At 71.4% G+C, this 114,399-nt stretch carries 96 protein-coding genes, 1 rRNA gene and 2 riboswitches (1 of these 99 only partly in view); of the genes, 58 read left to right on the plus strand and 39 right to left on the minus strand.

Going from position 1 to position 114,399, the window contains the following annotated elements; translation table 11 throughout:
- The 11 genes from rrf to AB0411_RS10960 form a co-directional block, all read left to right on the plus strand.
- A 5S ribosomal RNA gene (gene rrf, locus AB0411_RS10910) occupies positions 1–82 on the plus strand; the annotation flags it as partial.
- Between the two features lie 143 nt (positions 83–225).
- Positions 226–834, plus strand: coding sequence for a CDP-alcohol phosphatidyltransferase family protein (locus tag AB0411_RS10915; RefSeq protein WP_366416948.1), 609 nt, complete (start codon positions 226–228; stop codon positions 832–834).
- Positions 835–955: 121 nt separating this feature from the next.
- A complete protein-coding gene (locus AB0411_RS10920) occupies positions 956–3,451 on the plus strand; it encodes a mannose-1-phosphate guanyltransferase (protein WP_366416949.1) in 2,496 nt (831 codons plus the stop codon).
- Positions 3,452–3,526: 75 nt separating this feature from the next.
- Positions 3,527–4,459, plus strand: coding sequence for a DUF881 domain-containing protein (locus tag AB0411_RS10925; RefSeq protein ID WP_366416950.1), 933 nt, complete (start codon positions 3,527–3,529; stop codon positions 4,457–4,459).
- Complete coding sequence (locus tag AB0411_RS10930; protein ID WP_003984969.1) at positions 4,456–4,788, plus strand: small basic family protein; 333 nt, start codon at positions 4,456–4,458, stop codon at positions 4,786–4,788. Before AB0411_RS10925 ends, AB0411_RS10930 begins: the two co-directional genes overlap by 4 nt.
- A 5-nt stretch (positions 4,789–4,793) precedes the next feature.
- On the plus strand, positions 4,794–5,921 hold the full coding sequence (locus AB0411_RS10935) for a DUF881 domain-containing protein (RefSeq protein WP_437041641.1): 1,128 nt from the start codon (positions 4,794–4,796) through the stop codon (positions 5,919–5,921).
- A 118-nt stretch (positions 5,922–6,039) separates the two neighbouring features.
- The gene (locus tag AB0411_RS10940; protein WP_366417386.1) at positions 6,040–6,888 is read left to right on the plus strand and encodes an FHA domain-containing protein; all 849 of its coding nucleotides are present in this window, start codon (positions 6,040–6,042) and stop codon (positions 6,886–6,888) included.
- A gap of 17 nt (positions 6,889–6,905) precedes the next feature.
- On the plus strand, positions 6,906–7,652 hold the full coding sequence (ftsR, locus tag AB0411_RS10945; protein ID WP_366416951.1) for a transcriptional regulator FtsR: 747 nt from the start codon (positions 6,906–6,908) through the stop codon (positions 7,650–7,652).
- Positions 7,653–7,708: 56 nt separating this feature from the next.
- Positions 7,709–8,182, plus strand: coding sequence for a bifunctional nuclease family protein (locus AB0411_RS10950; protein ID WP_006606439.1), 474 nt, complete (start codon positions 7,709–7,711; stop codon positions 8,180–8,182).
- Between the two features lie 187 nt (positions 8,183–8,369).
- A complete protein-coding gene (locus AB0411_RS10955) occupies positions 8,370–8,975 on the plus strand; it encodes a MerR family transcriptional regulator (RefSeq protein WP_366416952.1) in 606 nt (201 codons plus the stop codon).
- A 65-nt stretch (positions 8,976–9,040) separates the two neighbouring features.
- Entirely contained in the window at positions 9,041–10,501 is a 1,461-nt protein-coding gene (locus AB0411_RS10960) for a DNA polymerase IV (protein ID WP_366416953.1), read from the plus strand.
- Here AB0411_RS10960 and AB0411_RS10965 read toward each other — a convergent pair.
- Complete coding sequence (locus AB0411_RS10965; RefSeq protein WP_170314272.1) at positions 10,408–10,794, minus strand: PRC-barrel domain-containing protein; 387 nt, start codon at positions 10,792–10,794, stop codon at positions 10,408–10,410. The two genes, AB0411_RS10960 and AB0411_RS10965, sit on opposite strands and share 94 nt — an antisense overlap.
- Positions 10,795–10,908: 114 nt before the next feature.
- A riboswitch (glycine riboswitch) is annotated at positions 10,909–11,006 on the plus strand.
- Positions 11,007–11,133: riboswitch (glycine riboswitch) on the plus strand. It abuts the riboswitch before it with no gap.
- Between the two features lie 60 nt (positions 11,134–11,193).
- Here AB0411_RS10965 and gcvP point away from each other — a divergent pair.
- Positions 11,194–14,079: an aminomethyl-transferring glycine dehydrogenase gene (gene gcvP / locus AB0411_RS10970; RefSeq protein WP_366416954.1), complete on the plus strand. Its 2,886-nt coding sequence runs from the start codon at positions 11,194–11,196 to the stop codon at positions 14,077–14,079.
- Positions 14,080–14,161: 82 nt separating this feature from the next.
- Here gcvP and AB0411_RS10975 read toward each other — a convergent pair whose 3' ends face one another.
- Both AB0411_RS10975 and AB0411_RS10980 read right to left on the minus strand, forming a co-directional pair.
- Entirely contained in the window at positions 14,162–14,356 is a 195-nt protein-coding gene (locus tag AB0411_RS10975; RefSeq protein WP_279627945.1) for a DUF5999 family protein, read from the minus strand.
- A gap of 316 nt (positions 14,357–14,672) precedes the next feature.
- The gene (locus AB0411_RS10980; protein ID WP_366416955.1) at positions 14,673–15,263 is read right to left on the minus strand and encodes a hypothetical protein; all 591 of its coding nucleotides are present in this window, start codon (positions 15,261–15,263) and stop codon (positions 14,673–14,675) included.
- 567 nt (positions 15,264–15,830) lie between these two features.
- On the opposite strand from AB0411_RS10980, the gene AB0411_RS10985 reads away from it, so the two are divergent.
- A complete protein-coding gene (locus tag AB0411_RS10985) occupies positions 15,831–17,384 on the plus strand; it encodes a glutamate-cysteine ligase family protein (protein WP_366416956.1) in 1,554 nt (517 codons plus the stop codon).
- Between the two features lie 75 nt (positions 17,385–17,459).
- On the opposite strand, the gene AB0411_RS10990 is transcribed toward AB0411_RS10985, so the two are convergent.
- A complete protein-coding gene (locus AB0411_RS10990) occupies positions 17,460–19,244 on the minus strand; it encodes a substrate-binding domain-containing protein (protein WP_366416957.1) in 1,785 nt (594 codons plus the stop codon).
- Positions 19,245–19,438: 194 nt separating this feature from the next.
- On the opposite strand from AB0411_RS10990, the gene AB0411_RS10995 reads away from it, so the two are divergent.
- Positions 19,439–20,260: a CPBP family intramembrane glutamic endopeptidase gene (locus AB0411_RS10995; protein WP_366416958.1), complete on the plus strand. Its 822-nt coding sequence runs from the start codon at positions 19,439–19,441 to the stop codon at positions 20,258–20,260.
- A gap of 69 nt (positions 20,261–20,329) precedes the next feature.
- Here AB0411_RS10995 and AB0411_RS11000 read toward each other — a convergent pair whose 3' ends face one another.
- Positions 20,330–21,151 (minus strand): PhzF family phenazine biosynthesis protein, encoded by an 822-nt coding sequence (locus tag AB0411_RS11000; RefSeq protein ID WP_366416959.1) that lies wholly within the window; start codon positions 21,149–21,151, stop codon positions 20,330–20,332.
- A 212-nt stretch (positions 21,152–21,363) separates the two neighbouring features.
- On the opposite strand from AB0411_RS11000, the gene AB0411_RS11005 reads away from it, so the two are divergent.
- Complete coding sequence (locus AB0411_RS11005; RefSeq protein ID WP_366416960.1) at positions 21,364–21,978, plus strand: PadR family transcriptional regulator; 615 nt, start codon at positions 21,364–21,366, stop codon at positions 21,976–21,978.
- 114 nt (positions 21,979–22,092) lie between these two features.
- Here the strand turns inward: AB0411_RS11005 and AB0411_RS11010 are convergent, their stop codons facing one another.
- Positions 22,093–22,521 carry a type II toxin-antitoxin system Rv0910 family toxin gene (locus tag AB0411_RS11010; protein ID WP_366416961.1) on the minus strand — a complete coding sequence of 143 codons (429 nt, stop codon included), beginning with the start codon at positions 22,519–22,521 and terminating at the stop codon, positions 22,093–22,095.
- Between the two features lie 349 nt (positions 22,522–22,870).
- Here AB0411_RS11010 and AB0411_RS11015 point away from each other — a divergent pair, with 349 nt between their 5' ends.
- The 3 genes from AB0411_RS11015 to AB0411_RS11025 all read left to right on the plus strand — a co-directional run bounded on the left by AB0411_RS11015 (position 22,871) and on the right by AB0411_RS11025 (position 25,839).
- Entirely contained in the window at positions 22,871–23,383 is a 513-nt protein-coding gene (locus tag AB0411_RS11015; protein ID WP_366416962.1) for a Clp protease N-terminal domain-containing protein, read from the plus strand.
- A gap of 66 nt (positions 23,384–23,449) precedes the next feature.
- Positions 23,450–24,595 carry an EamA family transporter gene (locus tag AB0411_RS11020; RefSeq protein ID WP_366416963.1) on the plus strand — a complete coding sequence of 382 codons (1,146 nt, stop codon included), beginning with the start codon at positions 23,450–23,452 and terminating at the stop codon, positions 24,593–24,595.
- A 266-nt stretch (positions 24,596–24,861) separates the two neighbouring features.
- Positions 24,862–25,839: a DMT family transporter gene (locus AB0411_RS11025; RefSeq protein WP_366416964.1), complete on the plus strand. Its 978-nt coding sequence runs from the start codon at positions 24,862–24,864 to the stop codon at positions 25,837–25,839.
- A gap of 120 nt (positions 25,840–25,959) precedes the next feature.
- On the opposite strand, the gene AB0411_RS11030 is transcribed toward AB0411_RS11025, so the two are convergent.
- Entirely contained in the window at positions 25,960–26,622 is a 663-nt protein-coding gene (locus AB0411_RS11030) for an FMN-binding negative transcriptional regulator (protein WP_366416965.1), read from the minus strand.
- A 10-nt stretch (positions 26,623–26,632) separates the two neighbouring features.
- Positions 26,633–27,298 (minus strand): pyridoxamine 5'-phosphate oxidase family protein, encoded by a 666-nt coding sequence (locus tag AB0411_RS11035; protein WP_366416966.1) that lies wholly within the window; start codon positions 27,296–27,298, stop codon positions 26,633–26,635.
- Positions 27,299–27,333: 35 nt separating this feature from the next.
- Here AB0411_RS11035 and AB0411_RS11040 point away from each other — a divergent pair, with 35 nt between their 5' ends.
- Positions 27,334–28,665 carry an aminotransferase class I/II-fold pyridoxal phosphate-dependent enzyme gene (locus AB0411_RS11040; protein WP_366416967.1) on the plus strand — a complete coding sequence of 444 codons (1,332 nt, stop codon included), beginning with the start codon at positions 27,334–27,336 and terminating at the stop codon, positions 28,663–28,665.
- Between the two features lie 442 nt (positions 28,666–29,107).
- Here the strand turns inward: AB0411_RS11040 and AB0411_RS11045 are convergent, their stop codons facing one another.
- A complete protein-coding gene (locus AB0411_RS11045; protein WP_366416968.1) occupies positions 29,108–30,277 on the minus strand; it encodes a DMT family transporter in 1,170 nt (389 codons plus the stop codon).
- Positions 30,278–30,351: 74 nt separating this feature from the next.
- Between AB0411_RS11045 and AB0411_RS11050 the strand changes: the two genes are divergently transcribed.
- Positions 30,352–31,260 (plus strand): LysR family transcriptional regulator, encoded by a 909-nt coding sequence (locus AB0411_RS11050; protein ID WP_366416969.1) that lies wholly within the window; start codon positions 30,352–30,354, stop codon positions 31,258–31,260.
- A 56-nt stretch (positions 31,261–31,316) separates the two neighbouring features.
- On the opposite strand, the gene AB0411_RS11055 is transcribed toward AB0411_RS11050, so the two are convergent.
- From AB0411_RS11055 to AB0411_RS11065, 3 genes are all read right to left on the minus strand, one after another.
- Positions 31,317–32,717 (minus strand): carboxyl transferase domain-containing protein, encoded by a 1,401-nt coding sequence (locus tag AB0411_RS11055; protein WP_437041898.1) that lies wholly within the window; start codon positions 32,715–32,717, stop codon positions 31,317–31,319.
- A gap of 160 nt (positions 32,718–32,877) precedes the next feature.
- Positions 32,878–34,338, minus strand: a complete 1,461-nt coding sequence (locus AB0411_RS11060; RefSeq protein ID WP_366416971.1) for an acyl-CoA synthetase — start codon at positions 34,336–34,338, stop codon at positions 32,878–32,880.
- Positions 34,339–34,694: 356 nt separating this feature from the next.
- A complete protein-coding gene (locus tag AB0411_RS11065; protein ID WP_366416972.1) occupies positions 34,695–35,159 on the minus strand; it encodes a pyridoxamine 5'-phosphate oxidase family protein in 465 nt (154 codons plus the stop codon).
- Between the two features lie 275 nt (positions 35,160–35,434).
- Here AB0411_RS11065 and AB0411_RS11070 point away from each other — a divergent pair, with 275 nt between their 5' ends.
- Positions 35,435–36,082 (plus strand): cysteine hydrolase, encoded by a 648-nt coding sequence (locus tag AB0411_RS11070; protein ID WP_366416973.1) that lies wholly within the window; start codon positions 35,435–35,437, stop codon positions 36,080–36,082.
- Between the two features lie 151 nt (positions 36,083–36,233).
- Here AB0411_RS11070 and AB0411_RS11075 read toward each other — a convergent pair whose 3' ends face one another.
- Together AB0411_RS11075 and AB0411_RS11080 are read right to left on the minus strand one after the other, a co-directional pair.
- Positions 36,234–37,103, minus strand: a complete 870-nt coding sequence (locus tag AB0411_RS11075; RefSeq protein WP_366416974.1) for an alpha/beta fold hydrolase — start codon at positions 37,101–37,103, stop codon at positions 36,234–36,236.
- A gap of 348 nt (positions 37,104–37,451) precedes the next feature.
- Positions 37,452–37,907, minus strand: coding sequence for a GNAT family N-acetyltransferase (locus AB0411_RS11080; RefSeq protein WP_366416975.1), 456 nt, complete (start codon positions 37,905–37,907; stop codon positions 37,452–37,454).
- A 374-nt stretch (positions 37,908–38,281) separates the two neighbouring features.
- Between AB0411_RS11080 and AB0411_RS11085 the strand changes: the two genes are divergently transcribed.
- The gene (locus AB0411_RS11085) at positions 38,282–38,485 is read left to right on the plus strand and encodes a hypothetical protein (protein ID WP_366416976.1); all 204 of its coding nucleotides are present in this window, start codon (positions 38,282–38,284) and stop codon (positions 38,483–38,485) included.
- A gap of 138 nt (positions 38,486–38,623) precedes the next feature.
- Here the strand turns inward: AB0411_RS11085 and AB0411_RS11090 are convergent, their stop codons facing one another.
- Together AB0411_RS11090 and AB0411_RS11095 are read right to left on the minus strand one after the other, a co-directional pair.
- Complete coding sequence (locus AB0411_RS11090) at positions 38,624–39,145, minus strand: Rieske (2Fe-2S) protein (RefSeq protein WP_366417387.1); 522 nt, start codon at positions 39,143–39,145, stop codon at positions 38,624–38,626.
- Positions 39,146–39,495: 350 nt separating this feature from the next.
- Positions 39,496–41,694 carry a S9 family peptidase gene (locus tag AB0411_RS11095; RefSeq protein WP_366416977.1) on the minus strand — a complete coding sequence of 733 codons (2,199 nt, stop codon included), beginning with the start codon at positions 41,692–41,694 and terminating at the stop codon, positions 39,496–39,498.
- Between the two features lie 360 nt (positions 41,695–42,054).
- On the opposite strand from AB0411_RS11095, the gene AB0411_RS11100 reads away from it, so the two are divergent.
- The gene (locus AB0411_RS11100) at positions 42,055–43,080 is read left to right on the plus strand and encodes a HEAT repeat domain-containing protein (protein WP_366416978.1); all 1,026 of its coding nucleotides are present in this window, start codon (positions 42,055–42,057) and stop codon (positions 43,078–43,080) included.
- Between the two features lie 67 nt (positions 43,081–43,147).
- On the opposite strand, the gene AB0411_RS11105 is transcribed toward AB0411_RS11100, so the two are convergent.
- The 4 genes from AB0411_RS11105 to AB0411_RS11120 form a co-directional block, all read right to left on the minus strand.
- Positions 43,148–49,642: a toxin glutamine deamidase domain-containing protein gene (locus AB0411_RS11105; RefSeq protein ID WP_366417388.1), complete on the minus strand. Its 6,495-nt coding sequence runs from the start codon at positions 49,640–49,642 to the stop codon at positions 43,148–43,150.
- A gap of 187 nt (positions 49,643–49,829) precedes the next feature.
- Complete coding sequence (locus AB0411_RS11110; protein ID WP_366416979.1) at positions 49,830–50,210, minus strand: hypothetical protein; 381 nt, start codon at positions 50,208–50,210, stop codon at positions 49,830–49,832.
- Between the two features lie 321 nt (positions 50,211–50,531).
- Positions 50,532–52,079: an ABC transporter substrate-binding protein gene (locus AB0411_RS11115; RefSeq protein WP_366416980.1), complete on the minus strand. Its 1,548-nt coding sequence runs from the start codon at positions 52,077–52,079 to the stop codon at positions 50,532–50,534.
- Positions 52,080–52,115: 36 nt separating this feature from the next.
- Positions 52,116–54,098, minus strand: coding sequence for a hypothetical protein (locus AB0411_RS11120; protein ID WP_366416981.1), 1,983 nt, complete (start codon positions 54,096–54,098; stop codon positions 52,116–52,118).
- A gap of 535 nt (positions 54,099–54,633) precedes the next feature.
- Here AB0411_RS11120 and AB0411_RS11125 point away from each other — a divergent pair.
- The 10 genes from AB0411_RS11125 to AB0411_RS11170 all read left to right on the plus strand — a co-directional run bounded on the left by AB0411_RS11125 (position 54,634) and on the right by AB0411_RS11170 (position 68,052).
- Complete coding sequence (locus tag AB0411_RS11125; protein ID WP_366416982.1) at positions 54,634–55,554, plus strand: SDR family oxidoreductase; 921 nt, start codon at positions 54,634–54,636, stop codon at positions 55,552–55,554.
- A gap of 1,273 nt (positions 55,555–56,827) precedes the next feature.
- A complete protein-coding gene (locus AB0411_RS11130; RefSeq protein WP_366416983.1) occupies positions 56,828–60,991 on the plus strand; it encodes a hypothetical protein in 4,164 nt (1,387 codons plus the stop codon).
- Positions 60,992–61,207: 216 nt separating this feature from the next.
- On the plus strand, positions 61,208–61,453 hold the full coding sequence (locus AB0411_RS11135; RefSeq protein ID WP_366416984.1) for a hypothetical protein: 246 nt from the start codon (positions 61,208–61,210) through the stop codon (positions 61,451–61,453).
- 624 nt (positions 61,454–62,077) lie between these two features.
- The gene (locus AB0411_RS11140) at positions 62,078–62,332 is read left to right on the plus strand and encodes a hypothetical protein (protein WP_366416985.1); all 255 of its coding nucleotides are present in this window, start codon (positions 62,078–62,080) and stop codon (positions 62,330–62,332) included.
- Positions 62,333–62,436: 104 nt separating this feature from the next.
- Entirely contained in the window at positions 62,437–63,249 is an 813-nt protein-coding gene (locus tag AB0411_RS11145) for a hypothetical protein (protein ID WP_366416986.1), read from the plus strand.
- 360 nt (positions 63,250–63,609) lie between these two features.
- Positions 63,610–63,780: a putative leader peptide gene (locus AB0411_RS11150; protein ID WP_366416987.1), complete on the plus strand. Its 171-nt coding sequence runs from the start codon at positions 63,610–63,612 to the stop codon at positions 63,778–63,780.
- A gap of 372 nt (positions 63,781–64,152) precedes the next feature.
- Entirely contained in the window at positions 64,153–65,217 is a 1,065-nt protein-coding gene (locus AB0411_RS11155; protein WP_366416988.1) for an ABC transporter substrate-binding protein, read from the plus strand.
- Between the two features lie 4 nt (positions 65,218–65,221).
- On the plus strand, positions 65,222–66,073 hold the full coding sequence (locus AB0411_RS11160) for an ABC transporter ATP-binding protein (RefSeq protein WP_366416989.1): 852 nt from the start codon (positions 65,222–65,224) through the stop codon (positions 66,071–66,073).
- A gap of 68 nt (positions 66,074–66,141) precedes the next feature.
- On the plus strand, positions 66,142–67,062 hold the full coding sequence (locus tag AB0411_RS11165; RefSeq protein ID WP_437041903.1) for an ABC transporter permease subunit: 921 nt from the start codon (positions 66,142–66,144) through the stop codon (positions 67,060–67,062).
- A gap of 87 nt (positions 67,063–67,149) precedes the next feature.
- A complete protein-coding gene (locus AB0411_RS11170; RefSeq protein ID WP_366416991.1) occupies positions 67,150–68,052 on the plus strand; it encodes a TauD/TfdA dioxygenase family protein in 903 nt (300 codons plus the stop codon).
- A gap of 116 nt (positions 68,053–68,168) precedes the next feature.
- Here AB0411_RS11170 and AB0411_RS11175 read toward each other — a convergent pair whose 3' ends face one another.
- The 3 genes from AB0411_RS11175 to AB0411_RS11185 all read right to left on the minus strand — a co-directional run bounded on the left by AB0411_RS11175 (position 68,169) and on the right by AB0411_RS11185 (position 72,315).
- The gene (locus AB0411_RS11175; protein ID WP_366416992.1) at positions 68,169–69,668 is read right to left on the minus strand and encodes an ATP-binding protein; all 1,500 of its coding nucleotides are present in this window, start codon (positions 69,666–69,668) and stop codon (positions 68,169–68,171) included.
- The gene (locus AB0411_RS11180) at positions 69,665–71,350 is read right to left on the minus strand and encodes an FAD-dependent oxidoreductase (RefSeq protein WP_366417389.1); all 1,686 of its coding nucleotides are present in this window, start codon (positions 71,348–71,350) and stop codon (positions 69,665–69,667) included. The genes AB0411_RS11175 and AB0411_RS11180 overlap by 4 nt, the downstream gene beginning before the upstream one ends.
- 152 nt (positions 71,351–71,502) lie before the next feature.
- Positions 71,503–72,315, minus strand: a complete 813-nt coding sequence (locus tag AB0411_RS11185; protein ID WP_366416993.1) for an SOS response-associated peptidase — start codon at positions 72,313–72,315, stop codon at positions 71,503–71,505.
- A gap of 161 nt (positions 72,316–72,476) precedes the next feature.
- Between AB0411_RS11185 and AB0411_RS11190 the strand changes: the two genes are divergently transcribed.
- Both AB0411_RS11190 and AB0411_RS11195 read left to right on the plus strand, forming a co-directional pair.
- Positions 72,477–72,734: a hypothetical protein gene (locus AB0411_RS11190; protein WP_260637244.1), complete on the plus strand. Its 258-nt coding sequence runs from the start codon at positions 72,477–72,479 to the stop codon at positions 72,732–72,734.
- Between the two features lie 466 nt (positions 72,735–73,200).
- Complete coding sequence (locus AB0411_RS11195) at positions 73,201–74,265, plus strand: D-alanyl-D-alanine carboxypeptidase family protein (protein ID WP_366416994.1); 1,065 nt, start codon at positions 73,201–73,203, stop codon at positions 74,263–74,265.
- 263 nt (positions 74,266–74,528) lie between these two features.
- Here AB0411_RS11195 and AB0411_RS11200 read toward each other — a convergent pair whose 3' ends face one another.
- Entirely contained in the window at positions 74,529–75,506 is a 978-nt protein-coding gene (locus AB0411_RS11200; protein WP_366416995.1) for a LysR family transcriptional regulator, read from the minus strand.
- A gap of 71 nt (positions 75,507–75,577) precedes the next feature.
- Here AB0411_RS11200 and AB0411_RS11205 point away from each other — a divergent pair, with 71 nt between their 5' ends.
- The gene (locus AB0411_RS11205) at positions 75,578–76,492 is read left to right on the plus strand and encodes a dihydrodipicolinate synthase family protein (protein WP_366416996.1); all 915 of its coding nucleotides are present in this window, start codon (positions 75,578–75,580) and stop codon (positions 76,490–76,492) included.
- Between the two features lie 12 nt (positions 76,493–76,504).
- Here AB0411_RS11205 and AB0411_RS11210 read toward each other — a convergent pair whose 3' ends face one another.
- Both AB0411_RS11210 and AB0411_RS11215 read right to left on the minus strand, forming a co-directional pair.
- On the minus strand, positions 76,505–77,494 hold the full coding sequence (locus AB0411_RS11210) for a BtrH N-terminal domain-containing protein (protein ID WP_366416997.1): 990 nt from the start codon (positions 77,492–77,494) through the stop codon (positions 76,505–76,507).
- Between the two features lie 310 nt (positions 77,495–77,804).
- Positions 77,805–78,392, minus strand: coding sequence for a TetR/AcrR family transcriptional regulator (locus tag AB0411_RS11215; protein WP_366416998.1), 588 nt, complete (start codon positions 78,390–78,392; stop codon positions 77,805–77,807).
- Positions 78,393–78,461: 69 nt separating this feature from the next.
- On the opposite strand from AB0411_RS11215, the gene AB0411_RS11220 reads away from it, so the two are divergent.
- A complete protein-coding gene (locus tag AB0411_RS11220; RefSeq protein WP_366416999.1) occupies positions 78,462–79,355 on the plus strand; it encodes an NADP-dependent oxidoreductase in 894 nt (297 codons plus the stop codon).
- A gap of 312 nt (positions 79,356–79,667) precedes the next feature.
- On the opposite strand, the gene AB0411_RS11225 is transcribed toward AB0411_RS11220, so the two are convergent.
- Positions 79,668–80,876, minus strand: coding sequence for a PucR family transcriptional regulator (locus AB0411_RS11225; protein WP_366417000.1), 1,209 nt, complete (start codon positions 80,874–80,876; stop codon positions 79,668–79,670).
- A 171-nt stretch (positions 80,877–81,047) separates the two neighbouring features.
- Between AB0411_RS11225 and AB0411_RS11230 the strand changes: the two genes are divergently transcribed.
- Together AB0411_RS11230 and AB0411_RS11235 are read left to right on the plus strand one after the other, a co-directional pair.
- Positions 81,048–82,475 carry a DUF1254 domain-containing protein gene (locus tag AB0411_RS11230; RefSeq protein ID WP_366417001.1) on the plus strand — a complete coding sequence of 476 codons (1,428 nt, stop codon included), beginning with the start codon at positions 81,048–81,050 and terminating at the stop codon, positions 82,473–82,475.
- Between the two features lie 336 nt (positions 82,476–82,811).
- The gene (locus AB0411_RS11235; RefSeq protein WP_366417002.1) at positions 82,812–83,720 is read left to right on the plus strand and encodes an LmeA family phospholipid-binding protein; all 909 of its coding nucleotides are present in this window, start codon (positions 82,812–82,814) and stop codon (positions 83,718–83,720) included.
- Between the two features lie 24 nt (positions 83,721–83,744).
- Here AB0411_RS11235 and AB0411_RS11240 read toward each other — a convergent pair whose 3' ends face one another.
- Complete coding sequence (locus tag AB0411_RS11240; protein ID WP_366417003.1) at positions 83,745–85,253, minus strand: amidase; 1,509 nt, start codon at positions 85,251–85,253, stop codon at positions 83,745–83,747.
- Between the two features lie 150 nt (positions 85,254–85,403).
- On the opposite strand from AB0411_RS11240, the gene AB0411_RS11245 reads away from it, so the two are divergent.
- The 8 genes from AB0411_RS11245 (at position 85,404) to AB0411_RS11280 (ending at position 91,882) form a co-directional block, all read left to right on the plus strand.
- Complete coding sequence (locus AB0411_RS11245) at positions 85,404–86,012, plus strand: TetR/AcrR family transcriptional regulator (protein ID WP_366417004.1); 609 nt, start codon at positions 85,404–85,406, stop codon at positions 86,010–86,012.
- Between the two features lie 302 nt (positions 86,013–86,314).
- Complete coding sequence (locus tag AB0411_RS11250; protein ID WP_366417005.1) at positions 86,315–87,139, plus strand: HipA family kinase; 825 nt, start codon at positions 86,315–86,317, stop codon at positions 87,137–87,139.
- Entirely contained in the window at positions 87,100–87,531 is a 432-nt protein-coding gene (locus AB0411_RS11255) for a DUF3037 domain-containing protein (RefSeq protein WP_366417007.1), read from the plus strand. Before AB0411_RS11250 ends, AB0411_RS11255 begins: the two co-directional genes overlap by 40 nt.
- 253 nt (positions 87,532–87,784) lie before the next feature.
- Positions 87,785–88,546, plus strand: coding sequence for a 3-oxoacyl-ACP reductase FabG (gene fabG / locus AB0411_RS11260; RefSeq protein ID WP_366417008.1), 762 nt, complete (start codon positions 87,785–87,787; stop codon positions 88,544–88,546).
- A 29-nt stretch (positions 88,547–88,575) separates the two neighbouring features.
- Positions 88,576–89,346 carry an SDR family oxidoreductase gene (locus tag AB0411_RS11265; protein ID WP_366417009.1) on the plus strand — a complete coding sequence of 257 codons (771 nt, stop codon included), beginning with the start codon at positions 88,576–88,578 and terminating at the stop codon, positions 89,344–89,346.
- 121 nt (positions 89,347–89,467) lie between these two features.
- The gene (locus AB0411_RS11270) at positions 89,468–90,433 is read left to right on the plus strand and encodes an aldo/keto reductase (protein ID WP_366417010.1); all 966 of its coding nucleotides are present in this window, start codon (positions 89,468–89,470) and stop codon (positions 90,431–90,433) included.
- 117 nt (positions 90,434–90,550) lie between these two features.
- Positions 90,551–91,219 (plus strand): uracil-DNA glycosylase, encoded by a 669-nt coding sequence (locus tag AB0411_RS11275; protein WP_366417390.1) that lies wholly within the window; start codon positions 90,551–90,553, stop codon positions 91,217–91,219.
- A gap of 129 nt (positions 91,220–91,348) precedes the next feature.
- Complete coding sequence (locus tag AB0411_RS11280) at positions 91,349–91,882, plus strand: hypothetical protein (protein WP_366417391.1); 534 nt, start codon at positions 91,349–91,351, stop codon at positions 91,880–91,882.
- 87 nt (positions 91,883–91,969) lie between these two features.
- Here AB0411_RS11280 and AB0411_RS11285 read toward each other — a convergent pair whose 3' ends face one another.
- The gene (locus AB0411_RS11285) at positions 91,970–92,605 is read right to left on the minus strand and encodes a TetR/AcrR family transcriptional regulator (RefSeq protein WP_366417011.1); all 636 of its coding nucleotides are present in this window, start codon (positions 92,603–92,605) and stop codon (positions 91,970–91,972) included.
- 98 nt (positions 92,606–92,703) lie between these two features.
- Here AB0411_RS11285 and AB0411_RS11290 point away from each other — a divergent pair, with 98 nt between their 5' ends.
- On the plus strand, positions 92,704–93,978 hold the full coding sequence (locus AB0411_RS11290) for an FAD-dependent monooxygenase (protein ID WP_366417012.1): 1,275 nt from the start codon (positions 92,704–92,706) through the stop codon (positions 93,976–93,978).
- Positions 93,975–94,883, plus strand: coding sequence for a Gfo/Idh/MocA family protein (locus AB0411_RS11295; RefSeq protein WP_366417013.1), 909 nt, complete (start codon positions 93,975–93,977; stop codon positions 94,881–94,883). The genes AB0411_RS11290 and AB0411_RS11295 overlap by 4 nt, the downstream gene beginning before the upstream one ends.
- Here AB0411_RS11295 and lnt read toward each other — a convergent pair.
- From lnt to AB0411_RS11315, 4 genes are all read right to left on the minus strand, one after another.
- Complete coding sequence (lnt, locus tag AB0411_RS11300) at positions 94,852–96,462, minus strand: apolipoprotein N-acyltransferase (protein ID WP_366417014.1); 1,611 nt, start codon at positions 96,460–96,462, stop codon at positions 94,852–94,854. The genes AB0411_RS11295 and lnt overlap by 32 nt on opposite strands.
- Positions 96,463–96,580: 118 nt before the next feature.
- Complete coding sequence (locus AB0411_RS11305) at positions 96,581–97,063, minus strand: nuclear transport factor 2 family protein (RefSeq protein WP_366417015.1); 483 nt, start codon at positions 97,061–97,063, stop codon at positions 96,581–96,583.
- A 61-nt stretch (positions 97,064–97,124) separates the two neighbouring features.
- The gene (locus tag AB0411_RS11310; RefSeq protein WP_366417392.1) at positions 97,125–99,068 is read right to left on the minus strand and encodes an ABC transporter ATP-binding protein; all 1,944 of its coding nucleotides are present in this window, start codon (positions 99,066–99,068) and stop codon (positions 97,125–97,127) included.
- Between the two features lie 145 nt (positions 99,069–99,213).
- On the minus strand, positions 99,214–100,632 hold the full coding sequence (locus tag AB0411_RS11315; protein WP_366417016.1) for a GAF domain-containing protein: 1,419 nt from the start codon (positions 100,630–100,632) through the stop codon (positions 99,214–99,216).
- 636 nt (positions 100,633–101,268) lie between these two features.
- On the opposite strand from AB0411_RS11315, the gene AB0411_RS11320 reads away from it, so the two are divergent.
- On the plus strand, positions 101,269–101,667 hold the full coding sequence (locus AB0411_RS11320; RefSeq protein ID WP_366417017.1) for an STAS domain-containing protein: 399 nt from the start codon (positions 101,269–101,271) through the stop codon (positions 101,665–101,667).
- A 53-nt stretch (positions 101,668–101,720) separates the two neighbouring features.
- Here the strand turns inward: AB0411_RS11320 and AB0411_RS11325 are convergent, their stop codons facing one another.
- The 3 genes from AB0411_RS11325 to AB0411_RS11335 form a co-directional block, all read right to left on the minus strand.
- Positions 101,721–102,209, minus strand: a complete 489-nt coding sequence (locus AB0411_RS11325; RefSeq protein WP_366417018.1) for a glutathione peroxidase — start codon at positions 102,207–102,209, stop codon at positions 101,721–101,723.
- The gene (locus AB0411_RS11330) at positions 102,169–102,480 is read right to left on the minus strand and encodes a hypothetical protein (RefSeq protein WP_366417019.1); all 312 of its coding nucleotides are present in this window, start codon (positions 102,478–102,480) and stop codon (positions 102,169–102,171) included. The genes AB0411_RS11325 and AB0411_RS11330 overlap by 41 nt, the downstream gene beginning before the upstream one ends.
- Positions 102,481–102,688: 208 nt before the next feature.
- Positions 102,689–104,323, minus strand: coding sequence for an FAD-dependent oxidoreductase (locus AB0411_RS11335; RefSeq protein WP_366417020.1), 1,635 nt, complete (start codon positions 104,321–104,323; stop codon positions 102,689–102,691).
- A gap of 254 nt (positions 104,324–104,577) precedes the next feature.
- Between AB0411_RS11335 and AB0411_RS11340 the strand changes: the two genes are divergently transcribed.
- The 7 genes from AB0411_RS11340 (at position 104,578) to AB0411_RS11370 (ending at position 109,884) form a co-directional block, all read left to right on the plus strand.
- Complete coding sequence (locus AB0411_RS11340; RefSeq protein ID WP_366417021.1) at positions 104,578–105,696, plus strand: SchA/CurD-like domain-containing protein; 1,119 nt, start codon at positions 104,578–104,580, stop codon at positions 105,694–105,696.
- A 71-nt stretch (positions 105,697–105,767) separates the two neighbouring features.
- Positions 105,768–106,202, plus strand: coding sequence for a cupin domain-containing protein (locus tag AB0411_RS11345; protein ID WP_366417022.1), 435 nt, complete (start codon positions 105,768–105,770; stop codon positions 106,200–106,202).
- Positions 106,199–107,467 (plus strand): beta-ketoacyl-[acyl-carrier-protein] synthase family protein, encoded by a 1,269-nt coding sequence (locus AB0411_RS11350; RefSeq protein WP_366417023.1) that lies wholly within the window; start codon positions 106,199–106,201, stop codon positions 107,465–107,467. The genes AB0411_RS11345 and AB0411_RS11350 overlap by 4 nt, the downstream gene beginning before the upstream one ends.
- Positions 107,464–108,714 (plus strand): ketosynthase chain-length factor, encoded by a 1,251-nt coding sequence (locus tag AB0411_RS11355; RefSeq protein ID WP_366417024.1) that lies wholly within the window; start codon positions 107,464–107,466, stop codon positions 108,712–108,714. The genes AB0411_RS11350 and AB0411_RS11355 overlap by 4 nt, the downstream gene beginning before the upstream one ends.
- A 15-nt stretch (positions 108,715–108,729) precedes the next feature.
- Positions 108,730–109,020 carry an acyl carrier protein gene (locus AB0411_RS11360; protein ID WP_366417025.1) on the plus strand — a complete coding sequence of 97 codons (291 nt, stop codon included), beginning with the start codon at positions 108,730–108,732 and terminating at the stop codon, positions 109,018–109,020.
- Position 109,021: 1 nt separating this feature from the next.
- Positions 109,022–109,495: an SRPBCC family protein gene (locus AB0411_RS11365; RefSeq protein WP_366417026.1), complete on the plus strand. Its 474-nt coding sequence runs from the start codon at positions 109,022–109,024 to the stop codon at positions 109,493–109,495.
- Positions 109,496–109,551: 56 nt separating this feature from the next.
- Positions 109,552–109,884, plus strand: a complete 333-nt coding sequence (locus tag AB0411_RS11370; RefSeq protein WP_159478707.1) for a TcmI family type II polyketide cyclase — start codon at positions 109,552–109,554, stop codon at positions 109,882–109,884.
- A gap of 113 nt (positions 109,885–109,997) precedes the next feature.
- On the opposite strand, the gene AB0411_RS11375 is transcribed toward AB0411_RS11370, so the two are convergent.
- The 3 genes from AB0411_RS11375 to AB0411_RS11385 form a co-directional block, all read right to left on the minus strand.
- Entirely contained in the window at positions 109,998–111,026 is a 1,029-nt protein-coding gene (locus tag AB0411_RS11375) for a methyltransferase (RefSeq protein ID WP_366417027.1), read from the minus strand.
- A gap of 7 nt (positions 111,027–111,033) precedes the next feature.
- A complete protein-coding gene (locus AB0411_RS11380) occupies positions 111,034–112,140 on the minus strand; it encodes a right-handed parallel beta-helix repeat-containing protein (RefSeq protein WP_366417028.1) in 1,107 nt (368 codons plus the stop codon).
- Between the two features lie 462 nt (positions 112,141–112,602).
- Entirely contained in the window at positions 112,603–113,403 is an 801-nt protein-coding gene (locus AB0411_RS11385) for a TetR/AcrR family transcriptional regulator (RefSeq protein ID WP_366417029.1), read from the minus strand.
- A 173-nt stretch (positions 113,404–113,576) separates the two neighbouring features.
- Between AB0411_RS11385 and AB0411_RS11390 the strand changes: the two genes are divergently transcribed.
- Positions 113,577–114,399, plus strand: the 5' portion of a protein-coding gene (locus AB0411_RS11390; RefSeq protein ID WP_366417030.1) for a siderophore-interacting protein. 56 nt of this gene lie beyond the right edge of the window; the window shows 823 of its 879 coding nt (coding positions 1–823); the start codon lies at positions 113,577–113,579; its stop codon lies off the right edge, out of view.

Here is a 114,399-nt window from a genome sequence, read left to right on the forward strand (position 1 = left end):
CATTCCGAACCCGGAAGCTAAGCCTTTCAGCGCCGATGGTACTGCAGGGGGGACCCTGTGGGAGAGTAGGACGCCGCCGAACAATCTTTGTGGGAAGCCCCGCACCGTATGGTGCGGGGCTTTTCCGCGTTGTCGTCGTCCGGGGACCCGCGGCACGGCTCGGCCGGCGGGCCGGGTAAGGTCAGGGTGCATCGTTGACACATTTCCCCCACAGGAGGCCCCCGCGTGGAGGTCCAGGAGACGCGGGTCCAGACGGATCGCGTCCTCACCATCCCGAATATCCTGAGCATGGCGCGCCTCGTCGGCGTGCCGGTGTTCCTGTGGCTGATCCTGTGGCCGGAATTCGGTGGCCCGAACGCTGACCTCTGGGCGCTCCTGATCCTGGCGCTGAGCGGCGTCAGTGACTATCTGGACGGCAAGCTCGCCCGGCGCTGGAACCAGATCAGCAGCCTGGGCCGCATCCTCGACCCGGCTGCCGACCGCCTCTACATCCTGTCGACGCTCGTCGGTCTGACATGGCGCGAGATCCTGCCGCTCTGGCTCACCGGTGCCCTGCTGGCACGGGAGCTGATGCTGCTCGTCGCGGTCGGATTCCTCGGACGCCACGGCTACGGGCCTCCCCAGGTGAACTTCCTGGGCAAAGCGGCTACGTTCAACTTGATGTATGCCTTCCCGTTGCTCCTCCTGAGCGACAGGAGGGGCTGGCTTCACGAACTCGCCACAGTTTTCGGATGGGCGTTCGCAGGATGGGGTACGGCGCTCTACTGGTGGGCAGGGATCCTCTACGTGGTCCAGGTCCGTCGAATCATCAGGGCGGACGCCACGGCCGACTGAGCTCTCCGAACCGGCAGGTTGTGCCAGGGCCCGGCGCCCGTACGTGAGAACAGGAACAGCGGGCGCTTTGGACAAGTGAAGTCGGCAAGACCGTCGTCTCTTAGAGGAGGACGCTTCCGACATGAAGGCCGTTGTGATGGCCGGCGGCGAGGGAACACGCCTTCGCCCCATGACGTCCAGTATGCCCAAGCCGCTGCTTCCGGTCGCCAACAGGCCGATCATGGAGCATGTACTCAGGCTGCTGAAACGGCATGGTCTCAATGAGACCGTCGTGACCGTGCAATTCCTTGCCTCGCTCGTCAAGAACTATTTCGGCGACGGGGAAGAGCTCGGGATGGAGCTCACCTACGCCAATGAGGAAAAGCCACTCGGCACCGCGGGCAGCGTGAAGAACGCCGAGGAGGCCCTCAAGGACGACGCCTTCCTCGTCATCTCCGGTGACGCCCTCACCGATTTCGACCTGACCGATCTGATCAGGTTCCACAAGGAGAAGGGCGCCCTTGTCACCGTCTGCCTGACGCGGGTACCCAACCCGCTCGAGTTCGGCATCACCATCGTCGACGAGGCCGGCAAGGTCGAACGGTTCCTGGAAAAGCCCACCTGGGGCCAGGTCTTCTCGGACACCGTCAACACCGGCATCTACGTCATGGAGCCGGAAGTCTTCGACTACTTCGAGCCCGATGTGCCCGTCGACTGGTCGGGCGATGTCTTTCCGCAGCTCATGAAGGAAGGCAAGCCGATCTACGGCTATATCGCCGAGGGCTACTGGGAGGACGTCGGGACGCACGAAAGCTATGTGAAGGCACAGGCCGATGTCCTCGAGGGCAAGGTCGATGTGGAAATCGACGGCTTCGAGATCTCGCCCGGCGTATGGGTCGCCGAGGGCGCCGAGGTCCACCCCGATGCCGAGCTCCGCGGGCCGTTGTACATCGGTGACTACGCCAAGATCGAAGCGGATGCGGAGATTCGGGAGCACACCGTCGTCGGCTCCAATGTCGTCGTCAAGAGCGGGGCGTTCCTGCACCGGGCCGTGGTGCACGACAACGTCTACATCGGGCAGCAGAGCAATCTGCGCGGCTGTGTGATCGGCAAGAACACCGACATCATGCGGGCCGCCCGGATCGAGGACGGCGCCGTCATCGGCGACGAGTGCCTCATCGGTGAAGAATCGATCGTGCAGGGCAATGTGCGGGTCTACCCGTTCAAGACCATCGAGGCCGGCGCATTCGTCAACACCTCGGTGATCTGGGAGTCCCGGGGCCAGGCGCATCTGTTCGGCGCCCGCGGCGTCTCCGGGATCCTCAACGTCGAGATCACGCCGGAACTCGCCGTACGGCTCGCGGGCGCGTATGCCACCACGCTCAAGAAGGGCTCCACGGTCACCACCGCGCGAGACCACTCCCGCGGCGCCCGGGCGCTCAAGCGCGCCGTGATCTCCGCGCTGCAGACCAGTGCCATCGACGTCCGCGACCTGGAGAACGTCCCGCTGCCCGTCGCCCGCCAGCAGACCGCTCGTGGCAGCGCCGGCGGCATCATGATCCGGACGACGCCCGGCGTGCCGGACTCCGTCGACATCATGTTCTTCGACGAGCGGGGCGCCGATCTCTCACAGGCCGGCCAGCGCAAGCTCGACCGGGTCTTCGCCCGCCAGGAGTACCGTCGCGCCTTCCCCGGCGAGATCGGTGATCTGATCTTCCCGGCCAGTGTCTTCGACTCCTACACGGGGTCGCTGCTGCGGGCCGTGGACATCACGGGGATCAGCGAGTCCGGGCTGAAGGTCGTCGTGGACGCCTCGAACGGCAGCGCGGGCCTGGTCCTGCCCAGCCTGCTGGGCCGGCTCGGCGTCGACTCCCTGACCATCAATCCCGGGCTCGACGAGTCCCGGCCGACCGAGACGGCCGACGCGCGGCGCTCCGGACTCGTGCGGCTCGGCGAGATCGTGGCCTCGGCCCGGGCCGCCTTCGGCGTGCGCTTCGACCCCGTGGGCGAACGGCTCTCGCTCGTGGACGAGCGCGGCCGGATCATCGAGGACGACCGCGCGCTGCTGGTCATGCTGGACCTGGTGGCGGCGGAGCGGCGCACCGGGCGGGTGGCACTGCCGGTCACCACGACCCGCATCGCCGAGCAGGTGGCGGCGTACCACGGGACGCAGGTGGAGTGGACGACGACCTCTCCCGACGATCTGACCCGGGTGGGGCGCGACGACGCCACCATCTTCGGCGGGGACGGCAGGGGCGGCTTCCTCATCCCCGAGTTCAGCAGCGTCTTCGACGGTGCCGCGGCCTTCGTCCGGCTGATCGGGCTGGTGGCCCGCACCCAGCTCACGCTGAGCCAGATCGACGCGCGCATCCCGCGGGCGCACGTCCAGCGCCGTGACCTGGCCACCCCGTGGGCGGTCAAGGGGCTGGTCATGCGGCATGTCGTCGAGGCGGCCGGTGACCGGGACGTGGACACCACCGACGGTGTACGGGTCGTGGAGCCCGACGGCCGCTGGGTACTGGTGCTGCCCGACCCCGCCGAGGCGGTCACCCACCTGTGGGCGGAAGGGCCGGACGACGCCTCCGCCCTGCAGCTGCTGGACGAGTGGTCCGCCGTGGTGGACAGCGCAGGACGCTGACCCGGACCCCACCGGCGGGCCGTGGATCGGCACGCCGGTGGGGCCATTGGGAGACCGCACGGCCGACGTGCGACGATGTGCGGCATGTCGCAGCAGCGCCCCGATCGGAGCAACACGAAGACCTCGGCCGCGCGCCCCGATGCGTCCATGTCGCTGCTGACCAATGTGATGGATCACAGCCTCGACGACGGATACGCCGAGGCCGCCGCCCGGAAGTCCGAAACGGGTGTGCGCGGTCTGCCGCGTACCCTGCGGGCCAAGTTGGGCCTGGCTGCCGGTCTGGTGCTCGCCGCGCTCGTGGTGACGGTGGGGGCGGCGCAGGCGCGCATATCGGCACCGACGCTCGCCAAGGAGCGCGAGGAACTGATCAACCGCATCCAGAAGGGCACCGGTGAGGCGGACCGGCAGCAGCAGCGGGTCGATGCGCTCCGGGACGACGTCAGCAGGATGCAGCGCGAGGCGTTGAAGCAGCACGGCAGCGACAAGGCCGAAGTGCTGGGCCTGCTGTCCGGTTCGACCCAGGTCTCCGGGCCGGGCGTGAAACTCGTCGTGGACGATGCCAAGGACGCGGAATCCAGCGGCGGCGGACCGCGCGAGAGCAGTGGATTTTCGGACACGGGGCGGGTGCGCGACAGGGACATGCAGCGCGTCGTCAACGGGCTGTGGGCGTCGGGTGCGGAGGCCATCTCCGTCAATGGACAGCGGCTTACGTCACTCTCGGCGATCAGAGCCGCAGGAGACGCCATACTGGTCGACAACAAGCCACTGGTACCGCCTTATACGGTGCTGGCGGTGGGGGACGGGCAGAGGCTGAGCACCGCTTTCCAGGACAGCGCCGACGGCCAGTACCTGCACGTGCTGCAGGAGAACTACGGCGTGCGCACCCGGATTTCCGTGGAGCACGAGATCACGCTGACGCCCGCACCCAGTTTGATCGTACGTACCGCAAAGCCGCAGGCCGGTGCCGCCAAGGCGGACGGCACCGACATAGGGAAGGGCACATCGTGATCGCCGTATTGGGCCTCATCGTGGGAGTCGTGGTCGGGCTTGTCGTCCGACCCGTGGTGCCGACGGTGGTCGAGCCCTACTTGCCGATCGCTGTCGTCGCGGCGCTGGACGCCGTGTTCGGTGGTCTGCGCGCGATGCTGGACGGCATCTTCGACGACAAGGTCTTCGTGGTCTCCTTCCTGTCGAATGTCGTCGTCGCCGCGCTGATCGTCTTCCTCGGCGACAAGTTGGGCGTCGGCGCCCAACTCTCCACGGGCGTCGTCGTGGTGCTGGGTATCCGGATCTTCTCCAACGCCGCCGCCATCCGCCGGCACGTCTTCCGGGCGTGAGGCCGATGCCGACGGAGGAGACCCCGGAGCCCGAGAAGAAGCAGGAACAGCCGGAGCGGGCAGGACGGCCGGAGCAGTCGGAGTGGCCGCGGCCGGCGGATCAGCCGGAGCCCGCGAAGCGGCCGGAGCGCCCCGGGCCTGAGCCGAAGCAGGAGCCGGGAGCGGTGCCCGAACCGGAGCCGGCGCCGAAATCGGAGTCGGAACCGGCCCAGGAACGGGAGCCCGAAGCCGAGCCGGACAGCGGCCCGGCAGGCCGGCGGCCGATGCCGCCCGAGAGCCGGAGCGCCCAGGAGTGGGCCGAGGCCGAGGAAGAGACCGAGGCTCACGAACCGGACAGTGCTGGACACAAGGCCGACAAAGGGGCAGACTCCTCGACTCCGGAGGCGGTTGCCGACGGGAGTGCGCAGCGCCCGATGAGCGGCCGGGAGCGGCTGGTGGCGAGCCTGTGGCCGCCGCGGCTGACCCGGGCTCAACTGATCGTTGCGTTGCTCCTGTTCATTCTCGGCCTCGGCCTGGCGATTCAGGTACGTTCCACAAGTGACAGCAGTGCTCTGCGGGGTGCGCGTCAGGAGGACTTGGTGCGCATTCTGGACGAGCTGGACAACCGCTCCCAGCGGTTGACCGACGAACAGCGGCGCCTGGAAGGGCAGAAGACCGAGTTGGCGAACAGCTCGGACCAGGCCGAGGAGGCCCGTAAGCAGACCGTGGAGAAGGAACAGCAGCTGGGCGTGCTGGCCGGGACCGTCGCGGCGCAAGGGCCCGGCATCACCCTGACCATCGACGACCCGGCGCACTCCGTCGAGGCGGACAAGCTGCTGGACACCATCCAGGAGCTGCGGGCGGCCGGCGCCGAGGCCATCCAGGTCAATGACGTCCGGGTCGTCGCGAACACCTCGCTGTCGGATGTCAGGGGTGGCGTGGGGATCGACGGGAAGCGCGTCGTGCAGCCGTACCGTTTCAAGGTCATCGGTAAGCCGGAGGACCTGGAACCGGCGCTGAACATCCCCGGTGGAGTGGTCCAGACTCTGGAAAAGGAGCAGGCCAAGGTGTCTGTGACCCGTGAGAAGAAGATCATTGTGGACGCCTTGCGAGAGGCGAAGCGGCCTGACTACGCTCGGTCGTCATCGCAGTGAGGCGTACAGGTATGTCGAGTGCCCGGCGAGGGCATGAGGTAGCGGGGGGTCGACGCACCGTGCGTGTGGTGTGTGGTGGAAACTGTCTGAAGGCCACGGACGTTCACAGGATGTCCGGATCGGCCGGTGTGTGCATCGAGGGTTCGTCCTGCCCCACGGGCGGGTCTATGTCGTTCAAGGGGAATCGCCCGTGAAGTTGTTTGGAAAGCTGTTCGGCAAGAGCGCCCGCCAGGATGGCGACAGCGGCTCCGCGCGGCACCGTGCGTCGGGCAGGCCCGACGAGAGCGGCGCCGCCGAGGACCGTCCGCTCTTCCGTGACGAGGTCAGCGGTCCGTCCGGGGGGTACGGTGCGGGTTCTGTTGACCCCTCCGGTGCCGGCCGCATAGGTTCCCAGGAACCATCAGCCGCACGCACGGGTGGAGGGTCGGCCTTGCCGGTTTGTACGAGGTGTGGGAACCGGAATGCCGAGGCGAGCCGGTTCTGTTCCAACTGTGGAGCGCCGCTTCGCGCGGGCGCTCAGCCCGAGCGGGCGTCCGAGACGACCTCCACGATCTCCATTTCGGGGCTGGAGGCCTACGACTCGGAGACGACGGGCCAGAATCTGGCGCCGTCGCTGTCCCCGGAGGCCCAGGCGGCCGTCGACGCCCTTCCGTTGGGATCGGCGCTGCTGGTCGTCCGGCGGGGTCCGAATTCGGGCAGCCGCTTCCTCCTGGACAGCGAGCTGACGACGGCGGGCCGGCACCCGCAGGGCGACATCTTCCTCGACGATGTGACGGTCTCGCGCCGTCACGTGGAGTTCCGCCGGGGACCGGACGGTCTCTTCACGGTCTCCGACGTCGGCAGCCTCAACGGCACCTACGTCAACCGTGAGCGGATCGACTCCGTCACCCTCGCCACCGGCGACGAGGTCCAGATCGGCAAGTTCCGCCTGGTCTTCTACGCGAGCCAGCGAGGCGCCGGTATCTGACCGGCCGGGGAAGGCATATGCGCGATACACCGAAAGGCGGCGCCGGGTTCTCCGGCGCCGCCTCCTCGGACGGCAAGCCGGTGAGCATCGGCACGGTGCTCACCCTGCTGCGGGAGGAATTTCCCGAGGTCACCATCTCCAAGATCCGCTTCCTGGAGGCCGAGGGACTGGTCGAGCCGAAGCGCACGCCTTCCGGGTACCGCAAATTCACGCCGCAGGACGTCGAGCGCCTGGCGGCCGTCCTGCGGATGCAGCGGGACCACTATCTGCCGCTCAAGGTCATCAGGGAGCATCTGGACGCCCTGGAGCGCGGTGAGCGGGTGCCGCTGCCGGCTCCGGCCACACCCTCCCGTGATCTCGTCGAAGGCGTCCACGACCCCGCTGAGGAGCGTCCTACGGCTGCCCGTATCGGCCGGGCGGAGCTGCTGGCCGCCGCGGAGGTGGACGAGACGGCGCTCGCCGACTGGGAGTCCTACGGGCTCATCGTCCCTCATGCGGAGGGCGGATACGACATCGAGGCCGTCACGGTCGCCAAGCTCGTCGCGGACCTGGGCCGCTTCGGCCTCGAGCCGCGGCATCTGCGTGCCGTGAAGGCGGCCGCCGAGCGCGAGGCGGGCCTGGTCGAGCAGGTCGTTGCACCCCTTCGGCGGCACCGTAACCCGCAGACCAGGGCCCATGCCGAAGCCACCGCCAGGGAGCTGGCCACGCTGTCCGTACGGCTGCATGCGGCACTGGTGCAGAGCGCTTTGCGGGTCCGCCTGTAGTGAGCAAACGAGTGCCCGACTACCCAAACCGGCCGGGCACGTCCTAGGGTTGCTGTGTGAACGAGCTCGACGTCGTGGGTGTCCGGGTGGAAATGCCTTCCAGCCAACCGATCGTGCTCCTGCGGGAGGTGGGAGGCGATCGCTACTTGCCCATTTGGATCGGGCCAGGGGAGGCCACCGCCATCGCCTTTGCCCAGCAGGGCATGGTCCCTGCCAGGCCGCTGACGCACGACCTTTTCAAGGATGTGCTGGAAGCGGTGGGCCAGGAACTGACGCAGGTGCGCATCACGGACCTGCGCGAGGGGGTTTTCTATGCCGAACTCGTCTTCGCGAGCGGAGTCGAGGTCAGTGCGCGTCCGTCCGACGCCATAGCGCTGGCGTTGCGCACCGGAACGCCGATCTTCGGTACCGACGGTGTGCTGGACGACGCGGGGATCGCCATCCCGGACGAGCAGGAGGACGAGGTGGAGAAGTTCCGCGAGTTCCTCGACCAGATCTCGCCCGAGGACTTCGGCACCAACAGCCAGTAATACCGGCCAGACGGACCGCCTGTTTCCGGCCAAACACTTAGCCGTTCCCCGTGCGGGGTCACGAGAAACCACTCGTAGGGTGATTATCACTCGGCGTGGCGAGCGCGGCGATCGTTGACGCACCCCGAGTGACTGCATACCGTCGATGTGGCAGGTCCCGTCCGGGACGTGGAGGACGGAGGGCGGCGTGGCAATCACCGGCGACGGTATGGCGGCGGAAGGGGCGTTGCCGCTCCACTCGGGCGCAGCAGCGAACCCTGCCCCGGCACCGGCCGCGGCGGTGTCGGGGGACTGCGAGGCGCAGAGCATCGGCTATCGCGGCCCGACCGCCTGTGCGGCAGCGGGCATCACCTACCGGCAGCTCGACTACTGGGCGCGTACGGGCCTGGTGGAGCCGAGCATCCGGCCTGCGTACGGCTCCGGCACCCAGCGGCTCTACAGCTTCCGGGACGTCGTGGTCCTGAAGATCGTCAAGCGGCTGCTGGACACCGGGGTGTCGCTGCAGAACATCCGCACCGCCGTCCAGCACCTCCGGGCCCGCGGGCTGGCGGATCTGACCCGGATGACGCTCATGAGCGACGGCGCGACGGTCTACGAGTGCACCTCGCCCGACCAGGTCGTGGACCTGCTCCAGGGCGGCCAGGGCGTCTTCGGCATCGCCGTGGGCGTGGTGTGGCGGGACGTGGAGGGCGCGCTGTCACAGCTCCACGGGGAGCGTGTGGACACCGGCGAGACCCTGGTCGGGAAGAACCCGCACGACGAGCTGGCGCGGCGGCGCAACCGGGCGGGCTGAGTCCCGGCGGCCGCACCGGCCCGGCATGGGGCCGATTGTCAGTGGCATGGGGCAGCATCGGAGATGTGAGACCCGCGCCGACGATCCTGCATCTCGACATGGATGCGTTCTTCGCGGCCGCCGAGCAGGCGGCCAAGCCGAGCCTTCGCGGCAAGCCCGTGGTGGTCGGCGGGATCGGCGTGCGCGGGGTGGTCTCCACGGCGTCGTACGAAGCCCGGGTGTTCGGTGTCCGCTCCGCGATGCCGACGGCCCAGGCGCGCCGGCTGTGCCCCAACGCCGCTTATCTCGCCCCGCGCTTCTCCTTGTACCGCCAGGTGAGTGAGGTGGTGATGGAGCTGTTGCACGCGCTGTCGCCGCTGGTGGAGCCGCTGAGCCTGGACGAGGCGTTCGTCGACCTGGAGGCGGGCGGGGTGCCGCCGCACACGGCCGCGGTGCGGGCCGTGGGGGAGCAGCTGCGCCGCGACATCCGCTCGGCCACGGGCCTGACCGGCTCGGTGGGGCTGGCCGGCGCCAAGTTGCTGGCGAAGATCGCGTCCGAGGCTGCCAAGCCGAACGGTCTGGTGGTGATCGAGCCCGGTACCGAGCGCGAGCTGCTGGGGCCGATGACGGTGCGGACGCTGCCGGGGGTGGGGCCCGCGACGGCCGAGACGCTGCGCCGGGCCGGGATCCACACCGTCGCCGAGACCGCGGAGGCCGGCGAGGCCGAGCTGGTGCGGCTGCTGGGCAGGGCGCACGGCGCCGGGCTCTACGCGATGGCGCTGGGCCGGGACGACCGGCCCGTGGTGGCCGAGCGGGATGCGAAGTCCATCTCGGTCGAGGACACCTTCGAGGTCGATCTGACCGACCGGACGCGGGTGCGCAGCGAGGTGCTGCGGCTGGCCGACCGCTGCGTACAGCGGCTGCGGGCCGCCGGGCGCTCCGGGCGGACGGTGGTCATCAAGGTGCGCAACTACGACTTCTCGACCCTGACCCGCTCCGAGACGCTCCGTGGGCCGACCGACGACCCCGCGGTGATACGGGAGGCCGCTGTGCGGCTGCTGGAGACGGTGGACACCACGGGCGGCGTGCGGCTGCTGGGCGTGGGGGTCAGCGGACTGGCCGACTTCACACAGGAGGATCTGTTCGCCCAGGCGGCGACGGAGCGGGAGGCGGAGGAGGCGGAGAAGGCCGCGAAGGCGGCGGCGGAGCTGTCCGGTGGCGGGGCGGCGGTGGAGGCCGAGGAGGAGCGGCCGCGGCGCTGGGATCCGGGACGGGACGTGCTGCACGACGAGTACGGCGCGGGCTGGGTGCAGGGGAGCGGGGTGGGGAGAGTGACCGTACGCTTCGAAACGCCGTGGTCCGCACCGGGGAGGGTGCGGACCTTTGCTGTCGAGGATCCGGCGCTGCGGCCGGGGGAGCCCCTGCCGCTGGTGGGCGGGGGGCCGGCGGACGGTCAGTCGTCCGAGCCGGCGATCTTGCCGAAGTCCTGGTCGCCGGAGCCGGGGGAGGACACCGGGTCGGTCGGCGAGGAGATATCCAGTCGGTAGTGGTGGTAGAGCTGGAGTTCCTGCTCGGGGGAGAGATGGCGGCCGACGCCGAAGTCCGGTGCGTCCTTGATCAGCTTACGGTCGTAGGGAATGTGCAGGCCCTCACCGACCATCTTGCTGGGTTCGAGGGGGACGAACGCGTCCCGGCTGAAGAGTCCGGTACGCACGGCCGCCCACTCCGGTTCCCCCGTCGCGTCGTCGAGGTAGACCTCGTCGATCGTGCCTATTTTGGCGCCGTTACGGTCGAACGCTTTGCGGCCGATCAGGCTCCGGGGATCGATATCGGTTTGCACGGCCCCTCCAATTGGTCGCAACTGCCCTCTGACAACTACCAAACGGCACATTTCATGCCCTGGCCACTCGAAGGATCCTTCGAGTGCCGCGCTGGTAGGCTGGCCAATGGCCGCAGACCCCTTGCGGGAGAGTCCCTGATCGTTCGCGACCAGGGCGCCGAAGGAGCAAATCCTCCCCGGAATCTCTCAGGCACACGTACCGCGTGGGCGAGGTCACTCTGGAAAGCAGGGCGGGCCGCGGAAGGCACAGCTCCGGGACCCCTCCTCACCGACGGTGAAAGCCGGGCCGCCTCGTGTGGGCCGGTGAAGCTCTCAGGTTGAGATGACAGAGGGGGAGGCCGTCCGGGCACCCGCGCCGTGGTGCCCCTCGTAGGTCGCGTGACCAGGAGGCCCCCGCAGATGACCACCAATCGCATCTCCTTGACCGAGCTGGAAAGCGGCACTCCCTTCGAGCACCGGCACATCGGCCCCGACCACGAGGCGCAGGCCAAGATGCTCGCGCACATCGGGTTCGGATCGCTGGACGAGCTCACCGCCACCGCCGTGCCCGATGTCATCAAGAGCGCCGAGGCGCTGGGCCTGCCGCAGGCCCGTACCGAGGCCGAGGTGCTCCAGGAGCTGCACGGCCTCGCGGACCGCAACCAGGTGCTGGCGTCCATGATCGGACTCGGCTACTACGGCACGTTCACCCCGCCGGTGATCCTGCGCAACGTCATGGAGAACCCGGCCTGGTACACGGCGTACACGCCCTACCAGCCGGAGATCTCGCAGGGCCGCCTGGAGGCGCTGCTGAACTTCCAGACGATGGTCGCCGACCTGACCGGCCTGCCCACCTCCGGCTCCTCCCTGCTGGACGAGGGCACCGCGGCCGCCGAGGCGATGGCGCTCTCCCGCCGGGTCGGCAAGGTCAAGCAGGGCGTCTTCCTGGTCGACGCCGACTGTCTGCCGCAGACCATCGCCGTGATCGAGACCCGTGCGGAGCCCACCGGCGTCGAGGTCGTGGTCGCCGACCTGTCGGACGGCATCCCGGCCGAGATCGCCGAGCGCGGGGTGTTCGGTGTGCTGCTGCAGTACCCGGGCGCCTCCGGTGCGGTCCGCGACCCGCGCGCGCTCATCGAGCAGGCCCACGAGCTGGGCGCGGTCGTCACCGTCGCCGCCGATCTGCTCGCCCTGACGCTGCTGACCTCGCCCGGCGAGCTCGGCGCGGACATCGCCGTCGGCACCACCCAGCGCTTCGGCGTCCCGATGGGCTTCGGCGGACCGCACGCCGGCTTCATGGCCGTCCGCGACCAGTTCGCCCGCAGCCTGCCCGGCCGCCTGGTGGGCGTCTCCGTCGACGCCGACGGCCACAAGGCCTACCGCCTCGCGCTGCAGACCCGTGAGCAGCACATCCGCCGGGAGAAGGCCACCAGCAACATCTGCACCGCGCAGGTGCTGCTCGCCGTCATGGCCGGCATGTACGCGGTCTACCACGGCCCCGAGGGCCTGCGGACCATCGCCCGGCGCACCCACCGCTACGCCGCGGTCCTCGCCGAGGGCCTGCGGGCCGGCGGGGTGGAGATCGTGCACGACGCGTACTTCGACACGCTGACCGCGCGGGTGCCCGGCCGGGCCGCCGAGGTCGTCGCCGCCGCCCGTGAGGCCGGCGTCAACCTCCGGCAGGTCGACGCCGACCTCGTCGGCATCGCGTGCGACGAGACCACCGGACGCGCGCAGCTGGCCGGCGTCTGGGGCGCCTTCGGGGTGCACGGCGACGTCGAGCAGCTGGACGCGGCCGCCGCCGAGGCGCTGCCGCAGGCCCTGCTGCGCAGCGACGACTACCTCGCCCACCCGGTCTTCCACCAGTACCGCTCCGAGACCGCGATGCTGCGCTACCTGCGCACCCTCGCGGACAAGGACTACGCACTGGACCGCGGCATGATCCCGCTCGGCTCCTGCACCATGAAGCTGAACGCGACCACCGAGATGGAGCCGGTCACCTGGCCCGCCTTCGGCCAGCTGCACCCCTTCGCGCCGGCCGCCCAGGCCCAGGGCTACCTCACGCTGATCCAGGAGCTGGAGGAGCGGCTGGCCACCGTCACCGGCTACGACAAGGTCTCCATCCAGCCCAACGCCGGATCGCAGGGCGAGCTGGCCGGTCTGCTGGCGGTACGTGCCTACCACCGTGCCAACGGCGACGAGCAGCGCACGGTCTGCCTGATCCCGTCCTCCGCGCACGGCACCAACGCCGCCAGCGCGGTGATGGCCGGGATGAAGGTCGTCGTCGTCAAGACCGGCGAGGACGGCGAGGTCGACGCCGACGACCTGCACGCCAAGATCGAGAAGCACCGTGACGAGCTCTCGGTCCTGATGGTCACCTACCCCTCCACGCACGGCGTGTTCGAGGAGCACATCACCGAGATCTGCGCGGCGGTGCACGACGCCGGCGGTCAGGTCTACGTCGACGGCGCCAACCTCAACGCGCTGGTCGGTCTCGCCGAGCCCGGCAAGTTCGGCGGCGACGTCTCGCACCTCAACCTGCACAAGACCTTCTGCATCCCGCACGGCGGCGGTGGCCCGGGCGTCGGCCCGGTCGGCGTGCGCGCCCACCTGGCGCCCTACCTGCCCAACCACCCGCTGCAGCCGGGCGCGGGTCCCGAGACGGGCGTGGGACCGATCTCCGCCGCGCCCTGGGGCTCGGCCGGCATCCTGCCGATCTCCTGGGCGTACGTCCGCTTGATGGGCGGCGAGGGCCTCAAGCGCGCCACCCAGGTGGCGGTGCTGAGCGCCAACTACATCGCCAAGCGCCTGGAGCCGCACTACCCGGTGCTCTACACCGGCCCCGGCGGCCTGGTCGCCCACGAGTGCATCATCGACGTCCGGCCGCTGACCAAGGCGACCGGCGTGAGCATCGACGACGTCGCCAAGCGGCTCATCGACTACGGCTTCCACGCGCCGACGATGTCCTTCCCCGTGGCCGGCACGCTGATGATCGAGCCGACCGAGAGCGAGGACCTCGGCGAGCTGGACCGGTTCTGCGACGCGATGATCGCCATCCGCGCGGAGATCGAGAAGGTCGGCACGGGGGAGTGGGACAAGGACGACAACCCGCTGCGCAACGCCCCGCACACCGCGGCCGCGCTCGGTGGCGACTGGTCGCACGCCTACACCCGCGAGGAGGCGGTCTTCCCGTCCGGCGTCGAGGCCTCCGAGAAGTACTGGCCGCCGGTGCGCCGGATCGACGGTGCCTTCGGCGACCGTAACCTCGTCTGCTCCTGCCCGCCGCTGGACGCGTACGACAACTGAGTCACGGCAGCGGATCCACCGCAACATTCAAGGGCCCTCGGCAGATCTGCCGGGGGCCCTGTGGTGCGTGCCGCGCTCGGGGTCAGGCGGCGGCGGTGGCGCGAGCGCGGTGCGGGGCGATGACCTGCCCGTCCGGCAGCAGCTCACCGGTGTCCTCGAAGAGCAGGACGCCGTTGCAGAGCAGGCTCCAGCCCTGCTCCGGGTGGTGCGCCACAAGGTGGGCGGCCTCCCGGTCGGAGGAGTCGGCTGACGGGCATGGCGGTTGGTGCTGGCACATGGAAGTTGTCTTTCGCTGCGGTGTGGTGAACGTCGTCGTGCGGCTCGATGAGGTGTTCATGGCCGCTCCCCCGTTTCCTTCGGTCGGTCCCAGTGTTGCCCCACGGAGAGGATTCCGCAGGGATTTCGCAGCAGCGGTACTCACTCGGTAGGGACGCGTCACCCATGCGGGCGGTTGCTCCCAATTGCACTCCTGCCCAAGAGGGTTGGGAGTGGTAACCACGGACTAGCCCGCGTGGGTGAGCGCGACAGAGCGCCCCGTGGCCGGACGGGGCCGCGGGGCATGCTCGTGCGGGAACCGGGGGCGGTGCGCCGGCTCAGGCGGGTTCGGCGAGGAGCGGGGTCGCCGGGGTGAGGCGGAGGGTGAGCCGGGGGAGCAGGTCGGCGATGCGCTGCGGACGGTGGGCGGCGATCCCCGGCGGGGCGGGCGCCAGGGGTACCAGCAGGTCACCGGGCGCGGGCAGCCCTTCGGCGCCGTCGGAGGCGGTGTCGTGGTGCAGCCACAGGGTGAGCATGTACAGCTCGGGGACGGACAGCAGCCGCGGCTGGTAGGGCGTGCCGAGCGCCTCGGCCTGCGCCAGGGCCTGCTCGGTCGCGGCGACGTAGGGGCCGCCGCAGAACCGGGCGAAGGCCCAGCCGTCCGCGGTGAGCATCGCCTCGGCGGTCGCCACGGCACGCTCCCCGCCGCGGACCAGGAAGCGCCAGCCGGTCAGCCGGGTCTGCGGCATGCCGCCGGTCCCGCTGACGTCGTCCCAGACGTGGACGGGCAGCGGGTGGTCGGGGCTGAGCGGACCCTGATGGGCGCGCAGCGCGGGGACCGGGGCCTCGCGGACGGCGGTGGGCGAGCCGAGGGCGGTGAGGACGCTGCGCAGGGCAGGCGCGGGGGCAGGGGGAAGGTGCAGCGGCATGGTGGGTCGCCTCTCGCTTCGGAGACACGGTGGAGCGTGGCAGGTGCAAACGACGCTGTCTGCGTGCGGGGTCAGAGCGTGGCCGGCCGGGGCTGCGGCCCGGCGAGGTCAGTCGCTGTGCCCCCGTGCCGGTGAGCGCACCGGGACGTGGGGCGCCAAGTCTCTGCCTCGTAAGCGGAGTTTATACGACGTATGTTCCGAAAGTGTTTCGACTACCGGCCTTGCGGATTTCCGGCAAGAGGAAATCCAGACCCTTGCACAAGGCGCTTTACGCCGCTTTGTGCAACCTCTTTACGACGCCACCTCGCATTGCCGCTGCGGCGCGGTAGGCCGGATCTCGCCGGTGTTTCTCGTCGGGGAAATGCTGTAGGCCGGCGCCATCGAGATATGCCGATGGCGAGTGCCGGAGGCCGGACCACTTCGAGCCTATCGGTACCGGAGTGCCCCCGCGGCGTTATCGATCAGATTGCCGGGGCATCATCGACCGTAGCGTGAGCCCCGGTGGAGTCGGGGAAGGCCCCAAGCGGCCCGTGGCCGCGGGTCGTTCACTCGAGGAGGGACCCGTCGATGGGGGAGAAGGTTGCCGCGGACGGGATCGACCTGGCGGACCGGGAGCGTTATCGAAGAAAGCTCCACGAGTGTCTCGCGGGATTGCGCAGGCTCCTGGCGGAGGAGAGGTTCGACCGGCCCAAAAATCTCATGGGCCTGGAGATCGAACTCAATCTGGCGGGCGCCGACGGACTGCCCCGTATGATGAACTCGCAGGTTCTCGAACGCATCGCCAGCTGCGATTTCCAGACCGAACTCGCCCAGTGCAATCTAGAGGTGAACATCCTGCCGCACCGATTGAGCGGCAGCGTCCTGGACCAGCTCGCCGAGGAACTCCGTACGGGACTCGCCTACGCCGAGCGAAAGGCCCGCGAGGTCGCCGCCCGGATCGTGATGATCGGCATCCTGCCCACCCTGCACGCCACCGACCTCACGGCCGCCAGCCTCTCCGAGAACGACCGCTATGTCCTGCTCAACGACCAGATGCGGGCGGCCCGCGGCGAGGACTTCGCCCTCGACATCCGCGGCGTCGAGCACCTGGTCTCCCGCTCGCCCTCCATCGCGCCCGAGGCCGCGTGCACCTCGGTCCAGCTGCACCTGCAGGTGACACCCGGCCGCTTCGCCGCCGTCTGGAACGCGGCACAGGCCATCGCCGCGGTGCAGGTGGCGGTCGGCGCCAACTCGCCGTTCCTCTTCGGCCGTGAGCTGTGGCGCGAGTCCCGGCCGCCGGTCTTCCAGCAGGCCACCGATACCCGCGCGCCCGAGCTGCAGGCCCAGGGGGTACGGCCCCGCACCTGGTTCGGGGAGCGCTGGATCGACTCCGCCTACGACCTCTTCGAGGAGAACCTGCGCTACTTCCCGCCGCTGCTGCCGGTGTGCGGACCGCAGGAGCCGCTGCGGGTCCTCGACGAGGGCGGGGCGCCCGACCTGGCCGAACTCGTCCTGCACAACGGCACGATCTACCGCTGGAACCGCCCCGTCTACGCGGTCGCCGACGGCGTCGCGCACCTCAGGGTCGAGAACCGGGTGCTGCCGGCCGGCCCCACCGTCGCCGACGTCATCGCGAATACGGCCTTCTACTACGGACTGGTGCGGGCGCTGGCCGAGGAGCCGCGCCCCGTCTGGTCGCGTCTCCCGTTCGCCGCCGCGGCCCGCAACTTCGACGCCGCCTGCCGGTACGGCATCGACGCCACCCTGGACTGGCCGCGTCCCGGACGGTCCGGGGGGATCGCCGGCATCCCGGCCGTACGGCTGGTCCGCAGCGAACTGCTGCCGCTGGCGGCTCGCGGGCTGGACGCCTGGGGGGTGGAACCGGCCGACCGCGACCACTACCTCGGCATCATCGAGGAGCGCTGCCGACGCCGGGTCAACGGCGCGTCATGGCAGGCCGCGGCCTGCCGGCACGCCCGGCGCCAGGGCCTGGACCGGGACGCCGCGCTCGCCGCGATGACCCGGCGCTACGGCGAGCTGATGCACTCCGGGGAGCCGGTGCACACCTGGCCGGTGGCCTGGCCGGTCGGCGGCCGCGCCGTCGTACGGGAGCCGCAGCGGGCGGCGACCGACGGGGCGTAGCGGCCGACGGGCGTAGCGGGGGCGACGGAGTGCCCGGTGGGCGCGGCGGGCCGGGTTTCGGAGCGGCCGGCCCGCTCAGCGCGGCTTCTTGCCGCCCGCGGTCATGAGGGCCTTGATGAGCGCCTGGTGGAGCTGCGAGGGGTCGCCGACCCGGTGGGCCGAGCCGCCGGTCGGCGCCACCATGCGGTTCAGGGCCGCGGTGTCGGCCGCCGGGCCGATGGCGAGGGCGATCACCGGGACCGGCTTCCCGGGGTCGGACAGCCCCTTGAGCTTGTCGACCAGGGCGTCGAGGCCGAGGCTCACGGCATCGTCGTCGGCGCCGTCGGTGACGATGACCAGGGCGTTGAGCTTCCCGCTCGTGTACGTGGCGCAGGCTCGGCGGTACGCGGCGAGGGTGGTGTCGTACAGGCCGGTGGCGCCGCGGGACACCGGTGCCAGTGAGCCGAACGCGGCGGTGAGCGCGTCACGGTGGGTGCCGCCGCCCGGGGCCCGGTCGCCGAGGCGGCCGGTGGGGGACAGCTCCACGTAGTCCTTGGCGCCGTCCAGGAGGGTGGCGAACTTCCACAGCCCGATCTCGTCCTCGGGCGTGAAGGTGGCCAGCGCCTGGAGCAGGGAGTTCTTGGCGAGTTCCATCCGCGACCGGCCGTCGCCCGGGACCGGGCCGCCCATCGAGGGCGAGGCGTCCACGACCGTGGTGAGCCGGATGTTCTGGACCGTGACCGTCCACATCCCCATTAGGGCCTGGAGTTCCTTGCCGGCCGGCGGATCGGCGGGGGATGCGGCGTACGGCTGCGGGGCGCGGCCGCCGGCGGCATCGGTCACCTTCGGGTCCGCCGCGCCGTTGTCGGTCCGGAAGCCGTGCCCGCGCAGCGTGCGCCGGCCGTCGCTCTCGCCCAGCAGCGTCATGAACCGGCTGGCGGCGCGGGCCTGCTCGGGGCTCATCTCGGCCTCGTCGACCAGTGTGTACGGGTAGTCGAGCCGGGCCGGGCCGTCCTGGGGGTAGAACAGCCGCAGACCGGGGCCGCCGTGCGCAGCCGTGTTGTGGGCGTAGGCGGCCTGCTCCGACAGCAGCAGCGCCTGGTTGCGGCGCGGATTGTCCCGCTCCGCACCGGAGTCGTTGCGCGGCAGGGTGGCCAGGGCCGGTCCGTCGCCGTCCGCTGTCCGCTGGTGGAGGAGTTTGGCGGTCGCGGCGGTGCGGGTGCGGGCCTCGTCGGCGTTGTCGGTGTCCGTGGTGTCGGCGGCGCCGGTCCGGGCCAGCGCGAGCAGGCCGGTGGCGCTGCGGGCCGGGTCGGCGACGCCCAGGCGCGGCCCGTCGCCGGCGGTCGCCCGCCGGATCAGCTTCGTCCAGGTGTAGGTCTTGCGGGGCCAGCCCAGCGAGGCGGCGGTCGCGGGGACGGCGCCCAGCACGATGGGGGACGAGGCGACGGAACCGGCGGCGGTCAGCGGGGTGCCGCGCTCCGCCTCGACCCGGTCCACCCACAGGCTCGAATCCGGTATCCACACCTGGAACTCGGGGTCGACCGGCCGCTGCCCGAACGCGTCGGCGAGGTCGTTGGCGGCGCGCGCGGTGACCCTGACGTCCAGACATCTGCCGTCGGTGCGCGTGGCGTCCTGGCGCGCTGTCCTGGCCACCGCTTCGAGCGCCGGGACGACATCGGGCGAGGCGGCGACATCGAGCCGCGCCGACGGACCGTCGCACGGGCCGCCGAACGGGAGCAGGCCGCTGCGCAGTGCCACCACCGAACCCGCGGCGACGGCCAGGGCGAGACCGGTGGCGATGACGAGGGTGCGCCGACGGGCCCCGGAACGGGCCCCCGTGCGCTCCGGTGCGGAGCCGTCGGGCAAGCTGTGTCGTCCCATTGCGGTAGCGCCTCTCCTTCTCGGAGCTCGATCGGGATTCGATGGGGAGAGGGGACGCGCGCCACGTGGATGGCGCCCGTCCCCGGCCTGTCGCGCGCGATCTTCGTACCTGCTGCCGAGACCCTAGCGGGGCGGTGGTGGCGACGAGGCGGTAATGCGGAAGTGGAGGAAGCGTGCAGTCGGATACAAGTCCCGTGGCCGATGCGGACGTTCCGGGGGACGGGCCCGGAAAGGGGCCGGGGGCGGGAGCGGCCGAGGAGCCGTCCCGGAGCATCCTGCGGAGCGAGACGCTGATCGTCCTGGCCCTGTCGCTGGGCGCCAGCGCGGTGTCGGCGCTGATCAGTTTCGTCGGATCGCTGACCAAGCCCGGCGGCCTCAAGCATCAGGCGGCGACGCTCAACGGCTCGCATGCGCCGGGCCGGCCCTGGCTCGATCTCGCCTGGCAGCTGTTCGGTATCGCGACGGCTCTGGTCCCCGTGGTGCTGGTGGCGCATTTCCTGCTGCGCGAACGGGCCGGCGGGCTGCGCGCGATCGGCTTCGACCGGCGTCGGCCCGGCTTCGACCTGAGCCGGGGCGCCGGGCTGGCGGCCGTCATCGGGGGCAGCGGTCTGCTGCTCTATCTGGGCGCGCGGGCGGCCGGATTCAATCTGACGGTGGTTCCCGAGGCGCTGCCCGCGGTGTGGTGGAAGATCCCGGTGCTGATCGCCTCCGCGGTGCAGAACGCCGTGCTGGAGGAGGTCATCGTCGTCGGGTATCTGCTGCGCAGGCTGGGGCAGTTGGGCTGGTCCCCGATGGCGGCGCTGGCCGCCAGCGCGCTGCTGCGCGGTTCCTACCACCTCTACCAGGGCATCGGCGGCTTCGTCGGCAACATGGTGATGGGCGTGATCTTCGTGCTGCTCTACCGGCGGTGGGGGCGGGTCGGGCCGCTGGTCGCCGCGCACGCCCTGATCGACACCGTGGCGTTCGTCGGCTATGCGGTGCTCGCGGGGCACGTGGGGTGGCTGCCGACGGCGTGAGACGGGGGAGGCGCGGGGCACCGTCGGTGCCTGCCGCGCCTCCCCGAGACGGCTCCTGCCGGGACCGGTTCAGCCGGTGACCAGCAGCTCGCCGTCGATGACCGTGACCGCCGAGCCGGTCAGTAGCGTCCGGTCGCCGCGCAGTTCGGTGCGGACGAAGCCGGTGCGGGCGGCGCCCTGCAGGCCGACGAGCGCGGCACGGCTCAGGCGGGCCGACCAGAACGGGGCGAGCGCGGTGTGCGCGCTGCCCGTCACCGGGTCCTCGTCGATGCCCACCGCGGGGAAGAAGCAGCGCGAGACGAAGTCGTAGCCGCCCTCGGGGCGGTCGGCGCGCGCGGTGGCGATCACGCCCCGGCCGCCGTGCCCGGCCAGCGCCCCGAGGTCCGGGGACAGCTCCCGTACGGACTTCTCGTCGGCCAGCTCGACCAGGAGGTCCCCGACGTCGGGACCGGTGTCGTGCGCGGAGCGGATCTCGGTGCCCAGCGCGTCCGCGACGACCGGCGGGACCTCGACCGGCGTGAGCGGGGCGGTCGGGAAGTCCATGGTGATCGCGCCGCCGGCGTCGGCAGTCGTGGTCAGCACGCCACTACGCGTGCGGAAGCGGACCGTACCGGAGGCTGTCCCGGTGGTGTGCAGGACGTGTGCGGTGGCCAAAGTGGCGTGCCCGCACATGTTCACCTCGGCGGCCGGAGTGAGCCAGCGCAGCGCCCAGTCGGCGTCACCGCCCGCGGGCAGCGGATGCGCGAAGGCGGTCTCGGAGAGGTTGACCTCGGTGGCGACCTGCTGCAGCCAGGCCGTATCGGGAAAGGCGCCGGAGTCGAGGAGCACGACTCCCGCCGGGTTGCCGGTGAACGGACGCTCGCTGAAGGCGTCGACGATACGAATCCTCATGGCCGCGAGCGTAGAGGTGCCACAAAGCCGCAGGCCAAGGCCAATTCGAGGGAATTGGCCATGGGACGTCGGCAGGGGCGGGGCTCGGGTGGCGTGCCGGTCGTGCGCGCGCTGTCCCGGGGGATGCACTTCAGGGGCTTGCTTCGACGAACAGTCCCGATATATCGTTGAGACATCGCAATAGATCAACGATAGGAAGCGAGGACGTACTCATGCGTTCCCACGGACACGATCACGGACATGAGCACTGCGGACCCGGCCGTCGCGGCGGACCGGGCGACTTCCCGGGCGGCCGGGAGCGGCTGCGCGCGGCTTTCGGCCCGTTCGGCCCGCCCTTCGGGGGCCCGCCGTTCGGCGGCGGCCGGGGGCGCGGCGGGCCGCGCGGCCGGGCGCGGCGCGGCGATGTGCGCGCCTCGATCCTGGCGCTGCTCAAGGACCGTCCGATGCACGGCTACGAGATGATCCAGGAGATCGCCGAGCGCAGCGGCGGGGCGTGGAAGCCCAGCCCAGGTTCGGTCTACCCGACGCTGCAGCTCCTGGAGGACGAGGGGCTGATCGCCAGCGCCAGTGAGGGCGGCAAGAAGCTGTTCTCGCTGACCGACGCCGGACGCGCCGAGGCCGACAGCGGCTCGGACGCCCCCTGGGAGGACGCCGGCCGCGGTGTCGACTGGGAGGCGATGAACGAGATCCGCAAGGCGGGCGGCGGCCTGGTCGAGGCGTTCCGCCAGGTGTGGGCCACGGGCACTCCCGAACAGCGGGAGAAGGCCATGGCGGTGGTCAACAAGGCGCGCAAGGAGCTGTACCTGATCCTTGCCGAAGAGGACTGAGCGAGGAGGGGGCGAGCGGGGGCGACGGGGGAGCGCTTCTTCGGGGCCTCGGGGCCGGGGGTGTGCCGGGGTCGGGAGCCGCGGGTGCAGGGGCGGCTCCCGGCGGGCCGGAGGTCAGGTGACCAGGGTGGCGAGCCTGCGCAGCGACTCGTTCAGCGCGGCGCCCGCCGAGTCCCTGAGCTTGCCGGCCATCAGGGAGACCGCGGCGCCCGTGAACGTCCCGTCGATCCGTACGTCCGTCGCCCCGCCCTCCGGGGTGAGCGCATAGCGCATCCCCAGGCTGACGCCCATCGGGCCCTTGCCCTGGACGTCGAGCAGCCGGCCCGGCTCCAGCTCCCGCACCGTCCAGACGACCTCCGCGGGAAAGCCCATCAGCTTCATGTTCTCCTCGTAGGCCGCGCCGACCTCAAGCGTTTCGGGGCCGCCTTTGGGGAAGGCGGTGTGGGTGGCGTTCCACTCCCCGTAGGAGTCGAAGTCGGTGAGCCGGTCCCAGAGCTTCTCGGCCGGCGCGTCGATGCGGGCCTGCGCGGTGACTTCGGCCATGCGATCACCCCTTCGGTGGCGGTCCCTGGCTGGTGCCGCGGAACGTAGTCCTGCGGGGGTGAAGGTTCAATACCGATGACGCCTCGTTCTGATGATGCGTCAGGTTGCTGGTGAGGGGCGAGGCGGGTCTCAGGGTGAGGTGCCCGGGGCGGCCGCGACCGCCGCCCCGGGTTCGTACGTCCGGCTTCCGCGACGGCCCGCCCCGGCTTCGTGTGTCCGGCCTCCATGATTCCCCCGCATCTCCTCCCCAAGGATGAGATCGCGTGCGGCGGTGCCCAACCACCGTGGGAGACGCAAATGCTCCCCGCCGGGGATGATCCGGCCCCCAGAGGCTGGTGGGGTGGGGGCTGTGCAAAACCGTACTGCGTACAGTGGCGGCGAAGGTCCCGCCCAGGAGGAGTCCGACAGCCGCCTCACCGTCGAGCTCGCGACGGTCGTGTCCGCCGCCCGCAGGCGGGCCACCCGCGACGGCGACCGGCAGGTCGACACCGCGCATCTGCTGCACGGCCTCCTGGAATCGGACCCCGCCGTACGCGCCGCCTTCGAGGGCGCACCGCAGGTCGCACGGCTCCTGGGCTACCTCGTCCAGCGCAGCATCGGCTACGGACTCCGGTGGCACGGCACCGTCGAGGACTCCGGCGCGGTCCCCGTGGTCACCGAGGGCCAGGTCCCCGGATGGTCACCGGCCGCGGCCGCCGCCATGGACGGTGCCCTGGACCGCGCCCATGCCCGCTACGCCACCCGCGCGGGCTGCCTCGACCTGCTCGCCGCATTGGTGGACGACCCCGAATCCCGCGCCGTCGAGGTGCTGCGCCGGGCCGCCGTGGACACCGGCCGGCTCGCCGCCCGCCTGGACGGGTGACGCCCGGCCGGGACGGACAGGGGTCTGGGGGGTCACACTGCTGACGTCGGCTGCCATGATGACCCGATGCACGTGTCTTCGGGGAGCCCGGCCGGTCCACCGACCGGCCCGGGCCAGGGAACTCCGGGGTCCCGCGGGACCCAGCCGCCACCACCCGCCCTCGGGGCGAGCCGTAGCGAGGCGTCCCGGGGACGCCGCGCCGGCCTCGGCATCGCCCTGCTGTCCGCCCTGGCCTTCGGCGGTTCCGGCGTCGCCGCCAAGCCCCTGATATCCGCCGGCCTCGAACCGCTGCACGTCACCTGGCTGCGGGTCGCCGGTGCGGCGCTGGTCATGCTGCCGGTCGCCTGGCGCCACCGGGAACTGCCGCGCCGCCGGCCGGCGCTGCTCGCGGGCTTCGGGCTGCTCGCCGTCGCGGGGGTGCAGGCCTGCTACTTCGCCGCGCTCTCCCGTATCCCGGTCGGTGTCGCGCTGCTCATCGAATACCTGGCGCCCGCCCTCGTGCTGGGCTGGGTCCGCTTCGTACAGAAACGGCCGGTCACCCGTGCCGCCGCGGTCGGCGTGGTGCTGGCCGTCGGCGGACTGGCCTGCGTCGTCGAGGTCTGGTCCGGGCTGAGCCTCGACGCCGTCGGACTCATCCTCGCCCTCGGCGCGGCCTGCTGCCAGGTCGGCTACTTCGTGCTGTCCGACCACGGCACCGACGGCGACGACACCGTGGACCCGCTCGGCGTGATCAGCTACGGCCTGCTGGTCGGCGCGGTCGTCCTCACCGTGATCGCCCGCCCCTGGGACATGGACTGGGCGGTGCTCGGCGGCGGCGCGGAGATGAACGGCACCCAGGTGCCCGCCGCCCTGCTGCTCGCCTGGATCGTGCTGATCGCGACGGTGGCCGCGTACCTCACCGGAGTGGTCTCCATCCGCCGGCTCTCGCCGCAGGTGGCCGGGGTGGTCGCGTGCCTGGAAGCGGTCATCGCGACGGTCCTGGCCTGGGTCCTGCTCGGCGAACACCTCTCCGTGCCGCAGATCGTCGGGGGCGTGGTGGTGCTGACCGGCGCCTTCATCGCGCAGTCGGCCAAACCGAAGACGACGCAGACGGTGCGGGTGGCGCAGGGCGGCGGTGCGGGGGACGCGGCGGACGCCGGCGGTGCGGGGGACTTCCCGGCGTCCTCGGCTCCGTCTGCCCCGTCGGCTCCGTCTGCGTCGTCCGGGGCGTAGCGGACCCGACGGGGCTTCCCGCACGGTTCCCCGCCGCATCGGGGGCGCGCCCGAAAGTGACTTGTCGGCCGGTTCGCGGGCGACGTAGGGTGGCGATCATGCATTCGACCGTGCTGCCCCCTCCCGCCGCGTAAGGCGGGCGGCGGCCTCCGAGGAAAACCCGGCCCGGGAAGGTTCCCGAGCCGTTTTGTCGCTGCCTGCACACGGGACCACGCGACCACTCCACGGCGCACCGCGCCGTCCTGGATTTCCCGGAGCACCTCTTCATGCATGCCACTCCTTCCTCCGCCCTGCCCGTGGGCCGGGGGCTGCTGTACGTGACGTTCGCCGCGACCGCCTGGGGCACGGCGGGCGCGGCCGCCGCCCTCCTCTACCGCGACAGCGGACTGGGCCCGCTCGCCCTCACCTTCTGGCGCACCTTCGGCGGCCTGGTCCTGCTGCTCGCCGTACGGGCGCTGCCGCGCCGCCGGTCCGGCACCGTCGCCGCCCCCGCTCCGAACGAGCCGCTGCGCCGGCGGGTGACCCGGATCGTGGTGACCGGTGTCGCCCTCGCCGTCTTCCAGGCGGCCTACTTCGCGGCCGTCGAAGCCACCGGGCTGGCCGTGGGCACCGTCGTCACCATGGGGGCGGGGCCTGTCCTGATCGCCCTCGGGGCGCGCGTGACGATGGGCGAACGGCTCGGCGGGGGCGGGGTGCTGGCCGTCGCCGGGGCACTCGCCGGGCTGGCGGTACTGGTCCTCGGGGGCGACCAGGGCGCCGACGTCCGGCCCGCCGGCCTCGGGTACGCCCTGCTGTCCGCGGCAGGATGCGCCGCGATGACGCTGGCCGGCCGGCGGCTGGGCAAGGGCGGGGGCAGCGATCCGTACGCCTCGACGATCGACGCGTTCGCCGTGGCCGCGCTGTGTCTGCTGCCGCTCGCCGCGGTGGAGGGGCTGTGGCCCCAGGGGCACGATCTGGGTCGCAGTCTTGTGCTGCTCGGGTACATCGCGGCCGTGCCGACGGCGCTGGCCTACGGGCTGTACTTCGCGGGGCTGGCCGCCGTCCGCGCCGCGACCGCGTCCGTGATCTCGCTGATCGAGCCGGTGTCGGCCGCGGTGATCGCGGTGCTGTTCCTCGGGGAGCGGCTCACGGCGGCGACGCTGCTCGGCACCGGCGTGCTGCTGGCGGCCGTGACCGCGTTGGCGGTGACGGAGGCGCGCGGGGCGGTGACGGCCGCGCGGCCCGCGGCGCCGGCGGGCGGCTGAGACCCGGTGCCCCCGGCCGGTTGTGCCGGGGGCGCCGGGTACGCGCCGATGAACCGGCCGGTCAGGAACCGGGCGGTCGGGAGCGGGCAGCCGGGGGCGTGGCCCTTCCGGCGGTGCCGTTCAGGAGCGGGGCCGGACGGTGGCCGTGCCGGTGGCTGCCAGGCGGCGCTGCTGGTGGGTGCGGGCCGCGGCGTCCCCCGGGCCGTCCCGTTCGGCGAGGCGTTCCGAGATCCGCTGCTGGACGGCCTCGCTCCGTTTGCCTCCGTACTTGAACTTGGCGCGGACCTCTCGCACTTCGAGGCGCAGACCACGGATGCCGGACAGCAGCCGCCCGTACGGATCCGCACCGGCGGCCACCGGGGCCGATCCGCCGTCCGGCTGGAAGTGGCCCAACTGGCGCTGCAGCAGCGCCGCCTTCTCCTCCGGGTCGTCCACCACATGGGCGGTACAGGTCAGTTGGACGGCGGCGTAGAAGCTGGTGGGGACGCCGTGCTCGGGCGGCTGGTCCTCGGCCGCCTGCCAGGGGCCGGGGATGAAGGTGTAGTCGTCGACCACGCTCAGCAGCACCGTCGGCCGGTCCTCCAGCGCGGCCCAGAGAGGGTTGGGGCGGGCCAGGTGGGTGACGGCCTCGCGGCGGGCCGGGTCGTAGGCGAAGTGCAGTGGTTGCAGTATCGGAGGCTCGCCGGGCCGTCCGTTGGCGGCCAGCTGGCCGAAGTCGTGCGCCGCGAGCCACTGTTGCCACTCGGAGTCCTCGGTCGGGGCGTCCCAGGGATGGATCAGCACGGGGTGCTCCTCAGCGGGCGGAGAGGTACGCCGGCTCGGGGATGCCGGGTGCCAGGTCGTCGGAGGCTATGGGCGCGCCGTACACCGGTGCCACGGGCAGGACGCCGCTCCAGTACGGCAGCGCGAGGTCCTCCGGCTCGTCGTCGGGGCCGCCGCTGCGGATCTTGGCGGAGACCTCGCGCAGGTCGAGACGGATCACGGCGGTCGCGGCCAGTTCCTTGGCGTTCCCCGGCCGGGAGTCCGCTGCGCGTCCGGGCAGCACATGGTCGACGAGCGCGTCGAGAGCCGCCTTCTTCTCCTCGGGGTCCGTCACCTGGTGTGCGGTGCCGTGCACCACCACGCAGCGGTAGTTGATGGAGTGGTGGAACGCGGACCTGGCCAGCACCAGGCCGTCGACGTGGGTGACGGTGACACACACCTCCAAGCCGGCATCCGGCGCCTCGCCGGCCATCCGCAGTGGACGCGAGCCGGTCGATCCATGCAGGTAGAGGCGGTCTCCGACGCGGCCGTAGAGCGTCGGCAGGACGACGGGGGAGCCGTCGCGGACGAAGCCCAGATGGCAGACGTATCCCGTGTCGAGGATGGTGTGCACCGTCTCCTGGTCGTAGGCCGCGCGGTCACGGGCGCGCGTGGGGATCGTGCGCGCGGTCGGTTCGTACGCCTCGGCTCGGGCCATTGCCAACTCCATTGTACTAGTGCATAATCATGTTTGTGCTAGGAGAGTATCGGATCGAAGGGCGGCGCGCATCGGAGATTGCCGCCAGTGTCGAGCGAGCCGTCGGTGCGGGCGAGCTCCAACCGGGCGAAGTCCTGCCCCCGCTAAGGGAGTTGGCCGTCTATCTCGAGGTCAATCCGAATACCGTCGCGGCCGCGTACCGCACGCTCCGTGACCGCGGGGTGATCGAAACGGCGGGCCGGCGCGGCAGCCGGGTGCGCCCCCGTCCGGCGAGCACGCCACGCGAGGCGCTGCGCGTGGAGGTCCCGCCGGGCGTCCGCGACGCCTCCGGCGGAAACCCCGACCCGTCCCTGCTGCCCCCGCTCGAACGGGCGCTGGCACAGGCTGCCGCGCGCAGCGCGCAGCGCCCCGTGCTCTACGGCACGCCCGCCGTGGACGACGACCTTGCCGCCCTCGCCCGCGCGGCGTTCGACGGCGACGGCGTGCCGGCCGGCCCCGTCGCCGTCACCAGCGGCGCACTGGACGCCATCGAGCGGGTGCTGGCCGCCCATCTGCGGCCCGGCGACACCGTGGCGGTGGAGGACCCGGGGTGGGGCAGTCTGCTCGACCTCATCCCGGCTCTCGGCCTGCGCCCCGCCCCGGTCGGGGTGGACGACGAAGGCCCGCTGCCGGAGTCGCTGGCGCGCGCGCTCCAGGACGGCGCCCGCGCCGTCGTCATCACCGACCGGGCGCAGAACCCCACCGGAGCCGCCGTCAGCCGCGCCCGCGCCACCGAACTCCGCACCCTTCTGGCCGCGCACCCCGCAGCCCTCCTCATCGAGGACGACCACGGTCACGGCATCGTCGACCTCCCGCTCCATCCGCTCTCCGGCGTCACCGACCACTGGGTCCTGGTCCGCTCGACGGCCAAGGCGTACGGCCCGGACCTGCGCCTGGCGGTGCTCACCGGCGATGCGCTGACCATCGACCGGGTGCGGGGACGTCAGGGCCTGGGGCCGGGCTGGATCAGCCATCTCCTCCAGGACACGGTCGTCCACCTCTGGCGGACGTCCGCGGTGGACCCGGCCGCGGTGGCCGCGGCATACGGGCGGCGGCGTGACGGGCTGATACGGGCGCTGGCGGAGCGCGGGGTCCACGCCCGGGGGCGCAGCGGAATGAACGTATGGGTGCCGGTCCCGGACGAGACCGGCGCGGTGGCCCGCCTCCTGCACTCCGGCTGGGCGGTGGCCCCCGGCGCCCGCTTCCGGATGGCCTCCCCGCCTGGCATCCGTATCACCGTCTCCGCCCTCTCCGACGACGACATCACCCCGGTGGCGGACGCCGTTGCCGCGGCGACGGGGGTGGGGGAGATGCGGCGGTATGAGTGAGGGGGCGGAGGCGTGGGGTGCGGAGGGAGCGGGGTGCGGGTGAGGCGGTGGGGGCAGCCCTGTGGGTGAGGCGGTGTGTCGGGGTGGGAGGAGGCGTGGGCCGAGGGGGTGCTCGGCGCGGTGGGGTGGGCTGTCGCGATGTCCGTCGGGCTGCTGCTCGTGCAATGGGTGCGGTGGGCTTGTGAGCGGTTGCCGCAGGCTTGGCGCGCGGTGAGGAACTGCTGCGGGAGTGCGGGCAGTTGATGGATGACTGACGGGGCTTGGTGGGTGGGGGAGCGGGGGAGGGGCGGGGGGATCGAGGCAGAGGGAGAGGAGAGAGCGCGCACGGGGAGCATGTGGGGAACCCCCGCGCCCCGCGCCCCTGAGTCCCGCGGCGGCGGTGCAGGGCACAGGGGTTGGTAAGGGACGGGCTGGGCAGCCGGGGGCGGTGCCCCGGGGGGTGTCAGTCGGTGGTCGGGCCGGGCTGGGGGAGCGGCGGGGAGGTGGGGCGGGGCCTGCTCTGGGTGAGGGCGGCGCCGGCCAGGACGATGACGGCGCCGACGGGGGTGTTCCAGCTGAGCTGCTCGTGGAGGAGGGCCACTCCGGCCGCGGTGGCGATCACGGGGATGAAGTACGTGACCATCTGGGCGGTGGTGGGGCCGATCTCGGCGACCAGCCCGTACTGGATGAGGAAGGCGAAGCCGGTGCCCAGGGCGCCGAGGACGAAGACGGCGAGCAGTGGGACGACCGGGTAGTGGGCCGGTGCGGTGGTGAACAGGGGTGTCACCACCGCCAGTTGTGCGGTCGCCAGGAGCAGCTGGGCGCTGGACATCGACAGATGGGAGTGCGGGACGCCCGCCAGGGTGCGGCGGACGTAGATCCAGCCGATGGCGTAGCTGAGCGAGGCGCCCAGCGCCATCGCGGTGCCCGTCAGATCCGTGCCGGCGAAGCCCTGCCAGGCGCCGAGCACCGTGAGCACGCCCAGGAATCCGAGGCCCAGCCCCGCGACCCGGCGCCGGCTGGGACGGTCCTCGGAGAGCGCGACGACCGAGAGGGCCATGCCCCACAACGGGGAGGTGGCGTTGCAGATGCCGGCCAGCGTGGAGGGGATGGTCAGTTCGGAGTAGGCGAAGAGCGAGAACGGCAGCGCATTGAGGAAGAACGCGGCCACGGTGAGATGAGCCCAGGTGCGGGGAGAGCGGGGGAGCCGCTCACGCTTGATCACGACTATGGCCAGCAGCACCAGCGCACCGAACGCCACCCGGCCGAGCGTCACCTGCAGAGGGGCGAATCCCTCGGTGCCCACCTTGATGAAGAGAAAGCTGAAGCCCCAGACCAGAGAGAGGGCGGCGAAGCGGAGCTGCCAGCCGATGGCCCGGCCGGTGTCCTTTGAGGCCGCGGTGCCGGGGCCGGAGGGGGTGGATGCGCTGCCCGAGCGGGACGAGCCGGCCGCTGCGCCGAGACCGGACGAGGCGCAGGCGGCAGCTGTACGGGACGAGGCGGACGCGGCATCGGTGCGGGGCGAGGTGCGCGCGGCCGCCGTCGGGTGCTCGTCGGCGGCCGGGCACGCGGTCGTGGCCGGGGAGTTCGGGGTGGCGGCAGAGGCGGTGGGTGTGCCGGTGGTGGTGCTCATGACGACCACGATGCGGCGTACAACTTCGTAGCACAAGCGAGATTTCGTGGGAGGTATCGCTTAGCATTGCTTATATGTTGAACCTTGATCGCCTGCGGACACTGAGCGCGATTGCCCGGCACGGATCGGTGGGCGCCGCCGCCGACGGACTGCATGTGACGACCTCCGCCGTCTCGCAGCAGATCGCCAAGCTCGAGCGGGAGACCGGACAGCAGCTGCTGGCGAAGAACGGGCGCGGGGTCCGGCTCACCGACGCCGGGCGGCTGCTCGCCGACCATGCGGCGCGCATCCTCTCCCAGGTCGAGCTGGCACAGGCGGAACTGGAAGCGCATCGCGGGCAGGCGGTCGGCGAGCTGCGGATGGGTGCGTTTCCCACCGCGGCACGGGGACTCTTCCCCGCCGCGCTGGTCACCCTCCGCGCCGAGCACCCTCAGCTGCGGGCGCGGCTGACGGAGGTGGAACCGGACGATTCGGTGCGCGGCGTGGTACGCGGCGACTTCGATCTGGCGGTCGTCCTGGACTGGTACAACCGGCCGCTGTCCCTGCCCGAAGGGCTGGCGAAGGCCCCGCTCCTGGACGATCCGGCCGATGTGGCCATGCCGTCCACGCATCCGCTCGCCGGACGGCAGTCCGTGGAGCTGGAGGAATTCTCGGACGACGAGTGGATCTCCTGGCCGCAGGGGGAGTTCTGCCACGACTGGCTGATGTTCACTCTGCGCGGCAAGGGCGTGGAGCCGCGCATCGCGCACATGGCGGAGGAGCACCACACCCAGCTGGCCCTGATCGCGGCCGGGTTGGGCGTCGCGGTGGCTCCGCGTCTCGGCCGTGGGCCGGTGCCGGAGGGGGTGAGCGTGGTGCCCGTCCGTCATACGATGCGCCGCCACGTCTATGCCATCTGGCGCGCCGACGCCGACCGCAGGCCCTCGATCCGGGCCGCGGTGGGGGCGCTCCGCGCGGCCGGGAAGCTCGTCGAGGGCTCCTGAGGCCGGCCGGAGGCTCCTGAGGCCGGCCGGAGCGCCGTCCCGCACCTGTTCCCCTGTCAGGGGGGTGGCACGATGCCCTGGATGACGCCCAGTTCCAGCAAGTCCTGTGGGCGGATGCGGAGTTGGTCGGCGGTGTCGTGGACCTGTGCTGCGTCGCGTTTGAGGATGGCCGCGGCCAGCTCCGGGGCGATCACGGAGAAGTAGCTGTCCGGTGTCGCCCACAGCCGGCCCGGTGCGGCCAGGGCCAGGGCGCCGCCCGATCCGCCCTCGCCGATGAGCAGGGAGGTGACCGGCACCTCGGCGGTGGCGAGCGCCGCGAAGGCATCGGCGATGGCCGCCCCCGCGCCGGCCCGCTCGGCCTCGGCATCGTTGGCGGCGCCCGGGGTGTCCACGAGGGTGAGGACCGGTATACCCAGCCGGTCGGCGAGCCGGACCAGTCGTGCGGCGGTACGGAAGCCGGCCGGGCGGGTGGCCGTGCCGCACTGGGCGGCGAAGGCGATCGTGCGCCCCTCGCGGCGGCCGAAGCCGCAGCGTGTCCCGGGGTCGACGCCGCCGCAGCGGTCGCCGCTGATCTCCTCCCGGTCGTCGAAGTACGCGCGCAGATACGCCTCGGCGCGCGGCCGCCCGGACTCACGGGCGCGGACCACCGCATCCCAGCCGGTCTCGGGCAGCTCGGGGGCGCCCAGCGCGGACGGCGGGGATGCCGGCTCCACGGTGCGCGGGCGGGACTCCCCGGGCGGGCACAGCAGTTGCAGCCATCGCTGGAGCGTTCCCCGCAACTGATCGGGTGGGACGACGGCGTCGAGATGGCCGGTGGCGAGCTGGCCCTCGGCGGAGTAGGCGAAGGGGTCCGCGTCCGCAGGGCGCACCCGCGAGCCCGCGAAGCCGATCTGTGCTCCGGGAAGCGCCAGGATCACATCGGCGGACGCGCCGAGAGTGGCCCAGCCGCCGCCGGTCGTCGGATCGCGCAGCACGGCGATCTGCGGCAGGCCCGCGGCGCGGTTCAGCGCCGACTGGCGTGCCACCCGCTGGAGTTGGGTGAGCGCGCGCATCCCCTCCTGCATTCGGCTGCCGCCCGTGGCGATCAGCGAGACGACCGGCAGGCCGCGCTCGCGGGCGAGGGTGTAGGCCGCCTCAAGGCGGTCGCCGGTGCGCTCGCCGAGTGAGCCGCCCAGATAGCGGAACTCGAAGGAGAGCACGACCGCTTCCCTGCCGCCTATCACCGCCAGCGCGGTGACCACCGACTCGTCCTCACCGGTCCGTGCGCGGGCACGGGCCCGTGCGTCGTCGTAACCGTGCCAGCCGAGGGGGCCGTCCGGCGCGGACGCTGCTGTGGACGTGGACGTGGACGTGGACGTGGACGTGGACGTGGACGTGGACGTGGCCGTCGCCGTCGCCGTCGCCGTACGGCCGGTGGGGACGGTGGTCTCGGTGTAGGTATCCGCGACCGCCGCGATGGCTTGCCGGGCGGTCAGGCGAGCGCACGGGAGTGCGGCGGCAGTGCTCCCGTTCCCGTGCGCGGCGGTGTTCTCGCCCCCGGAGCCGTTCCCGTTCGCGTTCCGGGCACTGTTCTCGTCCTGGGCCCCGCCCTCGTCCCCGGCCGGGCCCCGGCCGCCGTTACGCACGGAGCTCACGCTTCAGGATCTTGCCCATGTCGTTGCGCGGCAGGGCATCCAGGAAGTGCACGGTGCGGGGGCGCTTGTGCGGGGCGAGCTGGCCGGCGACGTGATCGGCGAGCTCCTGGGCGGAGGGGGCCGGGCCCGCGTCCGGACCGGTCTCCACGACGATCCAGGCGACGATCCGCTCGCCGAGGTCCTCGTCGGGAGCGCCGGTGACGGCGGCCTCGGCGACCCCGGGATGGGCCAGCAGCGCATTCTCGATCTCGCCCGCGCCGATCTTGTAGCCGCCACTCTTGATCAGGTCGGTGGCCTTGCGGCCCACGATCCGGTAGTTGCCGGCTGCGTCCCGGACCGCCATGTCGCCGGTGCGGAACCACCCTCCGTCGAAAGCGGCGGCGGTGGCATCGGGGCGATTGAGGTACTCGACGAAGAGGTTCGGGCCGCGGACCTGGATCTCGCCGACCGTCTCGCCGTCGTTCGCCTCGATGGCCCGGCCCGCGTCGTCGACGAGCCGGACGTACACCCCGGGCAGCGGCACCCCGACCGTGCCCGTGGCGTCGGGGCCGTCCGCCCGCACGCTGGTGTTCATGAGCGTTTCCGTCATGCCGTAGCGCTCGATCACCCGTCGGCCGGAGGCCGCCGCGATGCGCTCATGATCCGTCAGGGGGAGCGCGGCCGAGCCGGAGACCAGCAGCCGGGCGCGGGAGAGCGCCTTGGCGAGCGCGGGGTCGCGGCCCGCCTCGACGGCCAGCCGGTGGTACATCGTGGGCACCCCGAACAGCATCGTGCCGTCCCCGGCGAGCTCGCGGGCCACCGCGTCGGTGCTGAAGCGTCCCAGGTGGTGGACGCTGCCACCGCGGCGCAGCGGTCCGAGGATGCCGAGGATCAGGCCGTGGACGTGGAAGAGCGGCAGGGCGTGGACGAGGACGTCGTCGGCCGTCCACTGCCAGGCGTCCTCCAGGGCATCGAGGGTGTGCGCGAGGGCGCGCCGGGGGAGGACGACGCCCTTGGGCGGCCCCGTCGTGCCGGAGGTGTAGACGATCAGAGCCGGTGCCTCGTCGCCCGGTTCGTACGCCGGCGGGGCGGGTACGGCGTCCTCCGGCGGCTGGGCGGCCTCGATGTCGACGCGGCGCAGTGCGGCCAGCGGGTCCGGCAGGTCGGCGCCCGGTTCCGCCAGGACGAGCGACGGCGCGCTGTCCGTCACGATATGCGTCAGCTCGCTCTCCCCGATCTTCGGGTTCACCGGCACCACGGCCACTCCGGCGAGCAGCGCGGCCACCACACCGACCGAGGTCTCCAGCGTCGGCGTCGCCCACACCGCGATACGGGTCTGACCGGCGATCCGCTCGGCGAGCGCGCCCGCCACCGACGCCAATTGGCGATAGCTGAGGATGCGGTCACCGAAGCGCAGCGCGGGTGCGGGCGAGGCGTCGCGCAGCGCGGGGAAGAGCACGTTCACCGGATCTCCTTCGTCCTCGGCGCCCGGCCCGTCGCGGCCGGACCGTCCCGCTCCCGCACCCTGCCGGTACCGAAACGGGCTGACCCCCACCACTCTCGCAGAGACCACCGACAACGCGATCACGTCCGGGGACACGTGATCACATCGCGGACGGCGCGATCACGTCCGGTAAGCCGGTCGACCCTGTCGCTGCGCGGCGTTTGTTCCCGCATGCTGCCGCACCGGCACCGGCACCGGCACCCGTACCCACGTCTGCCCCACCTGCCCCACCTGCCCCACCTGCGTACCGCCCCTGCCTGAAGACCGCCCCGCCCGCACATCCCCCGCACGCACATCCCCGGCCCGGGCCCGGACGCTCACCCCGGGATCTTGCGGAAGTCCCAGGAAGCGACCGACTCCGGTGTCAGGCGCAGCCACGCATGCCGGCCGTCGTGCGGCATTTCGGAGATCCCGAAGTACTTTTCCGCGAACAGCCGCTCCGGGGCCTGGAGCCCGGGGCACGGCTCGCCGGTGCGCGGGGCCTCGCCGACGACGTCCGCGCGGCCCGTGAGCTCCGCGCCGCGAAGCTCGCCGTACTCGTGCCCGTCGTCCACGACCACCGCGATCCGCGGGTCCTTGCGCAGTTGTGCCCACCGCTTGCTGCGGGTGATCGAGTACAGCCACAGCGCCGCGCCGTCCCAGACGAACCAGAGCGCCCCGACGTGCGGTGCACCATCGGCGCCGACCGTCGCGACCCGGCAGGTGCGCTGCGCCGCGAGGAACGCGTCGAGCTCCCCCTGCGTCATCATGATCCGGCGCCCGCGCCGCTGTGTGTCGGCCATGGTTCCTCACCCTCCGCCGTGCGCCCCGCTCATGGGGCACCGACCCGCTCGCCTGACGTCGGCCCGCCATCGCTGGCAAATCTGACTAGGTGTCAGGAAGCATGAGGGCTCTTCCTGCCGCGCGCAATGCCCGGTACCCTCACCCGGCTCGCACCGACTGCCGGACCAGGTCCGGCAGCACATCACTGTCCGACGCATCAGATTCGGCGCATCAGGTCCGACGCATCAGGTCCGATGCATGACGTCCGGCAGCATGTCCGACGGAGGGGAAGGCGATGTCTTCGGGCGCCGCACGGCTCATCGAGCAACTGGATCCGGCCTCGACGGTGTTGCTCACCGTCGAGTGTCAGCGCGGCGTGGTCGGTCCGGACAGTGCGCTGCCCGAACTGGCCGACGCCTTCCGTACGTCGGGGGCGCTGGCGAATGTCGCCCGGCTGGTGGCGGCCGCCCACGAGGCCGGCGTCCAGGTGCTGCACGCCGTGGCCGAACGCCGTCCCGACGGCCGCGGAGCCAGCCGTAACGCCCGCCTCTTCCGGGCTGCCGAGCGGCTGCCCGTTCAGCAGCTCACCGGGTCCACGGCGGTGCGCATCGCCGACCCGATACCCGTCTCGGGCGATGACCTGGTGGTGCGCAGACTGCACGGCCTCTCGCCGGTTACCGGCACCGAGGTCGATGCGCTGCTGCGCAACTTCGGCTGCCGCACGCTCGTCGTCACCGGGGTGTCGGCAAATGTGGCCGTCCCCAATGCCGTGTTCGACGCGGTGAACCTCGGTTACACGGCCGTGGTGCCCGCGGACGCCATCGCCGGGGTGCCGGCCGACTACGTTCCCGCGATGGTCCGCAACACCCTTGCCCTGGTCGCCACCGTCACCACCACGGAAGACGTCCTGGCGACCTGGAGGCGGCCCCGCCGGGGTCGCTGACCTCTGGGGCGGGTGGATGGGCGGATGGGCGCCTTCGGGCCGCTGCCCCCTGGGCGGGGCCGCGTGGGGGCTGCTGGCCCCGCTACCGCGCTGCCCCTCACTCCGCCGTCCCTGCCTCAGTCCCCCTGCCCGGGGCCCCTGCCTCAGCGCGTCAGGCGAGGACGCGGGCGAGGAAGCCGCGGATGTGCTCGGTGATGGTCTCCAGATGGCTTTCCAGGGCGAAGTGCCCGGACTCGAGCAGATGGATTTCGGCATCGGGCAGGTCCTGGCCGAACGCCGTGGCGCCGTCGGGGCCGAAGATCTCGTCATGGGCGCCCCAGACCGCCAGCAGCGGGACCTCGGAGTCGCGGAAGTACTGGTGGACCGCCGGATAGAGGTCCACGTTGGTGGGGTAGTCCCGGAAGAGTTTGAGCTGGATCTCGTCGTTGCCGGGCCGGTCCAGCAGCGCCTGGTCGTGGACCCAGTTGTCGGGGCTGACCAGGCTCGGGTCGGCGACGCCGTTCAGGTACTGCCAGCGGGTGGCCTCCAGGGTCAGGGCGCCGCGCAGGGGCCCCTCGGTGTCCGGGCCCGGGGCCTTGGCGTAGGCGAAGACGCCGTCCCAGAAGGGTTTGACGAAGCCCTCCTCGTAGGCGTTGCCGTTCTGGGTGATGATCGCGGCGACGCGGTCCGGGGCCTGCAGCGCGAGCCGCCAGCCGATAGGGGCGCCGTAGTCCTGCACGTACATCGCGAACCGGTCGATGCCCAGCTTCTGGAGCAGGCCGGAGGTGACCTCGGTGAGGGCCTCGAAGGTGTACGGGAAGTCCTGGAGGTCGGGCATCGCGGACTGGCCGAACCCGATGTGGTCGGGGGCGATCACGTGGTACCGGTCGGCGAGCGCCGGGATCAGGTGGCGGAACATGTGTGAGCTGGTCGGGAAGCCGTGGAGGAGAACCACGGCGGGTGCCTTCGGGTCGCCGGCCTCCCGGTAGAACACGTCGAGGCCGTTGACGGTGGCGGTGCGGTGGTGGACTGCGGAGGTCATGTCTCTAACCTCTCTTTCGACTTTTGTTGGTTATGCGCTCACGCGTTCAGTCGAGCATGCTCCAGCTAACCTGTCAAGATGCCTTTGGTGGTTAGGTGCGGTGAACGAGGTGAGGGCCGGCCGTGGGATTGGTCGCGGTCCGGGGTGGTGGCCCGTTTCCAGCGTGAGCCCGCGGCCACGCCGCCGCTTCGCCCTGGCCGGCTCGCCCGCGAGTGGGAAGGCGATGCCGTGCAGGACGGCGATGCCGTGCAGGACGGCGGTGGTGCTCCCCGTGCCCGTCCGGCATGCGCTGCCTACTGCCCGGAACCCTCCCGCTGGGCACCCGTGATGTGCCAGTTCGGCCAGGGGCTAGAGCGTCCTCGTCATGAACGCGCTGTTGGGGTCGGGGCGGTAGTGCGCGAAGGGCTCGCAGTACGCGAAGCCGAACTTCTCATAGAGCCTTCGGGCGGGCAGGAAGAACTCGTCCGCGCCGGTTTCGAGGCTCAGGCGGGTGAAGCCCATGCGTTCGGCCTCGGTGAGGATGTGGTTCAGCAGGAGGGAGGCGATTCCGCTCCGTTTGCGTGCCGGCGCTGCGCGCATCGACTTCAACTCGGCGTGGACGGTGTCCAGTCTTTTGATCGCGCCGCAGCCCACCAAGGCGTCACCGTCCATGACCGACCAGAACGTGACCTCTGGTCGGCGAAGGGCGTCGAGATCGAGGGCGTGTTTGCTCTCCGGCGGGGTGAGGGACCGCATCTCCTGAACGTGCTCGTCGAGGAATTCGGCGATCTGCGGGCCGGAGAGATCATCGACCACGATCTGCACTTCTGCTCGCCCTTCTTCGGAACCTTCGGGCTCCCGGCCGTCATGGCCTTCTTCGCTGCCCCGGACTGAAGTTGGCCGTCGGGTCGTTCGATGGCCTGCCCATGGTGAACGATAGCTCCGGCTCTGGCGTGGGTGACGAGGTGGGGTGAGTTGGCTGTCCCGCCGGCCGTCCGGGCGGACTCGATGAGCGAGCGAGTGAGCGTGGCGGCCTCGCGCGGGGACAACAGTCGTGCTGCCGTCTCTTGGTGGCCTTGCTGCGGGGCCCGGAAGCCGGAGCCGGGATATCTTGGATCCGGCCTCCCGCTTTCCATCGAGAACGAGGGGGAGAAATGTGGTCGGGCGTACACGACAGTTACTTCGAAGAAACCGGGCGGATGATCGCTGAGCAGTTGCAGCGGAGTCGGTCCAGGAAGCGCGCCAAGGCCGTCGAGTACAGCAGAGAACAAGCAGAGCAGAGCCGCAAGATCTCCCACGAAGCCGAGGCGGCCGAAGTGGAACGTCTCGCGGTGCTCGGGCACATTCCGCAGGCCGAATACAAAGCTCGGGTGGCCGCTCTGGAAGACGGCATCGAGGAATGAACCGGCCCGGCGGGCGCTCTGCCGGCCGGAGGCAATCCTGATGGTCCGTCACTGGCGGTCCGCAGTGCGCCCGTGGCGCCCGCCCGCCGGGGCCGCGGTCCCGGCGGGCGCTTGGGTGGCCGTGACGTCAGCCGGACGTCAGCCGAGGGAGACCGAACCGCCCTTGACGTTCACCTTGGCGGGTGCCAAACCCTTGGTGGCGGGGCCCTTCTTCACGCTGCCGTCGGTGATGTCGAACTTGCTGCCGTGGCACATGCAATTGATGGTGCCGCCGGAGACCTCGCCGACGACGCAGCCCGCGTGGGTGCAGATCGCGGAGAACGCCTTGATGTCGCCGTCCTGCGGCTGGGTGACGACGACCTTGTCGGCCTTGAAGATCTTGCCGCCGCCCTTGGGGATCTCCGAGGTCTTGGCGAGGATGGTTCCCCCACCGGCGGCGTCGCCACCGGCCGAGCCGTCACCCCCACCGCTCGCCCCCGAGCTGCCGGCCTGATCGCCACCACCAGCGGCCTTGGCATCGCCGCTCCCCGCGTCCGCCGTGCTGCCTCCGCAGGCTGCGAGCGCCGCCGTCAGCCCGGCCGCGCCGACCGCCGCCACGACGGTCCGCCGCGCCGCCCCGCGCTCTGCCGGAGCCGGGCCGGTCTCCTCCGTAGCCGTCATCGCATCGGTCTCCGCCTGCTGCGACGCTGCCTGTCGAGCCATGGTGTGCCTCCGGTTCATGGTGGTGCCTTCGGTGCGCGTTCCGCTCCACGGACGTTGCACAAGCTCCATACGCAGGGACGGTCCTGCGTGTTCAACGCGGAACCATTCCTTTGCAGACGCGCACCGCCGGGGGGTGAACCGCCAGGTCGGAGGGGGGAGGGAGGTGAAGATCCAGAGATCCAGAGATCCCGGGCCCCCGAGTCCCCGGGCCTCCGAGCCCTCAGGCCACTGAAGGCCTCAAGGCCTCACCACTCCAAGGCCTCGTCCCCCCTCCTCACCCCCTCCTCACCCCCTCGCTTCTCCGCCCATCACTCCCCGTCGGTGCCCCGTGCCAGTGCGTCCAGCAGGAAGTCCCGCTGGAAGTGCAGCAGCTGCTCGTTGACCGCGTCGTCGGCCGGCAGGTGGGTGGCGCCGGGGAGCGGGAGCACGCTGTGCGGTTTGCCCGCCGCGAGCAGCTCCGCCGAGAAGCGCAGGGTGTGTGCGGCGGCCACGTTGTCGTCCGCCAGTCCATGGACCAGCAGCAGCGGGCGGCGCAGCAGATGGCCGTGGCCGATGAGGGAGGAGCGCGCATAGTTCTCCGGGTGCTCCTCCGGGTGTCCCAGGTACCGCTCCTTCCAGTGGGTGTCGTAGAGGCGCTGGTCGGTGGGCGGGGCGCCGGCGACCGCCGCGTGGAAGACGTCGGGGTGGTGCAGCACGGCGGCCGCGGCGAGGAATCCGCCGAACGACCACCCGCGGATCGCCACCCGCGTCAGATCCAGGTCCGCGAAGCGCGCCCCGGCCGCCCGCAGCGCGTCGATCTGGTCCTCCAGCGCGGGCGTGAGCTGATCGCCGTGGATGGCCTTCTCCCAGGCCGGGCCGCGGTTCGGCGTCCCGCGCCCGTCGACCACCAGCACCGCGAACCCCTGCTCGGCGAACCACTGCGACACACAGCCGGTCCATCCGCGGCGCTGTCCCACGACCTGCAGGGCCGGGCCTCCGTACGGGTCGAGGAGCACCGGCAGCTTCCCCGCGCCCTCCTCGTGCCACGACGGAAGGAAGAGGGCGCCGTGCAACTGCCGTTCGCCGAGGCGGAGATGGCGTGGTCGCGGGGTGACCAACGGCTCCTCGGCGAGCGAGGATATGACCTGATAGCGCGCGTCGTCGTCCGTCGCCGCCGCGTTCGGTCCCGGCTCCCGCAGCACCCCGACTTCCTCGCCCCGCGGCGTCGCGCCCGCCAGGACGACCGTGCCGCCGCGGCCCACGCCGGTGTACCGGCCGGGGTCCCGGCTCAGCCGGCGGCAGCCGTGGCCGGGCTCATGGCGCCAGACATGGGTCTCCAGCGGGTCGTCGCTCGCGGTGAACAAGACCCGCTCGCCCTCGACTCCGAGGACCGCGCACAGCTGCAGCCCGTCCGGGGTGACCCGCCGGCCGCCGACGGTCAGATACCGGGTGTCGCCGTCGTCCTCGGGGAGCACCAGGGCACCGGACGCCGTACGCGCCGGGGTGCCGCCGACGAGCTCCACCCATGCGGAGTCGGTCCGCTCGTGCAGCACTTCGGTGGCGCCGGTCGCCGGATCGACCGCGAGGGTGCGCACGGTGCGCTGGTCGCGGCTCTGTACGGCGAGGTACGGGCCGTGCGCGTCCCAGCCGGCGTCCACGAGGTACTCGTACGCCTTGCGGTCCCATTCGACATCGACCCGGTCGCCCTCCAGCGAGACGATCTGCAGGGTCACCTCCGCATTGGGGGTGCCGGCCGCCGGGTACGGAACGGCCCGCGGCGGCCTCGTCGGATCGGCCGGATCGCCGAGGTAACGGCGTTCCACGGGGCCGGTGTCGACCCTGGCCACCAGGACGTGGCGGCTGTCCGGAGCCCACCAGTAGCCGCGCATCCGCTGCATGGACTCGGCGGCCACGTATTCGGCGAGCCCGTAGGAGATGTCCGGGCCCTCCGCACGGGCCAGTTGACGGTCGGTGCCGCCGCTCGGAGCGATGCCGCTCGGATCGGCGCGGGTCGGGTCGGCGCCGCCCAGCTCGACGACGTGGAACGACCGGCGGCTCACATAGGCGATGTGCCGGCCGTCGGGGGAGGGGCGGGGGTCGACCACCGGGCCCGCCGCCGGGACGGAGAACGGTGTCCCGCCCTCGGTGCGCACCGCCCACAGGGCTCCGGAGAGGGCGAACGCCACGAGACGGGCGGCGGCGTCGGTCGCGTAGGACACCACACCCTCGGACCGTTCACGGGCGCGTTCCCGGCGCAGCCGCTCCTCCTCGGGGATCGCACCGGAGGGGTTCCCCACCAGGAGCGCCGGATCGACCAGCAGCCTTTCCGTCCCGTCCTCGTGCTGCCACAGCCGACCGATGGGATCGGTGCCGGAGACCGTGCGGACGAAGAGGACCCGGCTGCCGTCGGGGGAGACGGTGAAATGCCGGGGAACTCCGAGGGAGAAGCGGCGGGTGCGGGCGAATTGGCGCGGAAATCCCGTGGAGTCGGGGGAGTTCGTGGGGTGCTCGGATTCGGGGGAGTTCACGTGGTGTGTGGAGTTCGTGGCTTTGCTGGGCAAGGTGCTGTCCTCCAGGAGGGTAGGGAGCTGGAAAAGAGCGGCGGTTCCGGGTACGGCGATCCCTGGGGAAACATAGGCAGATCCGAGATTCACGGAAAAGGGCGGCCACGACGATTTCCGGCCAGCACGGTGTGCCCGGTACTCGGCCGGGTGCACAAGGGAATCGGGAATCTGCCTCCGTACCCTGCCGCCGGCGCATCCCGGTGATCATGATGCGAGCCATCGGCGCGGCGGGTCAGGAGAGCCGCGGAGCGATCCACGGGATGATAGCGCGCACGGAGCCGCATCCCCGCGGAGGCCCGGCACCTGCTCGGTTAGGGTCGTTGCATGAGTGAGGACATCGCCGCGCTGGTGCGTCAACTGGCAGCCGCGGACCGGGACGAGCGCAGGGCCGCGACGGACCGGCTGGTCGCGCTCGGCGCACCGGTCGTGGAGCACCTGCTGCCGTTGCTCGCCGAGGAGGACGGACCGGGCCGATCGGCGGCGGAGGCGTGCGTGCAGCGCCTCGGTACCGCGGCGATCGAGCCGCTGAGAAGGGTGCGCAGCGAGGGCCCCGGCCACCTGCGGCCGGCCGCGCTCCGCATGCTCGCGAGCGTCGGCGGCGGCGATGCCCTGAGCCCGGCCGACCGGGCGGCCGTCGAGCGGCTCGTACAGGTCAAGCTGCTGGACGAAACGCCCGGAGACCTTCCGTCCGATGCCTGGGTGGCGGTGCCGCGGGCGGAGGTGAAGGACATCCTCCGTGCCCTGGAGCTCCACGACGCACGCCCCGTCACCACGGCCCTGGGTGTCTCCGCGGCCCTGCACCACGAGAATTCACTCGACCATCGCTCGGCCGATGGCACCACCAGTACGGAATACCGCGTGTTCATCACGCCCGAATTCGACGGCTGGCGACTCGTCTACGGTGCGGACTATCTCAACGACAACTGGGCACAGGCCATCGAAAAACTCAGCACCCATTGCCGGGAAGCCCACTTCTACGAGGTGGACGAGTACAACGGCGCGCGGGTGTGGTGGGTGATGGAGAACGGGCAGGACAAGCGTGGCCATCGCACGTACGGCGATCCCGAATGGGTCGGCGAACCCCTGGAGTTCGAACGGGACCTGATGCAGGACGCGGCCGCTCGGGCGAGCGAGGGAGAAGGGGAAGAAGAGGAAGAGGGCGACGCACTCCACGACTCGGAAGAAGCCGAGGAGTACGCCGAAGGCGTCCGCGATCCCGAGGAGGCGGCGTCCTCGATCTCCATTCAGCCGTCGACCGTCGAGGTGCTCGACCGGGTGGGCCATGGCTGGCTCGCGGTGACCAGCCCGGAGGTCGGGCACGGCCGGTTCAGGGGCGCACTGGACATCTGAGAGCCGGGAGCGGCACGGCGCCACCGCCCAGGCAGGGGCGGTGGCGCCGTGCTCGGTCCCGGTCCGGTCACATCAGACTCGGCTGGATCTTCCGCCAGGTCTTGTCGAGGTGGGCGATGTGCCGGTCCATCTCCCGGACCATCGCCTGCTTCTCCTCCGTCGTCGAGGCTTCCTTCCGCTTGTTGTACTCGCGGTCGATGATCTTCTTGAGTTCCTTGCGCGCGTCCGCCTCGCCGAGATTCTGCGCCGCCGCGATCTCCCTGGCGGCACGTTCCGCGGACTTGTCGGAGCGTGCGTTGATGCGGTCGGCGATGTTCTGCTGCACTTCGGCCGCCGTCATCTTGTCGACCTTCTTCTTCTCCGAGGTCTTCTCCGTGTCGAGCTTCTTCTTCGCCGCGACATCGGCCGGGTCGGTGCGATAGGTCGTGCTGTAGTACACCTTCGTGTCGTCGAGTGTCTTGTCCCGCAGGACCGTTGAGCACTTCGCATGGCCCTGCCCCATACCGCAGGGCTCACGCTCCGTGTAGACGGCCTTGGGCGTGTACTTGTTGTCGCCCTGATTGACCCGCTTCAGCCAATCGGCGAGATGCTTTTCCGAGTGCCGGCCGGACACGTACTTCTCGCCCACCGGCACCGAGGAGTCGGTGACATAGTGCGTCCCGCCTCCGGGTGTCGGGCCCTCGACCTCCAGCACGGCGTAATTGCGGTCCGTGAGGTCGGGGCTGTTGTTCTTCAGGCTGGGCGGGATGGGGTCGAGTTTGAGGGTGTTGAGGAGCTTGTCACTGCTCTTCCGGTGCCCTCGCACACCGAGCGATTCATCCGAATTCTTGGCCGCACTGTCCGTGGTGTCCGGCTTGGGGTCGGCCTCGTCCTTCTTGCGGTACGGCTTGTCGACGTTCTCCGGATTCTTGCCCACGCCGTGCTGTTCGTGGAATCCGACGCTCAGCCGGGCCAGGGACGCCACGACCGCGAGCCGCTCACCGCGCTCCAGGTCCTTGTATCCGGGCAGCCGCTGCTCCAGATCACGCTCGGTGAAGGCGCGCGGACCCTTTCCGGCATCGGCCGAAGAGGGAGTGCCGTCGCCGGTCGAGGCCCGCATGACCTCCGCCAGATGACCGTCCTTGGCCCAACTGTCCAGGTGGTCATGGACGTTGTCGAGCGGAACCCGGTGTACGTCGCGGTCCCGCCGGAGCTCGTTCTGCAGCTTGTCCGGCGGAATCCCGTACTCCTTGGCCCCCTCGTCCTCCGCGTCGAGGGTCCGGTCCCCCTTCCGTTCCTGCTCGGAGGTGTCGCTCTCACCACGGTCGTGCGGGTCGGAGTAGGGCGGCTTGCTGTCGACGTCCATCGCGTCGTCGTCGTTGTTGTTGTGCGGCGGCGACGGCGAGTCGTCCAGCTTCAGTGCGGCGAGGCCCTCGTGGTCCGGATCGGTTCGCGGCCTCTTGTGGTTTCCAGTTCCTGACGAGGACCCGGTGCCGGAGCCCGACGGCTGGTTGTCCGTGGGCGGTGGATTGCTGGCCTTCCGCTTCCCACTGGGAGCGTCGGGAGTCGGCTGCTTGGGGCGGCCGTCAGGAGCCGGCTGCTTCGCGCCCCCGTCGGGAGCCGGCGACTTGGGGGTGCCGGTGGGCGGAGACTGCTGCGGACGGCCGTCGCCGGGAGCCCGGTCCGGGCGGTTGCCGACGGGAGTCCGGTCCGGGTGGCCGCCGGGCGTGCCCGGGGGAGTGGTGTCGGGCCGCGGCGGGGTGGGCCGGTTCGGGTCGTTGCCCTGGGGATCAGCCTCACGCGACGGGGTGTCACCGGGGTTCCGGCTGGGCGCGCCGCCCGCAGCTGCCTGGGTGTCGTGACCATGAGACCTCGGCTGTCCACCGGCCCGGCCGTCGGCAGACGGCCCGGAAGAGAGCGAGGTGGACTGCTTGCCGTCACCCGGGTTGGTGTCGTTCCCGGGCGATGCGTGTGGGGTGTCACCAGTCGGCTGCTTGGCGGGGTCGCTCGCATCCGAGGTGTTGTGGTGGTTCTGCGACGGGTCGTTGGCGTCCGGTGAGTTGGACTGCGACGAGTGGGACTGCGACGAGTCGGGTTGTGTCGAGTCGGGCGGTGAGGGGGTGGAGTGCGCGGCGTCCGGCTGCGGAGAGTCGGACTGCGGCGGGTTGGATTGCGAGGGGTCGGACTGTGACGGGTCGGCCTGTGACGGGTCGGCCTGGGTCGATTCGGACTGTGGCGGGTTGGACGGTTCCGAGTCGGACTGCGGGGTGTCGGGCGACTGTTGCACCTCGGGGTGCGGCGAGTCGGACTGCGGTGTGTCAGGCGACTGCTGCGATTCGGGGTGCGGTGCGCTGCCCTGCTGTGCGTCGCCTTGTTGTGCGTCGCCCTGCTGCGTGTCGGCGTGCCGGGTGTCGGCGTGCTGGGTGTCGGACTGGTCCGACGTGGCATGGCCGTCATCCGATGAGCCGGAATCGGCTGCCGGATCCTGCGCGGGATGGAGCGGGTTCCGATCGGCGTCCAGCGGGATGTAGAAGACATCCGTGGCGCCCTTGGTGTTGATCGGCTTCTCGCTCACCTCGCCGCTCTGGGTGTCGACCCACACGATGCGGCCGTCGTGGTTGACGGCGTTGAACGCATGGCCTCCGCCCTCGGCCCAGTTGACCTGCACGATCGCGGACGAGCCGGGGCCGGCCTTCAGGAGGTCGTTGGCGATGGCGGCATGGCCGTCCGGGCTGGTGCCCGCGTACGAGTGCGGCGCACCGGTCCAGTTGATGATGTTCTCGTTGGCATCCGTCTCCGGCGACCAGTGGTCCGGAGTGCCGTCCGCATTGAGGTCCGGCGTACGGGGCGCCGAGACCTGCGGGTTTCCGTACCAGGTCTCCAGGAACGAACGGCTGCAGTCGGCACAGTTGTTGGAACGGCCGGGAACACTCGGACCACCGTCGTTCTGCAACTGGGCCCAGTTCCCGGACGGGTCGGGAAAGCGCTGTGGGGTGCCGTCGTCGTTCCGGGGGATGGCGTCGACGAGTGCCTGCTGATCCGACGGATCCGGGGGCAACAGACCGCCGGGGGCCTGCTGAATACCGGCGCGGATGTCCTCGAGGCCGGGCCGGTCGTCATGCGCGTCGGAATCGGTGTCCGCGTCCGCGTCCGCGTCCGGGTCCGGGGCGGAATCAGAATCGGTGTTCGTGTCCGCGTCGGAGTCAGGGGTCGCGTCAGAGTCCGGATCGGGGTTCTGGCCCTGGTCCTGGTCCTGGTCCGGGTGGGAGTCAGAGCCCGAGTCGGAGTCGGGTTCCGCGTCCGAGTCCGAGTGGGGCTCAGAGTCTGGATCGGAGTCCGAGTCCGAATGCGCGTCGGGCCCGTCTGGATCGGGCTGTGAGTCCGTGTCCGTGCCCGTGTCCTTGTCCGCGTTCGGGTCGGCGTCGGACTTGGCGTCCGTGCTCGGGTCCGACTCGGGCGAGTCCGTGCCGTCGGTGTCGGCATGGTCGCCCTGAGGGCCGTCGCTCTTACCGTCGTTGGCCTTGTCGGCGTCCTCCGTGCTCTTGGCGTCGTTGTCTTTGCCGTCGTCGGGCTGATGGCCGTCCGGCTTGTTGCCGTCTGCCTGGGGGTCGCCCTGGTGCGCGGTGTCGGGTGCCGGCTGGCCCGTGTCGGGCGTGCCGTTTTCCGGGGTCTTCGCGGAGTCCGGGCCGGTGTCGGGCTTCGGCTCGGGACCGTGGTTCTCCGGTCCCTCCTTCGGCGGCGGAGTCTGCGACGGGTGCGGGGCCGGCTCGTTGCCGCGCGGCTGTTCGGTACGGGGCGTGTCGGCGCGCGGAGGCGTGGGCCGGGGACGCGAGGCCTGGTCGGGCGTGCCGGGGCGCTGGCGCGGGGGAGTGGTGCGGGGGTCGCCGTAGGGCGCGGTACGGGGGTCCCGGGCGGGTGTGCTGCGGGGCGGTGTGCCGTTCCCTGCCGGTGTGGAACGCGGGGGCGCGGAGGCGGGCGGAGCACCCGCTGAAGCGTGTGCTCCGGCGGGGGCACTCGGGGTGGGCACCGGGCCGCCGCCCATGGCGACGCCGGGCGTGGCCGTGGCAGCGGCGGGAGTCGGCGCCGGCTGGGAAGGGGACGGATCGCCGCCGGAGTGGGACGTGTTCGGCATTCCGGTGGGGGGCGGCGCGAAGGTGGTCGCGCTGTCCGTGTGCATGGTGACGTCGTTGTCGTCGTGCGCCTGGTGGGGGGTGTGCTGCTGGGGCGCGCCGTACGAGGAAGCGGACGAGGCAGGGGACGACGCCGCATGGGGCATGGCGCCCGAGGGCATACCGACCCGGCCGCCGGTCCCGTTGGTGCCGTTGTCGCCGTTGCCTCCCGATGGCGAGGCGGAGGAGTCCGAGCCGGCGGGGGCGTGGTCCGGTGCGGGCGAAGGGGAGGGGACGTGCGCCTCCGGCCGGCTTCCCGCATCCGGTGAGGGCGAGGGGGACGCGTCCGGGGACGGATCGGGGGACGGGGACGGGGACGACGAGGGCGTCGGCGAGTGCTGGGCCGACTGGTGGGCGTCCGGGCCCGAGTCGCCGGGGCCGGGGGTGCCGTGCTGGATCGGTCCGGAGGTGCTGTCGTCCGCATGGGCGGGCGCGGGGGAAGCGCCGTCGGCGTGGCTGGGCGTGCTGCCGGTGTGGGCGGGCGCGCCGTCGGAGTGAGCGGGCGTATGCGAAGTCCGGCCGTCGTGCTGCGCCCCCGTGTCGGGCGTGGGCGAGCTGTCCGGGTGTGCGGGGTCGGGAGACGCCCCGTGATCCGGTCGCGGTCCTGCGTCCGGCGTGGGCGCACCGTCGCCATGGGACGACTCCGGCGAGGGCGTAGCGTCCGCGTCGGGACGACCACCCGAGTCCGGGGACGGCCCGGCGCTGGAGTCGGACCTGACGCCGGAATCCGACTCCACGCCGGAGTCCGGCCGCCCGCCGGAGTCCGGCCGCGCACCGGCGTCCGGCCCCGAATCCGCCCTGGTGTCGGAGGCGGGAGCCCCATCCGGCCGGCCCCCGGAGTCGGAGGACGGCGCCGTATCGGGTCGGGAAGCCCCGCTGTCGGAGGAGGGGCGCGCGTCGGGGGAGTTCGCGTCGGAGGAGTGGTGCGCGTCGGAGGAAGGGGTGGTCGAATCCGGGGATGCCGACGGCGAGTGCGTCGGCGGCGTGGCGGACGAGGAAGAGGCCGAGGACGAGCCGTGCGAGGGGTCGGCAGAGGAGTCCGACGGCGCGTCGCCGCCGCTCGGCGATCGGTACCCCGCATCGAACGGAGTCAGCCGGTCCGGAGACGGGGAGCCCGCATGCGAAGGCCCGGACTGAGCCCCGCCGTCCGGGGAGTTCCCGCCACCGGATACGGAGTTGTCGTGAGCGCCGGCCGATGAACCCGAGTCGCCGGGAGCGGAGTTCGCCGTGACTCCGGCGCCACCGTGGCCAGTGCTACCGCCAGTACCGCCGCTGTGCGAAGCGCTACCACCGGACGAGCTCTCACCACCCGAAGCACCCCCCGAAGCACCCTCAGGAGAGCCCGAAGCACCCGAAGAGCCCGAGGCCGCCCCGTCACCCGAGGACGACGAAGCATCACCGGACGTAGAAGAGCCACCCGACGACGAATGACCGCCCGAGGAGGAAGGACCACCCGACGACGAATGACCCGCCGAAGAGGAAGAACCACCCGACGACGCGTCCCCAGATCCAGAAGCTCCCGCTCCCGTACCTGTCCCGGATCCCGTCCCCGAACTCTCGCTGCCCGAACCGCCGTTGCTCTGCCCTTCGCCGGCGCCGGCGCCGCCGAGCCCCTTGCCGTGCTTCCCGCTGGACGAGTCCGCGGCGGAATCATGGCCCGAGTCCGTGTCGGAGCCGTGCCCGGCGGCGGACTCCATCCCGTTGCGGACGTGGTGTCCCGCCTTGGCGCCCGCACCGTCACGCAGCGACTCGGCGAAGGTCTGACCGGAGTTCTTGAGCGCGTTGACGCCTTCCTCGGCGCCCTTCTTGACCGTACGGCCGGCGTCGAAGCCGTTCTGCGCGTCGAAGCTCATGTTCACGGACTGCGCGATGACGTCCGAGATCATGGCCTGCAGCGCCGAGACGGCCGGTTCCTTGGCCGTTTCCAGGGCCGCGTCGAGCAGCTGCTTGGCGACCTCTTTGATGATTTTCCGTACGATCGCGCGGGTCGCCGCGGTCGCTGCCGCCGCCGCGACTTCGGACAAACCGAAGGTGAACGGCGCCGCCGCCTGAGCCGCGATGATTTCCGCGGCAAGAATCGCCAACTGGGCGATCACCGCGACTTTCATGCCGATGACGAGTCCGGCCGCGGCGTCCAGCGCGCTGGCGATGGCGTCGGCGGCACTCCGGGCGTCGGCGAAGTAGCCCGAACCTCCCGCGAACTTCTCCCACGTGGTGTGGAAACCGTCGATGGAGTCGCCGGAGTTCTGCGACAGCACATTGCCGGCCGCCTTGACGCCCTCGTGCTGGAGGTTCTCCACCCCGGCCGCGAAATCACGCCACTTCTGGGCGGATTCCATCAACTTGTCCTCGTCCGCCGTGGGCCAGTTGAACCCCAGCATTTCGAGGACCCACTCAAGTGCGTCCGGAAGCATCAACGACACAGCTGGGATTCCCTCGGCTGGCTGGGGTTCGGGTACGTACGGATCAAGGACTGCTCGTTCTTCTCGTTCACCGGGGTCGCGTCATCGAGCCCGGCGAGAAGGGCCCCTCAAGGGGTGTGGGGTGTCGGCCACGCGGCGGGCGCGGCCCGGGGCCTGGCGGTGGACGGGGCGGGCGGTCCTAGACGCTGGGCCGTTTGAGCTGGGCGATCCGCTGGCTCTCCGCTTCTTCGTTCGCCACATGCTGCTTCATCATGGACTCGTTGAAGTTCTCGTCGGCCTCGTGGTTCTTGGCCATGTTGTTCAACCCGCCGCCGATCTCCTTGAGTTTCGCCGCGAGGTGGCCCATCGACTCGTACATGCCGTCCCGCAGGCCCTCGTAGACGACGCCGAATTTCTCCCCCAGGTCGTCGTCGCCCCAAGGCGGCGTGTCCTGGCCTTCGAGGGAGGTCAATGCGCTCTGCAGTGTGTCGACGAGGGACTGGTAGTCCTTGCCGATCCGGTCGAAATCGGTGCCACCCGTACGCAACGACCCGATGTCGGCCTTGAGTCCGTCCCCCATCGAGTTCCCCTTGTTTTGGACGTCGCCGCCGCCACGTCGATACCGAAAAGTTTAACCATCAAAGTTGACGCCGCCTCAAGAGGCCTCCGCGTACGGGTGTGCCCCTCACCCGGTGCGGTGCGGGAGGCGCGCCCACACCGGAACGCTCCGAGCGGCGGGCACACCCGTAGAGACCCCGTAGAGACCCCGGAGCGACCCCGCGGAGGGGCCCGTGTCAATTCAACAGCTCGGCTTCCAGGACGAGAAGGGAGCGGTTCCGGTTGCGCGCAGCCTCACGAAAACGAGGTGCCACTCCTGCACCGCCCCCTTCCAACTCCCCGGTCAGGGCACCAGATACGGCGCTCCCGGGTCCTTGAGGGGCTCGGGCAGTCGGATCACGGGAACCGGTTTGTTGTGCGGCCAGCCTTGGGAGGCGTCGTCGAAGCTGAGCTCTCCGCCGGCCGCGGGGACGGTGCTGGCGTCGTGCAGGTTGGTGATCTCGTTGTAGACGTCCTGGACGTCGGGCGCTTCCTTGCCGGTCTGGCCGGTGACGTTGCGGGTCGCCCAGATCGCCGTCAGCACGGCGTCGTGGTGCATGATCGCGTATCCGTCGTCCATCACCGAGTCGGGGAAGCGCAGGTCCCGCAGGGCTTGGTGGAAGGGCTTGAAGCCGGACGGGGCATGGACGCCGCGCACCCACTGATCGGGGCTGGTCGCGGAGACGTCCAGAATGGTGATCTTGCTGGCCCTGAGCAGCGCCCGTACCTGCTTGCCCTGCGCGAACGCCCCGGTGGCCCCGGTCATCACCGTGATCGGCGTGTCGTGGCCGCACTGGCTGCGGGTGGACAGGGCACGGATGAGATCGGCGAGGTCGCGGTCGCGCCCGGCGTAGAAGATCACTTGCGCCTTGGTCAGGCAGATGTTGTTGACGGCGTTGTAGAAGAGCCGGGGAATGCCCGCGGGCTTGTGGCCGGTGGTGCCGACGAACGAGGCGCGCCGCCGGCCGATGTAGTCGCCGAATTCGTTGTCGAACGCCCTGCGCATGGTCTTGACGTAGTTGTCGTCCCGGCTGTCGAAGACGAGGTAACCGCGGCGCCCGGCCAGCGGGGAGTGGTCGAGGTACCGGCGGAGCGCCTTGGCGTAGTCGACGTTGGACGGCGACACCTTGAACAGGCGTGGCGCGTTGAGGTCGGTGGCGGTCAGGACCGCACCGATCGCGGGGATCTTCCGCCGGCTGAGTTCGGTGGCCGCCGCCTGGGTCTCCGGGATGCTGACCCCCATGCCGGTGACCGCGACCAGGGGATGTTCGCCGTCGACCAGGCCGGCGAGCTGTGCCACCACCGGCTTCCAATGCGTCTCGCTACGGCCCTCATTGGCCAGGACGAGCTGGATCAGCGGGGTCCTGCCCTGGACGCCGGTGGAGCTGGTCGTGGACAGTTCGGGGCAGGCGTTCGCCCGGCACTGCGCGACGAACGCACCCTCCAGGCTGGTGAGGATCTCCTCGATGGGCAGCGCGCTGGTGTCGCTCTCCGTCAACGGCATCAGCACACCGACCTTGACGTAGGGCAGTCGGCTCTTCCCGGAGGCCGGTTTCTCCCACTGGTCGCGGACGCGTCTGTTCTCCTGCGCGATCCGGTCGGTGATGCCTTTGAGGCGCGGGTCGAAGGCGAACGCCTTCTCGTTCGTGAGACCGACGCACTCCCGGTGCGCGCCGGTGCCGTCCCAGTACAGCCCCGGCTGGCCCGCCGCGCAGCTGGTGTCCTCCTCGGCCGACCGGAAGAACCAGATGCCGCCGGCTATCAGCGCCAGCACGAGGGCGAGGGCGGCGACTCCTCGCCACCCCTTCCACCACGGGGGGAGTTCGTCGGCGGGTTGCGGGGGCAGATGCATGGGCCAGCTCCTAGAGGACGGGGTGCTGCAGTGCGCTCACACGTACTTCGCGGCCTCGTGCATGAGCCCGATCCGGCGGGGGACGGAGCGCATGGCAAGGTCCTGGAGCATCGCGTTGATGGTCCGGTTGAGTTCGGGATTCGTGCCGGGCAGCCGGTTGCGCGGGTCGGACGCCAGCCACAGCCCGGTCACCAGCAGGGTCAGGGGGGTGTGCTCGGCGAACGAGCGGGGCGCGAGGTCGGCCGCCAGCTGCTCCAGGCGGAGCGTGGCCGACTGCTCCGGCACCACCGGCTCGCGCAGGGGCGCGGCGGTGATCGTGTAGAGCTCGTACAGCCAGATGTCCGTGTCGGAGAATTCGACCAGACGCCGGGCGAGATGCTCGACGACATCGTCCACCCGGTGCAGCGCCAGCGAGTGGTACAGCACCTCCAGCGGGTGGCCGTGGTGGGCGTGCCAGGTCCGCAGCTGTTCGTGGACGGCCGTCCAGCGGTCCGGGCGGGCGGCCAGCTCCTGCAACAGCAGCAGGCGCAGCCACGGGTGCAGGACGGAGCTGCCGCGCAACGGGTGCGGATGGACGCCTTCCAAATATCCGGAGCCCCGGCCGCCGCGGGTCTCGGCATCCTGGGGGACCGGATCGGTCAGCCATAAGCGGGTGGCGACCACCCGGGCCAGCGAATCGCGGGTGTGCAGCTGGAAGCGGTCGAGCAACCCCGCGTCGCAGGCGGCGTCGAACTCGCGGGCGGCACAGCACTCGACCAGCGCACGGTGCTGGTCATCGGTCAGATCGCGCAGCAGGTACTGCCGCGCCTCCTCCTCCAGCATCGGCCCCTCGTCGGCGCTCTCCGCGGACGGCGTGGTGCTGGAGAGCACCGCGCGCAACAGCGTCTCCGGGTCCTCCCGGCCCACGAGCCGCGCCGAGGCGGTCAGCAGTTGCCGGGTGCTCCACGGATGCCCGTCGGTCAACTGGTGTGCCAGCAGGGGCGCTTCCGGCAGCCGCGCGGCGATGTTCGTGCCGAGCTGGGCGGTCTCGCCGGCGGTCAGGCCGCGCAGCCGGACGCAGTACCAGCGCCAGGAGCGGTTCGGCGGCGGGTCCGGGACGGCCTGCTCCCAGTCGGAGTAACAGGCCTGCTCGGGGGCGCTGACCCGGACGCCCGCCGGTCCGTTCGCGAACATGGCCGGCACCCGGCCGACGTTCGACGCCGCGGCCACGGCCAGCAGCGGATCCGGTGCCCCGTCGGCGTCCCGCAGTTCCATCAGCAGGTCCAGGAACTCGCGGCCCCCGGGGGCGTCGATGTTGTCCAGCAGCACGACACAGTTGCGGTCGCGCTGACGGCGCGCGTACTCGCCGCGCAGATCGGCGAGGAACGCCTCGCACAGCCGCCGGTCCACCGCGGCCCGGTCCGCCGGCTCCTCGCTCTTGCTGAGCTGGTTGAGTTCGACCAGGGCGTCCAGGGCGGCCAACGGGCCGGCGTACCAGGCGAATCCGGTGTGCCGGGTCACCCGCAACGGCATGCTGGGCGGCTGCCGGATGAGGCTGGCCAGCAGGCCGACGCCGGGGATCCGGACCAGGTTGAGGTCCTGCAGCAGCCCGGCGACCGCGGCCACCCGGTCGCCCGCGGGATGCGGCTCCTGGGGCCCGCGCAGCGCCTGCCGCAACTGCTTCTTGGCCCGCTCGGGGTCCGTCGCGTCCAACGACAGCTCGGGGGCCACCACGGCCAGCCCCAGCGTCAGACGCGGGAAGACCAGCGGCGTCTGCCGGGGAAAGCGGTGCGACAGTCCGTACGCCAGCCGGCCGGCGACCTCATGGGGCCTGCGGGGCGCGGCGGACCCGAAATCGAAGTACGCGTGCGGACGCCGCGACCCGAGATAGCCGAGCCAGTTCAGCGTGGTGGTCTTGCCGCTGCCCCGCGGCCCGACGAGCACGATCGTGGGAAGGCCGTGCCCGGCATCGCCGCCCCTGCCGTCCTGCGGACGCGTGCGGCACTCCTCGTACAGGGCCTCGATCCCCCGTATTCCCAACGGACGTTCCGCCACGCTGCTCGGCCCCCCGGTGAAGACAGCGGCTGTCACGACAGCAACTGATGTCGGCAACTGTGATGTCAGCGACGGCAGCTGCCGGCTGATTACAGAAGGTTGGCACGCGTGCGCACAACGTGCCACCGGTTCGCGCAAGCGGTTCGGAGGAGGTGTGGAGGGGGACCGGGGCGGGGAGCCGGGCGTCCGTTCCTGTGCGGTGGGCCGGTGGGCCGGTGGGCCGGTGGGCTGTGGGCTGGTGGGCCGGCGGTTCGACCGGCAGCCCGGCCTTTCGCGGGTGCCCGCCGCCTCGCCCACCGGCGCGCGGCGGCGCCCCGGCGCGCCTACGGTGAAAGGGCAGGGGCCCTGGTTGCCAGGTGCCGGTTGTCGTCGGCCGAGGGCGCGGGGTGCCCGCCCGACCGCTCGTGGTGCGGGTGCCGGAGCCCGCACGACCACTCCCCGGCCGCTCGCCGGGCCGATACGCCGGAGCCCGCCCGACCACTCCCGGACCCCTCGGCGTCAGGAATCACAGGAGGGCGCGATGCCCCACACCACGCCACCGACGCGACCGCGTTCCCCGACCCGCTCGGAGCGGCCGGGCTCCCTGCACGGCCGCACCGCCGTGGTGACCGGGGCGGCACGCGGTCTGGGAAGGGCGACCGCCCGCGAGCTGGCCCGGCGAGGAGCGCGGGTGGCCCTGCTGGGGCGGGAGGAAACGACACTGTGGGAAGTGGCGTCCGCCCTTCCGTCGGAGGCGTACTGCTGGGGCATCGATGTCACCGACGACGACGGCATGGGGCGGGTGGCCCAGGAGGTCCGCGACCGCCTGGGGCCGGTGTCCCTCGTCGTGGCGAACGCGGGGATCGCCGAGGGCGGGCCCTTCGGCGGGTCCGATCCGTACATCTGGCGCCGGGTGATCGAGGTCAATCTGATCGGCAGCTCGATCACCGCCCGCTCCTTTCTTCCGGACCTCCTCGCCACGCACGGCTACTTCCTGCAGATCGCCTCGCTGGCCTCCATCGGGGCCGCGCCCCTGATGAGCGCGTACTGCGCCTCCAAGGCCGGGGTGGAGTCGTTCGCCCACTCGCTGCGTGCCGAACTCGCCCCCGAGGGCGTGGGGGTCGGCATCGTCTATCTGAACTGGACCGACACCGACATGATCAGGGACGCGGACCAGCACCCCGTGCTCCGCGAGCTCCGTGCCCACATGCCTCCGCCCGCGAGGAAGGTCCACTCCGCCGGCTGGGTCGCCGCCCGCCTGGTCACCGCCGCGGAACGCCGTTCGGCCGCCGTCTACGTCCCGGGCTGGCTCCGTGCCGCCCAGGCGGTGCGCGCCGCCCTGCCGGCCGTCGTCACCCGGCTCTCCCGGCGCGAACTGCCCCGACTGGCTGCCCGCACCCCCTTCGAACCGACCGGCCTGCTGGGCGCCGGCGGGCGCGCCGACGAAGCGGGGCGGGGGTAGCCGCAGCCGACGGGCATCCGCAGCGCAATCCGCGTCCACATCGACCGGGCCGCCCGTGAAGCACGAGCCGGTGAAGCCCGGGCCGGGCGAGGCACCGCCACCGAGTCCCGAAGCATCCTCGGGGCCGGACTTCGCAACGCTCATCCCGCGGAACGAAGCCCCGCACTTGGGCAAGGAACCGCGCCCTTCCAGGCGCCGCCCGTCCTCCCCTGAGCGTTTCCGCCCGGAACCGGCCAGTCCTCGGCACGTAACTGGACACCGGAGGAAATACCCGCTGATGCAGAGTTATTACCGCTTAGTATCTGTCACCTGCCGCCATGTCCCGGACAGTGGGCACATGATCACTGCGGCAACGGGGAGCGGGATATCGATGCGCACTTCACTCCGCATGTTCTGAATCGCGGCTGCGATCAGCAGACGGCGCATTCGGTAAGGAGAGCGGGCAGGTGCATGGGCTTGCCGCCACGGCTGCGGCGATGAATCGACGGGAATCGGTCATGACGTAGAGCTCAGGGGCAAGAACCGCGTGACGGACGGCAGCGCAACCCCCTGGCGGGACATGGGGTGTTGGCTGCGTCCGCCGCCTGTACAGGTGCGCGCGGCGGTCGGCGAAGCCGATGGATCGCTCGGCAGCGATGTTCGAGACTGCCGATGACGCGGGCTCTGCTCAACACTGACCTGACGCACGACCTCATTGCGTGGGGGCTCCGTGACGAGTTGAGTCCGGCCTCGTGCCAAATCCTGGGCCGGGCGGCCGACCGGTGCACTGCCAGGATCTGGCTCCTACCGGTCATGACTGCTTTGCAATCGTCAGGGTCGCCTTGTCTCCGTGCGGCGCGCAGCGGGGTGAATTCGGCGTACCCGCCCGGCGGTAAAGGGAACGAGGGCGAATTGCCGCCAAGCTCCCATTCCGTTGTGCCTGCCCAGCCGGCAGGCCATTTCACCGCAGCACCCGAACAGATACATCGTGCTGCACGCACATAGTGCGCAGCGCACAGCGCACCGAGGGCACCACAACCACTCCCGAAAGGGGAATGGTTGACGTTCTTGCGCTCACATCGACTATTTGGGGACCGACTTGATACGTCGTCATCGCGTGCCGAAGCGTCGGCACGCACCACTGCTCCTCACCACGGCCATGCTGGTCGCGAGCGGACCTTTGGTGTCGCAGGCACTCGCTGCCGAACCCTCGTCCGCACCCCACAGACCGAAGGGGTGGGACGCGGTCGCGGCCGCCGAACACAAGTTATCCGGCAAGCCCCGCTCGAGCCGTGTGGCGAGCCCGGACACCAACCTCGGCAAGAACTGGAAGCAGAGCAAGGACCGGGCCGTGACCGGCGTGGCCGACGTGAAGGCTTTCAAAATCCTCGCCGCCGATGAAGCCAGGGCGTATGACTGGAAGACGGTCGCGGCCCTTGCGGAGCCGGGCATGCCCGCCGACTCGTGGATCGGCAACCAGTGCGTCATGGACCGCGACCATGTCGCCGCCGTGTACGCGTCCCGCACGTTCACGAACAAGCCCGACCTGATGCAGGGAGGCGCGTTCGCGGCGATCGTCAACACCACGACCGGTGCCGTGACGAAGCTGCCCTTCACCGCCTCCCTCGCCTATTTCGACCCCACGTGCAACCCGCAGACGCATACCGCCGCGTTCACCGCCTACAGGGACCTGAACGACCCGGCGAAGACGAAGACGCGGGTGCTCACGGTCGACTCGGCGGGACGGACGACCGGCACCGCCGCGGTCGACGGTCAGGTGACCAGTGCGGTGCCGGTGGGGGACGGCACGGTCGCCGCACGCGGACGCCAACTCGTGCACCTGGGCAAGTCCGGCTCGGTCAAGAAGCTGACGACCGCCGACAGCACACCGTTCGACATCCGTCCGGCCGCGAAGGGCACCATCGTGTTCGCGGACCACAAGCACGCCACCACGGCGCAGGTGAAGGTGTTCACGGGGCAGGGCAAGCCCGCCCTCGTCGCCTCGGGACGCCTCTCCGACGTGGGCCTCCACCAGGGGGACGGGGGACGGGTGTTCCTCACGGGACATCCCACGGCCGGCCCCCGTCTGGAGGGCACCGGGATCAGCCGCCTCGCCGTGCCCGCTGACGCCGACATCTCCACCCACGGACACCTCGCCGTGAACCCCGTCCTCGCCCCCGGCATCCGCGCCGGACTGAACCACATCTCCCACGCGGGCAAGGGGTTCACGAGAGCGGAGGGGAAGCAGGCGGCCCCGCCCGCGCGTTCCCCGGAGCAGGTGGCGCAGGACCCCGTGAAGGTCACCTCGACCGCCACCATCACGGGCAAGGCGGTTTCCCAGTCGGTGGCCGATGTCACGGCGGAGAACGGCAACAACGCCGTCAGCCCCGCCCTCGGCGGCACCGGCAGGCCGAGCACGGCGCTCGCACCCCGGACCGCGGGCGCCGGAGTCTCCCACGACCCCACCGACCCCGACCGCTGGTGCTCCATCTCCCGCAACGACGTGACGATGCAGGCCCTGCAACCCACACCGAACCAGGTGGAGTGGGCGGTCGACATGGCCGTCCGGGGCAAGCTGCGGGGCGGGGTGATCCGTCAGGGCGAGTACCGCAGTCAGACCGGCATGAGCACCATTGACCCGCAGGGCCTGTTCCCGCCGCCGACGCTGAAGGGCGGCCAACGCATCCCCGCCAACGTCATGCTCGGCATCCTCGCTCAGGAATCCAACCTCTGGCAGGCCGAATCCGGTGTCGTCCCCGGGCAGATGGGATCTCCGCTCGCTGCCGTCGACGGCTACTACGGCCACAAGGCGGACAAGGACGACCCCTCGGCCTACTGGAAGATCCACTGGGACAAGTCCGACTGCGGCTACGGCGTCGGCCAGGTCACCGATGGCATGCGGAAGGCCGGCAAGGACAAGGCGACCGAGAAGGGCCTGGATCCCAAGCTGCAGAAGGCGGTCGCGGTCGACTACGCGAGCAATATCGCCGCTTCCATGTACATCCTCGCCGACAAGTGGAACGAGGTGCACACCGACGGGCAGAAGGTCACGGTCAACAACGATGACCCCAAGCGCGTCGAGAACTGGTTCACCGCCGCCTGGAACTACAACCTCGGCTTCAACGGCAAGGGTGCCCCGGGCAAGCCGTGGGGCCTGGGCTGGTACAACAACCCCGCCAACCCCTTCTACCCGCCCGGACGCGGCCCGTTCATGAACACGGACATGGACAAGGAAGCCAATCAGGACGCGGCGCATCCGCAGGACTGGCCGTACGAGGAGAAGGTGATGGGCTGGTCCGCCTGGTCCATCGACACCGGATACTCCTACGGGACGGACGGGCGGCAGGGCTGGAAGGGCGAGTCGGGCTTCAACTCCGCCGGCTTCCAGCCCGCCTGGTGGACCACCGTCCCCAACCGTGCCACCGTTTCCCCGCCCCTGTTCACCTTCTGCAACATCCACAACGGGTGCGACCCGGCCAACCCGGCGGACTGCCCGGACGCCAAGTGCTACGAGAAGTTCTGGTGGAACCAGGAGAACGCGACATGGAAGGACTGCGCCAGCACATGCGGTAACGAACTGATCAAATATGCGACGGAGCGACCCGAGCCGGGGCGCGGAACCCGTCTCAAGTACGGCGAGCCGGTTTGTTCCGGCGCCCCGAAGGACGCGGTGGTCGTCGCCTCCGTCCCCAACGGGACGCAGTCCTGGGGCTCTTGCGGGAAGGTGGCGTCGTCGGGCAGCTTCCAGTTCACCTTCTATCCCGACTCCGACAACCAATACGAGGCCAAGGCGGACCTGCACCAGGTCGGCGGCGGCTACGGTGGCCACTTCTGGTACACCCACACCCGTGACAAGGCGCACTACGGCGGCCCTTCGGGCCCCATGACCATCGACGGCACCTGGACCGGTCAGAAGATGGACCTGGGCAAGGTATGGGTGCACCTGCCCGACACCGGGGCCCAGGCGAAGCACGCCAACTATGTGATCAAGGGCGTCGACGGCGGGGACCGCACGGTCACCGTCAACGCCGACAGCGACAACACCAACAAGTGGATCTCGCTCGGCGGCTACAAGTTCACCGGGACACCGAGTGTGACCCTGTCGAACTACACCCATGACGGCACCGCCGACGCCGACATCGCCTGGGGCGCTGCCGCCTTCCAGCCGCTCAAGGGCACGTATGTGAAGGACACGATCGAGGCCGACGCCTTCTTCGACGAGGACCAGGACATCGACGTCCGGCCGGAATCCAGCCTTTTCAACACACCGCTGAAGTCCCGCAAGGACCTGTACGACTGGGCGTTGAAGACGTCTCAGAGCGTCGCGGCACTGGGCAGCTGCACCGGAGGCATCCCCGACTCCCGGTGCACCATGCCGAAGACACGGGACGCGGTGCAGAAGTGGCGTGACGAGGTGCAGCAGTCGGGCACCTCCACCACCGACCACCCCGACGGTCACTCCATCCCCGCCTGGATGCACTACTCCAACCCGTACACGAAGCGGCCGCCGAGCGACCAGCGCCCGTCGTGGTTCGGTCAGGACGGCGGGGCCTACAAGATGTACAACAAGGCGACCGTGTCGTACATCAAGACCTCCGACGGGAAGATCGTGGACGGCAGCCAGTCCGTCACCTACGACGACCGGACCGCCGACACCCACATGCCCGCGTTCGTCCATGAATTCATCAAGAGCGTCAGCGCGGAATACGGCATCCCGGAACCGAAGCTGAACTACGCGCGGAAGAACCTCAACGTCCACGACGGGGCCACCACGCATACGACCACCAACAGCGACGGGGTCCTCCCCGGCCTCGCCTACCAGTCGATCGGTGTGAAGCCGGTGATCACCGACTACGACGACAACCCCGTGTCCGGCGACAAGGGCCAGTGCGTCGCGGCGATGACCACCGCCGGCGGGTCCATCGGCTACCGCCCGGCACTTGGCAACGACGGGCTGACCGACAGCGTTACCGAGTGGGTGGACAAGGTGTCGCGCGCCGCTGGGGCGAACCATCCGGTGACGACCATGGCGGGGGATATCCGCAACATGTTCTTCAAGCCCGGCCTGACCGGTTCCATCTTCGGCAGCGCACCTCCCATCTGGCAGGAACTCGACTTCAAGTCGTGCGCCGACGGCTCGATCCGCAAAGTGTCCGCTTCCCCGGTCCTGCGGTCCAGCTATATGCCGAATCAGTACTTGTACCGCAACGGCAAGGCAATCAACCTCGACGGCGCCTACACTCAGTCCAGCAATCCGGTGACCACAGGCGACTTCTATCACTTCAGCGGTCCCGCCTCGCCGCTCAACGCAGGTGATCCGTACATGGGATGTGCCCGGGACAGTGGGCATGGGGGCAACCCGTGGAGCATCGGCGTCCTGTCCGGCGTCAACACCGACCCCGACGCCCAGTTCTGTGGTGCTCCCGCGAAGGAGCCCGACATCGAGTACACCCGATAGGTGACAGAATGGACGGGGTGCTCCATCCCTTTTCGGGGTGGAGCACCCATTCCGCTGTCGACAACTGAAACCAGGTAGGTCATGCAGGTCGGCGCACTTGCCATTGGTATAGGCGTGTTCTTGTTATTCCCCACCGTTCCCTGGATTGTGTTCCCCGGCCGTCGGAAGACGGGAGCTGTCGCGGCGCTCATATGGACGGGTGCGTGCAGTGCTTGGGTGCTGAACACCTACGGGTCGGGTGCTGTCCGGTTCGTCGCCATCGTCGTCCTCAGCTCCAGCATCCGTGTGCTTGCCGAGATGTTCGGGGTGTTCGACCAAGGGCGTGAGGTGCGCGCACATCGGGCATCCTGCACCGATGCCGCCTCCTGTGGGATGGCTCATCAAACGGGCAGGATCCCCTATGTCCTGGTGGCCCTCATCTCCACCACGTTCCTGTTGGTGCTGTACGCCGCATGGCCTTAGCTGATCTTTCATCGTGAACCGACGGCGGGAGACGAGTGCGTTCGGCGACGGTGAATCGGGAGCGCGCCCGAGCAACGTCTCTCATAACTCCAGGCCGAGGCGCGTACCAAGATTTTTAAGGCTGGACCTTCGGCGCTTCGTGCACGGTTGGTCATGGGCCGGCAGGGCGGTCCATCCACGTGTGAGCGGCCTCGTTGAATAGCGGAACTCCGGCCGTGTCCCCGCCCCCGCCCGGATGTCTCGGCGGTTCAATTCGGACAGCTTTGGCGCAAGCGGAAATTTTCCGTCCAAGAACGGACGAAGAGGCGTATGGTTACCTTCGTCCGGAGTGATCGAGTGCAGCTGGGCACAGGGATCCGCCGGCCCTTTCGGCACGGCACTGTGCATCGCCTGGAGTCGCTCCCGTTCATTCTCACTGGGGGGAAAGTGCGAAAGATTGCAGTACTGGCTGGACTGGCAACCGCGTTATGGGTTTCCAGCCCTGCTACCGCCGCCACGGCGCACGATGAGACCGACAATCTCTACAGCGCGGAGGCATGCAAGACCCCTGGAAAGTCGAAGTTCGACTTCCACATCTATTTCAACTCGGCTCAGACGGGTGCTTGGCGAAACATCGGATACTCCGTGTACAACTTCGCGGACGTGCCCGACGGGGTCGCCGGAGCTGCCTCGCCGCTCCGCTTCTGCAACTCGGGGGCAGGCGCGGGGCGGGGAGTCAAGAACAATGCCGCTTCCGGCGAGAACTCGCACTACAAGTACACGGCGCGCGTCTACTTCAACAGTGGATTCAAGGGCGCGCAGGACGTCATGGCGCCGTACCAGTACATCGACCGGTTCGTGCACGTCTTCAATCAGAACGCCTCGTTCCAGTGGACCTGACGAAGGCGAGAAAAAGAGGGGGGAGCATGGGGAGCAGGAACGTGAGACGGCGTGTGGGCTTACCGCTCGTTTCCGCCGCAGCAGTGGGGGCCGTGGTTCTCGGCGTGACCTCTATGAACGCGGGATCTTCTGAGGACGAGATGCCGGTGAGTGCCGCCGGCCAACCGAAGCCGATCTCCGGGAAGGGGCACGCGGGGGACGGGCCGGCCACATGGCATCTGCCGATCGAGGCATATCTGCCGTCCACAGCAGAAGTGCGCCTCATCGCCGGTACGCGGGACGGCTTGATCGACCAGTGCATGAAGAGCGCAGGATATGACGCATGGACTCCTGCGCCGGACTTGCCCGAGGTGGGTGGCAAGACCCTCGTGGACTGGCGTTACGGGATCCACGACCCGGCCCTGGCGGCCGCACGGGGGTACAAGCCGGCTGCCGAGGAGCAGGCGGCCTACGACCAGGCGGTCGGAAAGGGTGCCGTTGACGAATCCGGGGCCGATCCGAGTGTCCTGAAAGGGTGCGTCCAGCAGGCCGACGGGACGGTCCCGGCCAGTCGACAAGCTCCCCTGGCTCAGCAGATCAGCGGCGAGTCCTACAAGGAGTCCATGAAGGACCCTGCCGTGGTGAGCGTCTTCGCGAAGTGGTCCGCGTGCATGGCCGACAAGGGGTACGCATACCAAAAGCCCATGGACGCCAACGACGATGTTCGGTTCGCCGACCCGCACCGCGTGTCAGCGGAAGAGAAGGACACCGCAAAGGCGGATGTTGCCTGCCGCGAAAAGAACCACGTCGAGAAGACGTGGTTCGACGCTGAAGCGGCACTGCAGAAGACAGCCATCAAGGCCCACCAGAAGGCCCTGAACGAGGTGAAGGCGGCAAACAAGTCCGCCGCGGCCAAAGCGGCTTCAGCTGTCAAGTAGCACCCTGACGGCACGCCGTTTTCAGAGCGTCCGGAGGATGCGCGACCTCCTTCATGCCGGAACTGTGCTGACTGAGGTATGTGCTGATCACACCGTGGACCTCTGAGGTGGTGAGTGTGTGGTCGGGCCGGCGGACGATCCGACAGCGAGGCAACGGCTGAGCGCGGACGGCCGGAGCCCGGCCACACATCAGGGCCCCTGCGCAGGACCGGGCGAAGCAGCGCCGCCACATGCGGCGCTCCGGACCCGGCTTGCCCCCAGGGCGCCGGGTGTGCCACCGCATCACATGCTGGGCAACCGTTTCGCGACCCGAGGCAGAGCCCGCGCGGGGGCGATTTGTGAACGGCGTGCTGCGCGCGCATGGCGGGGGAATCAGAAAGTGGGACGAGGGCTGTCGCGTTATTGACGTGGCTGATTTTCGCTGCGAGCCTCCGGAGTGTGAGTCACTCGGAGAACTTCACCGCACGCCTGCACGTCGATCTGCGACGCCAGGCCAGTGCGATCTGTGCCATCAGCGCCGCTGACCGCTAGAGCCGCCGGCCGGCGTCAGCCCCTGGGCGCCTCATGATCCCGTCGCGCGTACCGGCCCGGGAATTCTTCGTCGCCCGGTGACTTCGCCGCGTACCCAGCTCGAATCTTCCGGGATCGGTACGTGAGCCGGGTCATTTCACCTGGCTGTTCGCCTCCCCTTTCTTTCTCCGTTTCCCTTTTCGCGCCCGGGGTGGTCTGTGCGCCCGCCGGACACGGAACCGCGGCGGTTCTTGCACGAAACGGGGGAGGCTACGCGCCGTCCCCTTCCCCTGCACACCTTCGCCCGGCCTCCCCTTCACCCCGCGCCGCAGCACGCGCCCCAGCCCCGCCCCACCACCCCCGCCTCACCCACCACCCGAACAGGATCCCGCCATGAGCAGGCTGATCACCCCATCGAACCGACGCCAGTTCCTCACTCTGCTGGGCCTCTCGGCGGTCGCGGTCAGCTGCGGCAGTGGGGGCGGTGGGGCGGCCGAGAACCGGACCAGGACGCTGCGGTACCAGGGGTGGGCGGGGTCCGTCATCCTGCCCGAACTGGCCGCGGATCTCGGCTTCCTGGAGGACGTGAAGCTGAAGTGGGTCGGCAACACGATCAGCGGGCCGCAGGACATCCAGTCGGCGGCCACCGGGCAGGTCGACTTCGGGGGCGCGTTCAACGGAGCCGTCGTCAAACTCGCCGCGAGGAAGGCCCCCATCACGGCGGTCATCAGCTACTACGGCGTCGACAAGGCCGCGTACAACGGCTTCTACGTACTCAAGGACAGCCCGCTCCGCTCCGCTCGTGACCTGATCGGCAAGAAGGTCGGGATGAACACCCTCGGCGCCCACTCCGAGGCGATGCTCGACATCTACCTGCAACGCCACGGCCTGTCGCAGGCGGAGATCAAGAAGGTCGAGCCGTTGGTGGTGCCTCCGGTCAACACCGAGCAGTCGCTGCGGCAGAAGCAGATCCAGGTGGGTGTCCTCGGCGACATCCTGCGCGACAAGGCCCTGCGGACCGGGGGCATCAGACCGCTGTTCACCGACCACCAGCTGCTCGGGAACTTCTCGGCCGGCACGTACGTGCTGAACGACGGGTTCCTGAAGGAGAACCCCGACACCGTGCGCACCTTCGTCACGGGCGTCGCGCGTGCCATCGAGTGGGCCCGCACCACCCCGCGCCAAGAGGTCATCGACCGGCAGATCGAGATCGTGCGGAAGCGCGGCCGGAACGAGGGCACCGCTCCGCTGAAGTACTGGAAGTCCTTCGGCGTTGCCGAGACCGCCGGGCGCATCACCGACAAGGAGTTCCAGCTGTGGATCGACTGGCTCGCCGAGCGCGGTGACATCGGAAAGAGCCAGGTCAAGGCGTCGGATCTCTACACCAACGAGTTCAACGCGTACCGCCGGAAGGCGAAGCCGTCCGCGGCCGGGACGACCTCCAAGAGCGGGAGCTGATCCCATGTCCGGAACCACCACACCCAAGATCGAATTCGAGCAGGTGCGCAAGACCTTCCCCGTCAGGAGAGGGCGGGCCCAAGGCCGCGGTCCGGCACACGGGGAGGACGAGTTCACCGCGCTGGACGGTGTCGACCTGCGGATCGACGCGGGGGAGTTCGTCGTCGTGGTCGGCCCCAGCGGATGCGGCAAGTCCACGCTCCTGGACCTGCTGGGAGGGCTCGCCCGGCCGACCGCCGGACGGATCCTCCTGGACGGGCGACCGGTGAGCGGCCCCGGCCTGGACCGCGGCATCGTCTTCCAGCAGTACGCGCTGCTGCCCTGGCGCACCGCCCTGGGCAACGTCGAGTTCGGCCTGGAGGCGACCGGCGTGCCACGACGTGAGCGTGCCGCCCGGGCCCGCGAGTACCTGGACCTGGTCGGGCTCTCCGGATTCGAGCACCGTCATCCGCACGAGCTGTCCGGCGGCATGCGCCAGCGCGTGGCCATCGCCCGCTCTCTCGCCTACGACCCGGACGTCCTGCTGATGGACGAGCCGTTCGCCGCACTGGACGCCCAGACCAGGGAGCTGCTCCAGGACGAGCTGCTGCGCATCTGGCAGCGCACCAAAAAGACCGTCGTCTTCATCACGCACGGCATCGAGGAGGCCGTCTACCTGGGGGGACGGGTGGCCGTCATGACCTCCAGGCCCGGTCGCATCAAGCAGGTCGTGCCGATCGGCTTCGACTCCCGTACGGAGACCGACGACCTGCGGTCCAGCCCCGAGTTCGCCCGGTACCGGCACGAGATCTGGACGCTCCTGCACGACGAGGTGACCAGGACCCAACTGCTGGAGAAGGAGGAGGCCCCCGTATGAGCATCGCCAGCGGTTCCCGCACCCGGCAGCGCCCGGCCCCGGAGGAACGCCCCGCGCCGGCCACCGACATGCCGCCGCAGGCCTCCGGAACACCCTCGGCGACCGGCACGCCCGCGCCGGCCACCGGCACACCCTCGCCATCCGGCACCGGCGAGCCCGCAGCCGTCCTGCCGACGGCGTCGAGCAGGCCGCGCCCCCCTGGCCCTTCCGTACTGCCCCGCGTCCTGCGCGCTGCGCTGACCGGTGCCACCAAGTCGGCGGCGATCGTCGCCCTGCTGCTCGCGTGGGAGCTGGCGCCCCGCTTCGGCCTGGTGGACCGGACCTTCCTGCCGCCGTTCAGCGAGGTCGCCCAGGCGTGGTGGGGGCTGGTGGCCAACGGCCAACTCGCCGACAACGCGCAGGCGAGCCTGGTGCGCTCGTTCAGCGGCTTCGGCATCGCCGTCGCCGTCTCCGTACCGCTGGGCCTGCTCATCGGCTGGTACCGGCCGGTCGCCGATCTCCTCAACCCGTTGCTGCAGGTCTTCCTCAACACCGCGGCCCTGGCCCTGCTGCCGGTGTTCGTCCTGCTCCTCGGCATCGGTGAGACGTCGAAGATCTCCCTCGTGGTGTACGCGTGCGCCTGGCCGATCCTGTTCAACACCATCAGTGCGGTACGCACCGTCGATCCCACCCTGCTGAGGCTGGCGAGGTCCATGGACCTGTCCGCCCCGCGGCTGTTCCAGAAGGTGATCCTGCCGGCCTCGGTGCCGACGATCTTCACCGGAATCCGGCTGGCGGGGGCGGTGTCCATCGTCGTCCTGGTCGCCGCCGAGATGATCGGCGCCAAGGCCGGTCTCGGCTATCTCATCAACGCGTCCCAGTACAACTTCGCCATTCCGCAGATGTATGCGGGCATCGTCACGATCTCCGTCATCGGCGTGGCCTTCAACCAACTGCTGGTGGCCGTGGAGAAGCGGCTCAGCTCCTGGCGCGTCCCCGCGACGCGCTGACGCTGCTCTGGCGGTCCATCCGGCTCCCACGAACCTCCCTGCCCCTCACCCCCTGAAATTGCCGAACCCCCGGAAAGGAACACCTCCATGAGCACCAGTACAGGCTTCGACATCCGCCGGATCGGCGGACGCATCGGTGCCGAGATCGTCGGCGCCGACCTCTCCGCCGACCTCGACCCGGCGATCGTCGCCGAGATCAACGCGGCTCTGCTGGAACACAAGGCGCTGGTCTTCCGCGGCCAGCAGCTGGACGACGCCGGACAGCTGCGCTTCGCCTCCCTCTTCGGCGAACTCACCGCCGCCCACCCCACCGTCCCGTCCGTGGACGGACAGCCCAACGTCCTGCCCGTCGACGGGGACGAGGGCATCCGCGCCAACCACTGGCACACCGACGTCACCTTCGTCCGCACGCCCCCGAAGGCGTCGACCCTGCGCAGCATCGTCGTCCCGCCCTACGGCGGCAACACGCTGATCGCCAACTCGGCCGCGGCCTACCGTGACCTGCCCGATCCGCTGCGCGAGCTCGCGGACAAACTGTGGGCGGTCCACACCAACGCCTACGACTACGCCGCCCCGAAGACCGAGAAGGCGGCCCGGCACCGCAAGCAGTTCGTCTCGCGGACCTATCGCACCGCCCACCCGCTGGTGCGCGTGCACCCGGAGACGGGGGAGCGCGGCCTGTTCATCGGCGGTTTCGCGCAGACCATCGAGGGCCTCGGCCCCTCCGAGTCCCGGGACCTGCTGCGCATCTTCCAGTCGTATGTGACGCGCCCGGAGAACATCGTCCGGGTGGCCTGGACACCGGGTGACCTCGTCCTGTTCGACAACCGCATCACCCAGCACTACGCCCCCGACGACTACGGCGACCTGCCCCGCCTGCTGCACCGGGTGACCGTCGCGGGGGACGCCCCGGTGGGCATCGACGGCACCTCCAGCCGCGCCCTCGAAGGCGGCGGCGACACCAGCCACTACACACCCGCGGTGGCCTGATCACACTCACGGGCCCGTTGGCCCCCGACGTCCATGTGCGCCTCCTTCTTCCGGGCATCCCCGGGAGAAGGAGGCCGCGGGCGCGGGGGCCAACGGGACGACGCCGCTCGGGGAACTCAGGACGGCTCCGGCGCGGAATCGGCAGGGGAAGCGGTAGCGGTAGCGGAATCGGCGTCGCCGTCGGCGGAGGCCAGGGGGAGGCGTACCTGGAAGCGGGTGTCGCCGGGGACGGAGTGGAACCGCAGGTCACCCCGGTGCTTGTTGACGACGATGCGCCAGGAGATGTCCAGCCCGAGGCCCGTGCCCTCTCCCACCGGTTTGGTGGTGAAGAACGGGTCGAAGACGCGGTCGCGGATCTCCTCGGGGACTCCGGGGCCGGTGTCGCGGAACTCGACGAGCAGGTGGTCTCCGTCGCGTGCGGTGCGTACGGTCAGCGTGCCGTCGGCATCCGTGCTGTTCATCGCCGAGACGGCGTTGTCGATCAGATTCGTCCATACCTGGTTGAGCTCGCTGGGGTAGGCCGGGATCCTCGGCAGGCCGCGGTCGTAGTCCTTGACGACGGTGATGCGGGGGCCGATCTTCGCGGAGACCATCAGCAGGGTGCTGTCCAGCAGTTCATGCACGTCCGCGACCTGGTGGGGCGCCCGGTCGAGCTGCGAGTACTGCTTGGCCGCGGTGACGAGGGCCGAGACACGGTTGGTCGACTCCTCGATCTCGTTCATCAACAGCTCGGTCTCGACGGTGTAGTTGAGCCACCGCATGGCCCCTTCGAGGGTGTCCTCGTCCACCACTGCGGCGATCTGGTCCAGCCAGTCGGTGTCGAGGCCGGCCTGGACGAAGATCGGCGCGAGCTGCCATCCGTCGCCGATGCCGTGGTCGTCCAGCCAGTCGGAGAGGGTGTCCTCCCGGTCCGAGGCTTCCAGCGGGCTCAGCGCGGTGGCCTTGGCGACGCGTTCGGCGGTGCGTTCCTGGACGTCGATGAGCGTCTCCAGGCTGTCGCGCCGGTACGGGCGTGCCGCGATGATGCCGAGCTTGTGGCGCATCCCGGCCACACGCTCGCGGAGTGCGGACGTGGCGCGCACCGCCGCGGTGGCGGGGTTGTTCAGTTCATGGGTCAGCCCGGCGGACAGCGAGCCGAGAGCCAGGAGCCGTTCTCGCTGGCCGACCGCCTCCTGGGTGCTCTTCGCACCGAAGAAGAGCCCTTCGAGCAGGTGCACGGCCATGGGGAACCACTCGCGCATGATGGCGGCGAAGGTCTCCGCGGGCAGCACGAAGAAGCGCGCGGGCGCGGGCCCGATGACGCGCAGGGAGCTGTTGTACACCTGCCGCAGGCGGTCGCCCAGGTACGCCTGGAAGGCCCCCGCGTACACCCCGCGGTCGGAGCTCCGGGTGATCTCCACGTCGTAGTCCCCGATGCGGCGCGAGAGCACGATGCTCCCTTCGAGCAGCACGTAGAAGCACGTGGCATCGTCGCCCTCCCCGTACACCGGCCCGGGCGCGAACTCCTCCACGCGGCCCTCCTGGCAGAGCCGGGCGATCTGGTCGGGGGCCAGCTTCTCGAACAGGAACAGCGACCCGAGTTCCTCCCGGCTGCACGGCAGCGGACGGCCGTTCATGACTGCTCCAGATAACGGTGGGCGAGCATGACCGCCATGGCTCCCTCGCCCACGGCGGAGGCGACCCGCTTGGCGGACTCGGCGCGGGCGTCCCCGGCCACGAACACGCCCGGGACGTTGGTCTCCAAGTGGTACGGCGGCCGGTCCAGCTCCCAGCCGGCCGGCGGGCGTCCGTCCGCGGTCAGATCGGGGCCGGTCAGGAGGAATCCGCGGGAGTCCCGGAGCACCGTGCCCTCCAGCCAGTCGGTCAGCGGGGCCGCGCCGATGAAGACGAACATCCACTGGGCGTCGACGAGTTCGGTTTCGCCGGTCGCCGTGTCGCGCAGGGTGAGCTGCTCCAGTTGGCGCGCGCCGTGGGCGGCGTCGACGACCGTGTTGGTGCGCACGGAGATCGTGGGCGTCTCGTCGACCTGCTGGATGAGGTAGTGCGACATCGACGTGGACAGGGACGGCCTCCGCACCAGCACGGTGACCGACTTGGCGCTCCGGGCCAGGTAGATCGCGGCCTGGCCGGCGGAGTTCGCGCCGCCGACGATGTACACATCATGGCCCTGGCACGCGGCCGCTTCGGTCAGGGCCGAGCCGTAGAACACGCCGCAGCCGGTCAACTCGGTCACCTGGGGCGCATCCAGCTGCCGGTACGACACGCCGGTCGCGAGGATCACGGCGTGCGCGGCGACGGCGGAGCCGTCCGAGAACCGGACGACGCGCGACGCGCCGTTGACCTCCAGCCCGGTGACCTCCCGCGCGGTCAGGATCTCGGCACCGAACTTCGCCGCCTGGCGCCGGGCCCGGTCGGTGAGCTGCGCCCCGGACACGCCGTCCGGAAAGCCGAGGTAGTTCTCGATGCGCGAGCTCTGGCCCGCCTGGCCCCCGGTCGCGGAGCGCTCCACCAGAACGGTCCGCAGGCCCTCGGAGGCCCCGTACACCGCCGCACCCAGACCGGCCGGTCCGCCGCCGATGACGACGAGGTCGTAGAAGTCGGTCGCCGGGGTCGTCGCCAGGCCGACCCGGGCGGCCAGCTCCCGGTCCTCGGGCTCGACGAGGGCGGTGCCGTCCGGAGTGATCACCAGCGGGAGCCGCAGCCCCTCCTCGCCCGCGGCGCACAGCAGCCGCCGGCCCTCCGGCTCGTCGGACGAGTACCAGCGGTACGGCACCTGGTTGCGTGCCAGGAACTCCCGCACGGCCGACGAACGCGCCGACCAGCGGTGCCCGACGACCTTGGTGACCGCCACCGGCCGGTGGTCGGCCGCCCGCCAGGCCGACAGAAGATCGTCGAGCACGGGGTAGAGCTTCTCCTCGGGCGGCTCCCAGGGCTTGAGGAGATAGTGGTCGAGGTCGATGACATTGATCGCGTCGATGGCCGCGTCGGTGTCCGCGTACGCCGTCAGCAGCACCCGGCGGGCGTCGGGGTAGATGTCGAGGGCCTGCTCAAGGAACTCGATGCCGTTCATCTTCGGCATCCGGTAGTCCGCCACGATCACCGCGACGGGGCCGCCGCGGAGCTTCAGCTCACGCAGGGCGGCAAGCGCGGACTCGCCGGACTCCGCGCGCACCACCCGGTACGACGCGCCGTAGCGTCGCCGCAGATCACGGGCGACGGCACGCGACACGCCCGGGTCGTCGTCCACGGTCAGAATGACGGTCCGCGCCGGACTGGCGGCCTGATCGGCCTGACCCATAGGCATCCCGCCTGATGATCCTGAGGCATCCCGTCCCCGAGCCGCTCGCCCGTCCGCACCGACGTCACGTGCCGGTCCGACACGTCGGTGCGCGGGCACTGACCATTTTATGGGTGATCGGCATGGACGCCAGTCGTCACCGGCCGTCGCCGTCAGCCGTCGGACGAGGACTCGGCGCTCTCGGAAGTCTCGGCGGTCTCGGCGGTGCCAGCGGTGCCGGGCGCCTCGTCGGCCCCGTCGATCTCGTCCAGGAGATGCGGCCCGTTGTTGCGGACGCTGTTGACCGCGGTGGAGACGGCGCGGGTGTGGAGGTGGCCCGCGGCCGGGGCGGTGAGCAGCGCGCGGAGCTCGCCGGGGTCCTGGTGGGCGGGGTCGAGCCAGGCGCTCCAGTCGTCGGGGGCGATGGCCAGCGGCATACGGGGGTGGACGCGGCCCGCGGCGTCGGTGGCCTCGGTGGTGATGATGGTGCAGGTGGTCCACCACGCTCCGGGCGCGTCGTCGTCGGCGACGTCGGGGGCGCGCCAGAACTCGTACAGGCCGGCGAGCGCCATGGCCCGGCCGTCCTCCGGGCTGATGAAGTACGGCTGCTTGCGGGCCTTGGCCGTCTTGGTCGCCGCGACGGTCTGCCACTCGTAGAAGCCGTCCGCCGGCAGCAGGCACCTGCGCTTGGCGAAGGCCCGGCGGTAGGCGGGCTTCTCCGCGACCGTCTCCACCCTGGCGTTGATCATCTTCGCGCCGACGTCCGGGCTCTTCGCCCACGACGGCACCAGCCCCCAGCGCAGCGGACGCAGCTGCCGGGTGACCTCACCGGTGTCGCGTTCCACGCGTTCCAGCACCGACCACACGTCATCGGTGGGGGCCACGTTCCAGCTCGGTTGGAGCACCTGGCCGGGGTCCCAGCGCGTGACCTCGAACAGGTCGACCAGGTCCTGCGGACGGCGGGTGGAGGCATATCGACCGCACATACCGTCCAGCCTGCCACGCCGCCGGCCATCGCCCGCTCACCCGCGCCCCACCGCCCGACCCACCGGGGCGGCGGCAGATCCCGGGGAAACGCCCGCATGCGCCGTTCCGGTGCCGCGCGCCTGTCCCGCAGCCGACGCCTCAGGCACTTAAATATCGGAGCGTGACTAAAGAGCCGCGACGCTTCACGATCTTGTTGGTCCCCGAACACGTCGAGGACCGGGGCGGTGCCTCCGTGGAGGACTCCGCCGTCCGCTCGGCGGTCGTCGAGGCGACGGGCGAGACCGGCGCCTCGGGCTACCCCCGCTACGTCGGACACGGGATCGTGGCCGACATCGACCCCCGCACGCGCACGGTCGAGGCCGTGCTCGTCGACGGCACGGAGCTGGACTACGGGCTGATCGCCACGGTCGCTCCCTGACCAGGCGCCGTCGCCGAGCGGCTTGCCGGCGACGGGGCGTGGGCGCCAACGGGCGGTGCGAGGGACGTCGGCGTCCGGCGGGTCGTCAGGCCCGTGGCAGGGCATCGAAGGCCGTCGTGATCAGGAAGTCGTCCACCTGAGTGTTCCGACCTGGCGTGATGCGGTCGTGCGGGCCTCCGGCCTGCCGCCGGACCGGCAAACCAAACCGGACGCGTCGGAGTTGGCGGACGGCGCCGGATGGGCGGGCATTGGCAGTGATCCCGTATCCCGGGGGAATCCACCGGGGGCTGCGCGCGAGCGACCTCAGGGGGCTCACCGGTCACTTGCGCAACACCTTCCCAAGGCGAACTCCCGTTACACGGCTATGACATAGCCGACTTGAGTCACTGTGATCGCACAAGTAGGTTCATCGTGAACCGAGTTCTACTACACGCCGGCGTCCCTTCGCCGGAAGGATGGACGCCCCATGGGTTCCCACGCCCGCCCCAACCGCATACACCGCACCGGAGTCCGGATCGCGATGGTCGCACTCGTCGGTGCCGCCCTGCCGATCACCGCCGGCGGCCTCGCCCAGGCGGCCACCCCCGGTGCCACGCACTCCGCCGACGAGAACGACCAGCAGGGCAACGAGGCCACCGCAACGGCCGGTCAGAAGCAGGGCACGCAGCGGCAGTTCCAGTCCGCCCGGGCGGCGCAGCACGCCGCCAAGGGCACGGCAGCCGATGCGCGGGACGCGAAGAGCCAGGACGCTCCCCAGATCCACGCCGACCACGCCTTCCTGCTGGATGCCCGCGACGGCAGCCAGGAGCGGGAGCTGTGGGGCGGGGCCAAGGCGGACGAGAGCGTGTCGATGGCCAGCACCACCAAGATCATGACGGCCATGGTGGTGCTCAAGCACCCGGAGTGGCTGAACCGGCAGATCACGGTGAAGCAGGAGTACCGGGACTACGTCCAGAAGGTCGGTGGCAGCACCGCCGACCTCCAGACCGGCGACACGCTGACCGTCGAGCAGCTGCTGCACGCCATGCTGATCCCGTCCGGCGACGATGCCGCGATGGCCCTGGCCGACAACCTCGGCACCGGGGCCACCGCGGACGCACGGATCGCCGACTTCGTGAACCAGATGAACGTCGAAGCGCAACAACTGGGCCTGACCGGCACGCACTTCGACGGCTTCGACGGCATCTCGCACGGCAACAACTTCAGCACCGCCCGCGACCTGGCCAAGCTCGGCCAGCGCGCCATGCTGCAGCCGGTGTTCGCCGACATCGTGAAGAACAAGCAGTTCAAGGCCGAGGCCCCGGCGGCCAACGGCCACACCCGGTACTACACCTGGGTCAACACCAACAAGCTGCTGACCAGCTACGACGGTGCCCTGGGCATCAAGACGGGCAGCGGCCCGGAGGCCGGCTACGCCCTCGTCTTCGCCGCCGAGCGGGACAACCGCACCCTGGTCGGCGCGATCCTCAAGGACGACCAGGGCCGCTTCGACGACGCCACCAAGATGCTCGACTGGGGCTTCGCCCACTGAACGGGCAGCGCCCCCGGCACTGAGCGCGCACCGCGTGCGGCACCACCGACGCCCTTGACCCGGCTCCCACGCACCGCCCCCACGCAGGCTCCGCCATCCGGGGAGTCGGGCGTCATCCAGGCGACGGACCCCCGCCGGCCTGCTCCGGCGGGGGTTCGTGCGGGGCGGGGAACCCATGGGCGCGACGACCTGACTCCGAGGGATGGCCCGTCGGTTCGCAGTCAACTCGATGCGGCGGCCCCGGCCTCGGCCCCCGCCCCGGCCTAGGCGTCCTGCTCCGGCACGGTCGGTGCCGAGTCCGCGGGGCGCATCGGGCTTCGCTCATCGAGCCCTGACCCACTCATCCAGCGCACTGCCGCTCGTGCCGCTGCCACGAAGGCGGCGATCGCCGGGTGCGTACCGCCGCCCGCGCGGAAGGCGACCTTCGACCGGCGGAACAACGGCAACTTGGTCAACACCACGCCTTCGGGGCCTTGCGCGGTGGCCATCTCCGGTACGAATCCGGCCCCTTGGCCGGTGGCGGCCAGGGCCAGCACGGTGCGGAAATCGTTGACCTGGTGGCGGATTCTCGGCTGGAACCCGGCTGCCTGGCAGGCGCGTACGGCCATCGCGTGACCGGTCGTGCCGTCCCGCGCGGTGATCCACGGGGCCTCGGCGTAGGGCCCGAGCAGCTCGGCCAGGATGTCGGTACGGCCGGACTTCATGAGCGCCGTATTGGTGACGAGGTACATCGGCTCTTCCAGCAGGGGCACCTCGTCCACGGTGGTGTCCGGTGACGCGGGTACGAAGTCGTAGTCGTGGACAAGCGCGACGTCGAGTTCGCCGGCTCGCAGGCCGTCGGACACCCGGGCGGAGTCGATCTCCTGCACCATCGGCTCCAGCGCGGGATGCCGTCGGGCCAGCTCGGCCAGCGTGGCGGGCACGATGGTGTGGCCGCCGGAGGGGAAGGTCCCGATGCGCAGCGGCCCGCCGATGCCGTCGCGGGCGCTGGCCAGCTCGGCGACCGCCAGTTCGAGGCGTTCCAGCACGGCGTCGGCGTGTGCGACGAGGGACCGGCCGGCGGGCGTGAGGACCACGCGCCTGCCGCTGCGTTCCAGCAAGGGCACGCCGGCCTCGCGTTCCAGTACGCCCAGCTGCTGGGAGACGGCGGATGCGGTGAAGGTCAGCGCGTCGGCCACGGCGGCGATCGTGCCCCGCCGGTCCAGTTCGCGCAGCAGGTGGAGACGTCGGACATCGAGCATAAGTTCAGCTTAGGCATAAAGGTAGAAATCAGAAATGGATCTACAGGGTCGGTGTGGGCCAGGCTGGGAGCATGAACCCCGAACCGATGTTCAACGGCCTCTACGTCCCCTTGGTGACCCCGTTCACCACCGACCTGCGGCTGGCCCCCGATGCGCTGGCCCGACTCGCCGACGAGGCGCTGTCGGCCGGCGCCTCCGGGCTCGTCGCCCTCGGCACCACCGCGGAATCGGCCACCTTGACCGCGGAGGAGAAGCAGACGGTGGTGCGCATCTGCTCGGCCGCCTGCCGAGCACACGGCGCCCCGTTGATCGTCGGGGTCGGCACCAATGACACCGCCGCCGCCATCACGTCGCTGCGCGAGCTGGCGGCCGCCGGCGACGTGGCTGCGGCGCTGGTTCCCGCGCCGCCCTACATCCGGCCCGGCGAAGCGGCGACACTGGCGCATTTCGCCGCGCTGGCCGAACACGGCGGTATGCCGCTGATCGTGTACGACATCCCCTACCGCACGGGACAGACCCTCAGCGCCGGCACGATCGCAGCGCTCAGCCGCCTGCCGGGGGTCGTCGGGATCAAGCACGCGACCGGCGTGATCGACGCGACCACGGTGGAGGTGCTCGGTGCCCCTGAGCCCGGCTTCGCCGTGCTCGGCGGCGACGACGTCGTCCTCTCACCGCTGGTCGCGGCGGGTGCCCACGGCGGAATCGTCGCATCGGCCAATCTGCGCACCGCCGACTACGCCGAACTGATCTCGTTGTGGCATCGCGGCTCCGCGGCGCCCGCCCGAGGGCTCGGCGCCGAGCTGGCCCGGCTGTCCGCCGCCCTGTTCGCCGAACCGAACCCCACAGTGATCAAGGGGGTGCTGCACGCGCAGGAACGCATTCCCAGCCCGGCCGTCCGGATGCCCTTGCTGGCCGCCTCCGCCGGAACGGTCCGCCGGGCGGCACTCCTGGCCGGAAGCCGTGCACGCCAGGTGTCCCTGGCCTGACACGTCGGGCCTTTACTGTCCCAGGCGGCTCAGCGCCTGCATGGCCTCGCGCTCGATGCGTGCAAGGCCGTGGAGGGCGGTCCCTGCCTCGACGAGGCACTGTGCCTCGCCTGCTGTGCCGGCTTGTGCGAGCAGCGCTGCGACGTGCGTCCACAGGGCGGCTGCCTCGCTGTACAGGCCGTGGCCCGTGCGCAGGTGGCTGCTGTCCAGCCGGTGGGTGCATTCAGCGAGGAAGTCGCGGAAGAGGTTGCGGAACAGGGCGCCGCCGGTGCCGGCCTTCTCCATCAAGAGGGCCGTCCGCGGCAGGTCCCGCTCCGGGGTGTCGGTCCGCTGGAGCCAGGTGCGCACCAGCTTGCCGGCCTTGTCGATGCCTCGGTAGCCGAGGTTGGCGATGGGCGGGTTGAGGAAGGCGTCGGCGCATGCGGTGATGGCGGGAACGATCTGGTCCCGTGGGGAGGGCAGGTCCCTCGGGGCGGTGAGGGTGAAGGACCGGTGCTTGGCGGTCATCGGGCCGCGTGCGGCCCTGGCCCGGGCGAGGCCGGCCAGGCCGGTGGACACCTTTCCGCCTTGCTGGTCGGTGTCCACCAGGTAGGCGTGGTGGTCGTCGTAGCCGTACATGGCGACGACATGACCGCCGAAGTGCACCTTGGAGCCGAAGTAGTCCAGGTGGTAGCTGTCGAGTTGCAGGCCGACGGGACGGCCGGCGTCGATGGGCGTCGCCACGTGCTCCCAAGCCCTGCGGGGAGAGGTGGTCTCGTGGACCACGAGCTCCAGCCCGAGTCCGCTGGCCAGATTGCGGGTGAGGTCGAAAGGCTTGACCCGCCCCCCGAGGAAGGGGAAACCCATGCTCTTGCTGTCCCAATAGACGAAGGACAGACCGGAGCCGAGGCCGAAAAGCATCGGCTCGGACAGATCGATCCCCTCGTGCCGCAAGAGCACCCCCAGAGCCGTCGTCTCGCAGTGCTGCGTACCGCGGGCCTCGATGTCTCCTACGGCGGCCATGCCATACCTCCCTGGACGGGCCTGATCAGACGGTTCATCAGTGCTCCGGGCGTGATCGGTACCGGTACCGCTGCCGGCCCGACGAGAGGGGCCCCGCGGACCGAGGCGTACGGGGAGCAGTCCGTTCTCCCGCATGACGGCGACAACACTCTTGTCGCCGGTAGGTGAGTGAGGCGGGCCGGCCGGGTCCCCGGATGCTGACGCCGGCCGGGTGGTGAGGCCGGAGGCAAGCGGGCTGTCGGACACGACCGGGCATGCCACGACGCGTCACCGCCCGACCGGCCGATGGCCTGCGGGGAGGAACAGCTCCTCACGCGCGTCGAGAAGGAGCGGTGACCTCCCAGGCCGCCTCGATCATCTGGAAGATCTCGTCCACCGCGGCCTCCGGATCCGCCGCCTCACGGGCCAGCGAATAGGCGTCGATCACGAACCTCGCGATCGTCCGGCAGGCCGTTGTGTTCTGCGGCAGGCCGGGATCGGCGCCGAGGGCCGTGGCCAGCGACTCCGCATGACGCAGCCTCATCGACTCCTCGTACTCCCGCAGGGCAGGTGACGCGTCGATCATGCGCCAGATCGGGGCGGCGCTGTCCGCCGTGCAATGGCGCACCAGGGCCCGGACCTCCCGGCGCAGTACAGGGATGAGCGGCTCGTGCGGTGCCCGGCCGGTGACCGCCTGGGCGAGGCGGTGCTCGAAGTCTGCGTCCTGCTCGAAGACCAGGGCCTCTTTCGAGGCGAAGTGGGAGAAGACGGTGGTGACGGCCACGTCGGCCTCGGCGGCCACGTCACGGATGCCCACCGCGTCGTAGCCGCGTTCCAGGAACAGCCGCAGAGCGGTGTCGGCGATCTTCTGGCGGGTCGCGGCCTTCTTGCGCTCGCGGCGTCCGGACTGCACGGTCATGCCCTGACGCTACCAGGCACAAGGACGAAACTGTTTCAAAACACTAACCGTTAGTGCTACGTTCGGGGTATGAAGAGAGTGAGCTACGCCGAGTTCGGCGGTCCGGACGTGCTGCGACTGGAAGACGCCGAGGAGCCCCACGCGGGCCCCGGTCGGATACGTGTCGCCGTGCGGGCGGCGGGTGTGAACCCCTTCGACTGGAGGGTCCGTGAGGGCCAGTTCCTGGCGGCCCATCCGGTCGAGTTGCCCGCCGGGGTCGGGCAGGACGCCGCCGGGGTGGTGGACGAGGTCGGTGAGGGCGTCGACGGGGTCGAGGTCGGCGACCCCGTGTTCGGCGAAGGGGTGAGTACCTATGCCGAGCTCGCCGTGCTGTCGGCCTGGGCCCGGATGCCCGAGGGGCTGACGTTCGAAGAGGCGGCCGGGTACCCGTCCGTGGTGGAGACCGCGCTGCGCATCCTCCGTGAGGTCGGTGTGCGGCCCGGGCAGACGCTGCTGGCCAGCGGTGCGTCCGGGGGAGTCGGATCGGCGGTGCTGCAGATCGCCCGCGAGCGGGGCATCGCGGTGATCGGCACGGCCGGGGCCGCGAACCAGGACTATCTGCGCGGTCTGGGGGCCCTCGCCACGACGTACGGCGAGGGCTGGGTCGAGCGGGTGCGGCAGCTCGGCCATGTCGACGCGGCGCTCGATCTGGCCGGCTCCGGCGTGATCCGCGAACTCGTCGAACTGACCGGGGATCCGCAGAAGGTGGTCTCCATCGCCGATCTCGCCGCGCCGGACCTCGGCGTACGGTTCTCCGGCGTGGCCGGGAGCATGCCCGAAGCGCTCGCCGAGGCCGCCGACCTCATCGCACGGGGAAGGCTCCACATCCCGGTCGAGAAGTCCTACCCGCTCGCCGAGGCCGCGGCGGCGCACGTCGACAGCCAGGCCGGTCACACGCGCGGGCGCCGGGTCATCGTCGTCTGAGCCGTTTCCTGCGAGCCGTGGCCCGTGAACCGGTTCCTGCGCCGTCGGACGGACCGGGACCTGGGAGTTCTCGATCGGCCCGAGCGATGTCGGTGTAGTGGCGCGGCCCATCCGCCAGGGCGCTGCCCCCGCCGTCGGACGCAGGGCTGGCGGAACAGCACCGACCGGCCGCCCGCCGCCGTCCGGACGCGCCGGGGGAGGGGTCCGCACGCGTCCAGGCGGAGCCGCCCCTGGCCGAGCGGGAATCGAGGCTCCCGTCGGCTCGCGTACGGCAACGGCGGCCGAGTCCGCCGCCCCCCGCTGAAGCCTCCGTCAGCCGGACGGAAAGCCGGTTGCCGAGTCCTCGGCGAGCCGGCGGAGGGTGAGGGCGGCTCCGAAGAGCTGTACGCCGTGTGTGGTGTGCGGGTCCAGGCCGGTGAGGTGGGCGGCTCGGGCGAGGCGGTTGTCGACGGTGTTGGGGTGGACGCTGAGCGCCTGGGCCGTGCGGCGTCGGTCGAGGTCGCAGCCGAGGAAGGCGGCGACGGCCTCGACCAGACCGACCTGGCCGTCCAACGGGTCGAGGAGCGCGGCCAGTTCGGCGGCGCTGTCCTTGGATCCGGCCAGATGGTAATCGAGCAGTACGTCCTGGAGCCGGTGCACGCCGGGGGTGCGGGCGATGGCGGCGATCCGCTGCGCCTGCTCGGCGGCGGCGGGGACGTCCTCCGGCGTGGCCGCGAGGGCGGCCCCCGCGATCACCGGGCGGGACAGGCCGGTGGACAGGTGCCGGACGAGGTCGGCGTGGGCGGTGCCGACGGGGAGCAGGATGTGGCCGCCCTGTTCGTTCGGCAGGCTGAGTGCTCGGCCCTCCGCGGCGGGTGCGAGACGGACCAGGACCTGGTGGAGGAGACGCCGCGCGGCCACCGGTTCCTGGGGCCCGGGGGCACGGACGCTGAGCACGAGGTAGCCGGGTTCGAGTGGCAGTCCGCACCGGGCGGCCACCTCCTGCGGCGCGTCGCCGCGGAGCAGTGCCGCGGCCAGTTCCCGTCCTGCCGCCTGCTGGTCGGCCAGCCCCAGCAGGTACGCCTCGGTGGCCTGCTCGGCCAGGGAGTTGACCGTGGTGAACAGCCGGCGGGTGAGCCACAGCAGGGCGGCCTCCTCCCCGGGGCGGGCGGCGGCGCAGAGCGCGTCCGCCACCGCCTCGGCACCGACGTGGTACGCCCTGAGCAGCCCGGTCAGGGGGACGCCCTCCGCGGCGCGCTGGGTGGCGCGTTCCCGGAGCACCTCGGTGTCGGTGTCCGCGAGGCCCCGCACGCCGCGGAGGAAGCCGCGGAAGGTGTGGCGGGCGGCCGAGGCGATCTCCAGGTCCTGCATGTCGTCGGGGAGGCGGTCGAAGCCGGGGACCTCGGCCCGCTGGCGCTCGACGACCAGTCGGGCCAGGTGGTTGATCCGGGGTTCGAGGCGGGTGGCCATCCGGACCACCTGCTCGCGGATGTTCTCGCCCGGTTCCGGGGCCGCGGCCGGCGATGCGCTGCGTTGTGACACATCACAACGATAGGCCGCCTGACGTGTCCTCAGAGCCGATTGTCCCGGCCGGTTGGTGGGACGACAGTGAGGCGACAGCGACCTGACCTTCGTGCTGCGCGGTGTCGGCCGCCCGGCCCACCCGCATCCGGCCGTCACCTCCGACAACAGCCCTGTGAGGAAGAGCCCTTCATGAACGCAACGCGACGACTCCGCCGCTGGGGCGCCGCCGCCGGTGTGGGGGTGGCCGTGCTCGCCCTGTCCGCCCCGCCGGTGGAAGCAGCCCGGGCGAGTACGGCACACCCCGCGCCCGCCGCCACCACCGCCGACGCGGTCAAGGCCTACGTCTACGGCTATCCGCTGGTCCTGGCGCGCGCCACCGAGCAGGCGTCCACCAACGTCCGCAAGCCCGATCCGGCGACCCTGCGGGCACCGGTGAACCAGTTCGCCAAGGCGGACAGAGCTCCCGGCCCGGAGTTCCACACGGTGGTGGCCCCGAACGTCGACACCCTGTACACCTCGGCGTGGCTGGACCTGAAGAAGGGGCCGATCGTGCTCCATGTACCGGACACCAAGGGCCGGTACTTCATGATGCCCATGCTCAGCGCCTGGACCGACGTCTTCGCCTCCCCGGGAACCCGCACCACCGGCAGCTCGGCGGGCGACTTCGCCCTCACCGGCCCCGGCTGGCACGGCCGACTGCCCGCCGGAGTCAAGCGGATCAAGTCCCCCACCCAGACCGCGTGGATCATCGGCCGGACGCAGTTCAACGGCCCCTGCGACCTGCCCGCGGTGAAGGCGCTGGTCCGCCACTACACCCTCGAACCGCTCCGCGACTACGGTCACCACCACTCCCCGCCCCCGGGCCGCGTCGATCCGAACGTCCCCGCTGCATCGCCGGCCGCCCGCGTCGCCGGCATGGACGCGCAGACCTTCTTCTCCCGGCTCGCCTCGTCCATGGCCACCAACCCGCCCGCGAAGAAGGACGCCCGCATGGTGGCCACCCTGGCCCGCCTGGGCATCGTCCCCGGCCGGCCGTTCGACATCGACGCCAAGGGTCCTGCCACGGCAGAGGCCCTGCGCCAGGCCGTACCCGCGGCCCAGAAGCGGATCCGGGCCGCGCTCGCCACGTCCGGGAACGACGTGAACGGCTGGCGCGTCTCGCTCGACCTGGGCGACTACGGCACCGACTACCTGCTGCGCGCGACCACCGCCTGGCAAGGGCTCGGCGCCAACCTCCCCCAGGACGCCGTCTACCCGATCGTCCGCACCGACAGCCGGGGCAAGCCGCTGACCGGAGCCAAGCGGTACGTCCTCCACTTCGCCCCAGGGCAAACCCCGCCGGTGAAGGCCTTCTGGTCCCTCACGATGTACGACCCGGACGGCTTCCTGGTGCGCAACCCGATCCACCGCTACGAGGTCGGCCACGCCGTCGAGCCGACCCGCAACCCCGACGGTTCCACGGACATCTACCTCCAGCACGACGCCCCGGCAGGCAAGAAGTCCAACTGGCTGCCCGCACCGAGCGGCCGGTTCTCCATGATCCTGCGCATGTACCGGCCCAAGTCCACTGTCCTCGACGGCACCTGGTCCCCGCCCGCGGTCACCATGACCCACTGACGCGCGCCCCGTCAGCCGGCTTCGGCGCTCTCCGCGGCGGTGTCCCGGAGACCGTGCAGGACTTGGTTCGAGTGCCCGGGCTGTGGTCGCATGGTGGCGATGCTCTCCAACGAACCTTCCGCAGACTCCACGGCGCGGATACCGGCGAGCCGTGCTCCCCAGGACGGCCCGGCCTCGGACACCCCGGCCTCGGACACCCCGGGCCCGGACGAGCCGTCGGCCCGGGGCGGCGCAGCCGGAGCCGGAACCGCAACCGCAGCCGACACAGGCACTGGCAACACGAGCACCGGCGACGCGAAGGCGCCCCCGCGGACCGGGCGCAGGTCGCGGCGGATCGTGCGGAGGACCGCGAAGGCGGTCGTCGCGCTGGCCGTCGTTCTTGCGTTTCTTGCGCTGGGGGACCGGTGGGCCGTGCTCTACGCCGAGAACCTGGCGGCGCAGCAGGTGCAGAAGGCGCTGAAGCTGCGTGCCGAGCCCGAAGTGCACATCGACAGCGTCCCGTTCGTCGGGCAGGTGCTCGCGGGCGACATCGACCACGTCGAGGTCGACGTTCCCGATGTCGACGCCGGGCCGGTCTCCGTCGCTCAGGTGAAGGGGACGGCGGACGACATCCGGATCGTCGGCAGCCTGCCGTCCTCGGTCAAGGGCGCGGTGCTGAGCCGGGTGCGCGGTGACATCCTGCTGGACTTCAAGGACCTGAACCGTGAAGTCGGCGCCTCACAGATCCACTTGAGGCCCGGCCCCGGGAAGAACACGGTGCTGGCCGGCGGCGACCTGCCGGTGGGCGACAAGCACGCCCAGGTCCGGGGGCGTGCGCAGTTGCAGCGCACCGGGGACCGCGGCCTGCGCATGACCGTGCAGGACACGCGCGTGGTGGTGCCCGGTCTGCTCACGTACGTACCGGGCAAGGGAGGTGGCGTGCAGCTGACGGCACCCGTCGCCGGCAAAATGGACGAGGGGGCGCTGCAACAGGCGGCCGGGAAGCACGTCCGTCCGGAGCAGATGATGAAGGGCCGCGTGCTGGACACGCTCGTGGATCACCCCTCGCTGCTCGGGCCCACCGGTATCGATCCCTCGCTCATCCAGGACCTGCAGAAGCTCCGGGAGCCGAAGGTCGCGCAGCAGATGGAGTTCTCCGGGCGGCTGCCGGACAACCTGCCGGGCGACATTCGGCTGCGCGGCATCTCCGTGACGAAGAACGGCATCCGTGCGGAGCTGACCGGCAAGGACGTACGGGTGGGCTGAGACCACCGCACGGAGCCGGCGACGTCACGCGGGCGCGACGGATCCGCCTTCGGGCACGCGATACCGGCCCGTCCCCGCGTGGCCCGGCGCTGTCATGGCCCCCGCCCACACGGCGGGGGTCCGCTGCGCCCAGGGAGCGGCCTGTTCCAGCTGGCCGGCGAGGCGGAAGAGGACGTCCTCGCGTCCGTATCCCGCGGCGAACTGGATGCCGATGGGGAGTCCGGTGACCGGGTCGGTCTCCAGGGGCACGGACATGGCCGGGGTGCCCGCGACATTGAACGCGGCGGTGAACGGCGAGCGGTGGAAGAGCTGTTTGAGCCAGCCGAGACCGTCGGCGCCCTCGGCTCCCTCGGCGTACGTGCCCAAGGGGACGGGCAGTTCGGGCAGGGTCGGGGTGAGCAGCAGGTCGTATTCGGTGAAGTACTGGCCGATCGCGCGCGCGACGCCGTTGCGCATGGCGAGCGCGTGGACGAACTCGGCCCCGGTGACCTGCTGTCCGTAGGCGTAACCGGCCAGCATCTCGGGTTCGACGGTGGTGGCGTCGACGGGGCGGGCGAAGGCCGCGGCGAAGCCGTCGATCCACGTCACCAGATTGGTGCTCCAGAGGCGGGCGTTGGCCAGGACGAATTCCTCCCAGCCGACGCCGAGGCCGACCCGGACCCCTTCCACCCGGTGTCCCAGGGACTCGGCGAGTCGTGCGGAGCGGAGTGTGGCGTCGACCACGGTGGCGTCGACGGTCCGACCGCCCCAGGGCCGCGTCAGGAGGCCGATCCTCAAGCTGCCCGGGGAGCGGGTGACCTCCTGCGCATAGGGCCGCTCCGGCCGCTGGGCGGCATAGGGATCACCGGCCTCGGGGCCATGGACGAGGTCCAGCAGCGCGGCGCTGTCGCGGACCGAGCGGCTGAGGGCGCCGTGGACGGCGAGCCCGTTGAAGACCTCGTCCGCGTCGGGGCCCATGGAGATCCGACCGCGGGTCGGCTTCAGCCCGAACAGACCGTTGCCGGCGGCGGGGACGCGGAGGGAGCCCGCCGCGTCGGTGGCGTGCGCGATCGGGACGATGCCCGCGGCGACGGCGGCTCCCGAGCCGCCGCTGGAGCCGCCAGGGCTACGGGCCGGGTCCCAGGGGTTACGGGTGGCGCCGTACAGGACGCCTTCCGTGGTGGTGCTGTAGGCGAACTCCGGAGTCGCCGTGCGTCCGAGCGTCACCAGCCCGGCGCGACGGAAGCGCGCCATGAGCGAGGAGTCGGCCCGGGCGACGTTCCCCGCGGCGAGGCGGCTGCCCAGTTCCACCCGCTTGCCGGCCATCGCGACGGCGAGGTCTTTGATCAGGAAGGGCACCCCCGCCAGTGGCGTACTGCCCGGAGTCGGCGTGTCCTGTGCGGGCCAGGTCTCGACGACGGCGTTGATCTGCGGATTCACCGCGTCGGACGCCAGCTGGGCGGTCGAGGCGAGTTCCGCGGCAGTCACGTGGCCGCGAGCCACCAGCTCGGCCAGGGCGACGCCGTCGTAGGTCACGTACTCGGAGAGCTTCATGTCGTCCGTTCAGGAGAAGTGATACCGGCCCGCGCTACCGATCGGTATCTCATGAGACCGATCGGTATCGTGCGGGACTGGTGGGTACCGTAACATTGCCGCCAGGCGGGGCAACGCCCCGCCGGACCGACGAGGGGCCGTAGGGCGAGCATGGACAGGGTCAGCAGGCAGAGCAGGGTGGCCAAGTTGCCGCCCCGGGAGCGGATCCTTGACGCGGCGGAGGAGCTCTTCTCGCGTGAGGGGATCAAGGCGGTGGGCGTCCAGGCGATCGCCAACCGGGCCGAGACCACCAAGATGGCGCTGTACCGCCACTTCGCGACCAAGGACGCACTGGTCGAGGAATGGCTCCGCATCGTCGCGGCCGACTACACCGCTGCGTTCGACCAGGTGGAGGACGCACACCCCGACGAGCCCCGGGCGCAGATCCTGGGGATCGCCCGGTTCATCGCCGACGGACTGCCCGAGATCTCCCACCGGGGGTGTCCGTTCATCAACTCCGTGGCGGAACTGCCCGACCGCACCCACCCGGCGCGCCGGCTGATCGAGGCCCACAAGGCCGGCCAGGTGCGCCGGCTCGCCGACCTGTGCGCCCGGGCCGGTCTGCCCGATCCGGACGAGGCGGCCGCGGAGATCACCTTCGCCCTTGAAGGAGCCCAGGTGAGCACCCAGAACGGAAGCGTCGAGCGCGCGGGTGAGCGGCTCATGAGGATCGTCGAGGCTGTCCTCGACCGCCACTCGGCCCCCGGGGCCGCCCGGTGAAGGGGCGCGCCACGGAGTGATCACACGCGGGCGGCGCTCGGCCGGCCAGGGCCGGGCCTTCACGGATGTGCCGTCGGCAAGGCGGACGTCCACGCGGCGGTACATGTTCGAGCCGCCGAGCCTCCCCCGGGCCCTGGAGCCCGCGCAGACGGGCGGCGGGCGGGGCCCGGCTGAATGACGGGGCAGGATGGCCCTGTTCGGGGCCGGGGAACGGGTTCGGGCAGCACCGGCCGGTCCCCGGATCGCACCACGTTGGAGTTGACCATGAAGTGTAAGACGAACGGGCGACGGAGCCTTGGATCATGCTGAATGAAGTCATGGCGACCCGCTATGTCACGCCCCTGCGTGAGGGCGGGTCGCTGCCGGGGATCGTCGAGGGCGACGATCTCGGTACCTACATCATCAAGTTCACCGGTGCCGGGCAGGGGCGGAAGACGCTCGTTGCCGAGGTCATCTGCGGGGAGCTGGGGCGGCGGCTCGGGCTTCGGGTGCCGGAGCTGGTGCGGATGCAGCTCGATCCCGTCATCGGGCTGGGCGAGCCGGACCAGGAGGTCCAGGAGCTGCTGAAGGCCAGCGGGGGGCTCAACCTGGGGATGGACTACCTCCCCGGGTCGCTGGGCTTCGATCCGCTCGCCTTCGAGGTGAGTGCCCGCGAGGCGGGCCGGGTGGTGTGGTTCGACGCGCTGATCAACAACGTCGACCGGTCCTGGCGCAATCCCAACCTGCTGGTCTGGCACGGCGAACTGTGGCTGATCGACCATGGCGCGGCGATGATCTGGCACCACAACTGGCCGAGTGCGCCGCAGGCTTCGGCCCGGCCGTACAACGCCTCCGACCATGTGCTGGCCACCTTCGGGCCGGATGTCGCGGCGGCGGCCGAGGAGTTCGCGCCGTTGGTCACCGAGGAGCTGCTGACCGCGGTCGCGGCCGAGGTACCGGACGAGTGGCTGGCCGACGAGCCGGGCTTCGACTCCCCGGACGCGCTGCGCCGGGCGTATGTGAGCACGCTGCTGGCCCGCGCCCGGACGATCAGCGACCGGATCATCATCGGGGAGCCCACCGAGGACAAGCCCTCGCAGGCGCCGGAATGGCTGGCCGCCAGGCTGGTACGGAGGGCAGTGAAGTGACCGGTCTGCACAACGGGCGCGATGTCTTCGAGTACGCCCTGCTGAGGGTCGTTCCCCGGGTCGAGCGCGGCGAGATGATCAATGCGGGTGTGGTCGTGTACTGCCGTGCCCGGCGCTTCGTCGAGGCCAGGACCCATCTGGACGAGGCCCGGCTGCTGGCCCTGGACCCCACCGCCGATGTGGAGGGGGTGCGGGCCGCGCTCGGTGCCGTCGAGGGCGTCTGCCGGGGCGGCGAGCGCGCCGGACAGGCGGCGGGGGACGACGAGGGACGCCGGTTCCGCTGGCTGATGGCACCGCGCAGCACCATCGTCCAGCCGGGCCCGGTGCACACCGGGCTGACCGCCGACCCCACCGTCGAGGCCGAGCGGCTGCTGGATCTGCTGGTGCGCTGAGCGCGCACGGGAGCCCCGTTCAAGGCGCCCGGAACCGCCGAGGGGCGGCTCCGGGCGCTTCGTCGTGCGACGGGATTGCGCCAGGGGCCGCCCTGTCCCGCAGGTGAGGTGGGCAACGGCGCAGTGGTGGGACGTTGACAGCGCGTTGCCGGGCTTCTAGCGTCAGGCCTGCTCAGGGTACTAAGCGGTTGCTCACCCACGGGATCGGTGCGGCGGACCGCTTGTCGAGGTTTCGAGGGTGAGGAGAACCCGCATGTCCACCACCGAGCAGCGCGTTGCCATCGTGACGGGCGCGGCCCGCGGTATCGGCGCGGCCACCGCCGTCCGGCTGGCCGCCGAGGGCCGCGCCGTGGCCGTACTGGACCTCGACGAGGCGGCCTGCAAGGACACCGTCGAGAAGATCACCAAGGCCGGCGGCAAGGCGATCGCGGTCGGCTGTGACGTCGCGGACGCGGAGCAGGTGGAGGCGGCGGTCGCCCGGGTCGCCTCGGAGCTGGGTGCGCCGACCGTCCTCGTCAACAACGCCGGTGTGCTCCGCGACAACCTGCTGTTCAAGATGAGCGAGACCGACTGGGACACGGTCATGAACGTGCATCTGCGCGGTGCGTTCCTGATGTCCCGCGCCTGCCAGAAGCACATGGTGGACGCCAAGTTCGGCCGGATCGTGAACCTCTCCTCCAGCTCGGCGCTGGGCAACCGCGGGCAGGTCAACTACTCGGCGGCCAAGGCCGGTCTGCAGGGCTTCACCAAGACCCTCGCCATCGAGCTGGGCAAGTTCGGTGTCACCGCCAACGCCGTCGCGCCGGGCTTCATCGTCACGGACATGACCGCCGCCACCGCCGAGCGCGTCGGCATGGGCTTCGAGGAGTTCCAGGCCGCGGCCGCCACCCAGATCCCGGTGCAGCGCGTCGGCCGCCCCGAGGACATCGCCAACGCCATCGCGTTCTTCACCGGTGAGGCCGCCGGCTTCGTCTCCGGCCAGGTCATGTACGTCGCCGGCGGCCCGCTCAACTGACCGCCCCACCGACTCCAGGAGTACAGAACATGACCGAGCAGGACAGCGGGCTCCCCGAGCTCTCCGGCAAGGTGGCGCTGGTCACCGGCGCCAGCCGCGGTATCGGCTACGGCATCGCCGAGGCCCTGGTGGCCCGCGGCGACCGGGTCGTGATCACCGGCCGCAACGAGGACGCCCTCAAGGAGGCCGCCGAGAAGCTGGGCGCCGACCGGGTGCTCGGCGTCGCCGGCAAGGCCCACGACGAGGCCCACCAGGCCGTCGCCGTCGAGCGCGCGATGGAGACCTTCGGCCGGGTCGACTACCTCGTCAACAACGCCGGAACGAACCCGGTGTTCGGCCCCATCGCCGACCTCGACCTGGGCGTGGCGCGCAAGGTGTTCGAGACCAATGTCGTCTCCGCGCTCGGCTTCGCGCAGCGCACCTGGCACGCCTGGCAGAAGGACAACGGCGGCGCCATCGTCAACATCGCCTCGATCGCCGGCCTCGCGCCCTCGCCGTTCATCGGCGCGTACGGGATGAGCAAGGCCGCGATGGTGAATCTGACGCTGCAGCTCGCCCACGAGTTCGCGCCGGGCGTGCGGGTCAACTCCATCGCGCCCGCGGTGGTGAAGACCAAGTTCGCGGCCGCGCTCTACGAGAACCGCGAGGAGGAGGCGGCGGCCGGCTACCCGCTGGCGCGGCTCGGCGTCCCGGAGGACATCGGCGGGGCCGCGGCCTTCCTGCTGTCCGACGCCTCGGGCTGGATCACCGGCCAGTCGCTGGTCGTCGACGGCGGTCTGTTCCTCAACGCCGGGGTCTGACGGCACCGGGCGGGCCCGCGCGGCCTTGCCCTGGTGTGCACTCCAAGAGGCAGAGTGCGTGGTGCCGGTCCCTCTCGGGGCCGGCACCACGCGCGTGGGCGACCTGTCAGGGAGGCATGCCATGCACTACCGCACGCTCGGCGGTGATCAAGGGCCCCGTATCAGCGCCGTCTGCCTCGGGACGCTGCCCTTCGGCACCACCGTCGACGCACCGACCGCGTTCGCGATCCTGGACCGGTTCGCCGAGGCCGGCGGCACCTTCGTCGACACGGCGAACCACTACGCCTGCTGGGTCCCGGGCGCGCGCGGCGACGAGAGCGAGCTGCTGCTCGGCCGCTGGCTGCGCAGCCGGGACGCGGCCGGGCGCACGGTCGTGGCCACCGCGGTGGGCGCCCGCCCGGACCCGGCCCGGGGCGGAGGCTGGCCCGCGAACGCCGAGGGGCTGGGCCGCCCGGCCGTACGCGCCGGCATCGAGGGCAGTCTGCGCCGCCTGGGCACCGACCGGGTGGACCTCCTCTACGCGCACTGCGACGACCGCGGCGTGCGGCTGGACGACACCGTCGAGGCGCTGGCCGGCCTCGTCCGGGACGGCACCGTGGGCAGCCTGGGGGCCGGAGACTTCCGGACCTGGCGGCTCGCCGAGGCCCGGCGGACCGCCGCCGGGCGCGGGCTGCCCGGCTTCCGCGCCGTACAGCGGCGGCACACCTACCTGCGGCCGCGACGGGGCCTGACCCGGGACTGCGGGGTGGAGGCCGACGAGGAGCTCCTCGACTACGCGGCGGCGCACCCCGACCTGACGCCGCTCGGCTATGGGACGCTGATGGGAGGGGCCTACTCCCGTGCCGACCGGCCGCTGCCGGAGCGCTACGACCATCCCGGCTCGGTGGTGCGGCTGCGGGTGCTGGCGGAGGTCGCGGCGGAGTGCGGGGCCACCGTGAACCAGGTGGTGCTGTCCTGGCTGATGGGCGGCCCGGTGCCGGTGGTGCCGGTGCTCGGGGTGAGCTCCCCGGCGCAGTTGGACGAGGCCCTGGCGGCGCTCGACCTGCGGCTGGACCCCGTCCAGCGCGCCCGGCTCGACACCGCCTGAGACCGGCCGCCCGCTGGGCCGGGGCCCCGGCCCGTGGATCGCGTTGTCAGTGGTCGCCGGTAGGTTCTTCGACGGAGAACGCAACGCACACCGGAGGTTGTTGACGTGGTGACCGAGATGCTGCCCGAGTCCTGGCGCGGGGTCCTCGGCGAGGAGTGGGAGAAGCCCTATTTCAGGGAGCTCACCGACTTCGTCGAGAAGGAGCGGGCGAACGGGCCGGTCTACCCGCCCCGTGAGGAGGTCTTCGCGGCGCTGGAGGCGACGCCGTACGACCAGGTGAAGGTGCTCATCCTGGGCCAGGACCCGTACCACGGCGCCGGGCAGGGCCACGGCCTGTGCTTCTCCGTGCAGCCCGGCGTCAAGACGCCGCCGTCGCTGCGGAACATCTACAAGGAGATGAAGGAGGAGCTGGGCCACCCGGTCCCCGACAACGGTTACCTGATGCCCTGGGCCCGGCAGGGCGTGCTGCTGCTGAACGCCGTCCTCACGGTCCGCGAGGCCGAGCCCAATTCGCACAAGGGCAAGGGCTGGGAGAAGGTCACCGACGCGGTGATCCGCGCCGTGGCCTCCCGGCCCGACCCGGCGGTCTTCGTGCTCTGGGGGAACTACGCCAAGAAGAAGCTGCCGCTGATCGACGAGGAACGGCACGCGGTGGTGCAGGGCGCGCACCCCTCCCCGCTGTCGGCGAAGAAGTTCTTCGGCTCCCGCCCCTTCACCCAGATCAACGCGGCGGTCGCCGCACAGGGCCATGCCCCGATCGACTGGCGCATCCCTGACCTGGGCTGAGCCCGCGGGCCCGTCGGACGCCGGGCCCCACCACCCGGTGCGTCGCGCACACCGCGCGCAGGTTCCCTCCGGCGGTTAGCGTCGAGGGAACGGCAGCTGCCGTGGTGAACGGATACGGAGTGCACGGTGGTGGACGAGCGGCGGGAGGCGACACCCGAGGACGGGGTGCTGACCCGGATCGGCCAGGCGATCATGTTGCATCGCGCGGGCGACCGGGAGGAGGCACGCAACCGTCTCTCGGCGCTGTGGCACGAGATCGGGCCGCAGGGAGACGCCTTCCACCGCTGCACTCTCGCCCACTACATGGCCGACACCCAGGACGACCCCAGGGACGAACTCGACTGGGACCTCAGGGCCCTGGAGGCCGCCGAGGGCTTCGTCACCGAGCGGCCCCCGGCCGCCGCCGTGCCCCAGGAGCCCAAGGTCGCCGACGGCCCAGGGCCCCGCCACCCCCTCATCGCCCTCCGGGCGTTCTTCCCCTCGCTGCATCTCAACATCGCCGCCGACTACGCCGCCCTGGACCGACCGGCCGATGCCCGCGCCCAGCTCCGCCGCGCCCGGGCCTCGGCCAACGCCCTCGCCGACGGCGAGTACCGCCAGGGGCTCCGGGACGCCATCGACCGGCTGCAGCTGCGGCTCGACGGCATCGCAGGCGCACGCTAGCCCGGGGCTGCCCGGCGACAGCGCCCGCGCACCGCATGGCGCCGCAGGTCACCTCGCGCCGCGGCGCACGCCGTGCCGCGGCTCACCTCACCGCCGCAGCATCCCGTCGAGCAGCTCCGTGCAGGACATGCGCAGCGCCTCGCGGGTCGGTACGGCCGCATGGAACTGTCCCGCCGTGCAGGAGAACAGCACCCCGTCGCACCATGCGACCACGCCGAGCGCATGCCGCTCGGGATCCGGCGAGCCGGCCGCCGCCAGCATCGCCACCACCGGCTCCCGGAAGGCCCGCCCGGCACGGTCGTAGACCGCCCGCAGCTCGGACCTGCGGGTCGCTTCCAGGGCCAGTTCGTAGCGCGCGACGAGCAGCTCGCGGTGCCGGGTCAACGAGCGGTGCAGGGCCAGGGAGAGTGCCTCGGCCACCGCCGCCACGGCGTCGTCCGGCCGCGGGGCGGGCCCGGCCCCCTCCGCCGGAATCCCCGGCATCTCCCGCGGCGTCAGCACCGCCGCCTCCCGCTCGGCCAGTCGCCGTACCGCCGTCTCCAGCAGGGCCGCACGGGTGCGGGCGACGTTCGAGGTGGAGCCCTGCGGCAGCCCGGCCGCCTCGTCCACCGCGCGGTGGGTCAGCCCGCGCATCCCGCGCTCGGCGAGCAGGGTCAGCGCCGTATCGGCGACCAGTTCACGGCGCGGGGCGGGCGCCGGGGCACGGTCACTGCGGGAGTTCATACCGGGAGCCTAACGCGCCGACTACGGGTGTAGTGTCAGTGGCCAACCGGCAACTACGCCTGTAGTGACACGGGAGTGGTCACACCAGGGGAGGCATGATGCGGCAGCGCACCGCGCTCGTGATCGGCGGCGGTATCGGCGGGCTCACCGCCGCGGCGGCACTGCACCGCGGCGGCTGGACGGTCACCGTCCTGGAGCGCGCCGCCACGGCGGAGCCGGACTCCGGGGCCGGGCAACGGGCGGGGAGCGGCGCGGGCATCGCCCTCGCCCCCAACGCCCAGCGCGCCCTGGACACCCTCGGCGCGGGCGACGCCGTACGGGCCATGGCCGCCTGGCGGACCACCGGAGAGATCCGCCTCCCCGGCGGCCGCCGGCTGGCGCGCACCGACCACGCCGCGGCCGCCCGGCGCTTCGGCGGCCCGGTCGTGGTCGCCCACCGCGCGGAGGTGTGGTCCCTGCTCGCCGCCCGGCTGCCCGACGGCGCGGTCCGCACCGGGGCCCGGGCCGCACTCGTCGACGCGGGCGACCCGGGAGCGCCGCACCGCCCGGCGCGCGTACGGATCACCGGCCCGGCGGACGGCGGCGAGGAGCTGACCGCGGACCTCGTCGTCGCCGCCGACGGCATCCACTCCGCCGTCCGCCGCACGCTCTTCCCCGGCCACCCCGCGCCCCGCTACGCCGGCTTCACCGCCTGGCGCTTCGTCGTCCCCGCCCCCGACGGCGTCCGCGACGCGCACGAGACCTGGGGCCGCGGCAGCCTGTGGGGCACCGTGCCGCTGTCCGGCGGGCGGATCTACGCCTACGCCACCGCGGCCGTACCGCCGGGCGGCCGGGCCGCCGACGACGAGCGGGCGGAGCTGCTGCGCCGCTTCGGCACCTGGCACCACCCCGTTCCCGCCCTCCTCGCCGCGGCGGACCCGGCGGCGGTGCTCCGCAACGACGTGTACACCGCGGCCGCCGCGCCGCCCGCCTTCCACCGGGGCCGCGTCGCCCTGCTCGGCGACGCCGTCCACCCGATGGCCCCCAACCTCGGACAGGGCGGCTGCCAGGCCATCGAGGACGCCGTCGTGCTGGCGCACCTGGCCGCGCCGGACGCCGACCTGGGCGCCGCGCTCGCCGCGTACACCCGGCAGCGGCTGCCGCACACCATGGACGTGGTCCGCCGATCCGCGCGGATCGGCCGGCTCACCACCTGGCGCTCGCGGCCGGCCTGCGCCCTGCGCGCCGTCCTGATGGCGGTCACCGCCCGCCTCGCACCGGATCTGATGCTGCGGCCCCTGGACGGGATCGCCGACCGGCGGCCGCCGGCCGGCACGTATGCTTCCGGCACGCGAGGCACCAGGACCGCGGCACAACCCAAGGAGCACGAGTGAAGGTCGGCTGCATCGGACTCGGCGACATCGCCCAGAAGGCGTACCTCCCCGTACTGGGCACCCAGCCGGGCCTGGAACTGCATCTGCACACCCGCACCCCGGCCACCCTGCAGCGCGTCGGCGCCGTCCACCGGCTGAGCGCGGAACAGCTCCACCAGGACCTCGACTCGCTGCTCGCCACCGGACTGGACGCGGCGTTCGTGCACGCCGCCACCGCCGCCCACCCCGAGATCGTGACCCGGCTGATCGAGGCCGGCGTACCGACCTACGTCGACAAGCCGCTCTCCTACGAACTCGCCGCGTCCCAGCGCCTCGTCGCCCTCGCCGCGGACCGCGGGGTGGGCCTCGCCGTCGGCTTCAACCGCCGCTTCGCGCCCGCCTACGCCCAGTGCCGCGAGCACGCCCGCGACCTGATCCTGATGCAGAAGAACCGCATCGGCCTGCCCGAGGACCCGCGCACGCTCGTCCTGGACGACTTCATCCACGTCGTCGACACCCTGCGGTTCCTGGTCCCCGGCGAGGTCGACCACATCGATGTGCGCGCCCGGATCCGCAACGGGCTGATGCAGCACGTGGTGCTCCAGCTCTCCGGCGACGGCTTCACCGCCATCGGCACCATGAACCGCCTCAGCGGTTCCGCGGAGGAGACCCTCGACGTCTCCGGGCAGGACACCAGGCGCCAGGTCGTCAACCTCGCCGAGGTCATCGACCACAAGGGGCAGCCGAGCATCCGGCGCCGCGGCGACTGGGTGCCGGTCGCCCGGCAGCGCGGGATCGAGCAGATCGTGCTGGCGTTCCTGGACGACGTGCGGGCCGGGCGGCAGCCGTCCGCCGAGGACGCGCTGCGCACCCACGAACTGTGCGAACGGGTGGTCACCGACGCCCTCGCGCAGGCCGCCTGCTGAGCGCCCGCAGCCCCGCACCCGCCCCGGCGAGCACCAGCGCACCGATCGCCCCGTAGACCGCCCAGTCGCCGAACCGGGTGTACGGGCTGGTGCCCCCGGCCAGCGGCAGGTCGTAGACCGCCACCGCGCTGCGGTCGGTGCCCAGCCGCTCGCCGACCGGCTCGCCCCGGGGGCCGTACACCGCGCTGATGCCGGTGAGCGTGGCGTGCACCATCGGCCGCCAGGTCTCCGCGGCGCGCAGCGCGGCCAGGGACGCATGCTGGGCCGGCGCCCAGCTGTCCTGGAAGGTCGAGGTCGAGGACTGGGCGACCAGCACCCGCGCACCGTCGCGCACCAGGTGGCGGCTCATGTCGGGGAAGGCGGTCTCGAAGCACACCAGCGGCCCGATGCGCAGTCCGTCCGCGGTGGCCACCGGCATCACCACCGGGCGGGTGCCGCGCACCCGGTCGCTGGTGGCCGCCTTGCCCACCCGCGTGGCCCAGCCCAGCACCGAACGGAACGGTATGTACTCGCCGAAGGGCACCAGCCGCATCTTGGCGTAGCGGTCCCCGGTCGGCCCGTCCGGCCCGATCAGCACCGCGCTCTTGGAGATGCCCGGCCGCCCGGCGTGCGGAGAGTCGGCGTTGACCAGCAGCTCGGCGCCGGTCCGCCGGGAGAGGGCGGCGAGGCGGGCGGCCAGCGCCGGGTGGTCCGCCGGATCCTTGTAGAGGCTGCTCTCGCCCCAGACGACCAGGCGCACCCCGCGGCCCGCCAGCGACCGGGTGAGGGCCTCGCTGCGGGCCAGGCGCGCCGAGGGGGTGCCGGTCGGGCCGGGCTGGACGACCGCGACCCGCACCGTGCCCGTGGTGCGGGGGACCGGCGCCCGGAACCAGGCCGCGGTGACGGCCAGCGCGCACACCAGCAGCCCGGCGACGGCGGGCAGCCGGGCCGCCGGGCGGGCGATCAGCTCGGCCACCGCGGTGTTCACGGCCACGATCAGCAGGCTCAGCAGCCACACCCCGCCGAGCGACGCCAGCCGCAGCGCGGGCGGCACCTGCCACTGGCTGGCGCCGAGCAGCCCCCAGGGGCCGCCCAAGTACTCCCAGGACCGGACCAGTTCGACCATCAGCCAGCCCGACGGCACCAGCACCAGCGCGGCGGCGTGGCGCCGGCCCGTTTTCGTCCGCCGTCCGCCGGCAGGGGCAGCTCCGTGCGCCGCCCGGCCGGGCCCCTCGCGCGCCGCCCCGCTCGCCGTGGGCGCGTTCCCCAGCAGCGCACGCACCAGCACTCCCCAGGGCGCCCACAGCGCACCGAGCAGCAGGGCGAGCACGAGGATGAAGACGTGCAGGCTCGGCAGCAGCCACTGGTGGACGGCCAGTATGAAGCCGGTGCCGCCCAGCCAGCCGTCCAGCGCCGCCCGCCGGACGGTCGGTGCCGACCGCACCAGCAGCAGCCAGGGCACCAGTGCGACATACGCCAGCCACCACCACGCGGGCGAGGGAAAGGCGAGCGCGGGCACCGCGCCGGCGAGCACGGCGGCCGCCCCTCGGCCCCAGGGGGAGCCGAGCCACCGCGTCCGGCGGACGGACGGTCTGTCCATGCGGCCTCCCTGCTGGTGGTCCCGGCCGGTCGGAGGGCCAGTGTGCGCGGCCGGGGCGAGCGGCGGAAGAGGAGTCGCCGCAACGGCCGAACCGGGCGCCGGCGGCCGGCGGAGGTGGTCACTCACCGCCGCACCACACCTCACGCCACTTCTCGTGGACGACGACGCCGGTCAGCCGCCAGCCGTCGGCGGTGCGCCGGGCGGTGAACTCGTAGCGGCCGCCGCAGGTGTAGTTGGGGGCGGTCGGGCCGCCCTCGTCCTCCGTCGCGGGGCCGGCGAGCCGCATCGGGTTGAGGTAGTCGGCCCGGACCGTGGCCGTGTCCCCGGGGGCGCCGTCCCGGCGGGCGAGGGTGATGCGGCGGTTGACGATCAGATGCTGCCGCATCTCGAAGTTCCGCAGCATGTCGCCGAGCCAGGCGGCGATCTCCGCCACGCCGCCCTCGATGCCGCCCGCGGAGCGGTAGTCGGCCCGGCCGTCCGGGGTGAACAGGGCCTGGTAGCCGGGCCAGTCCCCGTCGTCCACGGCGATCGCGTACCCGGTGACCAGATCGTCGAGGGCGAGGCGGTCCATGACAGTGGAGTGTTCCGCGCGCTGCGTCATCACCTCAGTTTTCGGCATACGGAAGGCCCCCGCCAAGAGGCGGGGGCCTTCCGGCGCGGCGTCAGTTCACCAGCGCCGAATCCGGCACGGCATCCGGGCCGGCCTCCGCGCGCCGGGCCGCCACCGCGGTCTCCCGCCGGTCCTCCTCGTCGGTGAACTGCGTCCGGTACAGCTCGGCGTAGCGCCCGTCGGCGGCCAGCAGCGTCTCGTGCGTCCCGCGCTCGACGATGTGCCCCTCCTCGACCACCAGGATCAGGTCCGCGGCCCGTACGGTCGACAGGCGGTGGGCGATGACCAGCGCGGTACGGCCCTCCAGCGCCTCGGTCAGCGCCTCCTGCACCGCCGCCTCGGAGGTGTTGTCCAGATGGGCGGTGGCCTCGTCGAGGATCACCACCCGGGGCTGGGCGAGCAGCAGCCGGGCGATGGTCAGCCGCTGCCGTTCGCCGCCCGAGAGCCGGTAGCCCCGCTCGCCCACGACGGTGTCCAGCCCGTCGGGGAGCGCGGTGATCAGGTCTTCCAGGCGCGCCCGGCGCAGCGCGTCCCACAGCTCCTGCTCGGTCGCCTCCGGCCCGGCCAGCAGCAGGTTGGCGCGGATCGTGTCGTGGAAGAGGTGCCCGTCCTGGGTGACCATCCCGAGGGCGTCGCGCAGCGAGGCGGCGGTCAGCTCACGGACGTCCACGCCGGACAGCCGGACCGCGCCGGAGTCGGTGTCGTACAGCCGCGGCAGCAGCTGGGCCACGGTCGACTTGCCGGCGCCCGAGGAGCCGACCAGGGCGATCATCTGGCCGGGTTCGGCGCGGAAGGAGATGCCGTGCAGGACCTCCTCGCCGCCCCGGGTGTCGAGGGTGGCGACCTCCTCCAGGGAGGCCAGCGAGACCTTGTCCGCGGCCGGGTAGGCGAAGCGGACCGCGTCGAACTCCACGGACACCGGGCCGTCGGGGACCGCGCGGGCGTCCGGCTTCTCGGTGATCAGCGGTTCGAGGTCGAGCACCTCGAAGACCCGCTCGAAGCTGACCAGCGCGCTCATCACCTCGATATGGGCACCGGACAGCGCGGTCAGCGGGGCGTAGAGCCGGGTGAGCAGCAGGGCCAGCGAGACGATCGCGCCGGCCTCCAGCTGTCCGCGCAGCGCGAGGAAGCCGCCCAGCCCGTAGACGACGGCCAGCGCCAGGGCGGAGACGAGGGTGAGGGCGGTGACGAAGTACGTCTGGACCATGGCCGAGCGGACCCCGATGTCGCGCACCCGGCGGGCCCGGACGGCGAACTCGGCGGACTCGTGGGCCGGGCGGCCCATCAGCTTGACGAGGGTGGCGCCGGGGGCGGAGAACCGCTCGGTCATCTGGGTGCCCATCGCCGCGTTGTGGTCGGCGCCCTCCCGGCGCAGCGCGGCCAGCCGCCGGCCGACCCGGCGCGCGGGCAGGACGAACACCGGCAGCAGCACCAGCGCGATCAGGGTGATCTGCCAGGACAGACCGAGCATCACCACGAGGGTCAGCAGCAGCGTCACGATATTGCTGACGACCCCGGACAGGGTGTCGCTGAAGGCCCGCTGGGCGCCGATCACATCGTTGTTGAGGCGGCTGACCAGCGCTCCGGTGCGGGTGCGGGTGAAGAAGGCGACGGGCATCCGCTGGACGTGGTCGTACACCGTCGTCCGCAGGTCCAGGATCAGCCCCTCACCGATGCTCGCGGACAGCCAGCGGGTCACCAGCCCCAGCACCGCCTCGGCGACCGCGATCACCGCGATCAGGCCGGACAGCCTGATGACGAGGGACGCCGAGCCGCCGCCCACGATCGCGTCCACCACCCGGCCCGCCAGCAGCGGGGTGGCCACCGCGAGCATCGCGGTGGCCGTGCTCAGCACGAGGAACCACACCAGGCGACGGCGGTGCGGGCGGGCGAATGCCGTGATGCGGCGCAGGGTGCCGCGGGAGAAGCGGCGTTTGCCCTGCTGCGCGGTCATCGTGCTGTGCAGCGCGTGCCAGGCGGTGACTTCCATGTCCATCGTGGCCTCCAGGTGCCGGGTCCTCACGGGATCGCCGTGCGTGCCCGGCGACATAGCAGGAACGTAGGACCTCAACCAATGTTGAGGTCAAGTGAATCCCGTGGCATCACCCGACAGAGCATGCCGGACCTGGCCGGGCGGCGGATCAGGCGCCGGGCCCGCCGCGGAGCGGACGCTCCCAGACCACCGGCGGGACGTCGTCGTCGGGGCGGGCCACCGTCAGCCGGATGCCCGGCCGGCCACCGGGGGGCGGGACGGTGAGGTCCACGGCGATCTCCACCCGGGTCGGCTGCGGCCGCGCCGAGGCCGCGGCGGTCACCGTCGCCAGCGCCTCGCCGAGCGCGGCCAGCAGCTCACGCGCGCCCATGTCGTCGACCCGGGTGTCGACCGGTCCGGTGAAGCGCACCGACGGCCGGGTGCCGAGCGCCGCGGTGACCGCGGCGGCCTCCCGCAGGACGCGGGTGCGCAGCCCCGGCGGCGCCTCGGACGGCCCCTGCTGCAGCGCGATGATCGCCGTTCTGATCTCCTGGATCGTGGCGTCCAGCTCGTCGACCGCCCGGCCCACCCCGTCCCGTACCTCCGGCAGCACGGCCTTGCGCCGGGCGGTCTCCAGCAGCATCCCGGTGGCGAACAGCCGCTGGATGACCAGATCGTGCAGGTCGCGGGCGATCCGGTCGCGGTCCTCGAAGACGGCCAGCCGCTCGCGGTCACGGTGCCGGTCGGCCAGCACGAGCGCCACCGCGGCCTGGGCGGCGAACTGGGTCCCCAGGGTCCGCTCGGTGTGGCTGAAGCGGCGGTCGCCGGCTATCCGGCACAGCGCGAGGGCGCCCAGCACCCGTCCGTTGCTGCGCAGCGGCAGCAGCATCGTCGGGCCGTAGTGGCGCGACATCGGGGAGATCGACCTGGGGTCGTCGGCGAAGTCGTCGGAGAAGACCGCGAGGCCGGCGTGTATCTGGTGGACGACCGGGCTCTCCGGCGGAATCCGGCCGCGGTGGGCCTCGGCCCGTACGGTCTCGGGGAGCACGGTGGAGAGCGCCACGACCTCCATCCCGCCCCCGGCGTGCGGCAACAGGACCGCGCCGGTCGCCGCCTCGGCCAGCTCCCGGCCCTTCTCCGCGACGACGGTCAGGGCGTCCCTGGTCGACGAGCCGGTCTCGGGCCCGGCCAGCAGGGCCGTGGTGACGGACGCCGCGCCGTCGATCCAGCGCCGGCGCTGCCGGGCGGCACCGTGCATCCGGGCATTGCTCAGCGCGATCCCGGCCTCGGTGGCCAGCACCCGCACCAGGTGCAGATCCGTGTCGCCGAACCCCTCGGGGCCGTCCTTCCCCGCGACGTACAGCGTGCCGAACAGCTCTCCCTGTACCTGGATCGGCACCTCCAGGCAGCCCCCGGCGGGCGGCTCGCCCTCGGGGGAGGGGCCGTGGGTGACCGGCCCACCTGGGCCGTCGCCGGCCTCGTCGCGGAGGCCGACGGCGGCATGGCGGGCACCGGTCAGGGAGGCGGCGGTCTCGGCGATACGGCCCAGGGCGCGGCGCAGATCGTGGTCGGAGCCGACCGCCACCATCGCCTCCAGCAGCTGCGGAAGCCGGGAGATCGGCCCACCGGCCAGCTCGCGCAGGCTCTGCGCGGTGCGCTCGGGGAGCTCTCCCGCGGGATCCGACGGCTTCAGGGCACACCTCTCACTTTCCGGACGGTCCAGACAGTCTAATTCGCCCGAAAGAGTGGCATTAGGGGCCCCCGGGGTGCGGATCCGGAAGAGGCGCCCCGGAGGTGATCATCGCGCCGGCCGGGCGCGGGGGCCGGGGTGTCGCGGTCGGGCCGGCGGCCGTCGGGGCGGGTCGCCGGTGCCGGCCCGGCCGCCGTCGGTGACCGCCCCGGGTGGGGCCGTGGTCATCTATCTCGGCCACGCCCCCGAGGGGCGACTTTGAGACAACCTGAAGCTGGGGCGTGCGCCGGGACTTTGAGGGCGCGGTCGGCGGGTAAGCCGTAGTCAACTACGGGCACAGCAGCAGAAACACAGGGACACGGACAGCACGCCACCGCACCACCGACGACCCGGAAACGGGCCGAACCGCCCGGATCGCGCCGGGCGCCCCCCACACCTTCCGAACATCTCCGCCGCAGACGCGTGGCCATATCCCGCGCCTCGGCACGAAAGTGGGCCGGGCCGATGGATGAAGGTCAGTACTACCCGAGACTCGTGGGACCCAGCCGCGCCGCGGGAGGCACGACCGTGCTGGAACTCCGCGGTGAGCTGGACATTCTCGCCGTGTCGGTGCTGTCCGACCGGCTCGACGAGATCACCGGCACACAGGGCGCCGACCTCGTGGTCGACGTACGCGCGGTCACGTTCATCGACTGCGCCGGGCTGTCCCTGCTCAGCCGCGCCCGCTTCCGGACCCGGCAGCGGGGCGGCCGGATGCGGCTGGCCGGTGTCTCCGGCGGCGGGAGCGTCGCCCGGCTGCTGCGGATGACCGGCCTGGCCGGCAGCTTCGAGATCATGTCCGACGACACCGGCGGCGGCGACGACACGGACGCGGCCGCCGGATCGTCCGGACCGGCCGGGGTCGCGGACCCCGCGGGCACCGCCGTCGCCTGACCCGCCCCGCCCCGCCCCACCGCCGCCCGGCCGGTCCGCCGGGGCATCGGAACTCAGGCCGGCAGGGCCGCCTCGATGGCGGTGATCAGTTCCCCGGCCTCCGGCTCGGTGCGCGGCCGGAAGCGGCCCGCGACCTGGCCCTGGGCATCGATCAGGAACTTCTCGAAGTTCCACTGGACGTCGCCGGCCGCCCCTTCGGCGTCCTCGGTGCCGGTCAGCGCCGCGTACAGCGGGTGCCGGTCCTCGCCGTTGACATCGGTCTTCTCGAACAGCGGGAAGCTCACGCCGTACGACGCCGAGCAGAAGGTGGCGATCTCCTCGGCGGTGCCGGGCTCCTGGCCCGCGAACTGGTTGCTGGGGAAGCCCAGCACACTGAAACCACGGTCCCCGTAGCGCTGCTGCAGCCGCTCCAGGCCCGAGTACTGCGGGGTCAGCCCGCATTTGGACGCCACGTTCACCACCAGCAGGGCCTTGCCCCGGTAGTCGGCGAGCGAAGCGGGCTCACCGGTCAGGGTGCGCAGGGGGATGTCGTACAGGCTCACGGGCATGCTCCTCGTCACGGGTCCGCGGATACGGACGGCCATCATCCGTGCCAACCGCGCCGCCCGTCCCGATCTTCCCCGGATCGTCGACCGGCCAGGACACGACCGGCCGGATCTCGCCCGAGCGCCACTCCTTGAGCAGCTGGTCGAAGATCGGCGTCTCCTCCTGGGCCGGGCGGCGCGCCTGCGGGGCGGGGGGCGGCAGGGCCGGCGGCTGGTGGGGGAGGGCGATGCGCCGAAAGGGGTGGGAGGCGGGCTTCTTGGCGTCCATGCCCGGACTCAACCGGAAATCGGCCCCCGAGTTGCGGGACGCGGCCGGGGCGGCCCCGAGATGCCCCTGCGGTGGTGACGGGCAGAAGATACGTTCGCGCGTGACACAGGGACCGGCGGATGTCCCACCGGTCCCTCGTCATCGGCAGCGCCGTGTCACCTCGCGCCGGCCCCCGGCCGTGTGACCGGCACCGGGCGCGGCGGGCGGATCAGCTCCGGCACAGCAGCGCGCTGAGGACCTGCCGCAGCGCCGCCTCGGGGTCGGCCACCCGGCCCCCGGCCCGCCACGCCACGAAGCCGTCGGGGCGCACCAGCACCGCGCCCTCGGACGTCGTCCCGTGCTTCTCGGCCCAGTCGACGCCGTCCTCGGGCACCAGATCGTCGTTCGGCCCGGTGCCGACCTGATAGCAGTCCAGCTTGAGGGAGAACTGCTCGACGGCGCCCTTGGCGGCGGTCCGCCACATCTCGCCCTCGGAGCCGGTCAGCAGGACGAACGACCTCTCGTACAGATCGAGGGTCGAGCGCCGCTCGCCGCCGGCCCGCACCCACATGTGCGGGGCGCGGGTGCCCGGCTCGCCCGTCAGCCGCATCTGGTCGGGCACCACCGGCAATCCGGGGTCGGCGCCGACGACCGCGCCCTGCGGGTAGCAGTACCCCAGGGCGACGGTGAGCACCCCGCGCTGCCGGCCACCGCCCGCGCCGGGAGCGGGGGAGTAGCCCGGGTGGCTGTGCTCGGCCGAGCGCGCCGAGGCGCGGGCGCTGGTCTCCTGCGCCACCGGCTGCCGCTCCGCCTCGTAGGTCGCCAGCAGCTCCGGGCCCGCCGAGCCGTTGAGCACGGCGGCGAGCTTCCAGGCGAGGTTGTGGGCGTCCTGGATGCCGGTGTTGGAGCCGAACGCCCCGGTGGGGGACATCTCGTGGGCCGAGTCGCCGGCGAGGAAGACCCGGCCGGCCGCGTACCGCTCGGCGACCCGCTCGGCGGCGTGCCACGGGGCCTTGCCGGTGATCTCAACTGCCATGTCCGGTACGCCCGTTGCCCGGCGGATGTGCTCGATGCACCGCTCGTCGGTGAAGTCCTCCAGGGTCTCGCCCGTCTCGGGGTGCCATGGGGCGTGGAAGACCCAGTCCGCCTTGTTGTCGACCGGCAGCAGCGCGCCGTCGGCCTCGGGGTCGGTCAAGTAGCAGGCGATGAAGCGGCGGTCGCCCACGACGTCGGCGAGCTGCGGCGCGCGGAAGGTGATGCTCACGTTGTGGAACAGGTCGCCGGGGCCCGTCTGGCCGATGCCCAGCCGCTCGCGGACCGGGCTGCGGGGACCGTCGGCGGCGATGAGGTAGTCCGCGTGCACGGTGGTGAGCTCGCCGGTCTCCCGGTTCTTCAGCGTCGCGCGCACTCCCTGCGCGTCCTGCTCGAAGGAGCTCAGCTCGGTGGAGAACCGCAGGTCACCGCCGTGCTCGCGGGCACAGCGCACCAGGACGGGCTCCAGGTCGTTCTGGCTGCACAGGCACCAGGCGGACGGGCTGATGCGGGCGAGTCCGCCGCCCGGGTCGATCTCCTTGAACAGCCACTCCTGGTCGTCGCCGGTGAGTGAACGGGCCTGCAGGATCCCGTGGTTGTCGGCCAGGATCGACGCGGCCTCGCGGATCCGCGCCTCCGCTTCGGCCACCCGGAACAGCTCCATGGTGCGGACGTTGTTGCCCCGCCCGCGCGGGTGGCGGGAGGTGTCCGCGTGCTTCTCGACCAGCAGGTGTCTGACACCCAGGCGCCCCAGGAACAGCGACGCGGACAGGCCGACCAGGGACCCGCCCACGACGAGTACCGGCACCCGGTCTTCGACGGTGGGATTCATTGCGTGCTCCAGCTCCAGGGACGCTTACGGCAGATGGAGCACGAATGCCCGGCTGAGGACCTGTTCGATCACGGTTCACCTGCATGGCTCACACATCTCGCGCCACCCGTGGGTCCCGGCCACGATCGAATCCGGGACGCCCCCCGGAACACCCGGAAAGGGCCGCCCCCACCATCCGGCTCAGTCCCCCGGATCGCACCGGAACTGACGACGCACCACTGGGGCCATCGGGCCCCGAAGGAGATGCGTAGACGATGACAACGCTGTCGGAACGAATATCCCAGTCGGCCTTCGACGGCTCCCGGCTGCGGGTCGTCCTGCTGCTGGACCTCCACGAAGGAGCCCAGCAGGACTTCCTCGAAGCCTACGAGCACCTGCGCAACCAGGTCGCGTCCGTTCCCGGACACATCACCGACCAGCTGTGCCAGTCCATCGAGAACCCCTCCCAGTGGCTCATCACCAGTGAATGGGAGAGCGCACCGCCCTTCCTGGCCTGGGTCAACAGCGAGGAACACGTCAAGATGGTCCAGCCGCTGCACGGCTGTGTCCGTGACACCCGGTCGCTGCGCTTCAGCGTCCTGCGCGAGACCTCGAACGTCGCCCGCCTCGCGCCCGAGCCTCCCAAGGGCCGCCTGCAGGCCAACCCCCGCGTCGGCGACGGGGTGGTCCGGCACGCGCTGACCTTCACCGTGAAGCCGGGCAGCGAATCGATGGTCGCGGACATCCTCGCCGGGTACACCTCCCCGGAGGCCCGGGTCGACGACACCACCCGGCTCCGCCGCACCTCTCTGTTCATGCACGGCAACCGCGTCGTGCGCGCCGTCGAGGTGCAGGGCGACCTCGTCGCGGCACTGCGGCACATCTCCCAGCAGCCCGAGGTCAGGGCCGTCGAGGAGGCCATCAACCCGTACCTGGAGCAGGACCGCGACCTGAGCGACCCGAACTCCGCGCGGGTGTTCTTCACCCGGGCCGCGCTGCCCGCCGTGCACCACGTCGCCTCGGGCGGACAGCAGCCCGACGGCATCAAGCGGCATGCGCTGTTCTACCCGGCCAAGGAAGGGTGCGGCATGACGCTGGCCCAGATGCTCGCCCGCCAGGACGAGCTGGCCGCGGACGATCCGGCGTGCCCCATCGCCGGCAGCACCATCTTCCAGCGCGACGACGTGGTCGTCCGGCTCATCGATCTGCGGATCCCGATCGAGAGCGACCCGGTGCTGGCGCTGGGCGTGCGCGGTCCCCGCAAGACGGCCGTGCTGCGGCGTCTGCTCGACACCGATGTGGCCGGCGGTCTGTCCAACGACCGCGAGCTCGCGCGCTTCCTGGAGCGCGCCGACATGGCCCTCATCACGGACCGCCGGGCACCGGGCGCCTGACTGCGCGCCCGGCCGCAGCAGGCCCCTCCCCCTCATCCACCCCCGGCCCCACGCCCTTGGAGGAAGCAGCCATGACCACGCACCGCCCACGCATCGTGGACCTCAGCGAGACCCAGCCCAACCGCCGGCGCGGAGGTGATCTGCGCGCCATGCTGACACCCAGCGAGGTGGGCGCCACGAGCGGCTTCATGGGCATGGCACTCGTGCAGCCCGGCGAGCGCATCGGCGAGCACTACCACCCCTACTCCGAGGAGTTCGTGTACGTCGTCCAAGGCGCGCTCGAAGTGGACCTCGACGGGGAACCGCACCCGCTGCGCCCGGACCAGGGGCTGCTGATCCCCCCGTACATGCGGCACCGTTTCCGCAATGTCGGGGACGTGGAGGCCCGGATGGTCTTCCACCTCGGTCCGCTCGCCCCGCGCCCGGAGCTCGGACACGTCGACACCGAGGACACCGAGGAGAGCACACCGGCCGCACCACCGGAACGCGCGGAGCCGGTGTCATGACCCGCCGTGTGGCGGTCACCGGCGTCGGGATCGTCGCTCCGGGCGGTGTGGGTGTGCCCGCCTTCTGGGACCTGCTGTCCGCAGGCCGCACGGCGACCCGCGGCATCACCCTCTTCGACCCGGAGGGGTTCCGCTCGCGCATCGCCGCCGAGTGCGACTTCGACCCCGCGGCACACGGGCTGAGCGAGGAGCAGGTGGCCCGCTCGGACCGGTACATCCAGTTCGCGATGGTCGCCGCCGACGAGGCGCTGCGCGACGCCGGCCTGGACACGGAGACCGAGGACCCCTGGCGCATCGGGGTGTCCCTGGGCACCGCGGTCGGCGGCACCACGCGCCTGGAGCACGACTACGTCGCCGTCAGCAACCACGGTGCCCGGTGGGACGTCGACCACCGGCCCGCCGGCCGGTACCTGGAGCGGGCGTTCTCCCCGAGTTCGCTCGCCTCCGCGGTGGCGGAGCAGATCGGCGCCCACGGCCCGGTGCAGACCGTCTCGACGGGCTGCACCTCCGGCCTCGACGCCATCGGTTACGCCTTCCAGTCCATCGAGGAGGGCCGGGTCGACGTGTGCATCGCCGGCGCCTCCGACTCACCGATCTCCCCCATCACCGTGGCCTGCTTCGACGCGATCAAGGCGACCTCGGCGAACAACGACGATCCGGCACACGCCTCCCGTCCGTTCGACGCCCACCGCGACGGATTCGTGATGGGGGAGGGCGGCGCCGTGCTCGTCCTGGAGGAGCTGGAACACGCCCGCGCCCGCGGCGCGACGATCCACTGCGAGATACGCGGCTACGCCACCTTCGGCAACGCGTACCACATGACCGGTCTCACCCAGGAGGGCCTGGAGATGGCCGAGGCGATCAACCGCGCCCTCGGCCACGCCAGGATCGACGCCACCCAGGTGGACTACGTCAATGCGCACGGCTCGGGCACCCAGCAGAACGACCGGCACGAGACGGCCGCGGTCAAGCGGTCGCTCGGTGCGCACGCCCGCAAGATCCCGATGAGTTCCATCAAATCCATGGTGGGCCATTCGCTCGGGGCGATCGGCGCGATCGAGATCGTGGCCTGTGTGCTGGCACTCACCCACCAAGTGGTGCCGCCCACGGCCAATTACGAGACTCCGGACCCGGAGTGCGACCTCGACTACGTGCCCAAGACGGCCCGGAAGCTGCCGCTGCGTTCGGTGCTCTCGGTCGGCAGCGGCTTCGGTGGATTCCAGTCAGCGGTGGTACTGACCCGACAGGGTGGGAGGGCATCATGAGCTCCCCGGAAACACGTCGTTCCGTCGTCACCGGCATGGGTGTCATCGCCCCCAACGGGGTGAGCACCGAGACCTTCTGGAAGGCGACGGTCGAGGGCATCAGCGTCCTCGACCGCGTCACCCGTGAGGGGTGCGAGCACCTTCCGCTCAAGGTCGCCGGCGAGGTCCGCGGGTTCGATCCGGCGGATCTGATCGAGGAGCGCTACCTCGTCCAGACGGACCGGTTCACCCATTTCGCCATGGCGGCGGCCAACCTCGCGCTGGACGACGCCCGGCTCGGCCGTGCCGACTACAACGACTCACCGTTCGCGGTGGGCGTCGTCACGGCCGCCGGATCGGGCGGCGGCGAGTTCGGCCAGCGGGAGCTGCAACGGCTCTGGGGCCAGGGCTCCCGCCACGTCGGCCCGTACCAGTCGATCGCCTGGTTCTACGCGGCGAGCACCGGTCAGATCTCCATCCGCGGCGGCTTCAAGGGGCCGTGCGGAGTCGTGGCCAGTGACGAGGCGGGCGGTCTGGACGCCCTGGCGCACGCCGCCCGCACCATTCGGCGCGGCACCGATGCCGTCGTCGTGGGCGCCGCCGAGGCGCCCCTGGCCCCCTACTCGGTCGTCTGCCAGCTCGGCTACGACGATCTGAGCAAGCTCGAGGATCCGGCCCGCGCCTACCGGCCGTTCACCAGCGGCGCCTGCGGGTTCGTGCCCGCCGAGGGCGGCGCGATGCTGATCGTCGAGGAAGAGGCGGCGGCCGTGGCCCGCGGGGCCAGCGTCCGGGCCGTACTGGCCGGGCACGCCGCCACCTTCACCGGAGCCTCCCTGTGGGAGGCGTCCCGGGAGGGGCTCGCCCATGCCATCCGCGGCGCACTGGCGGATGCGCGGTGTGCCCCGGAGGAGATCGATGTGGTGTTCGCGGACGCGCTCGGCGTCCCCGCGGCCGACCGGGCCGAGGCGCTGGCGATCGCGGACGCCCTGGGCCGGCACGCCTCGCAGGTCCCGGTGACGGCACCCAAGACCGGCACCGGGCGGGCGTACTGCGGCGCCCCCGTCCTGGACACCGCGGCCGCGGTGCTCTCGATGGAGCAGGGCGTCGTGCCGCCCACCCCCAACGTCGTCGACGTCTGCCACGACCTTGACGTGGTGACCGGGCGGGCCCGCCCCGCCGAGTTGCGGACGGCGCTGGTGCTGAGCCGGGGACTGATGGGCTCGAACGCGGCGATGGTGCTGCGCAAGGGCTCCCCGTCCCCCTCGTGAGAAGGAGAACTGCACATGAACGCTCAACTGACGCTCAATGAGCTGGCCGCGCTGATGAAGTCCGCCGCCGGGCTCACCGTCGACCCGAAGGAGCTGGCGAACCGGCCCGATGCGACGTTCACCGAGTTCGGCCTGGACTCGCTGGGCCTGCTCGGCATCGTCGGCGAGCTGGAGAACCGGCAGGGCCGGACGATGCCGACCGACGCGGAACGCTGCAGGACGCCGCGCGACTTCCTCGACCTCGTCAACACCGGTCGAACCGCCCCCCAATCCGCCCAAGAGAACGTGTCTACGACAGGAGCCTGACATGTCCGGCCACACCGAGAACGACATCACCATCGCGGCACCGCTCGACCTCGTCTGGGACATCACCAACGACATCGAGAACTGGCCGCAGCTGTTCAGCGAGTACGCCTCGGTCGAGGTGCTGTCCCGGGAGGGCGACACGACCACCTTCCGGCTGACCATGCACCCGGACGACAACGGCACCGTGTGGAGCTGGGTCTCCGAGCGGGTCGTCGACCGCCGCAACCGCACGGTCCGCGCCCGCCGGGTCGAGACCGGCCCGTTCGAGCACATGGACATCCACTGGAAGTACAGCGAGATCCCGGGTGGCACCTCCATGCACTGGACCCAGGACTTCGCGATGAAGCCGGACGCCCCGGTCGACGACAAGGGCATGACCGAGCTCATCAACCGCAACTCCCGGATCCAGATGGAGCTCATCCGCGACCGCATCGAACAGCGCGACCGCGAGCTCCGGTCCACCACCGTCGGCTGACGGCCCGACAGGCCGTGTGCGGACCGCCACCCGGCGGCAACGAAGGGATCTCCCCGATGCATCACGCTCTGATCGTCGCTCGTATGGCGCCCGGTTCGGCTCCGGACATCGCCGAGGTCTTCCAGGCCTCGGACCGTACGGAACTGCCGCACCTGGTCGGCGTCTCGCGACGGACCCTCTTCCAGTTCGGTGACGTGTATCTGCACCTCATCGAATCCGACCGGCCACCCGGCCCGGAGATCGCCAAGGTGACGGAGCACCCGGAGTTCCGCGCCGTCAGCGACAAGCTGTCCGCCTTCGTCAGCGCGTACGACCCCGAGACCTGGCGGAGCCCCAAGGACGCGATGGCCCAGCAGTTCTACAGCTGGCAGCGCGACGGCAGCGGCTGACGCGTACGCGGAACCGGGGCGATCCCCCGGCTCCCGCGCCGTCCCGGACAAGGGCAAGGTCGCCCGGTGAGGAGAAGCCTCCGCACCGGGCGACCTGCCGTGCCGGGTCATGCTCACTCGGGGACGGTGCACTCGAAGGCGTGCAGGTACGGATTGACGACGAGGATCTCGCCGACCTTCAGGCCGGCCTCCGCCATGCGGCTGACCAGGCTCGCCTTGGTGTGCTTGGCGCCGCCCACGTTCAACAGCAGCAGCAGGTCCATGGCGGTGGTGAACTTCATCGAGGGGCTGTCGTCGACGAGGTTCTCGATGATCACGACGCGGGCGCCGGGGCGGGCGGCCGCGACGACATGGTGCAGCGTCCTGCGGGTGCTCTCGTCGTCCCACTCCAGGATGTTCTTGATGATGTAGACATCGGCCTGGACCGGGATGTCCTCGCGGCAGTCGCCGGGCACCACCCGCACCCGTGAGGCCAGCGGACCGCCCTCGCGCAGCCGGGGGTCCGGGTTCGCCACGACGGTGGGCAGATCGAGCAGGGTGCCTTCCAGAGTGGGGTACTTCTCCAGCAGGCTGGCGAGCACATGCCCCTGGCCGCCGCCGATGTCCGCCACCGACGACGCGCCGCTCAGATCGAGCAGGTTCGCGATGTCCTGTGCCGACTGCTTGCTGGACGTGGTCATCGCGCGGTTGAAGACCTCGGCCGAGTCCCCGGCGTCCTGGTGCAGGTACTCGAAGAAGCTCTTGCCGTACAGGTCGTCGAAGACGCTGCGGCCGGTGCGCACCGCGTCGTCGAGCCGCGGCCAGGCCGCCCAGGTCCACGGCTCGGTGCACCACAGCGAGATGTACCGCAGGCTGTTGGGGGTGTCCTCCCGCAGCAGCCGGGACATCTCCGTGTGGACGTACTTCCCGTCGTCGGTCTCCTCGAAGATCCCGTAGCACGACAGGGTGCGCAGCAGCCGGTCCAGCGGCCGCGGCTCGGTCTTCACCGCGGCGGCCAGTTCCTCCGCGGTGGTGGGCCGGTCGCCCAGTGCGTCGGCGACGCGGAGTTGCGCCGCCGCCCGTACGGCCGCCGCACACGCGGCACCGAAGACGAGCTCCCGGAGGCGCATGGCCGGCTGGGGGGTGTGGCTTACGGTGGTCATTCCGCCTCTATTCTCCGGTTGAAGAGGACTGTGCGCCGTGCTCCCCCTGCCGCCGGCACAGACCGGGCGGCTGCGAGGTCCGGCAGATGTTGTCGACGAACCGGTTCCCCTTGCCCTTGGGGTCGCGGTTGGCGAGGTCCACCGGCTTGTTGCGCAGCACGAGGTTGTCGACGATGAGGTTGCGCTCGTTGGTGGCCTTCACGAAGCTGTGGAAGAGCACGATGCCGCCGGAGAGCGGGGACTTGCCGGCGTTGTCGCGGATCAGATTGCGCCGCACCAGCGTCTTCTCGGCACCGGTGAGGACGATGCCGGACCCCTGGAGGAACGGCAGCCGCGGGGTGCGGGGGCAGTACTTGTTGTTCTTGACGATGGTGTTGTTGCGGACCGCCAGCGCGCCGGCCCGGGGACGGGACTCGTCGCCGACGACGAAGACGCCGCCGCAGTTCTTGGTGATGGTGTTGTGGGCGACCGTCAGGTTCCTGACGCGGCGCACGGTGATGCCGATCCGGTTGTTCGCGAGGTAGTTCTCGGTGACCGTGGCCCCGCGGGTGTCGGTGGCCCCGGCCTCCTCCTTGACCGTGTTCGCCAGGAAGATGCCCGAGTCGCCGTTGCCGGTGACGACGTTGTCGCGGATCAGCCCGCGGACGGACCTCTCCTGGGCGATGCCCCACACCCCGTTGTGCCGCGCGGCCACGTCGTGGACGAGCAGCCGGTCGGTGCGGGACGCCCAGATGCCGTTCTTCTTGAAGCCCTTGACGGTCAGCGAACGGATGCTGACGTCCCGCAGTGGCCGGCCCGCCGTGCCGATGACGCAGATGCCGTTGCCGGCCTTCGCGCACATGTTCCCGGCCCGCTTGCCGCCCGGCTCGAGCACGGTCTTGTGGTCCGCACCGACGAGGCGGATCCGCGACTTGCGGATGACCACGCTCTCCCGGTAGTGGCCGGGCCGGATGAAGACGGTGTCGCCCGGCTTCGCTCTGTCCACCGCTCGTTGGATCGATTGCCCGGGGTGGACGACGTGTCGTTCCGCTGCGTCGCACGGCGATGCCGCGCCCAGTCCGCCGACCAGCATCCCGGCGACACAGCCCATGTATGTCATCTGTCGAAGCGCCATGAGGCGAAGCTATGGGCGATCACTGCCGCTCGCCACATGTGGTGACCCGGCGATGACACTGCGTGTACCGGCCCGCTGTCGACACGCCGTCAAGTCCGCTGCCCCGCCTCGCACCGGACCGCCTATCAGGGCCGGTCAGCGGGGCCCTCACCGGTGGCGCGGGGCGCTTCGGTGCACGGCCGGCGGGCGCCCGGAGGGGTATCACCTGACCGGGTATCGGGCGGGGTGCCGGACGGAGCATCGGGCCCGGCTTCCGACGGGGCGTCAGCCGTTTCGTCCGGCCACACCTCGGTCAGGAACGCCGCGAGGCTGGTCGGCAGGAACCACGGACGGACGCGGGAAACGGTCACGGAAGACCAACGCGCCAGGACCGGCCGACGACACCCGTTCGGGGCGCCGAGTGCGCGGGATCACCCCAACGGCCCCGGGTGGCGACGGCCGAACGGGCGTTGCCACCCCCGCTCAGCGGCCGCGCCGGACCGCCGCCTCGATGCCGTCGAGGATCACGGCGAGGCCGGCCTCGAAGGTGGCCCGCGCCTCGCGCTCCAGGTAGGGCACCGCCTCGTCCGGCTCCGGCGCGGCGCCCTCGGTCTCGAGCCGGACCAGGAGCGGGAAGCGCTCCGCGAAGTCGGGGACCATCTCGGTCAGCATGCCGGAGCGGGCCTGCCACCACTCCTCGTCGGACACCCCCGTCGACGCCGCGGCCAGCCGCGACTCCGCGACCGTCCGCGCGGCGCCGCGGACGCAGTGGAACAGGGTCCCGACGATCCGCCGCAGCGCCGCGGAGTCCAGCCCGGTCGCGTACAGCACGCGCAGCAGTGTCTCCAGGGAGCGGTACTCGTGCGGGCCGAGCACCGGCCGCGCCTGGGAGACCTGGAGGACCCAGGGGTGGCGGAGCGAGAAGTCCCAGGTGTCCTCGGCCCAGGACGTCAGCGCGGCCCGCCAGCCCGGTGCGAGGTCGTAGTCGGCGGGCAGTTCGGCCAGTACGTGGTCGTGCATCAGGTCCACCAGCTCGCTCTTGCCGGGGACGTAGGTGTAGAGCGCCATCGCCGTGCGCCCCAGACGCTCGCCGACCGCGCGCATGGACAGCGCCGCCATGCCGTCGGCGTCCGCGATCGCCACCCCTGCCTCGATGATCGCCGCCACGCTCAGCGCCGGTCTGGGCCCCGACCCCCGTGGTGCGCGCGGGGGCGCGGCGCCTTCCGCGCGCCACAGCAGGGCCATCGAACGGCGGGCGTCGCCCTGGCCCGCGAATACGACCACTTGCCACTCCTTACGGCATAAAGTAACGTCGCCGAGCGAACTCTTTACGGCGTAAAGATAGCAAGGTCCTGCGGCACCTTCGATGCGCTGACGGCGCGTCGGCCGCGCACCCCGCCCCAGGTGTCATCGCGTCAGCTTCTGCCCGAACCCCCTTCTGCCTCACGGAGGATCCGATGGCGGCCGTTCCCGTCGCGCTCATCCAGGTCACCGAGGTCCGGCGCCTCACCCCGCACATGGTCCGCGTCACCTTCGCCGGGGAGGGCCTCGACGCTCTCCCCACCTGGCCCGACCAGCAGCTCAAGCTGTGCTTCCCCCGCCCGGGCCAGGCGGTGCCCCGGCTGCCCGAGGGGGTCCCCGACGGGGATGCGATGGGCTGGTACCAGGCGTTCCTCGCCCTTCCCGAGGACGAACGGCCGTGGATGCGCAGCTACACCGTGCGCTCCTACGACCCCGTGCGGCAGCGGATCAGCATCGACTTCGTGCTGCACGGCACGGACCCGGCGACGGCCGGGCCGGCCACCCGGTGGGCCGCCTCCGCCGCCGTCGGCGACACCCTCGCCCGCTACGGCCCGTCACCCGAGTACGCCAGGCCGCTGCCCCTCGACAGCGCCGACTGGCTGCTGCTGGCCGGCGACGAGACCGCGCTGCCGGCCATCGGCTCCCTCCTCGAAACGCTGCCCGCCGGCGCCCGCGCCCTGGTCTGCGTCGAGGTGGCGGACGCCGCCGAGGAACAGCACCTCGCCACCCGGGCGGACCTCACCGTGCGGTGGGTGCACCGAACCGGCCCCGGAGCCGGGCACCCTGACGCCCTGCCTGCGGCCGTGCGCGCCCTCGCCTTCCCGCCGGGCCGGGTCTTCGCGTGGCTGGCCGGCGAGGCGGGCACGGTACGGGCGCTGCGGCGCCATCTGGTCGAGGAGCGCGGTGTCGGCAAACGGCAGATCGACTTCAGCGGGTACTGGCGCCGCCGGCTCAGCCAGGACGACGCCCCGACCGACG

Source organism: Streptomyces angustmyceticus (genome assembly GCF_040701845.1).
Taxonomy (GTDB): Bacteria; Actinomycetota; Actinomycetes; order Streptomycetales; family Streptomycetaceae; genus Streptomyces; species Streptomyces angustmyceticus_A.

What these genes read in the sequence shown, in the direction of transcription:
- AB0411_RS10975 (WP_279627945.1), bottom strand. Translation starts at nt 14,356, where the DNA reads ATGTGCCAGCACCAACCGCCATGCCCGTCAGCCGACTCCTCCGACCGG.
- AB0411_RS11270 (WP_366417010.1), top strand. Translation starts at nt 89,468, where the DNA reads ATGCACTACCGCACGCTCGGCGGTGATCAAGGGCCCCGTATCAGCGCC.
- AB0411_RS11105 (WP_366417388.1), bottom strand. Translation starts at nt 49,642, where the DNA reads ATGCTTCCGGACGCACTTGAGTGGGTCCTCGAAATGCTGGGGTTCAAC.
- AB0411_RS11275 (WP_366417390.1), top strand. Translation starts at nt 90,551, where the DNA reads ATGCTGCCCGAGTCCTGGCGCGGGGTCCTCGGCGAGGAGTGGGAGAAG.
- AB0411_RS11115 (WP_366416980.1), bottom strand. Translation starts at nt 52,079, where the DNA reads ATGCATCTGCCCCCGCAACCCGCCGACGAACTCCCCCCGTGGTGGAAG.
- AB0411_RS11070 (WP_366416973.1), top strand. Translation starts at nt 35,435, where the DNA reads ATGTCTTCGGGCGCCGCACGGCTCATCGAGCAACTGGATCCGGCCTCG.
- AB0411_RS11255 (WP_366417007.1), top strand. Translation starts at nt 87,100, where the DNA reads ATGGCTGGCCGCCAGGCTGGTACGGAGGGCAGTGAAGTGACCGGTCTG.
- AB0411_RS11240 (WP_366417003.1), bottom strand. Translation starts at nt 85,253, where the DNA reads ATGAAGCTCTCCGAGTACGTGACCTACGACGGCGTCGCCCTGGCCGAG.
- AB0411_RS11345 (WP_366417022.1), top strand. Translation starts at nt 105,768, where the DNA reads ATGACCACGCACCGCCCACGCATCGTGGACCTCAGCGAGACCCAGCCC.
- AB0411_RS11075 (WP_366416974.1), bottom strand. Translation starts at nt 37,103, where the DNA reads ATGACCTCCGCAGTCCACCACCGCACCGCCACCGTCAACGGCCTCGAC.
- AB0411_RS11020 (WP_366416963.1), top strand. Translation starts at nt 23,450, where the DNA reads ATGCACGTGTCTTCGGGGAGCCCGGCCGGTCCACCGACCGGCCCGGGC.
- AB0411_RS11100 (WP_366416978.1), top strand. Translation starts at nt 42,055, where the DNA reads ATGAGTGAGGACATCGCCGCGCTGGTGCGTCAACTGGCAGCCGCGGAC.
- AB0411_RS11180 (WP_366417389.1), bottom strand. Translation starts at nt 71,350, where the DNA reads ATGGGTCAGGCCGATCAGGCCGCCAGTCCGGCGCGGACCGTCATTCTG.
- fabG (WP_366417008.1), top strand. Translation starts at nt 87,785, where the DNA reads ATGTCCACCACCGAGCAGCGCGTTGCCATCGTGACGGGCGCGGCCCGC.
- AB0411_RS11380 (WP_366417028.1), bottom strand. Translation starts at nt 112,140, where the DNA reads ATGGCGCTTCGACAGATGACATACATGGGCTGTGTCGCCGGGATGCTG.
- AB0411_RS11045 (WP_366416968.1), bottom strand. Translation starts at nt 30,277, where the DNA reads ATGAGCACCACCACCGGCACACCCACCGCCTCTGCCGCCACCCCGAAC.
- AB0411_RS11340 (WP_366417021.1), top strand. Translation starts at nt 104,578, where the DNA reads ATGACAACGCTGTCGGAACGAATATCCCAGTCGGCCTTCGACGGCTCC.
- gcvP (WP_366416954.1), top strand. Translation starts at nt 11,194, where the DNA reads ATGACCACCAATCGCATCTCCTTGACCGAGCTGGAAAGCGGCACTCCC.
- AB0411_RS11195 (WP_366416994.1), top strand. Translation starts at nt 73,201, where the DNA reads ATGGGTTCCCACGCCCGCCCCAACCGCATACACCGCACCGGAGTCCGG.
- AB0411_RS11170 (WP_366416991.1), top strand. Translation starts at nt 67,150, where the DNA reads ATGAGCACCAGTACAGGCTTCGACATCCGCCGGATCGGCGGACGCATC.
- AB0411_RS11330 (WP_366417019.1), bottom strand. Translation starts at nt 102,480, where the DNA reads ATGGACGCCAAGAAGCCCGCCTCCCACCCCTTTCGGCGCATCGCCCTC.
- AB0411_RS11210 (WP_366416997.1), bottom strand. Translation starts at nt 77,494, where the DNA reads ATGGCCGCCGTAGGAGACATCGAGGCCCGCGGTACGCAGCACTGCGAG.
- AB0411_RS11200 (WP_366416995.1), bottom strand. Translation starts at nt 75,506, where the DNA reads ATGCTCGATGTCCGACGTCTCCACCTGCTGCGCGAACTGGACCGGCGG.
- AB0411_RS11265 (WP_366417009.1), top strand. Translation starts at nt 88,576, where the DNA reads ATGACCGAGCAGGACAGCGGGCTCCCCGAGCTCTCCGGCAAGGTGGCG.
- AB0411_RS11010 (WP_366416961.1), bottom strand. Translation starts at nt 22,521, where the DNA reads ATGGCCGAAGTCACCGCGCAGGCCCGCATCGACGCGCCGGCCGAGAAG.
- ftsR (WP_366416951.1), top strand. Translation starts at nt 6,906, where the DNA reads ATGCGCGATACACCGAAAGGCGGCGCCGGGTTCTCCGGCGCCGCCTCC.
- AB0411_RS11160 (WP_366416989.1), top strand. Translation starts at nt 65,222, where the DNA reads ATGTCCGGAACCACCACACCCAAGATCGAATTCGAGCAGGTGCGCAAG.
- AB0411_RS11165 (WP_437041903.1), top strand. Translation starts at nt 66,142, where the DNA reads ATGCCGCCGCAGGCCTCCGGAACACCCTCGGCGACCGGCACGCCCGCG.
- AB0411_RS11155 (WP_366416988.1), top strand. Translation starts at nt 64,153, where the DNA reads ATGAGCAGGCTGATCACCCCATCGAACCGACGCCAGTTCCTCACTCTG.
- AB0411_RS10935 (WP_437041641.1), top strand. Translation starts at nt 4,794, where the DNA reads ATGCCGACGGAGGAGACCCCGGAGCCCGAGAAGAAGCAGGAACAGCCG.
- AB0411_RS11310 (WP_366417392.1), bottom strand. Translation starts at nt 99,068, where the DNA reads ATGGACATGGAAGTCACCGCCTGGCACGCGCTGCACAGCACGATGACC.
- AB0411_RS11150 (WP_366416987.1), top strand. Translation starts at nt 63,610, where the DNA reads ATGGCGGGGGAATCAGAAAGTGGGACGAGGGCTGTCGCGTTATTGACG.
- AB0411_RS11000 (WP_366416959.1), bottom strand. Translation starts at nt 21,151, where the DNA reads ATGAGGATTCGTATCGTCGACGCCTTCAGCGAGCGTCCGTTCACCGGC.
- AB0411_RS11205 (WP_366416996.1), top strand. Translation starts at nt 75,578, where the DNA reads ATGAACCCCGAACCGATGTTCAACGGCCTCTACGTCCCCTTGGTGACC.
- AB0411_RS10925 (WP_366416950.1), top strand. Translation starts at nt 3,527, where the DNA reads ATGTGCGGCATGTCGCAGCAGCGCCCCGATCGGAGCAACACGAAGACC.
- AB0411_RS11220 (WP_366416999.1), top strand. Translation starts at nt 78,462, where the DNA reads ATGAAGAGAGTGAGCTACGCCGAGTTCGGCGGTCCGGACGTGCTGCGA.
- AB0411_RS11370 (WP_159478707.1), top strand. Translation starts at nt 109,552, where the DNA reads ATGCATCACGCTCTGATCGTCGCTCGTATGGCGCCCGGTTCGGCTCCG.
- AB0411_RS10990 (WP_366416957.1), bottom strand. Translation starts at nt 19,244, where the DNA reads ATGGGACGACACAGCTTGCCCGACGGCTCCGCACCGGAGCGCACGGGG.
- AB0411_RS11305 (WP_366417015.1), bottom strand. Translation starts at nt 97,063, where the DNA reads ATGACGCAGCGCGCGGAACACTCCACTGTCATGGACCGCCTCGCCCTC.
- AB0411_RS11175 (WP_366416992.1), bottom strand. Translation starts at nt 69,668, where the DNA reads ATGAACGGCCGTCCGCTGCCGTGCAGCCGGGAGGAACTCGGGTCGCTG.
- AB0411_RS11245 (WP_366417004.1), top strand. Translation starts at nt 85,404, where the DNA reads ATGGACAGGGTCAGCAGGCAGAGCAGGGTGGCCAAGTTGCCGCCCCGG.
- AB0411_RS11085 (WP_366416976.1), top strand. Translation starts at nt 38,282, where the DNA reads ATGATCGCTGAGCAGTTGCAGCGGAGTCGGTCCAGGAAGCGCGCCAAG.
- AB0411_RS11185 (WP_366416993.1), bottom strand. Translation starts at nt 72,315, where the DNA reads ATGTGCGGTCGATATGCCTCCACCCGCCGTCCGCAGGACCTGGTCGAC.
- AB0411_RS11315 (WP_366417016.1), bottom strand. Translation starts at nt 100,632, where the DNA reads ATGGTGGCGGTCGGCTCCGACCACGATCTGCGCCGCGCCCTGGGCCGT.
- AB0411_RS11090 (WP_366417387.1), bottom strand. Translation starts at nt 39,145, where the DNA reads ATGACGGCTACGGAGGAGACCGGCCCGGCTCCGGCAGAGCGCGGGGCG.
- AB0411_RS11035 (WP_366416966.1), bottom strand. Translation starts at nt 27,298, where the DNA reads ATGGCCCGAGCCGAGGCGTACGAACCGACCGCGCGCACGATCCCCACG.
- AB0411_RS11110 (WP_366416979.1), bottom strand. Translation starts at nt 50,210, where the DNA reads ATGGGGGACGGACTCAAGGCCGACATCGGGTCGTTGCGTACGGGTGGC.
- AB0411_RS11050 (WP_366416969.1), top strand. Translation starts at nt 30,352, where the DNA reads ATGTTGAACCTTGATCGCCTGCGGACACTGAGCGCGATTGCCCGGCAC.
- AB0411_RS10980 (WP_366416955.1), bottom strand. Translation starts at nt 15,263, where the DNA reads ATGCCGCTGCACCTTCCCCCTGCCCCCGCGCCTGCCCTGCGCAGCGTC.
- AB0411_RS11215 (WP_366416998.1), bottom strand. Translation starts at nt 78,392, where the DNA reads ATGACCGTGCAGTCCGGACGCCGCGAGCGCAAGAAGGCCGCGACCCGC.
- AB0411_RS11350 (WP_366417023.1), top strand. Translation starts at nt 106,199, where the DNA reads ATGACCCGCCGTGTGGCGGTCACCGGCGTCGGGATCGTCGCTCCGGGC.
- AB0411_RS11005 (WP_366416960.1), top strand. Translation starts at nt 21,364, where the DNA reads ATGCGTTCCCACGGACACGATCACGGACATGAGCACTGCGGACCCGGC.
- AB0411_RS11250 (WP_366417005.1), top strand. Translation starts at nt 86,315, where the DNA reads ATGCTGAATGAAGTCATGGCGACCCGCTATGTCACGCCCCTGCGTGAG.
- AB0411_RS11285 (WP_366417011.1), bottom strand. Translation starts at nt 92,605, where the DNA reads ATGAACTCCCGCAGTGACCGTGCCCCGGCGCCCGCCCCGCGCCGTGAA.
- AB0411_RS11125 (WP_366416982.1), top strand. Translation starts at nt 54,634, where the DNA reads ATGCCCCACACCACGCCACCGACGCGACCGCGTTCCCCGACCCGCTCG.
- AB0411_RS10920 (WP_366416949.1), top strand. Translation starts at nt 956, where the DNA reads ATGAAGGCCGTTGTGATGGCCGGCGGCGAGGGAACACGCCTTCGCCCC.
- AB0411_RS11375 (WP_366417027.1), bottom strand. Translation starts at nt 111,026, where the DNA reads ATGACCACCGTAAGCCACACCCCCCAGCCGGCCATGCGCCTCCGGGAG.
- AB0411_RS11065 (WP_366416972.1), bottom strand. Translation starts at nt 35,159, where the DNA reads ATGGCCGACACACAGCGGCGCGGGCGCCGGATCATGATGACGCAGGGG.
- AB0411_RS11335 (WP_366417020.1), bottom strand. Translation starts at nt 104,323, where the DNA reads ATGAATCCCACCGTCGAAGACCGGGTGCCGGTACTCGTCGTGGGCGGG.
- AB0411_RS11230 (WP_366417001.1), top strand. Translation starts at nt 81,048, where the DNA reads ATGAACGCAACGCGACGACTCCGCCGCTGGGGCGCCGCCGCCGGTGTG.
- AB0411_RS11360 (WP_366417025.1), top strand. Translation starts at nt 108,730, where the DNA reads ATGAACGCTCAACTGACGCTCAATGAGCTGGCCGCGCTGATGAAGTCC.
- AB0411_RS10985 (WP_366416956.1), top strand. Translation starts at nt 15,831, where the DNA reads ATGGGGGAGAAGGTTGCCGCGGACGGGATCGACCTGGCGGACCGGGAG.
- lnt (WP_366417014.1), bottom strand. Translation starts at nt 96,462, where the DNA reads ATGGACAGACCGTCCGTCCGCCGGACGCGGTGGCTCGGCTCCCCCTGG.
- AB0411_RS11025 (WP_366416964.1), top strand. Translation starts at nt 24,862, where the DNA reads ATGCATGCCACTCCTTCCTCCGCCCTGCCCGTGGGCCGGGGGCTGCTG.
- AB0411_RS11355 (WP_366417024.1), top strand. Translation starts at nt 107,464, where the DNA reads ATGAGCTCCCCGGAAACACGTCGTTCCGTCGTCACCGGCATGGGTGTC.
- AB0411_RS11365 (WP_366417026.1), top strand. Translation starts at nt 109,022, where the DNA reads ATGTCCGGCCACACCGAGAACGACATCACCATCGCGGCACCGCTCGAC.
- AB0411_RS11290 (WP_366417012.1), top strand. Translation starts at nt 92,704, where the DNA reads ATGCGGCAGCGCACCGCGCTCGTGATCGGCGGCGGTATCGGCGGGCTC.